This window comes from Serratia sp. JUb9 (assembly GCF_014298095.1).
GTDB lineage: Bacteria > Pseudomonadota > Gammaproteobacteria > Enterobacterales > Enterobacteriaceae > Serratia_B > Serratia_B rhizosphaerae.
Genome location: NZ_CP060416.1, coordinates 1,032,619 through 1,147,961, shown reverse-complemented (window position 1 = coordinate 1,147,961; position 115,343 = coordinate 1,032,619). Strand labels below are relative to the sequence as shown.

Genomic DNA, 115,343 nt, shown 5'->3' with positions numbered 1-115,343 from the left:
GACGCTGTACGAGCTCTCCTGGCTCAACGCTAAAGGTCTGCCGCAGGTGGCGGTGGGAGAAATCAGCCTCAATGCCTTCAGCCTGAATTTGATCGAATCGAAAAGCTTCAAACTCTACCTGAACAGCTTCAACCAGACCCGTTTTGAGAACTGGGAAGCGGTGCGCTGCACGCTGTTGCGCGATCTGGCGGCCTGCGCGCAGGGAGAGGTGGAAGTGAAACTGTTCCGCCTGGATGAAATTGAAGGGCGTCCTATTGCGCAGCTGCAGGGGGAATGCCTGGACCAGCAGGACATCAGCATCGATGACTATCAGTTCAGCGCCGACTATCTGCAGGATGCGGCAGCGGGCAGCCCCGTGGTGGAAGAAACGCTGGTCAGCCATCTGCTGAAGTCCAACTGCCTGATCACCAATCAGCCCGACTGGGGCTCGGTGCAAATCGCCTACCGCGGCGCGCAGATTAACCGCGAGGCGTTGCTGCGCTATTTAGTCTCTTTCCGCCATCATAATGAATTTCATGAACAGTGCGTGGAGCGCATTTTCAACGATATCATGCGTTTTTGTCAGCCTGAACGCCTCTCGGTCTATGCGCGCTATACTCGCCGCGGCGGCCTGGACATCAACCCGTGGCGCAGCAACGTCGCCTTTGCGCCGGCGCACGGCCGTCTGGCGCGCCAATAAATGCGAGGAGTTGCTCAACAACTGAGCTAATAGCAGGTTTGCATTGGTAAAAATCAGGGGACGGCGGTAAGGTTAATTCTCGGCGCCCTCACGCATAGCGGGTGCCGCAGAGCAGATAGGCGTTATTAACCGCAGCGTGCACAAGCGGGGTCGTCATAATGACAGGCGGTCCTGCCGTATGGATTGCCACCGCCCCGCCATGGGTGCAAAGGTGCAAAGGAGTTACCTTGATTACACATATCAGCCCGCTTGGCTCAATGGATTTGCTGTCGCAGTTGGAAGTAGACATGCTGAAGCGTACCGCCAGCAGCGACCTGTATCGTTTATTCCGCAACTGTTCACTGGCGGTGCTGAACTCCGGCAGCCAGACCGACAACAGCAAACAGCTGCTGTCACGCTATGAAACGTTTGATATCAATGTACTGCGCCGTGAGCGCGGCGTAAAACTCGAGCTGGTCAACCCGCCGGAAGACGCCTTTGTCGATGGGCGCATTATCCGTTCCCTGCAGGCCAACCTGTTCGCGGTGCTGCGCGATATTCTGTTCGTGCACGGGCAAATCGCCAGCGCCGGGCGCTTCCAGCACCTGAATCTGGAAAACTCCGTCCATATCACCAACCTGGTGTTCTCGATTCTGCGAAATGCGCGCACGCTGCATCTGGATGAAGATCCCAATATGGTGGTGTGCTGGGGCGGTCACTCGATCAATCAGAACGAATACCTGTACGCGCGTAAAGTCGGCAGCGAGCTGGGCCTGCGCGAACTGAACATCTGCACCGGCTGCGGCCCGGGCGCCATGGAGGCGCCAATGAAAGGCGCAGCGGTCGGCCATGCTCAGCAGCGCTATCGCAACAGCCGGTTTATCGGCATGACCGAGCCATCCATCATCGCCGCCGAGCCGCCTAACCCATTGGTCAACGAACTGGTGATCATGCCGGATATCGAAAAACGTCTGGAAGCCTTCGTGCGCATCGCCCACGGCATCATTATTTTCCCGGGCGGCGTGGGCACAGCGGAAGAGCTGCTGTACCTGCTGGGCATCCTGATGAATCCGGAAAACAGCGAGCAGGTGCTGCCGCTGATCCTCACCGGGCCAAAAGAGAGCGCCGACTACTTCCGGGTGCTGGATGAGTTCATCATGAATACCCTCGGCGACGCGGCGCGCCGCCATTACACCATTATCATCGACGACCCGGCCGAAGTGGCGCGCCAGATGAAGAAGGCGATGCCGCTGGTGAAAGAAAACCGCCGCAATACCGGTGACGCCTACAGCTTCAACTGGTCGATGCGCATCGCTCCGGACCTGCAGCTGCCGTTTGAGCCGACCCATGAGAATATGGCCAACCTCAACCTGTCGCCGCAGCAGCCGCCGGAAGAACTGGCCGCCGCGCTGCGCCGCGCGTTCTCCGGCATCGTCGCCGGCAACGTGAAAGAGAACGGCATTCACGCCATTGAGCAGTTCGGCCCGTACAAACTGCATGGCGACCCGCAAATGATGAAGCAGATGGATCAGCTGCTGCAGGGCTTCGTCGCCCAGCACCGCATGAAGCTGCCGGGCAGCGCCTACGTGCCCTGCTATGAAATCATTACCTGACCAACCGTGGGGCGGCGCCCAGCCGCCCTGCCTTTTTGCTAGCTAAACCACTATGGCCATACATCTACTGATCGTCGATGCCCTGAACCTGATTCGCCGTATCCACGCCGTACAAGGTTCTCCGTGCGTCGATGCCTGCCGTCATGCGCTGACGCAGCTGATTCAGCACAGCAAGCCAACCCACGCGGTCGCGGTCTTTGACGAAGACGACCGGGGCGACAGCTGGCGTCACCAGTTGCTGCCGGACTATAAGGCCGGCCGTTCGCCCATGCCGGACACTCTACAGCAGGAAATGCCGCAGCTGCGCGAGGCGTTTGCCAGTCTCGGCGTCGCCTGCTGGCACTCCCCCGGCAACGAAGCGGACGACCTGGCTGCAACGCTGGCCGCCAAGGTATCCGGCGGTGGCCACCAGGTTACCATCGTGTCGACCGATAAGGGCTACTGCCAGCTGCTGGCGCCCCAGGTGCAAATCCGCGATTACTTCCAAAAACGCTGGCTGGATCTGCCTTTCGTGCAGAAAGAGTTCGGCGTAGCGCCGCAGCAGCTGCCGGATTACTGGGGGCTGGCCGGTATCAGCAGCAGTAAAATCCCCGGGGTTGCCGGCGTCGGGCCGAAGACCGCCGTGCAGCTTCTGCAGCAGGCGGCGGATCTGGATACGCTGTATCAGCAGTTGGATACGGTGCCGGAGAAGTGGCGCAAAAAACTGGAACAGCACCGCGAGATGGCCTACGTCAGCAAACAGATCGCCACGCTGCGTACCGATCTGACGCTGGACGGCAACCTGCAACAGCTGCGACTGCCGATAAACTAAGGGCGCTGCAAGCAGCGCCCTGTCATATCAGTCCCGTTCGTCGCGGCGGCCCGGCACGGCGGACCACATGCGGCGTACGTGCACCGTCACCTCTTCACGGTCATGATACAGCTGCTTGGCATGCACATCCGCGCTGATGCCTGCCGCACCCAACGCCTCCCGGATGCTCTGCAGATTCTGCGAGACCTCTTCGTAACGCTTCTTCATCGGCAGCTTCAGGTTGAAGATCGCCTCACGGCACCAGCCTTTGACCAGCCACTGAATCATCAGGCTGGTGACCTTAGCCGGCTTCTCCACCATATCGCACACCAGCCAGTAGATTTTGCTGCTGTTCGGCTCAAATTTAAAACCGTCGGCGCGATGATGGGTAACCTGACCGGTATCCATCAGGCTTGGCGCCATCGGGCCGTTATCCACCGCATGCACCATCATGCTGCGCTTCACCAACTGATAGGTCCAGCCGCCAGGGCAGGCCCCAAGATCCACGGCGTGCATGCCGCTGCCCAGACGTTCGTCCCACTCATCGGCGGGAATAAACACGTGGAACGCTTCTTCCAGCTTCAACGTTGAACGGCTTGGCGCATCGGCCGGGAATTTCAGCCGCGGGATGCCCATATAGAACGGCGAGTTATTGTTGCTGTATGAATAGCCGACATAGCAGCATCCCGGCGCGATAAAGAACACGTGCACCACCGGCCGCGTCGGGTTTTCACGCGCCATCAGCACCTTCTGCTCACGCATCGCGGCGCGCAGCGGCACCGTCAGCTTGCGGCAGAACTTCATCAATTCTTTGCTTTCGTTGGTGTCCGCCACTTCTACCCGCAGCTCGCCGCCGCGATCGACCACGCCGATCAGCATACCGACAATCGGCGAAACGCGGTCTTCCGGCGGCAGATCGCGCAGCAGCTCACCGACGACAATCAGCTGGCGGGCAAAAATCAGCTCGCGGAAGGGAATTTCTTTCGCCAGCCGGTCAGCATCGTCCGGCTGATAGCACTCAAACAGCACATAGCCGCTGTTTTCTTTTACCCGGGCAAAGCCGAAAATCTCCAACTGAGAGGCTTTATCCGTAATTTCCGCCGCGCACTCTTTTTCAAAGCCGGGGCGGCAGTACAATGCAACTTTATTCATGGCGCTCGGCCTTTTTCCTCAGACGCAAAGCGCCAATCAACATCAATGCCCAACCGATCAGGAAACACACGCCGCCTACCGGCGTGATATAGACCCAGACCTTCAGGTGCGACAGCGCCAAACAATACAGGCTGCCGCTAAACAACACGGTGCCGAGCGCCAGCAGCGCTCCGCTCCAGTAAAACCACAGACTGACGCGGCGTTGCATCGCTACCGCCAGTGCCAGCACCGCCAGGGTATGCACCCCTTGATAATCCAGCCCGGTGCGGATCCACGCCATTTCATTGGCGCCCAGCGTACCGCTCAGCACGTGCGCGCCAAATGCCCCCAAAGCAACAAATACAAAACCGCTGATCGCGGCAAAAATCAGCATCGAACGACTGCTCATCGTTATTTACCTTTAGTCGATAACCGACCGCCTGAGGCCGCCGGTTTATTGTTCATAGCGGAAACGATATTTTTCCTGCTCGCTGGCAGCACGCGCCAGTATCCATTGGCGAAAGGCGGCTATTTTACCCAGTTCTGCCTGGCTGTCATGACATACCAGATAAAAAGCGTTTTTGCTGACCAAAACATCATTAAACGGACATACCAACCTGCCCGCTTCAATTTCCGTCTGCGCAATCACGTTGTTCACCAGCGCAATGCCCTGACCATGCACCGCCGCCTGTACCACCATCGCGCTGTGGCTGAAAATCGGCCCCTGCTGCACATTAATATGCTGTAAACCCAGTTGCCGGGTATAGGCCAACCAGTCGCGGCGTGAAGTATCGTGCAGCAGCGTGTGATTAGCCAGATCGTCCGGCGATTTTAAGGCGCGCTCGCCGGTCAGCAGGCTGGGAGAACACACCGGCAGCAGATATTCGGCATACAATCGCTCCGCACGCAGCCCCGGCCAATTACCGCGGCCATAAAAAATGGCGACGTCAACGTCGTCGGCCAGTTTATCCTCTTCCCGGTCAACGGCTTGTATACGAACATCAATTCCCGGATAAGCTGAGTTAAAGCCAGACAGGCGCGGCACCAGCCACTGAATAGCGAAACTCGGCGGCAAACTGACCGTCAATGCGCCCTTGGCGCTGCGCGCCTGCAGCTTACGCGTTGCTTCATTGATGGAGGAGAATATCTCTTTGATATCCAGATAATAACTCTGCCCTTCTTCGGTCAGCAGCAGAGAACGGTTGCGCCGGCGGAACAGTTTAAGGCCGAGGAAATCCTCCAGAGACTTGATCTGGTGGCTCACCGCAGCCTGAGTGACAAAAAGCTCTTCGGCCGCTTTAGTGAAACTGAGATGGCGGGCTGCCGCATCAAACACCCGCAACGCATTAAGGGGTGGTAAACGTTTAGACATTAATTAGCTACTTTTGTGTAACAAAATTACAACACCATCAACCCTAAAAGCGGGTTGCGTTGACAGACGCGCGCTGGCTCGCTTTCTCCACATCCATTTCATTAGTTTTTTTTATCCGATGCATTATAAATTGTCCGTTGAGCAGACGCCAGCAAATACCTATAGTGGCGGCACTTCCCGGGCCGGAACGAAAAGGGATTGGGTGTCGAGGACGCCGATGAACTTTTGGCTTGTGGTTGTGATGTTGTGTTTGCAAATTGTCCGGCGATTCCGGACATGGTAGCTAAGCTACTGTTTTTTCACTTCCTGTACATTTACCCTGTCTGTCCATAGTGATTTATGCAGCACCGCAAACATTGCGGTGCTTTTTTTTACCTGACGCTTACTGGTCGCTTTCTGCCAGCTCTTTCACGTCGGCACGGTTAATTTGCTGTTCGACGCCGTTCGCATCTTTATAGCTGATCATCCCGGTATCTTCATCAACCTGCGGTTTACCGTCGGCAACAATGGTTCGTCCATCATTGGTGTGCATCACATAGTTACTGGAACAGGCTGCCAACGTGAACGTCAGCATCAGAGCAGAGATAACTGCGGCCGTTTTCTTCATCTTGGACTCCTTGTAGATAAAAATGCTGTAAAAGACCTTTAGATACATAAAGGCAAGGTTGCGCACCCGTAGAAACAGCATAACAAACTCACACCGGAATGCCAGACAACCGCTGCAATGGACTTGTCAGTCACGGCAAAATAGGACAGGATCGACAGGTGTTCCGACCAATGATAATCCACTATGTCGTCGTTTAATTCCTCACTTTTCCGCCGCCAGTTTCCCGCGCTGGCGCAGCCCGGCGTTTATCTGGACAGCGCCGCCACCGCGCTGAAGCCGCAGGCGGTGATCGCCGCCACGCAGCAGTTTTACAGCAGCGAGGCGGCCACCGTGCACCGCAGCCAGCATAAGGCCGCTCAGGATCTGACCGTACGTTTTGAACAGACGCGCCATCAGGCGGCGGCATTGATTAACGCCGCCGGCGCCGAAGAAATTGTCTGGACGCGCGGCACCACCGAGGCGATTAATCTGGTGGCGCAAAGCTATGCGCGCCCCCGCCTGCAGCCCGGCGATGAAATTATCGTCAGCGAGGCGGAGCATCATGCCAACCTGATCCCCTGGCTGATGGTCGCAGAGCAGACCGGTGCCTGCGTAACAAAACTGCCGCTGGGGGCCGACCGGCTGCCCGACCTGGCGCTGCTGCCGACGCTGCTCAGCGATAAAACCCGGCTGCTGGCGCTGGGACAGATGTCCAACGTTACCGGCGGCTGTCCGGATCTGGCGCAGGCGATCGCGCTGGCGCACGGCGTCGGTGCCAAAGTCATGATCGACGGCGCCCAGGGCATCGTGCACTGTCCGGCGGACGTACGGCGGTTAAACATCGACTTTTACGCCTTTTCCGGCCATAAGCTATATGGCCCGACCGGTATCGGCGTGCTGTACGGCAAAAGTGAACTGCTGGCGCAGATGGCGCCGTGGCAAGGCGGCGGCAAAATGCTGACTCAGGCCTCGTTTGACGGCTTTACCGCGCAAAAACCGCCCTACTGCTTTGAGGCCGGCACGCCGAATATCGCCGGAGTACTGGGGCTGGGCGCAGCGCTGAGCTGGCTGGAGGAACAAAATCTACCGGCGGCGGAAGCCTACGCACGGCAATTAACCGACGACGCCGAGCATCGGTTGGCACAACTGGCAGGCTTTCGCAGCTTCCGTTGCTCCGGCTCCAGCCTGCTGGCGTTCGATATTGCCGGTATTCATCACAGCGATATCGTCACGCTGCTGGCGGAGCAAGGCATCGCGCTGCGCGCCGGGCAGCACTGCGCGCAGCCGCTGATGGCGGCGCTGGGCGTCAGCGGCACCCTGCGCGCCTCTTTCGCCCCTTATAATACGCCGGAAGACGTCGACAGGCTGGTCGACGCCATGGTGAATGCCGTCGATCTGCTGGCAGATTGATACACTGTAATTTCGGAGACGCTATGCTAGCCCCTCACCCCTTCGGCCACGACATTACCGCTGCGGCCCTGACAGAAAAATTCGGCGCGCTGAAACAGTGGGAAGACCGCTATCGCCAACTGGTGATGCTGGCAAAACAGCTGCCCACGCTGCCGGAAGCGCTGCGCAACGCGGAGATAGAGCTGAGCGGCTGTGAAAACCGCGTCTGGTTAGGCCATCAGCTGTTGGATGACAATCGACTGCATTTTTACGGCGACAGCGAAGGCCGCATCGTGCGCGGCCTGCTGGCGGTGTTATTAACCACCGTGGAAGGAAAGACGCCGCAGCAACTGCTGGCCGCCGATCCTCTGGCGCTATTCGACAGCCTGGGATTGCGCGCCCAGCTCAGCGCCACCCGAGCCAGCGGTCTGGAAGCGCTGGCTGCGGCGGTAAAGGATATCGCCGCGCGCTATGCCTGACGAGCCGCTTTAGCCATCATCTTCTTCAGCGCATGTGAAACCGCAACAAAGCCGAAGGTTGCGGTGACCATGGTCGCCGCGCCGAAACCGGCGCTGCAGTCCATGCGCTTTGGTCCTTCCGCCGTACTGCGCGATGCACACACTGAGCCGTCCGGCTGCGGGTAGACCAGCGCTTCGCTGGAAAAGACGCAGTCGATCCCCAGTTTACCCTTGCTGTTTTTCACCACGTTGAAATCGTGTTTAAGCCGCTCGCGCAGTTTGGCCGCCAGCGGATCCTGGATGGTCTTCGCCAGATCCGCCACTTCAATACGTGTAGGATCGATCTGTCCGCCGGCACCGCCGGTGGTAACGACCGGGATTTTAAAGCGGCGGCAATAGGCCAGCAACGCCGCCTTCGGCCGCACGCTGTCGATGGCGTCAATCACATAGCTAAAACCGTTGTCCAACAGTTCCGCCACGTTATCTGGCGTAATAAAATCGTCGATGCAGATCACCCGGCACTCCGGGTTAATCGCCAGAATGCGTTCGGCCATCACCTCCGTCTTCGACTGGCCGACGTGGCCGCGCAGCGCGTGGATCTGGCGGTTGGTATTGGTGACGCAGACATCATCCATATCAATCAGGGTAATGGCGCCGATGCCGGTACGCGCCAGCGCCTCCGCCGCCCATGAGCCCACGCCGCCAATGCCGATCACGCACACGTGCGCCTGGGCGAACAGCGCCAACGCCTTCTGGCCGTACAAACGTGCCGTACCGCCAAAACGTTGCAGATAGGCTTCTGAATAGGGTGTGCTCATAACGCTTTAATTACCTTAATTATGCAAATGATAAGGGCCGGAAAATCCGGCCCCTGCGGGTTAACGACGACGGGCGTTAACAATTAACGCGTCACCAGCAAGCTCCCGCTCTGACTGACCTTTGGCCGATAGGCGCTGAACAACGGCGCGCCGCTGTTGCCGCCCTTCAGCACCCATACCCGGCCATAGTGGTTGTAAAAACCAGCCGCGTGGCCGGCGTCCGGCCCGATACCCTGGTAGATATCAAAGTGCTGGCCTTTAATCGCGCCGCCAACGTCCAGCGCCACCATCAGGCGCATCTCATATTTTCCCGTGAATTTACCCTTGTTGTCCAGCAGAGGCACTTCCGCCAGCAGCGTGGTGCCGGCAGGAATCAGCGATCGATCGGACGCCACCGACGCCTTGGCGATCAGCGGCACCGCGCTGGCGCCTTTCACCGGCGCGAAAGATTCCGGGCGGAAGAAGACAAAGGACGGATTCTGCTCCAGCAGCTCGCGTACTTCCGCTTCGCTGTGGCTATCGGCCCACTTGCGGATCGCCTGCATCGACATATCCGCCTTGGCCACCTCGCCCCGGTCGATCAATACCCGGCCGATACTGCGGTAAGCATGGCCGTTTTTGCCGCCGTAGCCAAAGAACACCAGCGGCTGACCGTTACCAAAATCGACATAGCCGCTGCCCTGCACTTCCATCATAAAGTTGTCCATCAGCGAGTTGCTGTAGGCGATGATGTAGCGGTCATCCAGCGCGCCGTTATAAATGCCCGCACGGCTCGGCAGACGGCCGCGTTTCGGCGGCATGCGGTACAGCGGGTAGCGGAATTCGCCCTGCGGCGTGTAGCGCGCCTGCACCACCGGCGTATAGTAGCCGGTAAACTGTACGTTGCCGTAGTTGTCCGCCCCTTCCATCTGGTAGGCGCTGAGGCCGAACTGGCTAAGCTGGCGGGTGTCCGCACCGGAGGCCATCCAGCTCTTTACCGCCTGGTAGGTACTGCTGTTACGGTTAAACAAAGAAGGAGACGCGTATTGAATCTCCAGCAGTTGGTTGGCGTAATCATCGCCGTTCATCGGCACGCCACGGGTGTTCGGTTGATTAACCAACGCCAGCGGTTGCTCCAGCTGCCCATCTTTATATTGCTGACCACGGTCGGTCGGCTTTGACGAACAGCCCGCCAAGATTGCTATCACTAACCCGCCCAGCAGGTATTTACCCCAACGTCCTTTCATCGCGCGCTCTCTTAAAAAACAGGTATGGTTTTTACCCAAGACATTTCGAGGTGCAGACGGCAGGCCAGGCCCCGTCGCACATCTGCAGCTTGAAAAATAAAGGGGATACCGGCGAAAGATAACAAACCCCTTCAGATAAAGGAATCGCTGCCAATAAAAAATCTCACACCGCGCAGGGTGATGAAAAAGAAAGCAATGTGCGGGCGAAATAAGCCAAAAAACGGCTTTAGACCAATTATCTGCAAAAAGGGGTTGCAACATAAACCATGGAGAGTATAGTGCGCATCCATCGGACGCGGGGTGGAGCAGCCTGGTAGCTCGTCGGGCTCATAACCCGAAGGTCGTCGGTTCAAATCCGGCCCCCGCAACCAACCGATGCTGTACCAGCGGCATCTTATAATGGGTTGGGTTCGAGAAAAATGCGTTAAACGGACGCGGGGTGGAGCAGCCTGGTAGCTCGTCGGGCTCATAACCCGAAGGTCGTCGGTTCAAATCCGGCCCCCGCAACCAAACGATAAAGAACGCACAAGCATCAAGACGGACGCGGGGTGGAGCAGCCTGGTAGCTCGTCGGGCTCATAACCCGAAGGTCGTCGGTTCAAATCCGGCCCCCGCAACCATTATTGATGATGACAATTGACACCCTTATGGGTGTTTTTTTGTATCTAAAATCCGCCAACATCATCACGCCGGGCCGCAGCCCAGCGTCATCGTTCTCTTTAACGCCTCGCCCCGCCGTTGGAGAAATAAGCCTTGATACCCGCCAGTATAGATTCCGCAATCTGCTGCTGAAAACGGCTGGTACGCAGTTTACGCTCTTCTTCCACGTTGCTGATAAACGCCGTCTCCACCAGAATGGAAGGAATGTCCGGTGCCTTCAACACCGCAAAACCGGCCTGATCGACACGATTCTTGTGCAACCGGTTGATACTGCCCATCCGATGCAGCACTTCCTTGCCAAATTTCAGGCTGTCGTTGATGGTCGCCGTCTGCACCAGATCGAACATGGTGTGATCCAGATAGCGGTCACCGCTTTTGCTGACGCCGCCGATCTGATCCGATTCGTTCTGCGTTTGCGCCAGATAGCGCGCCGCAGCGCTGGTTGCCCCTTTGGTCGACAGCGCAAACACCGATGAGCCACGCGCCGCACGGTTGGTAAAGGCATCCGCGTGGATGGAGACAAACAGATCGGCGCGCTGCTTGCGCGCTTTTGCCACCCGCACCTTCAGCGGAATGAAGACATCTTCGTTACGCGTCATAAAGACTTTCATATTCGGTTCGCGCTTGATCATCGTTCTCAGCCGGCGGGCAATCTGCAGCACGATGTCTTTCTCGCGCGTTTTGTACTTGCCGATTGCACCAGGATCCTCACCGCCGTGTCCCGGGTCGAGCATAATGACGATCGGCCGATCGCGCCCCGCCTTACCGGTTTGCGGCGCTTTGGCCGGTGCCGGCAGCGTCCGTTCCAGATCGCCCTTATTGTAATCTTCCAGCAACGCCAACAGCGGATCATAGTCATCATCACCGGGCGCCGGCTTGCTGGGATACATATCCAGCACCAGACGGTTGCGGTATTCAGCGACCGGCGCCAGGGTGAACATATGCGGGCGGACATCCTGCTTCAGCTCCAGCACCAGACGCACGGTGTCTTTATCGAACTGGCCGACGCGCGCCTGCTTCAGGTTAGGGTCGCTGTTTTGCACCTGGGAGGCGATGCCTTTCAGCACGCTGTTAAGCTGCACGCCCTCAATATCCACCACGATGCGATCGGGATTGGTCAGCGCAAACTGTTTGTATTTCAGCGCCACGTTGGACTCTAGCGTCACGCGCGTGTAAGTGGATGAAGGCCAGACACGCACCGCGATAACATGCGACGACGCGGCAAAACCGACACGACTCACGCTCAGCAACCAGGTTGCGGTAACCCCCTGCAACAGACGACGGCGACCCAGATTGTGATTATCGTTTGACATGCGGCTCCAACCAATAGCAGTAGACTAAAAAAACAGCAAAACAGAGACAATGGCGAAAACTTTAACGAATCCATTCGGCGCTGTCATCAGAAAATCTTTTGATGGGTTTTCAATTTATTAACGATTTAACAGTGTTAGCAGGGAAAACAACGCAAATTCCCCCTTGCCATTAGCGGCAGAAAAGAATAAAAATACAAAAATATCGTATAAATATTCACATGAGGTTTGCCGTGAAGGAACGTAGTACAGAGCTGGTTCAAGGATTCCGTCACTCAGTTCCCTATATCAACGCCCACCGCGGCAAGACATTCGTCGTGATGCTCGGTGGCGAGGCGATTGAGCATGAAAACTTTACTAATATCGTTAACGATATCGGGTTGCTGCACAGCCTGGGCATTCGCCTGGTGGTGGTTTATGGCGCACGGCCACAGATTGATACCAATCTGGCGCTACATAATCTCGAACCGCTCTACCACAAACATACCCGCGTGACCGATGCGCCGACGCTGGAGCTGGTCAAGCAGGCTGCCGGCCTGCTGCAACTGGATATTACCGCCCGGCTGTCGATGAGCCTGAATAACACCCCACTGCAGGGCGCGCATATCAATGTGGTCAGCGGCAACTTTATTATCGCCCAACCGCTGGGTATCGATGACGGCGTGGATTACTACCACAGCGGGCGTATCCGCCGTATTGATGAAGAGGCTATTAACCGTCAGCTCGACAGCGGCGCCATCGTGCTGATTGGTCCGGTGGCGGTATCCGTCACCGGTGAAAGCTTCAACCTGACCTCAGAAGAAGTGGCGACCCAGTTGGCCAGCAAGCTGAAAGCGGAAAAGATGATCGGCTTTTGTTCGTCACAAGGGGTGACCGACGCCGAGGGCGAGATTATCTCCGAACTATTCCCCAACGATGCGCAGAAGCGCCTTGATGCGTTGGAAGAGAGTGGCGACTACCACTCCGGCACCGTCCGCTTCCTGCGCGGCGCGGTAAAAGCCTGCCGCAGCGGCGTGCGGCGCTGTCACCTGATCAGCTACCAGGAAGACGGCGCGCTGGTGCAGGAGCTGTTCTCCCGCGACGGTATCGGTACGCAGATCGTGATGGAAAGCGCCGAGCAGGTACGGCGGGCGACCATCAACGACATCGGCGGTATTCTCGAACTGATTCGCCCGCTGGAACAACAGGGTATTCTGGTGCGTCGCTCACGCGAGCAGTTGGAGATGGAGATCGATAAGTTCACCATTATTGAGCGGGATAATCTGACCATCGCCTGTGCAGCCCTCTACCCCTTCCCGGAAGAGAAGATCGGCGAGATGGCCTGCGTGGCGGTGCATCCGGATTACCGTAGCTCATCGCGCGGTGAAATGCTGCTGCAGCGGGTGGAAAGCCAGGCGCGGCAGATGGGGCTGCAAAAGCTGTTCGTGCTTACCACCCGCAGTATTCACTGGTTCCAGGAACGGGGCTTCACACCGGCGGAGGTTGACGTACTGCCGATGCAGAAACAGGCGCTGTACAACTATCAGCGTCGCTCAAAAATCCTGCTGGCCGACCTGTAAGTTATGCAGGGGCGCCTTAGCGCCCCTGTTCATCGTCTGCCATCACCAGACGTTCCGCCAGCCCGCTACGGCGCTGCGTCGGCGTACGCACGGCGCCCATCAATACCTTATCGGCAGCATACAGCGACAGGCGCTTACGCGCACGGGTAATGGCGGTATACACCAACTCCCGCGTCAACACCGGCAGATAGTGGTTGGGCAGCACCAGTACCGTATGATCGAACTCCGACCCCTGCGACTTATGCACCGTCATTGCATAGGCGGTTTCATGCGCCGGTAAGCGGCTTGGCTGCACCGACTTGATGCTGCCGTCCGGCAGTTGGAAGTGAACGCGCAACTCCCCTGTCTCATCCGGTAAGGTAATGCCGATATCGCCGTTAAACAGCCCCAGAGCGCTGTCGTTGCGGCCAATCATCACCGGACGCCCCCGATACCAGCGCCCTGCGGCGCCGGGCGTACGCCGTATCAGCCCGGCGCGCTGCAGAGCAGTCTCAATCCGTTCATTCAGCCCGCTGACGCCGAACGGTCCTTCCCGCAGGGCACACAGTACCTGAAAGCGCCCAAACGCATCCAGCACCTGCTGCGCACCGGTGCCGGCCGCCACCTGCATCAGGTAGTCGCGATAGCCCACCACGCAGGCATCCAGCAGCGCCTGGTAGTCCGCCGTTTCCGCCAGCGGATAGCCGGCGACGTCGTCAAAGCGGCCGTCCAGCGCCGTGCGCGCACCCCTGACATCGCCGGCGTTAACCGCAAACGCCAGCTGTCCAATGCCCGAGTTGGCGTCAAAACGGTAGCTTTTACGCAGCAGGCACAGGCTATCGCGCACTGCCGCAGCCGCCTGCGCCGGCTGCCCCTGCAGCGCACAGCCGGTCAATTGGCTGAGCTGCGCCGCTCGCGCTTCGCTGTAGCCCTGCTCGGCAAAGCGGCAAATATCTCCCAGCACCGCGCCCGCCTCCACCGAGGCCAGCTGATCGCGGTCGCCGAGGAAGATCACTCTGGCATGTGCAGGCAGGGCGGCAATCAGGCGCGCCATCATCGGCAAATCCACCATTGAGGCCTCATCCACCACCAGCACGTCCAGATGCAGCGGGTTGCCGCGGTGATAGCGCATGCGCTGACTGTTCGGCTGTGCACCCAGCAGACGGTGCAGCGTTGCCGCCTCAGTAGGAAACAGACTCAGCTGCTGCGCCGTCAGCCCCAGCCGGCGGCTGGCGCTGCCGAGCGACTCGGTCAACCGCGCCGCCGCTTTTCCGGTCGGTGCCGCAAGCTGAATGCGCAGCCGCTCGCCATCGGCCAACTGCACCAACGCCGCCAACAGCTTTGCCACCGTGGTGGTTTTGCCGGTGCCCGGCCCGCCGGAAATCACCGCAATCCGCCGCGTGGCGGCGACGGCGGCGGCGATTTTCTGCCAGTCCGGCGTAGCCTCCGCTTCGCCAAACAGACGGTCCAGGATCGGACGCAGGCGCTGCGGCTCAATATCCTGCGGCATATCGTCACTGCCGATAAAGGCCGCCACCTCACCTTCGCTTTGCCACATGCGCTGCAGATAGAGCCGCTGCTGTTGCAGCACCAGCGGTGTCGGCAGGCTGCCGTCGCTGACCGCAGCAGACGACAGCAGCAAACGCCGCCATTCGTCAACGTCCGGCTGGCCGGCAGCCTGCCAGACCGCCTGCGCCAGCTCAGGCTGACGCGCGCCGAACAGCGTCTCCGGCAACAGCTGCTCCAGCTGTAGACAGACGTGGCCGGCACCGGCTTCCGCGCTGAGGCAGGCAGCCGCCAGCAGCATATCCGGCCGTTCCGGCTCGGCGACCACCCGGGCGAACTGTATGTCCAGCGGACGCAGCACGCCAAGCGTGACCGCCTGTTGGAGTAGCTGCATCATGCTTCAGATTCCCCCTGGTTATCGTCGCCGCTGAACAGCCGATCCATCCCCTCCACCAAGGCAGCTTCAGGACGGCAGGCAAAAATGCCGTTGCCGGGATGCTGACCGTCGACGCCGCGCAAAAACAGATAAATCACGCCGCCAAAGTGGCGTTGATAGTCATAGTCTGCCAGACGGTGGCGCAGATAGCGGTGCAGCGCCAGGGTATACAGCTGATACTGCAGGTCGTAACGATGTTCCGCCATCGCCTGCGCCATCGCCGGCTGCGTATAGGCGCTGCTGTCTTCACCCAGCCAGTTGGATTTATAGTCGAGCAGGTAATATTTTCCCTGCCAGCAGAAAATCAGGTCGATAAAGCCTTTCAACATCCCCTGCACTCGTTGAAAATCCAGCGCCGGACAGCGTGCCGACAGCGGGTCATAGCGCTTCACCAGCGTATCCAGCTGCGATGCCTGCAACAGCTGGCCGATCGGCAGATAAAACTGCAGCTCCGCCTGTTTAGCCTGCGGCGTCAGCTGCGCCAGCGTGGCGCCGCCGTCATTCAGCGCGGTATGCAGCAGCGTCTCCATCCATGTCTGCAGCACCGGCTGCCAACACGCGTCATAACCGTTCAGCTGCAGCTGCTCCGCCAGCCAGGCGGCATCCAGCGGCTGGGTAAAATCCAGCGTTTCAAACAGGCTGTGTAAAAAGGTGCCCGGCGCTGCGCCGCGCGGAAAGGTGTGCGGGGTCAGTGACGGCTCACTTTCAGCCGCCTTCTCACCCGCAGCATCAACGTCCAGACGAGGCAGCAGATCCTGCATCAGCCCGGCGCCGTGTTGCTGCAGGCCGGTATAGCTGGTCACCCGCCAAAAGTCCTGCAACTGTCGCTTGACCTCTCTGGCTGCCAACAGCTCTGCCTGCTCGCTCTGCGGCTGCCAAGGCTGCTCATCCAGCGGTTCCAGCAGGGATAACGCAATGCTTTCATCAGCCAGTTGCTGCAGACAGCTCTGCAAATAGGCGGCATCCCCCGCCTGACAGCCCTGCACCAGATACCCCAGCGCACTGCGATGCAAATCCGTCTCCCCCTGCTTTTTACGTGTCCCCTGAATAAGCGGCGCAATGCCGATGCTACAGTGGTACACCGAACGCGTCAGCGCGACGTAAAGCAGGCGTAAATCCTCCGCCAGCCGCTCCTCCTCGGCCCAGGCCATGCTCTCTTCATCGGCATTCAGATCCAGCAAGGCTTTGAAACTGTGGCGATCGTGATACAGCACCTGCTGCTGCTGGCGATAGTTGCCGACAAACGGCAGCCAGACCAACGGATACTCCAACCCTTTGGACTTGTGAATCGTCATCACCTGCACCAGGTGGCGGTCGCTTTCCAGACGCAGCTGCTGGTTGTCCGACTGGCTGTTCGGCTGGGCAATCTGCTGCGCCAGCCAGCGCACCAGCGCATGCTCGCTGTCGAGCTGTGCCGACGCCTCCTGCAGCAGTTCACCCAGGTGCATCACATCGGTCAGACGCCGCTCGCCGCCGGGGCTGACCAACAGATTCTCAGCCAAATGCCGCTGCGTCATTACCTCGCGCAGCATCGGCAATACGCCGCGCCGCAGCCACAGCGTGCGATATTGGTCAAACTCTTCGACCAGCGTGTCCCACGCCCGCTCGTTATGATTCAGCGCATCCAGCGTCGGCGCATCCAGCCCCAGCAGGCCGGTCGCCATCGCGCTGCGTAAGGTCCGCTCCTGCTCCGGCGCCAGCACCGCCTGCAACAGCCACAGCAAATCTTTGGCTTCCGGCGTATCAAACACGCTGTCGCGATTCGACAGGTATACTGAAGGAATCGCCAACAGGCTGAGCGCATCGCGCACCAGCGCCGCTTCCGCCCGGCTGCGCACCAGGATGGTGATATCCGATGCCTGTACCGGCCGGCGCTTGTCGCCATCCGCCAGCCAGGCTTCTCCGCGCTGCCCGGCATTCAGCCAGTCGCGAATTTGCGTCGCGCACAGGCGTGCCATTTGCTGTTGGTAGTCGCTCACTCCGACACCGTCGCCCGGCTGCAGCCAGAAGTGCATGGCGGCCTGCGGCTGATTATGCAGTTCAAACGCCAGTTTCTGGTTCTTATCCGCCGCCGCCACGTCAATAAACGGGATCTCGCCGAACAGAAACGGTTTTTCCAGCCGGGAAAACAGCCGGTTGACGCTGCCGACCATCGTCGGGGAAGAGCGCCAGTTGGTCTCCAGCGTATAGTGGGCGCTCACCTCAGAGCGGGCACGCATATAGGTGAAAATGTCCGCCCCACGGAACGCGTAAATCGCCTGTTTGGGATCGCCAATCAACAGCAGTCCGCACTCCGCCTGCCCCACATATAACTTGTGGAAAATGCGATACTGCTGCGGGTCGGTATCCTGAAATTCGTCAATCATCGCCACCGGATAGCGCTGACGTATCGCCTGCGCCAGATGATCGCCACCCGCACTTTGCAGGGCGCCGTCCAGTCGGCTTAGCAGGTCGTCAAACCCCAGTTCGGCGCGCTGGCGCTTTTCCTGTTGAATCGAGGTGCGAATCTCGCTCAGCGCGCGCGCCATCACCAAATCGCGCAGCGTCAACGGTTCGGCAAACAGACCATCAACGGCGTCAAACAGGGCATGGCGCGGCGCCTCGCCTTTTTTGGTTTTTTCCAGCAGCGTCGACTGGCGGAATTTTTCCAGTTCCTTCGGCAGTTGATAATCCTGCGTTTCCTGCCCGGCCCACTCTCCGACCTTATGTAGCCAGTTAGGCAAGTGCTTGCTGCTGTAGCTGCGTTTATCCACGCCGGAACTGCTGATAAGGTCATGCAGATCGGCCGCCACCGCGCTCCATTGCGCTTTGATGGCTTCAATACGCGCCACGATCTTCTGGTGGCGCACCAGCAGCGTTTCATCCTCCTGCGGCGGTTGGCGCAGCGTTGGCGCCTCCCCGTGCAGATAGGCGGACAGGTCGCTCAGCAAGGCTTCCGGCCCGCTCCACTCCTGGCTGACCGCGCGCGCAACGTCCAGCGGCAGCGGGTAGCAATGGCGGCGCCAAAAGTCTGCGCAAGCCTGCCGGCGCAGAGGCAGCTCATCCTGCACCAGCGTCTGCTCAAATAAAATGCCGGACTCAAAGGCGTTCTGGGTCAGCATACGTTGACAGAAGCCATGGATGGTATAGATCGCCGCCTCATCCATTTGCCGCTCGGCGGCCAACAGCTGCGCCGCCGCATCCGCCAGGTCGTCAATCTCCGCCATTAATGCAGCGAACAGCGGGTTGTTGCAGTGCTCACGCCCGCGGATACAGGCGATGCGCAGCCCGTGAATATTGCTGCGGATACGGCCGCGCAGCTCTTCGGTGGCGGCCTCGGTAAAGGTCACCACCAAAATTTCCTCTACCGTCAGCGGGCGGGAAAACGCCGCCTGCTTACCCAAACCCAACAGCAGGCGCAGATACAGCGCGCCGATGGTGAAGGTCTTGCCGGTCCCCGCCGAGGCTTCAATCAGCCGTTCGCCGCAAAGCGGCAGCGTTAACGGATCGAGCGTTTGCGGAGCCTGCGCCATCATGGTTTAACCACCTGGCGCGGCATGGTTTGCTGCAGCGCGGATGCATTCGGGTAAGCGCTCCAGCCCTGCGGCGCCGCATAATCGGCTTTATCCTGGCTGCTGCCGCTGACCTGAGACAGCACCGCCAGCCCCTGCGGCTGTATCACCGCCTGGTGGAAGAAGTCCGCCAGTTTGGCCGGCGTCAGAAGCTGTATCTGCGCGATCAGCTTCTGCCGCGTATCAAAGGCGAAGTTGCCGCGCTCGAAGTCGTTGCTAAAGCGCCCCGCTTCCTCACTCAGCGTTTGCGGCCGCTGCTTCAGTTCATTAATCAGTGCCTGCTGATATTGGGCAAAGTCCGCGGCGCTCATCTCGCGCAGCCGTTTTTCTGCCTTCGGGTAGAAATCCTGATAGCGCTGGTAGAGGTAGTTTGGCTGTTTACTGTTGCTTTGCAGCAGGAAGCCTACGCCCCACTGCCGCCCGACCGACATCGGGAAAGCAAAGACCGCATACCCCAGCTGTTCCTGAGTGCGCAACTGGCTATAGAACCAAGGCTGAATAATCTGCCCCAGCAACGAGCTGTGCGCCATGCCGCTGATTTCATCATAGCCGGTTGGGATATAGACCGCCGCCAGCGCCGAATCGGTGCTGCTGCCGGTGCGCTGCAGATTCGCCAGCTGTTTTTTAGCGACCTGGACATTTTCCCCGTGCCACCATGTTATGCCGCGGCAGGCAAGACTTTGCTTCAGTGCGGACGCCAGTTGATCAACCTGCGGTTTGCTCATATTGCCCACCACCAGCATTTCCGGCGTAGCGTTTTTCAACAGGCCGTCACGGTAGGCAAGCACGTCTTTCAGCGTCAGGGTTTTCAGCACCTCCCGCCGTTCGCTGCGTTCTGAGTAGGGCACACGCGACACCATCTGAATCGGCTGGAGCGCCAGTTCGAAGGCTTTGCCCTTCTCAGCGGCATCCAACTGTTGCAGATACCAGGACTTCGCCTGATCCAGCTGCGCCTGCGTCGGCGTAAACCCGGCGTAGCCTTCGATCAGCGACGTCAGCAGTTGCGGTAAACGCTGGGTAAAGCCGTTAGCATTAAACAGCAGGCCATTGCTCGGCGAGGTACTGAAGCTCAGGCCCCCGACCGAAGCCTGATAACTCAGTTGATCCAGTGCGATGCCGGCCAGATAATCCGTCAGCGAGAACAACACCTGATTGCGCGCCGAATTCATGGTCTCGGCGTTGCGGAAGGCAACGGTCACGTCGGCCTTCGGCTCATCGGCAAAATAGCGGCTCGGCATATACAGCACGCGCAGCCCCGGCTGGTTCACCACCACTTCCGGCTGGGTAAAGCGGTGTGATGGCGTTGTGAGGGTAAAGTCATCCGGGATATACGGGTTCAGCGTCGGCAGCGACAAAGAGATCGCCTGTCCCAGGCGCTGCCACTGTTCGAAACGCTGCGGGGTGATTTTATTCACCTGATACGGCGCATCGACAAAGTATGCCGTTTTGTTATGCGGCTCATTCGGGCTGATAAACCAGACGCGGGCGTTTTGCGGCGTCATTTCATCCAGACGCTGCGCAATAGCCTCCGGATCGTAACGGTCCGCCAGATAAGGCGCATCCAGCGTATGCTCGACCGGCACGCGCAGCATGGTATCCACCAGCCATTCGATATAGTCCATGTTGCGGGTGATCGACGGGTAGCGGAAATCCAGATTCAACACGTGCGCAATCTCATCAAAATAGCTTTTTTTGACGCCCTGCTGACGCAGCATTTTCAGATAGTTGAAGATAGCGGCCACGACCTGGTCGCGTTTCGCCAGCCCCTTGTCCGTCAGCGAGACGCTGATGACAAACACCCCGCCGTTGCGATCTACCACCGGATCGGCGCCTGCGTTAATGGCATCGGCCAGCCCCTGCTGCTGCAGCCAGTCAGACAGCGTATTTTTACTGCGGTTGCCGATCAGATAGCTGATATAGGTATCGGTCTTACTGCGGAAAGCTGCGCTGTTGTTATCAATACGGAACTCGACTTTCAGCTGCTTGCGTGGCTGCGCCGGAACGTAATTGATAATGACGCCCTGTTGCGCCTTGGTTACCGCCGGCACGGTAATCGGCGGCACGCTGGCCTGATGGTCCGGCACCCGACCAAAGGTTTTCGCCGCCAGCGCTGCCAGCTGCGGCAGCGGCTGACTGCTGTAGAGCACGCCGACCATCAGATTGGCGGAATAATAGCGTTGATAGAATGTTGTCAGTTCCGTATGCAGCTTGCTGCCGGGCTTGTCCTTCAGCGTATCAAGGTTGCCGCCGGAAAAGCGCGCGCTCGGGTGCGCCGGATTCAACGTTTCCGCTCCCACCTGCGCCATGCGCATCCCGTCGCGCGAACGCGCCATGGTCAGCTCGGCATTCACCGCGTTGCGCTCTTTATCCGCATTGCCAGGATCCAGCAGCGGTTCGGCGATCGCATCAGCCATGCGGTCGACGGCTGGCGCCAGAGCATCGTTTTCCACCTCCAAATAATAGGCGGTACGGTACGACGCGGTACTGGCATTATGGCTGCCACCATGTTTTTTGAGGAATTCAGACAGATTTTCCGGCTCCGGATAGCGCTTGGAGCCCATCAGCACCATATGTTCCAGATAGTGCGCCAGCCCCAGTTGGCTGTCGGGATCCTCCAGGGAACCGACCGGCAAGGCCAGCGCCGCCAGCGACTTCGGTGCCTGCTCATCGGAAACCAGCAGTACCGTCATGCCGTTAGCCAGCTTGATGGCCTGGTAATGGCGCGGATCGTGCTCACTTTTATGGATTTTCTCCGCCAGCGGCTGCCATCCCTGCTCAGCCCAGCCTGACGGTGCCCAAAAGACTACCAACAACATTACCCCGCAAAAACGGGCCCAACGTCTGCGCATATCCAAATTAAACCCCTATTTCCGCTCCGCAGCGCCTATTCCCGAGCGCCGGCGAAGCCGATAAAAAACCACAAAACCTCATGCCGAGCATGCTGCAGCGTAAAAATACGCCTTGTCGGCAGCTCCCCGGTAAGTACTTACTGTCACTGTAGAACCGGGTATTTACCCGCAGCGAGCCCTAGTTTTACCACCTCCCGCCACGGTGCACCACCCGGGCTCACTATCCCAGATTATGTCTGGCAACCGGCAGCAGGTAACGTTCTGTTTCCGCTAAAATTTGCGCCAGGGCATCATTATCCAGCTGACGCAGCACCCGCTGTACATAAGGGTCTTCCCCTTCGCCAGGAATTCGCTGGTCGCCCTGCCAGGCCTGCAGCAGCTTACCGCGCGCTTTACTCTGCGTCTCTTCGTTCCAGTCAATCGCCTGATTTTCCGGCTGATAACACTGGCTTAACCAGGCCCAACCGCTCTTATTAAGCAGCATCAGCGGCTGGCACAGGCCGCGCTGATAGCCGGCCACCAGCTCCGCCAATTGCTCTTGCGCGGCTTCCGCCGGCAGCGCGGCAAAACGCCAGACTGAGTTCTTGCGCCCCAGCATGCGACTTTCCCCCTGACCGCCCGCACAGCAATACAGCAAATGCTCCAGCCACAGCAGAATGCCGTCCACCGCCGACAGAGCGGCCGGCCGCCAGCGCAGCAGGCCATCTTCCTGCACCTGATGCAGCCAGCCGCCGATATGCACGCCCGCCACGTCGATATCCAATTCCAGACTGCCGCTTGTCTTGCGCTCCTCACGCACCTGCGCCGCCAAATCCTGCATCTCTTCCTGTTGCTTCTGCCAGTAAATCTCGCCGAAGGCGCCGTAAGGCAAACCGCCGGAGGCCCTGATGCGCTGATACAATTTTGCCGCATCGTCGCCGTCAATCAGCGCGTTCAGCAGTTGGTTGTTGTACTGATAGCGGCTGAGATTATCCAGCGTAAACGGCTCTTCGTCCGGCAGTTCGGTTTCTTCCAGAACAAAGCTAACGCCCAGACGCTGCTGGAAGAATGCGCGGATCGGGTGGCGATAAAAACGCTGCAGCTCATCCAGCGCGATCTGTGTTTTGGGTTCGGGCGGCAGCGGCTGGTTGAACTCGGGGTGCGCCTGGCCGCGTCCGTCGGCGGCCGGCAGCCATTCGGCGGCGTAGCTTTGCGCCTCGCTGCCCGGCAAGAAATTCTCTGCCGCAAACGGCATACGGGCATGCCAGCGAAGTAAATGTTCGCTAACCCGGCTCGCGCTGGCGTCGACATCCCGTTCCTCATCTCCCGGCAGACGGTAACTCTGCTGCAGGTACTCCAGTAACTCCGTCACCAACACCGAGGGATAACGTTCGCTGTTGTCTTGAATCGAACGCCCGATAAAGCTGATATATAGCTTTTCCTGCGCGGACAAAATAGCTTCCAGGAACAGATAACGGTCGTCGTCGCGGCGGCTGCGGTCGCCGCGCTTCACCTGCTGCGCCATCAGGTCAAAGCCCAGCGGCGGCAGGGTGCGCGGGTAAACGCCGTCGTTCATGCCAAGCAGGCACACCACCTTGAACGGGATGGAACGCATCGGCATCAGCGTGCAGAAATTGATCTGCCCGGCCAAAAAACGCTGGCTGATCCGCTCCTGATCGAGACGCGCCGCCAGCTCGTCACGCAACAGACTCAGCGGTACCGCATCGGGATATTGAGCATTGGCACCATGCTCCAGTACCTGATGCCACTGCTTTTCTATCAGCGCCAGCGCGGCTTCCGTGTCGCCATCGGCGGCAAAAAAGCTCTCCAGCAGCTGGCGGCACAGCGGCGCCCACTCCGCCAGGGTGCGCGTTTCGCTGAGACGTTGGCGCCACAGGCCGAGCTGCGTTAGCAGTTCAGCCAACTGACCCGCCAGCTCCGCCGCCAGCCCGCTGGATTCATCGTATGGCAACACCCCCTGCCAGTCGCCGGCGTTGCTGTCCATGGCATAGCCCAACAGCATGCGGGTAATGCCGAAGCGCCAGGTGTGCTGGCCGGTGGTCGGCAGCGCCAGCTCGCGCACGTTGTCATCATCCAGCCCCCAGCGTACGCCGGATTCAGCCACCCAATGGCGTAACAGGCGCAGCCCCTCCTCCTGAATGGCAAAGCGTGCGGCCAGCGCCGGTACCTCCAGTAGCAGCAGCACCTGTTCAGAGGTAAAGCGGCTCTGCGGCAAATCCAGCAATGAGATAAACGCCTGCAACGCCGGATGAGCCTGGCGCGCTTTACGGTCGGAAATGGCAAACGGCAGGTAGCGATCCGCCGGCGCATTGCCGAACACCGCCTGAATGTATGGCGTATAACTGTCAATATCGGCGACCATCACAATGATATCGCGTGCGGTAAGCTGCGGGTCTTCCGCCAGCATCGCCAGCAGTTGGTCGTGCAGCACTTCAACTTCGCGCTGCGGGCTATGGCAGGCGTGCAGACTGAGTGAACGATCGTCGGGGTCCAGCAGGCGCTTGGCATCGCTGCGTTCAAAAGTTTCCGGCGTGGTGCCGATCACCGCGCAATCCTCCAGCTCCAGCATGTCGCGCTGTATGCCGTGCAGCATGTTGTCCGCCGGGATATCGACAAAAGCGTCAACCTCCTGCAGCGTTTCCATCTGCGCCAGCAGATACAGATGATCGCGCCCCAGCTTACCCCATGACGCTAGCAGCGGGTTACTCAGCAGCTGCTCGCCTTCAACGTCGAACAGCTGCGCCGCCTGCTCGGGATCGCGGAATAACCCCTGCTCCTGTGCCTGATGGTGGCGGCGTCGCTTACGGCTTTGCAGCCGCGCCAGAAACGCGTAGTCCTGGATATCGCCCCAGTAATAGCGGCACGGGTTGGTGAACATCAGATGAATATCAATATGCCTGCCCAGCGCCTGCAGCGCCTCAAGGTAGACCGGCGGCAGCGCCGAAATACCGCAGATAAACACCCGCGCCGGTAACCCTGACGGGCACTGTTCCGCCTGCTCAAGGGTGGCGATAAAGCGGCGATACAGGTTGGCACGGTGCCACTCCGGCTGCCCCAGTTCCTGAGTATACTGCACCAGCCGCGCCCACAGTGGCGCCTGCCACTGCTGCGCCTCAGGCAGATCGGCGATCAATTCGCCACGTTGCCAACTTTCCAGCCACTGCGGCCGGTACACCAGATATTGGTCAAACAGATCGGCAACGCGCCCGGCAAGCTGGTGAATTTTGCGCTTATCGCCGTCGTCGGTCAGATAGTGCTGCAACGGGGCAAACTCGGGCTGTGTCAGCATATCGGGCAGCAGCCACATCAGTTTCCAGGTCATAGCGTCCTTACTGAAGGCGCTCTCTTTCGGGATGCCCGGCAACACGCGGGTAAACATGTCCCAGATAAAGGTCGCCGGCAGCGGAAACTCAATATTGGCGGCAATGCCGAACTGCTCGGCCAGTTGCATCTGCAGCCACTGCGCCATTCCCGGGCTTTGCACCAGCACAACCTCCTGCTGGAAAGGGTCGGCCAACGGTTCTCTGGCGATCAATGCGCTGGTTAGCGTTTTCAGCACGTCCAGCTGATTGGAATGATAAACCGTAAACATGAGGCTCCTTGAAAACCATATACATACGCGCCGGGTTAGTCATCGCCGCAATACCAGCGCCCAAGCTGAGCATGCTGACGCTGCGGCGTATCTACTCTGACCGTGATCTGTCGGCAGACACCGTCGACGGCGCTCAGCCACACCTCGCGCCGCCAGCCGGGCGCCAGGACATCATCAGCATCGCTGCCGGCGGCCAGACGCTCCAACTGCTGATGGGCCAGCGACCAGGCCTGCCGGTACTGCCATTGCCGCTGCAGCCCCTGTAATAATACCTGATGGTATTGTAACAGGCCGAGCAGCGACACCGAGAATAACAGTGTCGCAATTAATACTTCCGCCAGGCTGAAGCCGCGCTGATGCCGGCCCACCCCGCTGTTGCCATTAATCCTCACAGGCCGCTGCATCCTTTTCCGGGCAAAAATCCAGCCAGCCGCCCGGTTCTGCCCGCAGCCGTCCGTGCGCATCCGGCATGGCCAACTGATACAGCCAGAGCGGTTCCGCTGCGGGTATCTCACCCAGCCCGCGCAGCAGTATCATGTCCGCCCGGGAGGCGCGCTTGACGCAGGCCTGTAGCCCCGACGCAGGTTGCCGCTGACAGCGCCACGCTCCTGCATTCAGCAACGACGGCGGCCAGGATTGCGTCAGTCCCCAGTTCAACGCAGACGACGCCCGATTATACGCCTGCAGGTAGCGCCGCTGCTCAACCCCCAGCAGCAACGCACTATCCAGCTGTTTTTGCTGGGCGCCCAGCAGCAGCAACCCCATCACCAGCACCAACATCACCGCTGCCAGCACGCTGCCGCGCTGAGAATCCCGTCCGTTCATGCTGACGGCGCCTCCACGTTGATATCCCACCGCATTGAGCGCGTCATCGCCCCCGAATCCGCCGAACGACCGCCCAGCGTCAGCCGGAGCAGGCGCCGCCCGTCTTTCCCCGGCAGCAGACGAACGTTAAACGTCTCAATGTGTACTTCGGCACGCTCAAACAGGTTTTCCCAGCCGCCGCCGTTACACTGACTAACGCCGCGCTGGCGCTCAAGCCGCCCTTCACGTAAGCGGTAGCCGAATTTCTCCGCCTCGTCGCCCGTCGCTTCCCAGCGGCCGTTGCGGTTCAAATCATAGGCGACGATGACGCAGCTGTCGGGCGCCTCCCCGGCATGCCGCGCGATACTCATCGCCCGCCCGATGCACGTCCCGGCGCAAAATCCCGCGCGGCGCAGATCTTTTTCAATACCAAACGCCGCCTGCCGCAGCCTTAGCTCCAGCTGATAAGCGCCGAGAAACGCCGCGCTTTGCTGGCGCAGCGCAGGATAGGCCTTCGCCGCCGCCAAAATAATCAGGCTTCCCGCCGCCATGGCCAGCAGCACCTCAGGCAGGGTGAACCCGCGCGCTGACGTTAACATGCGCGGATCCCGCGCAGCGCGGCCCCCATGCTGCAAATGCGCAAGCGCCCTTGGGCGGAAAGCACCACCTGCAGTTGGCCGGCGCGGTTGCCCAGGCGGATATGTCCGCCCTGCGCGCTGTTACGCACCCCGTAAAAACCCAGCTCTTTACGGGTGAAGTCGAGCAGTTGTATATCATCGCTCGGCGGCGTGAACAGCCACCTTGCCGGCTGCTGACAGTCAGCCGGTTCAGCCCCGCTGCCCAGGCACCAGCGCCCATGCGGTTTAAACCACAGCAATGCCGTGCGGTTGCGCCAGTTGGCGTCGGCCTGCAGGCGCTGTAAAAACACCAGTAGCTGTTGGGTGGCCTGCTCCAGCCGCAGCGCCTGCTGGTGATGCCGCCAGTGACTCACGCCCCAACCGCTCAGCATCGCACTAATCAAAACTGCCAACAGCAGCTCCATCAGCGTGATTCCCCGCTGCCGGCAAACGTTGTTGTGAGAGTTATCGTTCATGACGCTGAGTGTAATCACCGGGGCAAACGATAACAGCGCCTCGGTCAACGCCTGGAAAACAGTGCGCAAACAAAAGGTGCAAATGGCAGACAAAGCAGAAAAAATGCGGCGTTACGCGCAACGTTCAGCGGCATCACCGCCGGCAGGTAACAAAGAAAAAGGGCGCAACCGGAGTTGCGCCCTGTAAAGAAGCATCGTCTGAAATCAGATCGCCACTGGCGCTTTAATCGCCGGATGTGGGTCGTAACCTTCAATCTCGAAATCTTCAAAGCGGTAATCGAACAGCGAGTCAGGTTTACGCTTGATCACCAGCTTCGGCAGCGGACGCGGCTCGCGGGTCAGCTGCAGCCGGGTCTGCTCCATATGATTGCTGTACAGGTGCGTATCACCGCCGGTCCAGACGAAATCGCCCACTTCCAGATCGCACTGCTGCGCCATCATATGCACCAGCAGCGCATAGCTGGCGATATTGAACGGCAGGCCGAGGAAGACATCGCAAGAGCGCTGATACAACTGGCAAGACAGTTTGCCGTCCGCCACGTAAAACTGGAAAAACGCATGGCAAGGCGCCAGCGCCATCTGATCCAGTTCGCCGACATTCCAGGCGGAGACGATGATACGGCGTGAGTCCGGATCCTGTTTCAACTGCTGCAGCACCTTGCTCAGTTGATCGATCTGACGACCGTCGGCTGCGCCCCAGGCGCGCCACTGTTGGCCGTAAACCGGCCCCAGGTCGCCATTCTCATCGGCCCACTCATCCCAGATGGTGACCTTATTTTCACGCAGGTAGGCAATGTTGGTGTCCCCTTTCAGGAACCACAGCAGCTCATGAATGATGGAGCGCAGGTGACACTTTTTGGTGGTCACCAACGGGAAGCCTTCCTGCAAATTGAAACGCATCTGGTGACCGAAAATCGACAACGTGCCGGTGCCGGTGCGGTCTGCTTTTGGGGTGCCCTCATCGAGCACTTTTTTCATTAAATCCAGATACTGTTTCATGTTTCCTCACGAAGTTTGTTGCTGCGGGCGACGGCGGTACGCCCAGATCATCATAATAATACCGGCCAACACCATCGGGATCGACAGAATCTGCCCCATGCTGATAATGCCGTCAAACAGCCCCAGCTGCGCGTCCGGCTGGCGGAATGACTCCACAATAATACGGAAGGCACCGTAGCCGATGAGGAACAGGCCGGAAACCGCGCCCATCGGCCGCGATTTGCGAATAAACAGGTTGAGAATGATAAACAACACCACGCCTTCCAGCAGCAGTTCATACAGCTGCGACGGGTGGCGCGGCAGCACGCCGTACTGGTTCAGCAGCGGCAGCCACTTGCCGGGGTCGGCGGCGGCAATGGCAATATCCTCACTACGCGAGCCAGGGAACAGCATCGCCCACGGCGCGTCGGTCGTCACGCGTCCCCACAGTTCGCCGTTGATAAAGTTACCGAGCCGGCCGGCACCAAGGCCGAAAGGAATCAGCGGGGCGATAAAATCAGACACCTGGAAGAAAGTGCGCTTCGTGCGGCGCGCAAACCAGAACATCACCAGAATCACACCCATCAGGCCGCCGTGGAACGACATGCCGCCATCCCAGACTTTGAACAGATAAAGCGGGTTCTCAAGGAACAACGGCAGGTTATAGAACAGGACATACCCCACGCGGCCGCCGACAAATACGCCAAGGAAACCGGCATACAGCAGGTTTTCCACCTCGTCTTTCGTCCAGCCGCTGCCCGGCTTGTTAGCCCGGCGAATCGCCAGCCACATGGCAAAGACAAAGCCAACCAGGTACATCAGGCCGTACCAGTGCAGGGAGACCGGGCCGACGGAAAAAAGCACCGGATCAAACTCAGGAAATCTCAGATAGCTATTGCTCATCTATCACCACAACTCGTCTGTTATTCTTCCCCAACGGGGTCGCAGTCCGTTGCCGACCGGCGGCAACCTGAATAATCTTGGGTCTACATCGCTAGATGGGTCTTTTCCGCTGCCTGGCGCCGGCATAGCGCGCCGCGGAAGGCCCGCATCATAACATAAGCTTAACGACGCCCGGGGACGGCCGCAGGGAAAAGTTCTGTAAAAAAATCAGTCTGAATGCGACTCAGCGCCCACCGCGCACCAGGCCGCCCATATTATGCTGTTCCATAAAGGTCACGGCCAGGTGACGCACCTCATTGGTCAGCGAAGCGCTCAGCACCAGCTGCGCCAGACGCTGCGCATCCGTCAGATCGATATGCCGCAGCAGGTATTTGATGCGCGCCACGCTGCGTCCGTTCATGCTGAGATGGCGATAGCCCATGCCTACCAACAGTAACGCCCCAATCGGGTCGCCGGCCAGTTCACCGCACAGGCTGACCTGTAGGCCGGCAGCTTCACCCTGCTCGACGATCGTCTGCAGCACCCGCAGCATGGAAGGGTGCAGGCTGTCATACAGCGACGCCACGCGGGTATTGTTGCGGTCTACCGCCAGCAGGTACTGGGTTAAATCGTTGGTGCCGACCGAGATAAAATCGATCCGCTCGGCCAACTGCGGGATCAGGAAGATCATCGACGGCACTTCCAGCATCACGCCGATGCGCGGCTTGGGGATCGCATAGCCCAGCATCTCTTCCACCTCATGCCCGGCGCGCTCGATCAAGCTTTTGGCCTCATCGATCTCATCCAGACTGGTGACCATCGGCAGCAGAATGCCCAGGTTGCCGGTGCCGGCATTGGCGCGCAGCATCGCCCGCACCTGGATCAGGAAGATCTCCGGCTGATCGAGCGTCACGCGGATGCCGCGCCAGCCCAGACAGGGATTCTCTTCGCTGATCGGCATATAGGGCAGTTGCTTGTCAGCGCCGATATCCAGAGTACGCAACGTCGCGGGTTTGGTCGGATAGAGCTGCAACATGCCCTGATACTGCGCCACCTGCTCTTCTTCCGACGGGAAGCCGCTCTGCAGCATAAACGGTATTTCCGTGCGGTACAGGCCGACGCCGTCGACCCGCCCGCCCAGCAGTTGCTCGTGCTCCGGGCTTAAACCGGCATTAAGCAACACCTGGATCCGTTCACCGCTTTTCATCTGCGCCGGCTGCTCGACGTCGTCTTCCGCCAGTTTGCTTAACGCCAGTTCCTCATCAATCAGCCGCTGATACTCTTGCAGCAGCACCGGCTCAGGATCAACCAGCAGCTCGCCGCGATAGCCGTCGACAATCAGCATCCGGCGGTTCAGCAACGAAGGCTGGATATCCGCCCCCATCACCGTCGGCACGCCCATGGCGCGCACCAGAATCGCGGCGTGGGAGTTGGCGGCGCCGTCGCGCACCACCACCCCGGCCAGCCGGTCCGGCGGCACCTCCGCCAGCAGGGTGGCCGTCAGCTCGTCGGCCACCAGCACAAAGCGCTGCGGCCACTGGGTCGCGCCCTGCGTGGTATCGTCAAGATGGAAAAGCAACCGCTGGCCGAGCGCACGCAAGTCGCTGGCGCGCTCACGCATGTAGGTGTCCTGCAACGCGGCAAACTGGGCGGCGAATACCTCAATCACCTGTTTGACCGCCCACTCCGCCACCGAGCCGGCGTCAATTTCAGCAAACAGTTCGCGTTTCAGACGCGCGTCGTTTAACAGGTGGGAGTAAAGGTCGAAGATAGCCGCGCTCTCTTTTTGCGCGCTGGCAGCAAAACGTTTGCTGAAGCGGCGAAACTCCGCGCCGGCCTCTTCCAACGCCAGCGTCAGGCGCTCGCGTTCGCTGACGGTATCCAGCGTAGAGGCTTTAAACACCTGATCGAGCGAAGGCTGGCTGCTGTCCTGCCAACCTTCAGCCACCGCCACGCCCGGCGAGGCCGCCAGCGCGCGCACCCGCGTCTGCCGATAGCGGCCAAACAGCGCATTAAGTTGAGACTGCGAGAGGATCCCGGCCATCTGCGTGGCCAGGGTGACCATGAAAGATTCTTCGCTTTCGTTGAACTGCCGCAGGTCGCGCTGCTGCACCACCAGCACGCCGAACAGCTGGCGACGATGGATAATCGGCACGCCGAGGAAGGAACGGAAGTGCTCTTCCTTGACCTGTGGAATGTATTTGAAGCTGGGGTGGCTCTGCGCATCCGCCAGGTTAATCAGCTCCGCCCGGCTGCCCACCAGCCCTACCACCCCTTCATCGAACGCCAGGGCAATGGTGCGCCCACGCGGTTTTTTCAGCCCGCGCGTCGCCATCAGGTAATAGCACTGGCGATCGTTATCCGCCAGATAGATAGAGCAAACTTCGGTGTCCATCGCCAGACAGGTTTCATTGACCAAAATATCCAGCGCGTCTGTCAAACTGGCCGCCGCGGCCACCTTCTCAACAATTTCTCGCAAGCGCGTGAGCATAGTCTGCTTGAGTTAACCTCTTTTTCGGCGATAAGCGGGCGCCTGCCGCGGCGCTGACGGCTGCTGCAGCGGCATCACGGTTGCGGCGAATTCTTTCATCACCCGGCGGTACACGTCCCGTTTGAACGATACCACCTGGCGAACCGGATACCAGAAGCTCACCCAACGCCAGCCGTCAAATTCCGGCGTACTGCTGCGCTGCATATTGATATCCGCATCACTGCACATTAACTGCAACAGAAACCACTTCTGTTTTTGGCCGATACAAACCGGCTTTGTGTCCCAACGCACCAAACGTTTTGGCAATTTATAGCGCAACCAGTTGCGGGTCGAGGCCAGGATGCGCACATCCTTTTTACTCAACCCCACTTCTTCGAACAGCTCACGGTACATCGCCTGTTCCGCGGTTTCGCCAGGGTTAATCCCACCTTGGGGAAACTGCCAGGAGTGCTGACCGTAACGGCGGGCCCACAGGACCTGCCCCTGACGATTACAGATTACGATACCAACATTCGGGCGGTAGCCATCATCGTCGATCACCGGACTACCTCGATAAGCTAAATTCGTAAAGATGCTCTGATTGTTTCACACAAGCTACAGGCGGTAAACCACTGCTTTACGGCTCTGCGCGCCGGATAACATTGGGATAACTCACAGATATTGGCAAAGTTATAAACATAGGGCGGGGTTTTCGGCCGGTTTTATTCACTTTTTCTGTGGATAGGTATGTGAAGAACTCCAGGAATAAGCCGGTAAAACTCAGCGACATGCTAAAACCCGCCGGCAGGTTATTTTATTTTTTAACTTTAATAACAACAAGGTAAATCGTTTTCGTCAGTTATGTACAGAGGCAAAATGTGATCTGTGCACGGTCAGGATCTCACCCTGGCGAAAGATCCACCAACGCCGTTTTTATCCACAGATTATTCGTCATAGTTAGGCACAAATCGGACGAATTCGTAAAAAACGCCCGTCGTCAAGGCTGTAGATCGAACCAGTAATCAGGAAAAATTTGGGTTATCCCATAAATCTGTGGATAAATAGGTGTAAGATCCTGTTCATTGTCGGTGGCTTCAGGTGCACAAGCGGCAAAACAAATGTTTCCCACTCGGCCAGCGGCAAAAAAAACCATGTAAAATCATGCTACTATTATTGTTTTCCCCAACCCACCTTTTACCTTGAGGGTTGTGTGCAAATGCCGTGCATTTTTTAACCACCAGAAACAGGCTTTAATTTATGGCGTTTTTATCCCCTCTGCCGCCTCCGCCGGAAAACGAACAACAGCTCCTGGAACGCGCCCAGCGTCTGGCGGGGTTTAGTCTTGGCGAATTGGCCGCCCGGGCACAGATCGCCATCCCGGCAAATCTGAAACGCGATAAGGGCTGGGTCGGCATGCTGCTGGAGCTGTATCTCGGCGCCATGGCCGGCAGTAAGCCAGAACAGGATTTCCCTGAACTGGGTATTGAGTTGAAAACTATTCCGATCGACGCCGCCGGCAAGCCGCTGGAAACCACCTTTGTCTGCGTTGCCCCGCTGACCGGCAACAGCGGCGTCACCTGGCAGAGCAGCCATGTGCGCCATAAACTGGCGCGCGTCCTGTGGATCCCGGTGGAAGGCGAACGGCAAATTCCGCTGGCGCAGCGGCGCATCGGTTCGCCGCTGTTGTGGAGCCCTAACGAAGAAGAGGATGAGATGCTGCGTCGCGACTGGGAAGAGCTGATGGATCTGATCGTACTCGGCCATGTCGAGCGCATCACCGCACGCCATGGTGAAGTCCTGCAGCTGCGCCCCAAGGCCGCCAACAGTAAAGCGCTGACCGAAGCCATCGGCGAGCAGGGGCAGCCGATCATGACGCTGCCGCGCGGTTTCTATCTGAAAAAGAGTTTCACCGCGGCGCTATTGGCAAGACATTTCTTAATCTAAATCGCTGTCGTTTAATTTGCGTTTAATCAACGGTGCCGCCGCACCAATAAATGCGTATAATTTTCCCTTTGAATTTTTTAAGGTGTACTGGGCAATGTTTGAATGGATTATGGATCCCAATGCCTGGTTGGCGTTAGGCACGCTGACCATACTTGAGATCGTTTTGGGTATCGATAACATCATCTTCCTGTCCCTGGTGGTGGCGAAGCTGCCAAAGGCGCAGCAAAACAAGGCGCGCAGAATGGGGCTGGCGGCCGCGATGCTGATGCGTCTGGCCCTGTTGGCGTCCATCGCCTGGGTGATCCGCCTCACCCATCCGCTGTTCAGCGTGATGGAGCATGATATCTCCGCCAGAGATTTAATTCTGCTGCTCGGCGGCCTGTTCCTGATCTGGAAAGCCAGCAAAGAGATCCATGAAACCATTGAGGGCACGGAAGAGGAGCACCACACCAAGGTGCACAGCTTCTTCGGCGCCATCGTGCAGATTATGCTGCTGGATATTATCTTCAGTCTGGATTCGGTGATTACCGCCGTTGGTTTGTCCGATCATCTGTTTATCATGATGGCCGCCGTGGTGATCGCCGTCGGCGTGATGATGTTCGCCGCCCGGCCAATCGGCGAGTTCGTCGACCGCCACCCGTCGGTGAAGATGCTGGCGCTGGCGTTTCTGATCCTGGTCGGTTTCACCCTGATGCTGGAAAGCTTCCAGGTGCACGTGCCAAAAGGCTATATCTATTTCGCCATGTTCTTCTCCATGACGGTCGAAGCGCTCAACCTGATGCGCGGCAAAAAATCGACGAACGCAGAATAAGCAATAAAAGGCGCGCCGTTAGCGCCTTTCTTCTTTATCCTCTGGGAGATAAGAGTTATCTGAGACAAGCTCCCGGCGTTAATTTGCTAATCTTATAAATATTCTTTCCTATTGAGGATCCGCAGTATGAAAAAGTGGGTAATGGCCGCCGCCGCACTGGCAATGATGGTTGGCTTAACCGGTTGCTCCAGCGACTACGTGATGGCGACCAAAGACGGCAATATGATTCTGACCCAGGGCAAGCCCGAGATCGATAAAGACACCGGCCTTATCAGCTACCAAGATGAAAAAGGCAACTATCGCCAGATCAACGGCGACCAGGTTTCTCAGGTTATCGAGCGCTGATTGCGTTCCGCTATGGCTATCGCCCCCCGCGGTAGCCCGCTCTTCTCCCGTCGCGTAAATCCCCTTTCACCATCCACACAGCTTGGTTATAGTCGGACAAGGTATCAATAGCCTTACCGGCGTCAACCTGAGCCGGCGGCAGTAACACCGGGCGCCGCCCGTCGCGCGACATAAGTTAAGGAAGGCCGTTAATGCAATACCACCGAATTCCCCACAGTTCTTTAGAAGTGAGCGTGCTGGGACTGGGCACAATGACCTTTGGCGAACAAAACAGTGAGGCCGATGCGCACGCACAGCTGGATTACGCACTGGCTGCTGGTATCAATCTGATAGACACCGCCGAGATGTATCCGGTACCGCCGCGTCCGGAAACCCAGGGGTTGACCGAGCGCTATATCGGCAATTGGATCAAGGCGCGCGGCAACCGCGAGAAAATCGTGCTGGCCAGTAAAGTCGCCGGCCCGACGCGCAATAACGACAGCGCCATCCGTCCGCAGCAGGCGCTGGACCGCAAAAATATCCGCGCCGCGCTGGACGACAGCCTGAAGCGCCTCAATACCGACTACCTCGATTTGTATCAGTTGCACTGGCCGCAGCGCAGCGCCAACTACTTCGGCAAGCTGAACTATCAATACAGCGATGAAATGGCGACGGTTACGCTGCTGGAAACGCTGGAAGCGCTGAATGAGCAGGTACGCGCCGGCAAGATACGTTATATCGGCGTCTCCAATGAAACGCCGTACGGCGTCATGCGCTACCTGCACCTGGCGGAAAAGCATGAACTGCCGCGCATGGTCTCCATTCAGAACCCGTACAGTCTGCTTAACCGCAGTTTTGAGATCGGTCTGGCGGAAATCAGCCAGTTTGAAGGCGTGGAACTGTTGGCTTACTCCAGTCTGGCCTTCGGCACGCTGAGCGGTAAATACCTGAACGGCGCCCAACCGGCAGGGGCGCGCAATACGCTGTTCAGCCGCTTTACCCGCTATTCCTCGCCGCAGGCGCAACGGGCAATCGCCGAATACGTCGCGCTGGCGAAAAAGCACCGTCTGGATCCGTCGCAAATGGCGCTGGCCTTTGTCAGACAGCAGCCATTTGTCGCCAGTACGCTATTAGGCGCAACAACGCTTGAACAGCTGAAGACCAATATCGACAGCTTCAACCTGACGCTGGATGAGGAAGTACTGCAACAGTTGGAAGAAATTCACAGCCGCTTTACTATCCCGGCGCCGTAAAGCATTACGCCAGAGCGGGACGGAAATACCGTCCCGTTCTTTATCACTGGCGCTGATAAAATATATCCCAGCCGCTAATTTAAATAATAAATACCTGGAGTTTATATTCCTCAGGAAATAACCTCTTTTAATATCCAGAATGCTCTTGTATTTGATCCGCCTTACTGGACAAGGGGTTAGGCGATCGTATAATCAAACACGAATCGTGTCATTTGTCAGGTTTAACAACGTTAGGTTGGTGCAGTAGGTTGCTGACTGAATTTACGCCGTCACTTCACTGGGTCTGACGTAAAATATAACGCCGATTCATAACCCCTCTATTAATATTATGGTTAACAGGTTATTGCTTCAGGGCGCAGCGTTATACTGCGCCCTATTTTTTTATTAACTCCGACGCTGGGAGAACCACAACACGCTAATCGCCAGCGCAAATACCACGCCGAACCCAATGCCGACGCCAACCACCGGCACGCCGATTTTTACCACCAGCGAATACAGGCCCAACATCAGCAGCATCGCGGTATTTTCTCCGAGGTTTTGCACGGCAATCGCATTGCCGGCGCCGACGGAATGTTTACCGCGCTCCTGCAACAGCGCATTCAGCGGCACCACAAAGAAACCGCCCAGCATGCCGATAACCAGCAGCAGTGCATAAGCGTTAAACATGGTGGTCTGCAGCGCAAAGAACGCCACCGCGACGCCGATTAAAATACCGGCGGGCATGCAACGCTTGACCGTTTCCAGCGTGACAAAACGCGCAGCCACACCGGCTCCGACCACGATGCCCACCGCCACCATCGCATTGAGCAGCGTCGGCGTGGCGTTATCGACGATTCCCAGCGCCACCGGCACCCATAACACCAGCAGGAAGCGCAGCGTCACCCCGGCTCCCCAGAACAGGCTGGTGCCAATCAGTGAGAAACGCGTTTGGCCGTCGCGCCACAGAGTGACACAGGCGGCAAAAAAGCTGCGCGTCATGGCACGCGGGTGCCATGACTGTGCAGGCCGCGCCGCCGCCAGCCGCGGAATATACAGATTCGCCACTACCGCCGCTGCGTACACCAGCGCACACACCGCCAGCGCGATCAGGATATGCCAGTCCGCCAACAGCCCGCCGGCCACCGAACCTATCAGGATCGCAGCGATGGTTGAGGCCTCCATCAATCCGTTGGCTTTAACCAGTTTTTCACCGCTGGTGATTTCACCCAGGATGCCGTATTTGGCCGGCGAATATGCCGCCGCGCCGATGCCTACCAGGCTGTAACCCAGGAACGGGTTAAGCCCAAGACAGATTGCCAGCGCACCCGCCAATTTCAGCGCGTTAGCCACCATCATCACCCGCCCTTTGGAAAAGCTGTCGGCGAACTGGCCGACAAACGGTGCCAGAATGATATAAGTCGCCACAAACGCCATCTGCAGAATTGGCTGGCTCCAGTCGGGGTAGAGCTGCTGTTTAATCAGCGCCAGCGTGGCAAACAGCAGCGCATTGTCGCCAAATGCCGATAAAAATTGCGCGCAAATCACCGCGATCATGCCACGCGACAGCAACGGCGCGTTGTCGCTCAACGTTTGGCTCATGATGCATTCTCCGGCTGTTCGGCCATGTTACGCAGGGTGACGTAATCCGGCTTGCCGCTGCCCAGCACCGGCAGCGTCTTGAGCCAGCGAATATCACGCGGCACCGCCAGCTCCGGCGTACCCTGCTCACGCGCAGCGCGCAGCAAGGCATCGCGGGTCAGTTCGCTGTCGGTGGTGTATAGCACCAGGGCTTCGCCTTTGCTGCTGTCGCTTTTCACCGTCGCGACGTGATGGCCGTCCGGCGCCGCACGCAGCGCCAGCTGCTCGACGATCTCCAACGAAATCATCTCGCCGGCCAGTTTGGCAAAACGCTTCACCCGGCCGCGAATGGTGCAGTATCCCTGCTCGTCCAGCGTGACAATATCGCCGGTATCGTACCAGCCCGGCTGCAGATTGCCGTTTTCATCTTCAGCGGCAGGCGGCTCCAGCTCGCCCGGACGTTCAACGCGCAGGTAGCCCTTCATGATGTTCGGCCCGCGCAACTGCAGGCGTCCCCCTTCCTCAATGCCGGGCACCGGCATCAGGCGCGCCTCCATCTGCGGCATAATGCGCCCGACGGTGCCCACCTTGGTCGCCAGCGGCACGTTGATCGACACCACCGGCGCACATTCGGTCACGCCGTAGCCTTCCAGAATGCGGATGCCGTATTTGTCCTGATAAATCTGTTTGGTGCTCTCCGCCAGTTTTTCCGCGCCGGCCACCACGTAACGCACGCGGGCAAAGTCATACGGATGGGCAAAGCGGGCGTAGTTGTTCAGGAAGGTCGCGGTGCCGAACAGCACGGTACAGTTCAGGTCGTACACCAGCTCCGGCACCACACGATAGTGCAGCGGGCTGGGATACAGGAATACCCGGCTGCCGGTCATCAGCGGCGTCAACAGCCCGACCGTCAGGCCGAATGAATGGAACAGCGGCAATGAGGACATAAAGCGGTCGCGCGGCGTAAAGTCGGCAATGGTGCGGATCTGCTCCACGTTGGCCAGCAGGCTGGCGTGCGAGTGCACCACGCCTTTCGGATGGCCTTCCGAACCGGAGGTAAACAGCACCAGCGCGGCGTCATCGGCCTGCTGCTGCAGCATGGCGCGCTGCGGCTGCAGCAGATGGCGCAGGATCCACAGCTTATCCGCCAGCGTGACGGTATCTTTCAGATCTTCCAGATAAACCCAGTTGGCTTCCGGCACCTGTTCCGGCAAATGGGTCAGCTTGCCCTTTTCCAAAAACTGACGCGAGGTGACGATGGTTTTAATGGTTGCCGCGGTCATCGCGCTTTTCAGGCCGTTGGAACCGGCCGTGTAGTTCAGCATCGCCGGGATGCGCCGGCGCAGCGAAGCGCCAAATATCGCCGCGGCGGTAATGGTGGCGTTCGGCAACAGCATACCGACATGCTCGCCTTCGGCGGTAAACCGCTGCAGGATACGGCTGACGCCCAGAGATTTTTTAATCAGCGTGCGGTAGCTGTCTTCCTTAAAAGCGATATCTTCAATGCAGGGCTTACCGGCGCCGTAGCGCTTTTGCGCCGCCAGCAGCGCGCCAAACAGCGTCTGCGGCTGTCGGGTCGCCATGCGCGCCTGCAGCATTATCTGATACAGATGGTCGCCCGCCAGCACGCGGCGGTCGCGGGCGCGCGGCGCTTCCGGCATCGGCAGCAGCGTCGGCGGCAGAATGTGGAGGGTAATCTGCGGGAACGCGCGCAGTTTAAACACGCCTTTCATACGGCCGAACAGGCTGAACTCCGGCCCGTCAATGCGGATCGGCACCACCGTCGCGCCGGACTTGGCGGCAATAAACGCCGCGCCGTCATAGACTTTCATCAGAGAACCGGTAACGGTTATGCGTCCTTCGGGGAAGACCACAATCGGCCGCCCCTTCTGCACTTCACGCACCAGATGTTTAACCGCCATCGGCTTGGTAGGATCGAGGAAAACGAAATCGATGTAGGGCTTCAGCCAGCGCATAAACCAGCTGTCAGACACGCTGGAATAAACGGCAAACACCGGCTTGATCGGTAAAAACAGCGCCAACAGCACGCCATCCAAAAATGAGACATGGTTGGGGGTAATCAGCAGCTTCTGCTGATTAAGATGCCGGGCATCCCCTTCAACACGCACGCGAAATAGCAGGCGAAACAGCGTGCGCATAACAGACATGAACATACGACTCTCCCTGTAGCATTCTGGCAGCGACGGCCAGATAAGCGTTAGCACGTTATCCCCCAGTCATTGGGCGGCATAACACGTTGTAAGGGAAAGGATACTATACGACCGGCAAAAAAAAACCTACGCATCTGCGTAGGTTGGTGCAATTGAAAATGGCTTCAACATACAGAGTATGTTGATTTCTCACCAATCAATACCTCTGGGACTACCTACTTTAGAGAGGTGCCGATTAAGAAACTACCGAGGAATCGCAAGAGTTATGCTTGAAATGAAACCAGCTGTAAATTTCTGGTTATCCTCATTAATAGCGCAATAAAATCTCAGCGTTCCCCGGTGCGGCCTATGGCGCGCAGACCTCCACCAGGCAGCTCATGGCGTTAGGCCCCTGCGTCAGCGGCGAGGTACCGATATCCAGCGTCAGCACATTAGGGTTGCCGGCCTGTTCCAGTTCGTGGCGCTCTGCGCCGAAGCCCGGATCGAACCAGGCGCCGGTCGCCATCACCACCACGCCGGGCGTCACGCCGTCCGTGATCCGCACCCCGGCCAGACAGCCGCCGCGACCATTGACCACCTTCACCAGCGCGCCGTCGGCAAGCGCGCGCTGCGCCGCATCATACGGGTGCATCAGCAGCGTTTCGCGTCCCGCCGTTTTATTGGCCTGCGCCTGCGGCGACGGATCCAGCTGGCTGTGCAGACGGTCAGCCGGCTGAACGGTGATCAAATGCAGCGGCCACTGCTTCGCCAACTCAGCCCCCAGCCACTCGACCGGCGGCTGCCACTGCGGATGCGGCGCGAAATCGTCATAGCGATAGCCGGCGATTTTTTCACTGAACAACTCGATTTTGCCGCTGGGCGTTCGCAGCGCATGCGCCTGCGGATCGGCACGGAATGCGTCCAGAAACACCGTGTCCTGCTTCGGCGCCGGCAGCTTCACATGGCCCCGTTGCCAGAACTCGTCAAACTCCGGCCATGCTACGCCGGCCTGGATCTGCGCCTGTCCGCAGCGCTGATAAATATGCTCAATCCACTGCCGCTCGTTGCGATCCTCGGTAAATTGCTGGCGATAGCCAAGACGATCCGCCAGATCGGCGAAAATATCAAAATCATTGCGCGCCTGATGCTGCGGCGCGATCGCCTGATGCATCGCCAGCACGTAGGGATCGCGCGCCGAGCCGCCAATATCATTACGCTCCAGCGCGCTGGTCGCCGGCAGCACGATATCCGCCATTTTCGCTGCGGCAGTCCACCAGATGTCCTGCACAATCACCGTATCCGGTTTTTGCCAACCGGCCACCAGCCGGTTCAGCTGCTGGTGATGATGGAACGGGTTGCCGCCGGCCCAGTGCACCAGGTGAATATCCGGGTACTCCCGGGTTTCACCGCAAAACGAATAGGGTTCGCCCGGCTGCAGCAGCATGTCGCAAATACGCGCCACCGGAATCGCCAGCCCGGCCGGATTATCGCCGACCGGCAGGCTGGGGGCCGGCGTGTTCAGCCGCGGGTTGCCCATGCCGTTCATCGCGCCATAGCCGAAGGAGAAGCCACCGCCCGGCAGACCAATTTGCCCCAGCATCGCCGACAGGGCGATCATCATCCAGTAAGGCTGCTCGCCACGGTGGGCGCGCTGTACCGAATAGGAGCAGGTGAGGAAGCTGCGGGCACCGCTGAGCTGCTGCGCCAGACGCACAATCCGCGCGGCCGGAATGCCGGTGATCGCGCTGGCCCACTGCGGCGTTTTGGCCACGCCGTCGCTCACGCCGCACAGATAATCCGCCAGCTGCGGGTAACCCACGCAGTGGCTGGACAGAAAGTCGTTGTCCAATGCGCCGTTACGCTGAATCTCATAGCCTAACGCCAGCATCAGCGCCACGTCGGTATTAGGGCGGATCGGGATCCATTCGGCATTGATAAAGGCCGGAGTGTCGTCGCGCGTCGGGCTGATACTGACGATCGGCGTCCCCTTGGCCGCCAGCTTCTCCAGCCATGACTTCAGCGAGTGTTCCGCCGCGCCGCCGAAGGAGGCCTGGGAATTTTTCAGCGCCAGACCGCCGAACGCCAGGAAGAGTTCGCAGTGCTCCACCACGTTCGGCCAGCTGGTCGCCTGCCCGGTCAGCGGCGCAAAGTTGCCGATCACATACGGCAGAAAGAACTGCGCCGCCCCCCAGCTGTAGTTGCCCATCTGGTCAACGCCGCCGCCGCCGGCGAAGTAAAAGCGACGCAGCTGCGAGCTGGCGTGATGCAGCCGCCCGGCGGAGGACCAGCCGTAGGAGCCGCAAAACAGGCCCGACGCGCCGTAGCGATCGCGCACCCGGCGGTTCTCTTCCGCCACCAGATCGAGCGCCACGTCCCAGTCGACCTCGACGAAATCCTCGCGCCCGCGCAGCGTGCGGTCGCTGCCCTCACGCTTTTGCAGCCATGAACGCCGCACCGCCGGCTTGCGGATGCGCGTCGGCGAATAGGTCATCGGAACAATGGAGTCCAGCATCGGCGAAGGGTGCGGATCGTTGGCGAAAGGTTCGCAGCGAATCAGCCGCCCGTCTTCCACCACGGCGGTATACGCCCCCCAGTGTGCAAGTTGCGGATAACGTTTAATCGGCATGATGTACTCAGGTAACAAATGATGGCCCTAAAATAACACCGCCGCCGCGCTGCGCCCAAGAACAAATCACCTCAGCGCGGCGCCGGGCCTGACGCGGTCAACAGGGCGGGCCGGACAGCCCGCCGCGAGGCGTCAATTTAATAAACCGCGCCAGTCATTTTTCGTAACGCACTCCTGATAGCCGTAATTAAAGTAGCCATCGACAGAACACCTTAATATATTCGGATAATAGCTAGGAGAAGTCAGCATATAGGTTACTCTATAGCTAACAGGTCGAGAGCCGGCGCTATACGGCTGATAAGAAAAACCGCAGCGGATATACTTATCCCCTATCCTTTCACATTGATGTAAAACGGCATGATTACCGAACTTGCTATACTTTTCCAGCGAGAGTTTAACCAAGATTAATCCATTGTCTGTGTAGGTTGTAACATAGGAGGACATATCAGGCATCAACTCTTGCGCTGACCAGTTGGCGGCGCCGGGCTTAAAGTCAGGATTCTGCTGTAAAAAACCAGACATGTTAAACTTACTCTGGGCCAATGAAGTGGCAGGCATAAAAGTGGCGGCGAATAATATCGATGCCGCAGCGGTAAATAATGGCAAACATATTCCTTTCCCCAATGATTTTTTCATCACTCTCTCCTTGATAAACAAATAATTAAAATACAGTATAAGAGCAATAGATAATGATAAATATGACACGACCGAGAGTTTTCGACTTTTATATATCAACAAATAGAATGAATTAATTATTATTATCGATATTTTTATATTATTGGCAGCAATAAAAACGTTATTTATCGCGACAGAATAACCATACCGTTTAGTCAGCTTTACCGGCTCGGCAATCGCCCGAGGCGGCATCTTCACCCATACTTTTCGCTAACGCACTGACTTTTACCTGCAAAAAAGCCGGCTCGCCGACCAAAATCTGCCGGTGACGCCACAGACACGCGGGCAATAACTTGCAGCCCGCGCTGTTTTCCGTAAGACTGAGGAATGTAAGCGATTACCCTAGGATAAGTTGAAGCAAATATGGCTACGATAAAGGATGTTGCCAGGCTGGCGGGTGTTTCCGTAGCCACGGTGTCTCGCGTAATAAACCATTCCCCCAAAGCCAGCGAAACCTCGCGTAACGCGGTGCTGGCCGCCATGGAACAGCTGCAGTATCACCCGAACGCCAACGCCCGCGCGCTGGCGCAGCAGTCAACCGAAACCCTCGGTCTGGTGGTGGCCGACGTCTCGGACCCGTTCTTCGGCACCATGGTGAAAGCCGTCGAGCAGGTGGCGTATGCCACGCATAATTTCCTGCTGATTGGCAACGGTTACCATGAGGCGGAAAAAGAGCGTCAGGCGATCGAACAGCTGGTGCGTCACCGCTGCGCTGCGCTGGTGGTGCATGCCAAAAAGCTGACCGATGATGAGCTGAGCGGCTGGATGCGGCAGATCCCCGGCATGGTGTTGATCAACCGTACGCTGCCGGGATTTGAGCAGCGCTGCGTCGCGCTGGACGATCGCTACGGCGCCTGGCTGGCCACGCGTCATCTGATTCAGCAGGGCCATCAGCGCATCGCCATTATCTGCTCCACCCACCAGATTTCCGACGCCGCCGACCGTCTGCAAGGCTATCTGGACGCGCTACAGGAACACGGCATTGCGGTGGATGAGAAGCTGATCGCCTATGGCGAACCGGATGAGATCGGCGGCGAGCAGGCAATGACTGAACTGCTCGGCCGCGGCAAAAAATTCACCGCCGTTACCTGTTATAACGACCCGGTTGCCGCCGGCGCGCTGTCGGTGCTGAGCGATAACAGCATCGACGTGCCAGGCCAGATGTCGCTGATCGGCTTTGATGACGTGCTGATTTCACGCTATCTGCGCCCCAGACTGACCACCATCCACTACCCGGTGGTCGCCATGGCGACGCAGGCGGCGGAACTGGCGCTGGCGCTGGCCAACAACCAGCCACTGCCGGAAATCACCAATATGTTCAGCCCGACGCTGGTGCGACGCCACTCCGTCGCCAGCCTGGGCAAGGCGTCAGAGACGCGCTAAGCGCGTATTACACCAGCTTGCCCTGGAAGATCGGCACCGACTCAAACAGGTAACCGTCAAATTCCGGCGCATCGACATCGGAAAGCTCCATCAGCGTGCCCTTGATGTTTTCCATATGCTGCCACATCGCCTGATACGACCCCATCACGTCGCGGCGGCGCAGCGCAGCCAAAATGTTCTGGTGGTCCGCCAGCCATTTCAGCCGGTAGCCTTTGGTGGCGATGCGGCTGTGCAGCTGTTGCCACAGCGGGCTGGCCTCCCGCCGCTGCCAGATGCTTTTTACCGTGTCCAGCAGCATCTGGTTCTGCGTGGCGCCGGCAATCAGCAAATGGAACATTTTGTCGTTGTCACCGCTTTCATCATTGGCGACGATGGCGCGCTGTTCCTGCTCCAGCGTGCGGCGCAGATTTTCGATATCCGTTTTGGTGGCCATTTTGGCGGCAAAGGCGGCGATATTGCTTTCCAGCAGCTGACGCGCCTGCAGCATTTCAAACGGCCCGACTTCGCCGTGCAGGATAGGATCCTCTTCCTCCGCGTTTTCATTGGGAATGCGTATGACATAAACGCCGGAGCTCTGGCGGATATCCACCGTTCCTTCCAACTCCAGCATTAACAGCGCTTCACGCACGATAGTACGGCTGACGCCGTAGGTTTCGGCAATATTGCGCTCCGGGGGCAGGCGCGTGCCAATGGCGAAATGGCCCTGCTGAATTTTCTGCCGCAGGTCTCGGCCAATTTCCTGATACTGCTTTTTTTCCTGCGGAATCACGACTTTATCCACCGTTTCACCCTGAAAAACGTCTGTCCATGCCATACCCCGCCGACGGCGAGGTATCTGGCCTGTGTAGGTTCACAATCAGATTAGTCTACCAAACCCAGCGCCTGATCGAGTACTTTTGCGCCGTTTAACGTGCCATACGCCACAGAATCGATCACCGCAATTGGGATCTGATACGCGTCGGTAAGCTTTTTATTTTCTGTCAGCTTGAAGCGTACCTGCGGGCCAAGCAGCACCGCAAGAATATCGCCGCCGTAACTTTGCAGCTCATCACGCAGGTTCTGCTCGGGAATGGCGTAAATCTTCAGCTCCAGCCCGCGCGTCTGCGCCTCTTTTTCCATCTTGGTCACCACCAGCGAGGTGGACATGCCCGCCGAGCAGGCCAGTACGATACGTTTCATCGGTCACTCCTTATCGGTTTTCATCATCGAGGGTGAAGCTCAGACGGCGGCTCTCGCTCAGCGCGCGGAACCAGTGCGCCGACTTTTTCTGCCGCCGGTTGCGCTGGTTGTCCAAATCTATTTCTATCAGGCCATAACGATTTTTAAAGGCGTTCATCGGCGATACGTTGTCCGTGAAGGCCCACAGCATATAGCCCTGGCAGTTGGCTCCCTCTTCGCGCGCCTTCAGCGCCCAGTAAATATGCTCGCGGATAAATTCAATGCGGTAATCGTCCTGAATTTCCCCCTCGGCATTTTTGAAGCGTTCTTCCTGCTCAATGCCCATGCCGTTTTCCGAGATAAACCACGGAATGTTGCCGTACTCATCGCGCAGGCGCAGCGCCATGTCGTACACGATGCGCGGATAGATCTCCCAGCCGCGCGAACGGTTCATCCGCCGCCCCGGCAACTCAAAGTGCTCGTAATACATCGCCGGATGAAACGGCGTGGTGCTACACCATGCGCGACTCGGCGCCTTGACCCGGTGCGGGTAGTAGAGATTGATGCCCACCTCGTCCACGGTGTTATCGCGGATCGTCGCCATCTCCTCCGCCGTCCAGTCAACGCTGACGTCGTGCTGCTGCAGCAGGGTCAGCAGCTCCGCCGGATATTCGCCTTTAATCGCCGGGTCGAGGAACACACGGTTGTAGAACAGATCGTACAGCTCGGCGGCGCGCTGGTCGTGCGACGCGCCGGAGCGGGCGTAGGTGACCTCCGGGTTAAGGATCACGCCGATGCTGCCGGCACAGCCCATCTGGCGGAAGCATTGCACCACTTTGGCGGTCGCCAGATTCTTATGGTGGTTCCACTGCATCCACGTGTTGGTGTTCTGCTCATACGGCCAGCGGATCGCATCCAGATAGACCCGCGTCTGCACCACCACCGGTTCGTTAAAGGTAAACCAGCGTGTGACTTTGCCGCCGAAGCGCTCAAACACCCGCCGGGCGTACAGCACGAACAGCTCCACCACCCGTTTGGAGCGCCAGCCGTCATATTTTTCCAGCAGGTAGCCCGGCAGCTCATAGTGCTCCAGACACAGCATCGGCTCGATGCCCTGCTGCTTCATCTCATCGAGCAGCGCGTCGATATAGCTCGCATACTCTTCATCCACCACGCCCTGCTCATAGTCGGTCAGAAAGCGCGACCAGTTGATGGAGGTGCGATAGTGGCCGACGCCGCTCTGCTTCATCAGCGCCACGTCTTCGCGGTAGCGGTTGATAAAGTCCGTCGCCACCGCCGGGCCGTAGCCGTTATGCCAGACGTGACGGTCATGCTGGTACCACAGATCGAGATAGGAATCCTGCCCCTGTTTTTTGCCGCTCCAGCCCTCGGTCTGCCAGGCGGAAGCCGCCGCGCCGAGAATAAAATCCTGGGGAATCTCCATTGAAACCTGACTCATTGCTCACCTCATGCGTTCTGAATAACGGGTTGCTCCGCCTGTTCCGCGCGGCGGGCGGCGACTTTGACAAACGGCAGATAGATAATCGTGGCGACCACGATGCAGATCAGCTGGGTTACCACCGCGCCCATCGAACCGGCAGTAGACAGCCAGGCGTTGATGATCGGCGGCGTGGTCCACGGCACCATCACCACCGCCTTGCCGGCAAAACCGATGCTGGTAGCGAAGTAGCCGATAGTGCCGGTGATCAACGGCGTGATAATGAAGGGGATCGCCAGGATCGGATTCAGCATGATCGGCATGCCGAAGATCACCGGTTCATTGATATTGAAAAAGCTCGGCCCCAGCGACAGCTTGCTGATTTCACGCATCTCTTTGCGCCGGGTAGCGATCATCACCGCAAACAGCAGGCCCAGCGTAATGCCGGAACCGCCGATGCTCATATAAACGTCCCAAAACGGCATGGTGATGATATTCGGGATCTCTTTCCCCTGCTCGAAGGCGGTCATATTGACCATGATGGCGCCCAGCAACAGCGGCTCGCGGATCGGTTTCACCATCTGATTGCCGTGGATGCCGATCACCCAAAACAGCTGGGCGACAAACATCAGGATCAGGATCCCCGGCAGGCTCTGCACCACCGTCTCCAGCGGCCGCTGCACTACCTGATAGACGGCGTCATACAGATAAATGCCGCTGACGCGGTGGAAGACAAACCCCAGCGTGGCGATCGCCACCACGGTGATGATCGCCGGGATCAGCGCCGAGAATGAGGCGGAGACGTTGGGCGGCACGCTTTCCGGCATCTTGATCTTCAGGCGATCGAGCGTTTCCAGTTTGGAATAGATCTCCACGGATAAAATGGCGATAAACATACCGAGGAACAGACTGCGGGTATCGGAGAACTGCTTGGCCAGCACGTCTTTCACCATCTGCATCTGGTCATTCACCATCAGCTCGACGTTGGTCGGCGTGACGGCGATAAAGCAGATCACCGCCAGCAGCCCCGGAAACAGCGATCGCGAGCCGTTGATCTTGCCCAGTTCTATGCCAATCAGAAACACCGCGCCGATATTGAGGAAACTCAGCGTGGCGTAGTTGATGCTGCTCATGATCGGTTTCAGATCCGCCAGGAATGAGAACATGGCGAAGCTCGCCAGACCATTCTTGGGATCCATCACCATATTCGAGATCAGCACCGAAAAAGCGCCGACGATAATTACCGGCATCAGCGTAATAAACGATGCCTTGATAGCCATTATATATCTGTAACTGTTGAATTTATTGGCAAAGGCTCCCAGAGAGTCTATAAGCCGGTCCCGAAATGACATGACACGCCCCTATTGTGTTGTGCTTGATCAGATGACCGATTCGCGTACCGCGTCTCTCGCGATTTGGCATACCAAAAAATAGGTTAACTGGATTATTTTTCTGTGATCGCACTCTCACAAGTCAATATTGGAATTCCAATATGATGAAAAAACCAATTTTGGCATACCGGTGGACATAGAATGAGCATAGATCTGGAGCAGACGGTAATGGAATTATTGATCAATGCGGGTGAAGCGCGATCTCACGCCATGACGGCAATTCAGGCGGCCCGTCAGCGGCAGTGGCAGCAGGCGGAGGAGGCGCTGGCGGCATCACAATCCGCCTCCCGCGCGGCGCACGCCGTACAGACGCAATTGATCGGCCTGGATGAAGGAGCGGGCAAGATCCCGGTGAATCTGATCATGGTGCACGCACAGGATCATTTGATGACCGCCATGCTGTGCCACGATCTGGCGCAGGAGATCGTGCTGCTGCGTCAGGAAGTGTTCGCCAATCCGGCATGATGTCGCGCGCTGCCCTTGGGCTGCCGCTATGCTAGACTGCCAGCATTTCCACAGCGGACGTTTGCAGACAGAGGTTAGCCGGTCATGATCACCATGTTGGATGTATCCATTCGCGCGGGCGTGTCGAAAGCCACGGTATCGCGCGTGTTAAATGGCACCGGACAGGTGAAAAAGAGCACGCGGGATGCGGTGTTCAAAGCGATGGATGAGTTGGGCTACCGGCCGAACTTTCTCGCCCAGTCGCTGGCTAACAAAAGTTCCAACAGCATCGGTCTGGTGGTGTCCAATTTCGACGGCCCCTATTTCGGCCGGCTGCTGCGTCAGGCCGCCAAACTGATCGAAGCCAGCGGCAAACATTTGGTGGTGACCGACGGACACGATACGCCGGAGGATGAGCTGCAGGCGGTACAACTGCTGGCCGACCGCCGCTGCGACGCCATTATTCTCTACACCCGTTTTACCGATGAAGCGGCGCTGATGGCGCTGTTTGAGCGCCTGCCGGTGCCGGTGATGGTGATCAACCGCGATCTGCCTCTGGCGCGCGAGCGCTGCGTGTTCTTCGAACAGCAGCAGGCGGCGTTCGATGCGGTTACCTATCTGATTGCCCAGGGACACCGGGAAATAGCCTGTATTACCGGCCCGATCGCCACGCCGACCGCTCAGGCGCGGCTGGCGGGTTATCGGCAGGCGCTCGAGCACCATCAGATTGCTTTTGACGCGGCGCGGGTGGCGCACGGCGACAGCAGCGTACCCAGCGGGTATCACGGCTGCCAAACGCTGCTGAATGCCCGCGTCGATTTCAGCGCGCTGTTCGCCAGCAATGACGACATGGCGATCGGCGCCATGAAGGCGCTGTGCCAGGCCGGCAAACGTCTTCCGCAGGACGTATCTATTTTTGGTTTCGATGACGAACCTAGCGCCGCCTATCTGCAGCCGGCGCTCTCTACCGTCTATCTGCCGATCGATATGATGATTGAAGCCGCTATCGCCCAGGCGTTCCGGCTGCTTAACGGCGAAGAGGTACAACCTTTGACACCGTTTACCGGCGAACTGAGGCTGCGTGAGTCGGTGGCGCCCGGTCCCTATGCCGGCTAGCGGGCGCCCGCGCCTGCGTTATACCTGTTCCAGCGCGATCAACTCTTCAATGGTCTGCCGGCGACGAATCAGCCGCGCCTCACCCCGATCAAACAGGACCTCCGGCAGCAGCGGCCGGCTGTTGTAGTTGGAGGACATGGAGGAACCGTAAGCGCCGGTGTCGTGGAACACCAGATAGTCGCCCACCTGCACCGGCGGCAATGCCCGGGTTTCCACCCCGCCGCCCGCCTGCTGGGTAAACACATCGCCGGATTCGCACAGCGGCCCGGCAATCACCGTATCGCGCAGCGGTTGAGCATCGGTAGCGCGTCCGTCGGCAGGCAGCAGCGAAATATGGTGATAGCTGCCGTACATTGCCGGGCGCATCAGGTCGTTAAAACCGGCGTCGACCAACACAAAGTGACGGCTGCCCATATCTTTCACCGCGCGCACTTCCGCTACCAGCACGCCCGCCTCGGCCATCAGGAAGCGCCCCGGCTCGATCTCCAGTTTGACCGGGTGCCCCAGGTGGGCGGCAATGCGCTCGCGCGCGCTGTTCCACAGGCCAAAATAGTGTTCGGTATCGATCGCCTCTTCGCCGGCCTGATACGGAATCGACAGGCCGCCGCCGGCGGAAATCGCCCCAATATCCATCCCCAGCGCAATCACCTGCTGCACCATGGCGTCGCATACACGCTCCAGATGCTGATAATCCACGCCTGAGCCAATATGCATATGTACGCCCAGCAGCTTCAGGCCATGGCGTTGAATCACTTCCACCGCCTGCGGCAAATCGGCATACCAAATGCCGTGCTTGCTGTTTTCACCACCGGTATTGGTTTTCTGGCTGTGCCCATGACCAAAGCCCGGGTTGATGCGCAGCCACACCGGGTGCCCGTCACCGTGCTGCCCCAACTGCTCCAGCATATCGATAGAACCGGCATTTACCGGAACTTTCAGCTCGCAGACGCGCGCCAGCGTCGCCTGATCCAGCACGTCGGCAGTAAAGACAATCTCTTCACCACCCGGCTGATAGCCGGCATGCAGCGCACGCTCAATTTCTCCCAGCGATACGGAATCCACCCGGACGCCCTGCTCGCGCATCAGGCGCAGAATATGAATATTCGAACAGGCCTTCTGGGCGAAGCGGATCACGTCAAAGTGACGCAGCTGTGCGATACGTTCACGGACGATCTGCGCATCGTAGGCCCAAACCGGGCAGCCGAAGCGGGCCGGCAGCGTGAGTAAATTGGCGGCGTTCAATGCGGTGGAGGTGTCATGTAAAGCGCGTGGCATGGCGGCAATTCCCAAATAATGATGCATTCTGTTGACGCCATTGTGCCGCAAGCCGGGGCGGGAGAAAAATATCTATTTAGCGTAAGTCTATTCATTTATGATATGGCTTTATGTCTCAGCCCGCGCCGGAGAAGCCATGTCCGCCATTAGTCTGCGCCAAATTGAAATCTTCCATGCGGTGATGACCACCGGCAACCTCACCGAAGCGGCCGCGCTGCTGCATACCTCACAGCCCACCGTCAGCCGTGAGCTGGCGCGCTTTGAAAAGCAGGTACAGCTGCGACTGTTTGATCGGATCAGGGGTCGCCTGGTGGCGACCGTGGAGGGATTACGGCTGTTTGAAGAGGTGCAGCGCTCCTATTACGGCCTGGAACGCATTAAGACCGCGGCGGACGGCATTCGCCAGTTTCACCAGGCGCAGCTTTCCATCGCCTGCCTGCCGGTATTTTCACAGTCGCTGTTGCCGGCGGTATGCAGACCGTTTCTCGATCGCTACCCGGAAGTCAGCTTCAGCGTGGTGCCGCAGGAATCGCCGCTGCTGGAAGAGTGGCTGTCGGCGCAGCGCCACGATCTGGGGCTGACCGAGAATACGCTGACGCCGGCCGGCACGGAGCGCATTCCGCTGATGACGCTGAATGAGGTCTGCGTGCTGCCGAGCGGGCATCCGCTGCTGGCCAATGACCAACTCACGCCGCAGGACTTCGGCGGCGAGAATTTTATCAGCCTGTCGAATACCGACAGTTACCGGCAGCTGCTGGACGCGCTGTTCAGCGAGCAGCAGGTTAACCGACGCATGGTGATGGAGACCCACAGCGCGGCTTCGGTCTGCGCCATGGTGCAGGCCGGCATCGGCCTCTCCATCGTCAACCCGCTGACCGCGCTGGACTATGCCGCCGCCGGCGGCGTGGAACTGCGACCGTTCAGCATCGAGGTGCCGTTCACCGTCAGCCTGATCCGGCCGCTGCACCGCCCTTCTTCCACGCTGGTCAGCGCTTTTATCGATCATTTACACCAACAGGCGGCGTCTTTCCCCGCCCGTCTGGCGGCGCTTACTGCCCGGCAGCCCGGCGACGCGCCCGGCCAAAGGTAATTAGGCACAGCAGCAACCCCGCCAGCGCCATCGCCGCAGCCGCCAGCGGCACCGCCGTCAGCCCCAGCCCCCGGGCAATCACCAGGCCGCCCAGCCAGGCGCCCAGCGCATTACCCAGGTTAAAGGCGGCGATATTCAGGGTAGAGATCAGGTTCGGCGCTTTCTTACCGTAGGTCACCACATTGATCTGCAGCGCCGGCACCGCGGCGAACGACGCAGCGGCCCACAGGAACAGTGTAATCTCCGCCGGGATCAGCGCGCCGCTGGTCCAGCTGAATAACGCGGCAAACAGCGCAATCGCCAGAAAGATCCCCGCCAGCGTCACGCCCAGCCGCCAGTCCGCCAGCCGGCCGCCCAGAATATTGCCCAGCGTCAGGCCGACGCCCATCAGCAGCAGGGTCCAGCTGACGCCCTGCGGCGATACGCCGGTCACCTCGGTCAGCAGCGGCGCAATATAGGTAAACAGGGCAAACATCGACGCCGCAAAGGCCACCGTCATCAGCAGAGACAGCCAGACGCCGGCGCCGCGCAACGCCGCCAGCTCTTTTTTCAGCTCGGTCGGCGCCTCATCGCTGACCGTCGGCAATTTACTGTACAGCGCCAGCAGCGCCGCAACGCCAATCAGCGCCACCGCCCAGAAGGTGGAACGCCATCCCAGCGCCTGCCCCAGCGCGGTGCCCAGCGGCACGCCCAGCACGTTAGCCAGCGTCAGGCCGGTAAACATCAGCGCCACTGCGGAAGCCCGACGATTAGGGGCCACCAGATTGGCGGCCACCACCGCACCGATACCAAAGAAAGCGCCGTGACACAGGGCGGTGATAATGCGCGCCAGCATCAGGAAGCCGTAGCTATAGCCCAATGCGCACATCACGTTGCCGACAATAAAAATCGCCATCAGCAGCAACAGCGTTTTTTTACGCGGCAGGCGCGCGGTCAGCAGCGCCATAATCGGCGCGCCGATCGCCACGCCGAGGGCATAGCCGCTGATTAACCATCCCGCAGAGGGGATGGAAACCTGCAGATCGCCCGCCACGTCGGGCAACAGCCCCATAATGACAAACTCGGTAGTGCCGATGGCGAATGCACTGAGTGCCAGCGCCAACAAAGAAACAGGCATGTATTACGCTCCCAATCTTAAAGCGTCCCGGCGTCTGACGCCGCGGACCAGAGACAAACAACAACAAACGCGGGCCGACCGGAATGGTCGCCCGTAATTAGGGTGATGGAGGTGTGAAATCGGGCTAAATAAAGGATATAACCTTATAATTATTAAGAATAAATAGCCATTTACACGAGATAGGAATAACACGCCGGCCAACCGGAAAACCAGCGCAGGTTGTCCGGCGCGTATAAAAAGCCGTCATTCCGACGCTAAGCGCTTGAATGGCCTGACGATGAAAACTGTGACGATATGTTACCTGTCCTCATACGCTACTTACGTAGCGTCGCCAACCACTTTTCATCGCTGGCAAACCACTCCACCAGAAAATCCAGCATGGTGCGCAGGGTTGCCGGCAGCTGGCGACGCGAGGTGTAGATACCATAAATCCCCATCGACTGCGGCTGGTACTCCGGCATCAACTCCACCAGCTCGCCGCTGGCCAGCAACGGCGCCGCGGAGTAGTAAGGCTGCAATGAAATACCGGCCCCCTTCAGGGTAGCGGCCAGCAGCACCACCGACTCGTTGGCGCTCAGGTTGCCGCTGACCGCCACCGCCGACTTCACGCCCTGATGCTCAAAATGCCACAGGCTTTTGCCAAAATAGGAGTATGTCAGGCAGTTATGCAGCGCCAGATCCTGCGGCTGACGCGGCGTCCCATGCGCCGCCAGATAGTCGGGCGTCGCGCAGACCACCGAAGCGCAGCGCGATAACGGTCGGGCAATCAGATTCGGATCGAGTTCATTGGTGATGCGCAGCGCCAAATCGATGCGTTCCTCCACCAGGTTGACCGCGCGGTTGTTCATCTGCAAATCCACCGCCACCTGGGGATAGCGCCGCAGGTAGTGCGTCACCGCCGCCGCCAGCGTGGTTTGCCCCAGCGACTGTGAGCAGGTGATGCGCAGCAGACCGCGTAACTCCACATTGGCTTCCGCCTCGACCAGATCGATCTCCCCGGCGACCGCCAGCATCTGGCGGCAGCGTTCCAGCGTGCGTTCGCCCGCATCGGTCAGGCTGAGTTTGCGCGTGGTGCGGTGCAGCAGACGCGCCCCCGCCCACTGCTCCATCTGCGCCAGATAGCGCGTCACCATGGCGCGCGACATATCCAGCGCCTCTGCGGCGGCAATCATGCTGCCGCTCTCGACAATGGCGACAAAAACTTCAGCGGCAGTGATGCGATCCATAATTCGTCCGATTTATGAAACTAATAATTGCAAATTATCCGGTTTTTTATTCGATTTATGCAACATAACATCTGTGCAACGTTAAAACCAACAGGACAACCCGACAATGTTTAAGAAATCACTTATCGCTCTGACGCTGACCGGCGTCGCCGCTATCAGCACCTATGCCAACGCCGCCGATACGCTGACGATGGAGGTCTATAACCCCGGGGAAAAAAGCGTGTTCCCGGTCTCTTCTGAAATCATCAGCGGCCCGCATGAAGTGGCGCTGATCGATGCCCAGTTCCAGCGCAATGATGCGCAGCAACTGGTCAATAAAATCAAGGCGACCGGTAAAAAACTGACCACCGTCTATATCAGCCATTCCGACCCAGACTTCTATTTCGGTCTGGACGTGATTCAGGCCGCCTTCCCTGAAGCAAAAATTATCGCGACACCTGGCACCATCAAAGAAATCAAGGCGACCAAAGAGGGCAAAATTGCCTATTGGGGGCCGATTCTGAAAGACAATGCGCCGGCCCACGTGGTTGTCCCGCAACCGCTGGCGGGCGACAGCTTCACCATCGACGGGCAAAAAGTTGAGGTAAAAGGCCTGAACGGCCCGACGCCGGCGCGAACCTATGTATGGATCCCGGCGTTGAAAGCCGTGGTGGGCGGCGTGGCGGTGGCCGGCAATAATATCCACCCGTGGATTGCCGATAACCAAAGCGCAGAATCGCGCGCGCACTGGCAGCAAACGCTGGCCAGTATCCAGACGCTGCAGCCAAAGCGGGTCGTTCCTGGGCACTATCTGCCCGGCGCCGCGCAAACGCTGGAATCCGTCACCTTTACCCAGAACTATCTGAAGGTGCTGGAGGCCGAGCTGCCGCAGGCCAAGGATGCCAAACAGCTGGTAACCGCGATGGAAAAACACTATCCGACGCTGAAAGACGTTTCCAGCCTGGAGCTGAGCGCCAAAGTGCTGAAAGGCGAAATGAAATGGCCGCAGTAAAGCGCTACTGAGACGAGCCAACAGGAATGCTGCGCCGCATGATCCGACGCAGCATCGACAAGACAAGAGGTATTCCATGAGCAACGTAACGCTGCATTACGTGTATGATCCGCTGTGCGGCTGGTGCTACGGCGCTGCCCCGCTGGTCAAGGCGGCGCAGACCATTCCCGGATTAGCGATCGCCCTGCATGGCGGCGGCATGCTGACCGGCGGCAACCGCCGTCAAATCACCCCGGAATGGCGCAACTATGTCATTCCGCAGGATAAACGCATCGCCGAACTCACCGGGCAGCCCTTCGGCGACGCCTATTTCAACGGCTTGCTGTGCGACAACACGGCAGTCATGGACTCCGAGCCGCCGACAACCGCGATCCTCGCGGCACAACAGCTGGCCGGCCGGGGACTGGATATGCTGCACCTGGTGCAACGGGCGCACTATCAGGAAGGACGACGCATCGCCGATTTACCGGTGCTGGAAGCGCTGGCGCGCGAACTGGGGCTGCCCTCGGCGCCGTTTATCGCCGAGATGCGTTTTAACCGCGGCGCCCCTACCGCCCAGCATATCGCTGAAAGCCGGGCCTTCCTCGCCAAAGTGCACGGCCAGGGGTTCCCGACCTTCGCCCTGCAGGACAGCAACGGCGATCTGCATACCATCGCGGCTGGCAACTATCTGGACAACGTTGCTGGCTGGAAGGAAATACTGAGCAGCGCCGCCGCCTTAGCGTAAGGCGGCACGGTGTTTTACTCGACCCGAATAAAATGTCCCGCCGCCTGAACGTTATGCCCAAAGCCGCAGTCGCCCTGGGAATTCAGATCCACGGCATCATCGCTGAAGGTAAGGGTCACATCGCAGGCCGACTCATCATCCTCATCGTCCTGATGGTATAACGCTTTCCCGTTCTGAATCGGCAATACGTCGGCGAATTCCCCCATATTGGGGCCGTAATACAGCCCCATGCCCGGCATGTAATAGCCGGCATAATCGATTTGCCACAGATCGCCGCGCGGCACTACCGTCACTTCGCTCCAAACGCCGCGGCCGGCATACTGCCAGTAAACACCGGCCGGGCCGGTCGCCGGCGGCTGTTGCGCCAGCCGCTGTTCCAGCAATGCCATATTGTGACGTGATTTGTCATCGTCCGGCACCAGCAGCAGATAGGCGCGCGCCTTCAACAACTGCCCGGCGCGCATCAGCGCCAGCGCGACGTTGTTATACGCCGTCGCCGTAGCGCGCTCGCTGAAGCCGCAAAACTCACTCCAGGCCGCCTGATCGCGAAAAATACCTGCCGCCTTCGTATAGTCGCCATTCTGGTATGCGCTATGCCCCAGTTCGGCGTAGCCGGCCACCTTCTGGCAATCGGCGTGGATATCCGGTTCATCAATCTGCGCCAGCGCCGGCCAGCTGGCCATAGCGCTACAGGCCAGCAGCGGCGGCAACAATGCCCTCATAGCTCTTCCTTCTCAGGGTCGCGTTTCAAATCGCCGCCAGTATAACCGTCTGGCCCGCCGGCTTCATCTTTCGCGATTCACCCTAATATCCCTTGGGATTAGAAGGTGTTAAACCTGCTTACAACTCGCAATTTGCTTGTTGCCCTTGGCTTGGCGATGCTGTCTGCCATGTTTTTCACGGCGAGAACTTATGAACAGCACACAAAAACATGCCGTCTGGCAGTTAATTAAACCTTTTTGGGTTTCCGAGGAGAAATGGCGCGCCTGGGGAATGCTTATCGCCATCGTCGCGCTGTCGCTGGGGCTGGTCTATATCAGCGTCCTGATCAATCAGTGGAATCAGGTGTTCTATGATGCACTACAGAATAAAAACTATCCGGTATTCAAACAGCAGCTGTGGCGCTTTACCTATCTGGCGCTGAGCTTCATCGTGCTGGCAGTATTTAAGGTGTATCTGACGCAGGGGCTGCAGATGCGCTGGCGCAGTTGGATGACGGAAAAGTTTATGGATAAATGGCTGGCGCACCAAGCCTATTACCACAGCGAACAGCAACAGCTGGTCGATAACCCGGATCAGCGTATTGCCGAAGATCTTAATGTTCTGACGCGTAACACGCTCTCGCTGTCATTGGGGCTATTGTCCAGCCTGGTGACGCTCTTTTCCTTCGTCAGTATTCTGTGGCACGTCAGCGGGCCGTTAAGTTTTGCGCTGCACGGACACACCTTTACGCTGCCGGGCTATATGGTGTGGTTTGCCTTGCTGTATGCGCTGCTGGGATCGGTGATTATCGGCTGGGTCGGCAAGCCGCTGGTGCGGCTGGGCTTTGATCAGGAACACTATGAAGCGAACTTTCGTTTCGGCCTGATCCGCATCCGGGAAAACCATGATGCCATTGCGCTGTATCAGGGTGAAAAGCAGGAGGCCCAACAGTTGGGCGAACGCTTCGCCACCATCCGTAATAACTGGTGGTCTATTATGCGCGTTACCCGCCGGCTGAATATCGCCAGTAACTTTTACGGTCAGTTCGCCATTATTTTCCCTCTGCTGGTTGCCGCGCCGCGCTACTTTTCCGGCGCCATTCAGATGGGGGGACTGATGCAAATCGCTTCGGCCTTCGGCCAGGTACAGGGCGCCCTGTCATGGTTTATCGATGCCTTTAACGATCTGGCCGCCTGGAAAGCCTGCGTTAACCGTCTGGCCGGCTTTAACGCCGCCGTGGAGCAGGCGCATCACCAACCTCGAGGCATCACACTGGAGCAGGATAATAAACAACCACTTACACTTAGTCGGCTCAGTCTGCAGTTACCAGATGGTCAGCCGCTGGTACAAGATATCTCGTTAACGCTGCCACGCGGCGAGCGCGTATTAATCGCCGGCCCTTCCGGCTGTGGTAAATCAACGCTGCTGCGCGCCATTGCCGGCATCTGGCCTTACGGCGCAGGCAGCATTCGCCGCGATACCTCGCTGCGCGCCCTGTTCCTGCCACAGCGCAGCTACATTCCCATCGGCACGCTGCGGGAAGCGCTGAGTTATCCGCACCCGGCACATACCTACCATGACGAGCAACTGCTGGATGTACTGGAGGTATGCCATCTGCAACCGCTGCAACGCTGGCTGGATACGGTGAATAACTGGAGCCAGCGCCTTTCTCCCGGCGAACAGCAGCGGCTGGCATTCGCACGCGCACTGCTCACCCGTCCTGACATATTGTTCCTGGATGAAGCGACCAGCGCACTGGATGACGAAACTGAACAGCTGATGTATGAACGTCTGGTTACGACCTTGCCGGATGTTACGCTGGTCAGCGTCGCGCATCGCAACAGCGTGGCGAAGTACCACCAAACCTGCTGGCGCCTTAGCCGTCAGACGGAAGGACCGGCCCGGATCGCACCAGCTCCTCTGCCCGGAACTGCGTGAGGGAAGAAAAACTCAACGATGGTTGGAATGTGAGATAACGCAAAGCTGGGTGACGGTATGGCAGGCTCTGCCATACCGTCAAGCTCGTTTCGCCGGATAGCTCCGGACCTTCGCTAAGGCGAATCCTTTTTCACTGGGCGAGGCGCTTCCGCCTCCGGCGCATCATCCTGCCAGAGGTCTTCAATAAACGCGCGCTGCGCTTCGTACAACTGCCATGATGGCGGAATTTTCGTTTTGCTGCGATACACGCGCTGTTTCTCCGTCTCAATTTTTTTCTTATCCATTGCTTTTCCCTAAACAGAAAAAATCCAGTCAGTTACTACACGGCCATAGCCCAATTAAAATTGCTATTGTGTAAGCACATGACAAACGCGTTCAACACGCCGGCCCATGCCCGTTTAATAGTTTATCGGCTATAGATTACACTAATTACAAACAAACCATCGATTGCTTAAAGCTATAGATAAAGCTGTTATTCCCTATTGATATTTATTAATCATGATTTCTAATATGGCGGGAAAGCGATACGCGCGGGGAAAAGAAAAGTCGCCTAACCCGGCGCGCATCAGGCGCCGGGAAGCGGAGATCAATCGATTTGTGACACGGAATCCCGGCTGGCGCGCTCACGCTCGCTACCGGTCAGCTCGCTGAGCTTGCCGTTACGCATCTCTAACAGCCGGTCGGCATGTTCGAAATAGTGATCGTCATGGCTGATGGCAAACACCGTTTTACCCAGCGCACGTAATGCCGGCAGCAGTTCACGATAGAAGATACGACGGAATTGCGGATCCTGATCGGCCGCCCATTCATCAAGCAGCAAAATATCCCGCTGCTCCGCAACCGCCAGCAGCAACGCCAACCGCTTACGCTGCCCTTGGGAGAGCTGAGGGTTAGTCACGCGATCGCCGTCAAACTCCAGTTTGTTCTGCATATTGAGCTTTTCGAGCCAGTTTGCCACCAGTTCCGCATCCGGCTCCCCGCCATCGGCGCCCTGTAACCGGTCGAACTGGTAAAAGTCGGTGAAAATAGCTGAGAACAGGCGACGGTAATTATCTTGATCCGCCGCCTGCAGCGCCACACCATCAATAATTATCTGTCCGCTCACCGGCTGATAAAGCCCGGTTAACAACTTCGCCAACGTCGACTTCCCGCTACCGTTGCCGCCGATCAAAAACACCAGCTCACCACGCGTTAGCGTCAGGTTCAACGGACCTACGGCAAACCCCTGCGCCTGTTCACCCGCCGCATAGTGGAATGACACATTGCGCAGCTCCAGCGTTTGCCAAGGCATGGCGACCGTCGGCGTAAAGTGTGGCTGATACTCCGCCAACTTGAGCAACTTCACTTTTTTGAACGCCACTTCTGCGCCAAGCAGCATCGGGAATGCCCCCACCGCCTGTAGCAACGGCGTACGTAAAAACAACAGCGTCAGCGAATAAGTCGCAGCCACCGCCGTATCGGACCATCCCAGGCCATTCGCCATAAAGAACACCAGCCCGATAGCGCCAAGCATCATGATATTCGACCAGTTCACCGCGCTGAGATGGAACGTGTCCGCGCGAATAATGTGGTGCCGGTATTCATCAGAGTTGGCCCGGTAAGTCTGCTGATACAAACGCTGCGCACGGTCACGATTCAACGCCAGCTCCTTCCGCCCGTCGATCGCCGCCTGGTAATCCTGATACAGCAGCTCTTCAGCTTCCCGCACCTGAGTTAAATGCCGATATACTCGAGACACCAACAGCCAACTGACCAGAATGGTGATCGCTACCCAAACGGCCGTCACCGCCAGCATCGCCGGCGATAGCCATCCCAAGTAAGCCGCGCAACCGATCGTCAATACCACACCCTGCACCAACTCAGGCAAACGTACGAACGCCATGGTGATATTACGGATATCGCTGGATAAACTGGCCAGCAAAGAGGCACTGCCCAGATGTTCGATGCGCTCAATATTGGTATCCAAAATGCTTTTAACCAATTGTCCGCGCAGGCGATAGACAAAATGGTGACCTAATGTGGTCAACGCCAACTGCGAACCTAAAGTGACCGCCATCAAGATACCCAGCAAAGCGAGAAACTGCGGCAAAATAGCCAATGGATTCTCCGCCGCCGCCGCCATCAGATGCTGATTAATGAAAGCAATAATGCCAATGCCCAACGCGGCGCTAGCCAACGTCAGGGCCATCACCGCCAGAAACGGCCAACGATACTGGTGATATACCACCCGTAGCAACTCCATGAGTCACCTCTAAACAGAATGCAATGGCTGGCATTGTAATAGGCATGGGAGTGATAGCAATAACAATTCTCATCACCATGCGGCGTCACAGAAACCCGCCCCTTACCTCACATCTCCTCTATTGCAATCAGCACTCGGGGTCACTGCGCCACGTAAGAACCCATGCCGAGAAGTATCCACTCACAAATAATAGACAAAGCAATAAATAGGAGGTTAAATATTAAAATATGGGGATGGGACAAGATAAAAACCAACAAACCAATAACACCATACAAACAAAACAACAAAAAAATCAAAATCCACAAATAAATCGCTATATTCTCGCCCGATAAAACTCAATTTAGATCAACTCCCCTCTGTTAAAAACGATCAAATTACGATCTGATTTGCTATTTTTTCTCACATGAGATTTTCCATCACCGCATTATCCCACCCAGTTCGCAAAACATTTTTACAGACAATTCCTATTTACATGACCTCTTATTTATTTGCTTAACAAATGGTCTGAGTGCTTTAATTCAGTTACAAGGAAACCATGATGGCTTCTTTGTTTTCATCAAGGAAGAGTATGAAAAAACGCAAATACCTCACTCATATTGAAGTCGAACAAATGATAGATGCCGTTCCTCAAGGCCTCAATTCTGCCCGCGATCGCTGTATGTTACTGATGTGTTTTATCCACGGTTTACGAGTCAGTGAGTTACGCGGTTTGCGATTAGAAGACATTGACCTTAATACCAACCGCCTGCACGTTGCCCGGCTGAAAAACGGCTTTTCCGTGCAGCACCCGATTCAGATCCGAGAACGCCTGGCCATCAAGCAATGGCTCAGCCAACGACCACGCTATTTAGAAGCCGATAGCCCATGGCTGTTCCTATCACGACATGGCGGACAAATATCGCGCCAGCAGCTTTATCGCCTGATGAAAAACTATGGGCAACTTGCCGGCATTAGCGTTCAGGTACATCCGCATATGCTGCGCCACTCCTGCGGGTTTGCTCTAGCGGATAAAGGCGTCGACACCCGGCTCATCCAGGATTACCTCGGGCATCGAAACATTCAAAACACCGTTATTTACACCGCAAGTAATGTTGAGCGCTTTCGGGTCATACATATTTAAGCCAACCATCAATGCGCTCAACTTACTCCAGATATAAATAACAGCGCTATTTTTTATTGCCAGCTGCACCGTCTGCTGGCAATACATCAAGAATTCTGATGTTATAAACCATGGTTGAACCCGGAGGAATATCCGGAGCCAGCCCCTTATCACCATATGCCAGTTCAGGCGGTACCACCATTGTCATCGTGCCATGATTCTGCAATTGCTTAATCGCATCACGGAACATGGCCGGATAACTGCTCAGCGGTTGTGAAATAGAGGTGCCAGCAATATCCATATCCTTAATTACTTTACCGCTGGTCAGGCTTTCCTTCACGACAACGGCTACCGTATCACTATCGTCAATTTTCCCTGCGCCCAGGTAATCAACCCGATAATAAAAACCGCTTGAGGATTTCTTAACGCTCTTCTTCTTCCTGAACTGCTCAACGTAGCGTAAACCTTGCCGTTCGGTTTCCGCCTTTAACTTCTTCTCTTTCTCGTTCAGCGCCACTTCGGTTTCATACAACGCCTTGGCGATCTTATCTTGCCCCAGCTTGTTCTTGCCTTGTAAAGCATCCTGCACGCCGGAAAACGCCATGCGTTGGTTGATTTTGATCCCCTGAGCAATTTTTTCTTGCAGTAACGCCAATACGTCATTGCCTAATGAACTGCCGATCGCATAATCGCGGATCTCATCGGCCGTTTTCGGCGGTGCCACGGCGTCTTTACGAACGGCACGCTCTTTCTTCAGTACAGCCAGTTCCTGCTGTAACGCAACGTGGTCTTTTGCTTGCGCTTTCCCCTGTTCCACCAGCGTCGCCAATTGTTTCTGCAGCTCTACGCCGTTTTTCTTGCTTTCCTCCAGCGCGCTCTGCAACGCGGCGGCATCCTTCTCTTTCGTCTTGCCCTGGGCAGCCAGCGCCGTCAGCTGCTTCTGCAGCTCCACGCCGTTTTTCTTACTTTCTTCCAGCGCGCTCTGCAACGCGGCGGTATCTTTCTCTTTCGTCTTGCCCTGGGCGGCCAGCGCCGTCAGTTGCTTCTGCAGCTCCACGCCGTTTTTCTTACTTTCTTCCAGCGCGCTCTGCAACGCGGCGGCATCTTTTTCTTTCGTCTTGCCTTGAGCGGCCAACGCCATCAGCTGTTTTTGCAGCTCGCCCCGCCCCTTGTTGCTTTCATCCAACGCCTTCTGCAAGGCGGCGGCATCTTTCTCTTTCGTCTTACCCTGGGCGGCCAGCGCCGTCAGCTGCTTCTGCAGCTCTGCGCCGTTTTTCTTGCTTTCCTCCAGCGCGCTCTGCAACGCGGCGGCATCTTTTTCTTTCGTCTTGCCTTGAGCAGCCAGCGCCGTCAGCTGCTTTTGCAGCTCGCCCCGCCCCTTGTTACTTTCATCTAACGCCTTCTGCAACGCTGCAGCATCTTTTTCTTTCGCCTTAGCTTGAGATATCAGGGTCGTCAGCTGTTTTTGCAGCTCTTCACCATGCTTCTTGCTGTCGTCCAGAGCGCTCTGCAACACTGCGCTACCCTTATCCTTGCGTTTGCGCTGATCGGTTAACGCCGCCAGCCGCTTTTGCAACTCTTCGGCATGCTTCCGGTTTTCATCCAGCATGGCCTGCATAGATTTATGCTGTTTTACGCGCTCGTCCTGCGCAACGGTTAACGCCGCAACCTGTTTTTGTAATTCTGAGCTTTGTTGCTGACTCTTCTCCAACGCCTGCCGTAACCTGGTGCTATCCTGCTGTTTATCACTTTTCGCGGCATTCATTGCCGACAGCTGCTGCTGCATATTTTCCGTTTTTTGTAAGCTTGCCTGCAGCGATTTTTTCAGCCGCTCCACTTCAGCGCGTGAGTCTCCGTCCGCTCGTGCTGCCTCTCGCAGCTTTTTCAACTCTCGATTCTGTTTGGCCAAGGCGGCATTGAGCTGATTGATTTTCGCCTGCTGAGACTTCAGTTCTCGTAAAGAAGCGGCGCTTTGCTTCGCCGCTCTCTTATCCAACTGATTACTGCTTTTGGCTTGCTGTGCCGCTTTCTGTTCCGGTGGCGAATCAATTGCCTCCAACTGGGAAGGCGTCAGTAACAAAAGTGCTGGCGCATCGTCAACTCTGCGGGTGATGGCATCCAGCGACTGTAACGTTTGCTCATCACTGAAGCTGTTTGCAGCTCCTGCGCCAAACGGCAGCGTCAGAGCAAACAAAAAGCCATACTTAATACCCTGATTCACTTCACGCTCTCCCCTTTACGGATCAACGCATCAAGCACATCACGTTCAATCATCGAACACGCCTGATTCGTTTTGTATTTATACAACGCATCAAGGGTATCCTTGGTCTGAGTATTAACATTGCCACGCACCGCGCCATACACCGACACGCTATTAACCAGGCTGTCAAAATAGGCTTTTCGTAACGCGTAGGCTTTAGGATTCACCTTTTTCAGCGACGCCAGTTCACTCTGACACAGGCTGATACGGCTCTCTTTCTTTTCTGGTGGCGGCGGAACAACAGGAGCGGGTACAGGCGCAACCGTGACAGGAGGAGAAACCAGGCTGCGTGGTTTTTTACTCTGGCAACCGGTAAGCAACAGGCTCCCCGCCATCATGACGCCGATCAGCAAACGCGCATGTCCATTGGTTATCTGCAAATGTTTCACTATTTACCTTTTCCTTTCTTACTGGAGAATGACCCGTAGTTGCTTCCCTGGCATAGCCATAATTCACGGCGGCAACTCTGTTTTTACTGCTTTCAATCCCGCTTCCGGCAATGTTCCCTAGCGGCTTGCCGTAACTGGCTTACGGTTATCAATAGACGTATTGGACGATGGCAACCGTTGACGGTATTGGTTTTCCAACATGCCGCGTATCGCAACCAGCCCGGCACTATGGTTGATTCCCAACTTGCGCATACCTTTATTTTTCAATGCGATAACCGATTTTTTATTACGCTGCATCTTTGCAGCCGTTTGTTGTAATGAATAGCCATTGAGCAAATAACGCAGCGCCCGTAGTTCCGACGTACTAAGCCGTTGAGATAACACACTGGCGGCGGCCTGACCTGCCAGCGAACTTTTCAGGCCGTGCCGAGATGGGCTGCCTTCAACAAAGATTTGCATCAGTACATCGTCAATTTCATTCAATGAATCATGCTGACTGATAATCCCGTTAATATGCAGAACATCAAGTTGCTGTAATAAAAATGGAATATGAGCATCAATGATCACCACAATCGGCATTGCCGGCCGAAGGTTACGCAGCGCTTCCAACATCAGTAAGCGCGCGTGCCAGTCTGACTGCTGTATGCTGAATGATATAATCAGCATATCGGCATGCTGTAATAACCGCTGGCAAGTACCGGACAGAGAATCTAAACGCCAAAACTCTCGCTTATGTGACATACCATGCGCCAACAATCGCTCAAGCCCGTAAGCAGTTAACTGACAGGAGATTAATAGTGCAATACGCGATATTGATTGGCTGTCTACTGTCATATCCTTATCCATGAAAGGCAAATAACCGCCCACTAAGCCAAATACTCCTCAACGGCCATGACAAGCGCTGCCGATTTCATTACTCATTCACAACAAACTGCTGGGTGATATTTTTCTTTAGTGAGAACAGTTCGCTGTCATTTTTTACCTGTAATTTACGCATGGCATTACACTTGTGTGCGCTGATCGTTTTAATACTACGCCGCTGTAATTCAGCAATCTGACGCAGACTCATGCCATTAAATAAAAAGGTCAGCACGTCATTCTCGCAACGCGTTAAATGATGCAGATTAGACATTTCTTCGCTGTCGTTACGCGCCAAACATGTGCCGATTAACGGGCTCAATACGCGCTCGCCGTCAAAAACACGGGTGAAAAATTCACCCACCTGAGGCAATGTATCATCACGAGCAATCACGCTGATATTGACCTGTTCCAGCAAGGCTTTTAACTCATCACCAGACTGACAGCGGGTGTACACGATGACTCTTAATGACGGGAGCTGTACACATAATTCCAGTAATGTTTTCCGTCCCTCAGCGATAGTTTCATTCAACCCACTGAGTTCAGTAATAAGAATGTCGGTTGGCTGATACAGTAATGCCTCAGAAACTACCGACATGCTGGTTTCCTGCACGACAATCTGACTTGGGGCATTAAGATCCTCAATGAAACTCGATAACCCAACTAACGTTAGCGGGCAACGATCCATTAAGGCGATACTGGTAGAGTTTGGCGTTAAAGGCTGCATATAGACCTCCTGTCTCAATAACTTGCATAACCCATTCGAGAAATAATTCCCGCCAATCAGGAATCAGTTGGCAAACACCGGGCCGGTTTTCGCCATCCATTTCCCTTGCAGAAAGAGCTCACCATCATTGTGAAACCCCAGCTTCAGCATGGCATTGCGTTTATGCGTACTGACGGTGCGTACATCACGATGCATCATCAATGCTGCGGCAGTGACGCTTTTACCAGAGAACAGGTACGCCAATACATCCAGTTCGCGCGCAGTCAAAGCCTTACCACCAATGGACTGGTTAGCCAAAAGCTGGCGTACCTTATGGCTATAGCTACGGCGCCCGGCCAAAACCTGCTGGACACACTGCGCCAACGCAATGGCCGGTTCCTGCTTTAAAACCAATCCTTTTACGCCTGAAACCGTGAGCAATTGCAATACCCGCGGGTCGTCGAGCGCGGTGCAAACGACAATCGCCGTCGATGGCCAGTGCTCCAGGCACATAGAGATCAAGCGCAACCCGTCCAATACGGATTCAGACTCGCCGCACAGCTCCATAATCAACAATGAAGTCGGCTGGCTACGCATCAGATTAGGAATAGCAGCCAAGTTATTAACATGTTTAATATTTTCTGGCTGCGTACAGGATTGCGCGAGAATATTACGCATACCAAGAGCCGTCATCGGACAGGCTTCCATCACAATCACGCCCTGTCCGCTTTTTCCATTAGTACCAGGTGAGTGGGCACTCTCCCGCTGATAAGAATGAGCTACCGTCATAGCAATTCTCCCTGTTCCTTGTGGGATCGATCTATTACACATTTACAGATGCAACGGGAATAGCACTAGCTATTAACAATCATCCTGACTGAATGAATTGTTCTTTTTGCCATAAATCTCGCATGCATATAAAAAGAAAATATGCTAACAAATAGAAAAAGCAAGAAAGAGAACAGCATCATTAATTCCATTTAATATACCTCACCGTATAACGATCTAATAAAGCCCCTCCGAATTTCTGGAGGGAGCTTTATTATGAGTAAGGCTTCACTTACTCGTAGGTAAAGGCAACCATTACCGTACCCACGATAGAACCTGGCGTTGCGCTACCCGCAGTAGAGTAGGCACGAGCCTGCAGGTTGTAAGTCGTGGCATTACTCACGATAGATTGCTTCAGACTCTTGCCGTTACCCAAGCCGGTACCACCGGTAGCATCTTGCAAATCAATTTGCACGTTTCTCGCTTCACCGGTGTTTTTATACAAATCAGCACTTTCATCCGATGGCGTACCGCTAAAGGTTGCCGTTACGGATGTGGTGGTTGTCGGACAGTCTTCCAGAATCAGTTTGAAAGGTTTCCACTCGGTAAAAGTATTCGCCTGCCCCAACGTCGCCGCCTGGATGTTATCGCCCAAGTTTACCGAGATGCCGTTGCCGGTATCATTAACCACATTACACGGTGAAGCCTTGATGGTACCGGTAATATTTAACTGGGTATCCGCCAATGCAGTATGGCTCATCCCCAACGCTGCAGTCAGTAATGCCGCGATGCTACCTTTAATTACGTTCAATTTGAGTTCCTTCATTAGTAATATCCTTATAAAACACGCTGTAGTACAACACCAGAACCAGAGAAAAAAACTACTCTATATTAACTTTAATGGTTGCCGATGAATTAAACACACCGACCTTAGGTAACTCACCGGTGGTATTAATAGGATAAACAGTAATTTCAGTACTACCTGTTTGCTCCGTAGTACCAAAATTCATATTTATAGGTAAACGCCCCCCTGCGGGAGAAATAGGACTTCCCATAGGGTCATCTATTCTAACTGCAACATCCGGGTTACTATCCGTTTTCAACGCCGTAGAAACATTGGGGTCAGGTTCGCCATGGAATGAAAGGTTAACTTTCACGCCATCAGAAATGTTATTACATGCCAGGCGGAGCTCTTTTCGATGAGGGGTAAATTCTTTTGGCATCGCCCCTTTGGTCTTAAACTCCGTCGACATAATATTACCAAAGTTTATGCTAATAGGCTGCCCAGCCCCTAGCCCGTTAAGCACACATTGCTGATCGACAGTAACGGTGCCGCTCATCATCACGTATGATACCGGCAGAGCACTTATAGCATCCCGCGAAGATGTCATATAAACCTCCAGCAACCGGGTTGGAGGAATAACTTGCGTACCAACAAATGGACGACGGAAATAAATATGAACTTTCCCGATAGAACCACTTTTATAGGTGTTTTTTGTAGCATTACAGGCCACCTCATCAGCAGCCTGTGAGTTTTTATTCCCTATCTGATTAAAAGGAACTTTGAAATATGACCTTTCTCGTCCGGCAATATACACCTCACTTGCCACTGACAAAAAATCATTCAGCTTAAAATACTGTAACCCTGGGTTTTCACCATCCGAAACACCGATATCTTCAGGCAGCGTGGATTTGGCTGTAAAAAACGCCTCTCTCATTCTTGAACAGCCGCAATTAGCGATATAAGACTTATTTAAGTTCCATTCATAGATATTTCTAAAGAATTGTCCGCCAACGTTCTGATCCGGACTGTCGAATTTCCTATCAAATGAAAACGGATACTCTGTTGTCCCGTCAGAGGTATTCTCACAAGTTCCAGGAGCAGGTGCTGCTAACAGAGACGGTGCGGCAAATATCCCCACGGTGAAGGTCGTGAGAAGCGGTAATCTTTTAAATAAATTACTAAATTTCATAGCCATAACCTTATAAACACTGAGCATTAACCGTACGGATAGTAGAGCTCTGCACTTGAGCCCCCAAGCTATAGGTCACCAGACACTGCTGCGAAGTCCCATTCCCCCACTTCACATTCAACTTGCCGCTATCCGCCAGACCAGACAGGTACACCTGGCCCCCATCGCCGACGATAGCCGCGCTGTTATCCGGATTAAGCAGATCGGTGACGGTTGCACCAAATGGCACCGCAGCACCACCTTGACGTAATAGAGTCATCAACACACGCTGACCCACGTTGGCTTTGAACTCAGCACGCACGACTGCACCACGTGTCGGCACCACCGACTGGCTGGTTAATGTCATATCGACATCGTCCGGCAACGTTGTGGTATCCAGATTGATATTGTTGCGGCGGTAAGGCGACTGATAAGGCACCACGGCGTAACCTCGCCAATCGGTGGTCACACCGGTTTGGTTTTGTATACGGACACCCTTCGCACCTGGTGCTTTGACCAACGCAATGGTGTCACCCAGCGGCTGAGACAGCGTCAGACCATTTTCATGCAGCAAGATACCGCCCTGCAGGCCATAGCTCAGGCGCTGAGTATCACGGTCATAGCCGTAACCCACGTTCATCTGACCTAACCCGCCACGATAGTCAACGTTGACGTTACCGCTGGCACCCTGCCCCTGGCTGGTATAGCCCTGGCTCAAGCTATAGCTCAAGTTTCTGTCCTCCAGCGCCGAACCATGTAACCCGATCCGGTTCGAAGTTTTACCGTTACGACTACTGTTAACGCTATAGGTCGCATTACTACTTGGTAACCAACGGCTGAGCGGCACGCTGACGTTAAAGGCTACGACATGGTCTTCATTGTTGGTGCGATTACCGTCGCTGTTGTAACCATTCTTTATGTAGGTGTAATACAACCCGTAACTGACACCCGACCAACTGTTGTTATAACCCATGCTGGCAGATTGGCTGCGGCGATTATCGTTCCAGAACTCTTCGTTCATCAGACTCAATGACAGCGCCCCGGCACCTTCCCACAGGTTCTGGTTCATGGTGAGCTCAGAGCGGCTCTTCTTATGCAGCGGGAAGCGGATCGACGCTCCGTTGGTATAGGTTTCCAACGTTTCCTGCATCGTGTAGAAACCTCTGGTCGAATAACGGTAACTTGCCAAACTGAAGCTGGTGCCCGTTTCAGCAAAGCTCTTGCCGTAGCGCAGACGCCAAGACTGACCATGCTCTTTTGGTTGTAGTTCCGGCTTGGTCCAAGCCTGTGTAACATCGGCAGAAAGAGCCCCCAGCAAGCCCAGGTTTTGCCCCCAACCCAATGCTAACGCCTGATATTTACTGGCCGCTTGCATACCACCGTAAATTGTTGCCCCCCACGGCAGACCATAGATACCTGTCACCTGGGTGAACGGCCGCTTATCTACGTTATCGAGATAAGAACGGAACTGACCGCTGGCGATGCTGTATTTGAAACGCCCTTCACGCTGCAGCACCGGCACCGAGGCAAACGGCACCGTTAAATTCTGTTCACTGCCATCGGCTTCTTTGATCGTGACTTTCAGGTCACCACTACCCGAAGTCGGATAGAGGTCATTGATTTCAAATGGTCCTGGCGGCACATAGCTTTGATAAATCACGTAGCCGCTTTGCCGGATGGTGATCTGCGCGTTGCTTTTAGCAATGCCGCGCACCACTGGCGCATAGCCTTTCATGCTGTCTGGCAGCATGTCGTCATCAGACTCTAACTGGGCACCACGGAACGGTACGCTATCGAAGATATCGCTAGCCGAACTGCTATCGCCGAGGGTTAAACGGCTTTTTAACGCAATAATATCGCGCTGTAGGTAGGTATTAATGGAACGCCACTGGCTCCCCCCGGTGCTGTCGCGATTCCACGTGGAGTAATTACGCAGACGCCAAGCGCCTAGATTGAGCCCGGAGCGCAAATTCAGATAGTAGCTGTCGCTGTTATGACTATCACCGCGTCGCGCCTTATCGTTAGCGCCGCTGAAACTATAGTTGGCGAGCAATGCCGGTATGCCGGAATGCCATTTTTGGGGTGAAACGTAACCACGAGCCTGCGTCTTAAGGGCCGCCTGAGGAATACTTAATTCCAGGCGCTGCTGGCCGAAACGGAACGTAGATGAAGCCTGGGGAATCACCTGCGCGATATTAACGCATTTTCCAGCCGTTTTTATGGCGGGAATAGCATCGACACGCACCCCCAAGGTTTCCAACAGCTCACTGTCCAGGCATGGCTGCAAACTATTCTGACCGCGGCTGTCTCGACTCAGAAAGAAATCAATATCGCGGGTCTCTACCATTTCACGGTTAACATAGACATCTACGCGATATTTTCCTGGTGCCTGAGTATCCCCCATTTCGAACACCGAAAGGTCGACACCTCGTTGGTCAGGATTATCAATTTCCAATAGCGCAGGGTTAAAGTAGTCACGTGCTTGCGCCAAGCCGGAAAAGCCCATCACTATCGCTACTTGGCAAGAGATCAACCAAGCCAGCGGGGTTTGTCTGAACCCTCGAGGGCTGCTACGCTTCGGGTTATTCATCCTTATAACTCCATTTTTCAGCGATGCCGACTCGCCGGCAGTCGCGTCCTTCCCCGGCACTGCCTGTGCCCAAGGATATTTATGTAAAGACGGTCAAAGTGCCTTATAAATTGGCCGTGAACGCTTTACTGGCCCCACCAAAGTCATTAATAATTTTCCAAGTCAATGCACCGCCGGAATTACCTGACGGCAAGGTGAAACGCGCGCTAGAACGCGGAGCAACCATCGTGGCGTCTTTTACTGCTACGCCATTGACCTTAACGTCAAAAAAAGTAAGGTAATAAGGCGAGGGATTGGAAACCTGCAGGGCATTGCCATTACGCTGCCATGTCACCTTCTGCGCGGCGTCATTCAGCGTTCCTTCCAGGCCTCTCGGCCGGTAAATCAGTTTGATACGTGTTTTCACCGCAATTTGCAGCGTATTATCCTGTTTCGGTGCGGAAGGGATCGATTTAATATTGACCCAATATAATGACTCTTTATCTTCCGGCAACGCACCACCAGCCCGCACAATGCGCAGGATGTTATTTTGTCCATCGTCCAGACGGAATAAAGGTGGAGTAATAACGAACGGTGCCTTAACGGCGTTGTCTTCGCCAGCATCAATCCAGGACTGAACCAGATACGGCACCTTGTCCGGATTACTGATGCTCAGGGAAGATTCTTTTTTCCCACCGTCGTATACCACGCGCGTCCCACCGATGATCACACCGGCCTGAGCCTGAGCACCCATTGTCATCAATAACGCTGCGACCAGCGCTCTCTGCCAAACTTTCATTCGTATTGCCTGCCTGGTTAAACCGTGAAGAAAACAACCAGGGCAGCCTGAACTACCCTGGCTGGATTTACGCCGCCTGAACAAACTCAGGCGGTTAGAACCTTACTGATAGACAATGGTGAACTGTGCTACAGCGTTAGCAGAACCAGGAGTTACCGTGCTCGCCAGCGCGTAGTAGCTCGCCATAAAGTTCAGTTTGTTGTCAGCGGTGCTAACCAGAGGGAATACTGCAGAATCCAGGCCCAGGTTGATCACGTTATTGTGTTCGTCAGTGATCTGAACGCCAACGCCTTCAGCCATATCCGGCATATCGGTCAGCGCCAGTACGCCGTCAGCACCCGGAACCATTTTACCGCCGAAGCGTACGGTCGCCGCCGTTACAGAAGCTGGGCAGTTTTTCAGAATCAGGCTAAAGCGTCTGTCACCTGCGGTGACTTTGTCAGTGGAGCCTGCGCCAGCAAACGCGGTCGTGGCAATCTTGCCCATGTTAACGGTCTGATTCTTGGAGTTCGCGTCAATTTCACAAGCTACATCGGTAATGGAGCCGGTGAAGTTAACCTGACCATCAGCAGCCAGAGCCGCGGTGGAAAACGCAGATGCGGCCAACACAGCAACAGCGAGCAGATTCTTTTTCATACTTCCTTTCCTTTAGAAATAATGCATTGAAATGCATTTGAATATTCCTGGCGTAACGTTACGCCATTCCTTGATATTTAGTTCGTGAACCGCGGAAGCCACCTCAGCCGTAAGTTTGGGCAGTGTTAACTTTTCCAACCAAACGATTCATTTTGAACTAAAATGACTCGTTTAGTTTATAAAACCAAATCACAACAATAAAAATGAACATCTTAGAATATAAAACTGAAAACTCACAAATCTTTGTTACTTTAAACTAATGAGTTAAGCGTGGGAAATCTTGCTGGGATTTTTCTCTATATTTTTACGAGAATACTCCCTTCCCACCCAAGGTGATGGGCGACGGAAAAATCGCAGACAACACGATGTTTAAAAAGGATTTTTCACAGGAAATGCAATTCTGTCATTACGAGTGTTGACATTATTTGGGGGCGAATTTAGAGTATGTTGCAATTTAGTTCAAAATGACTCATTAGTAATATTTAGTAACTAGCTAGTTACCATACTTCTTTAAACCTCCCGGCGTTACTTGCCGTATATAATACGGTGTTCTGAATATTTCTATGGCCAAGATAATCCTGAATCAAGCGCGTATCAATTCCACGATCGGCTAATGCATATCCACAGCCATGGCGTAGCATATGAGGATGTGCGTTCACTTCCAAATTTGCGGCCTGGCTATAATTTCTAATCAGCCAGTAAATCCGCTGGCGAGACAGTCGGGAGCCACGGTTGGAAAGAAATAACCATTCGCTGTCTGCCCCACGGTAGGTTTTCCTCTTCGCCAACCAACGCTGCAAACATTTTCTTTCACGCACGTATACTGGATGAATGGTTGAAAAACCATTTTTTAAGCGATGAATATAAATATTCCCCCCTTCCAGATCGATGTCTGACAACCGCCAACTGTTGATCTCACTGACGCGGCACCCATGAATAAAACACATCCAAATCAAGCAGTAATCTCGCTCTGGATTCTTACCTCTCAGTGTTGCCTCAAGCAATTTCTCCACTTCGGATGGGGTTAGGTGTTTGCGGTTTTTCATAGTGCCTCATTGTTTCTCACAAAGGAAATGTGGATTTATTAATTCCCTCTTTATGTCCACAACTGATGTTTGGAGCCGTTACTCCATCTAAAAGGATAGATCCTCAATCCTGTGACGAGTATAGCGGATTTGTTTTCAGGGAACAGCCGCATACAGCTCTCCCCTGGAGGTGGGTGATTATTGACCTGTTAACGCGGATGTTTCTACCGGGATCAAAGGATTGATATTCCCCATAACGAACGAAAGATGGAGAATTTTAAAGTCGACATAAAATAGAGAAAATATGAACCCCGTAAAAACCAATATCAATAAAAACGGCTCCCCGGATTTTCCTATAAGGTCAGAGAAAAAATGGCGATAAAAAATAGCATTCCTACGCTAATAACAGAGAAAATTCTGAACGAACGGTAAAAAAACCTGAATAAACACCACATGACATTCACTATACTTATTTATCCCACGGCGAGGGTTAAATATGTCACAGATATATTTATCAAAATAAGCACTAGTATCATCAATAGTATCTATTCGAGCCAATTCGGATAAAAAAAAGGAACAAGCCAAGCTTGTTCCTTTTGAGCTGTCGTTGTCATACTGATAACGCGTCAGTCAGGCGGTTAGCCCTCCATCAAGCACCAACGCCTGTCCCGTCATATAACGGCTCTCTTCACCAATCATAAACGCCGTCACGCTCGCGACTTCCTGTGCTGTCCCCAGCCGCCGCAGCGGAACTTGTTTACGTAGCCCCTTTAACGCTTCCGGCGGCATATTACGCGTCATATCGCTGTCGATAATCCCCGGCAGCAGACAATTGACACGAATGCCAAAGCGCCCCAGTTCCTGAGCCAAGGAACGCCCCAACCCCACCATTGCCGCCTTACTGGCACCGTAGGCCGTTTGTCCTACATTACCTTTAATCGCACTGACCGAAGACATCAGCAACAGCGCGCCTTCCCCTTGCGATATCATTGCCGGCAACAGATGCTTATTCCAGTAGAAAACCGCATTAAGATTGGTTTCCATTACCTGACGCCAGGTATCCCCATGTTGCTGAATATGCAATCCGTCTAACGTAACGCCGGCATTATGAATAACCGCATGGGGGGCACCATAACGGGCCAGCAATTCAGGCGCCAGGCGGTCAACATCGTCTTGCTTACTGCCGTCACACTGATAACCAACCACCCAACCGGGTAAGCCGGTGCAGGCGGCAACCACCTCGTTACTGGCCAGCTCGCCGCTGCGCCAGGTAAAAACAATATTCCAGCGCTGTGCCAGTTCCTCCACCAGCGCACGGCCGATACCCCGGCTTCCGCCGGTCACTAACACCCAGTTATCCATCGGCTTACTTTTTCTGTTCGGCCAGAGCATGACACAGCTCGCCCAGCGTCATATTGGGATGCTCAATAAACATTTCCGCGTTCAACGTAGCGCCAAACTCCCTTTTCGCCAACACCATCATCTCGACATAGTCCAGGCTATCCAGCTTCAGCTGGTGCAGCGGCATATCAGGGGAAAGCTGAGATGAATCCAGATCTTTGGCATCACAAATCATCTCGCACAGGGTGTCATAAACTTGTTGATATCTTTCCATGATTAAATCCTTATTTATCAATGTTTTTATGCAATCTTACCGTTGCGTATAACTCGCCGTTTTTAACGTTACCGCAGTTGCCAGCAGAGGGCCTTGCGGCGTCCAGCACTGTACTTCTATCTGCACCACCAATCCGCTGTCGCCATCACCGACAATAAGCGGCGGCAAAATGGCGTAGTGCAAAACGCTCTCAACGCAGCCCAGTGATCCGGGCATAAACAAACTGGCGTGAAAATGCACGTCATGATGTGTCTGTACTACCGACAGTTGGGCAAAAACATCAATCAGCGTCTGCGCCTGCATTGTCGGCAATCGCTCTTTGATGGCCGACAAGATCTCCGTCGACGACACGATGCGTTGGAACAACAGAGCATCCAAAAAGCTCCACTGCAACAGCGCTGCCTCCGGAGTTCCTGGAAAGCGCCGCCGAAGCATCTCAACTTCCTGCCGTTCCAGCCGCTGAACAAGAGGTGCGTCAGTGATGTCAAACGCCGCAGAAGGGAGCAATTTGGCGCTGAAACAGCACTCATCGTTGCACTCATCCAACAGTCTGCCGCTTGCCTGATGCTCCGTGGTGGCGACGTCCAGGCGATAATCAAGTTCGCAGCGTACCGGCTGTCGCAGTCGGGCGCTAAAGCGGAAAAAATGCGCATCCGGCGATGCAGGCCGCAACCCCTCGCTTAGAGCCTGCTTCATATCCAGCATGGCGCGCATGCCGTGCACCGTCAGCCGCTCACTGCCAATCTTACGCGCCCATTGCAGGTCAAAATGTATCGGGTTGTAGTCTCCGGAAAATGCCGCCCATTGCTCCGCATCGCTACGCGTATAGTTAAACCGCATCGTTACCTCTGCCGATCACCAGTGCGGCATTGGCGCCGCCAAAGCCAAAACTCAGGTTTAGCGTGTGGCGCAACTTCGCCGCCCGGTGGCCTTCGCTGATGTAATCCAGATCGCAGGCCGGATCGGGACTTTTCAGGTTACAGGTCGCTGGCATCAGCTGATGTTGCATCGCCTGTAAGCAAATAATGGATTCAAAACTACCGGCGGCGGCGATAAGGTGGCCGGAATAAGACTTGGTGCTCGATAGCGGCGTGGTATATGCCGCCTTGCCAAAGGCCAGTTTAATTGCCTCGGTCTCATTAAGATCGTTCAGCGGCGTCGACGTCCCGTGCGCATTGATGTAATCCACGTCATGCACGCCAATACCGGCCTGCACCAACGCCCGCTGGATAGTTTTAACCCTGGCGACCTTATCGTCGGCCGGCGCGGTGAAATCAAACGCATCGGAATAGTTGCCGTAACCCTTTATCTCGCCGAGGATAACGGCGCCACGCGCCAGTGCGGCATCACGCTCTTCCAGGCACAGCACCGCCGCCCCTTCCGACAGCACAAACCCGTTGCGGTCCAGACTAAATGGGCAGCAGGCTTTGGCGGCATCCTGTTGTTCTCGCGCCAAAGCGCGCAATACGTCAATATCCCACACAGCCGGATCGGAGCGCAGCGATTCGCCCGCGCCTGCCAACATCATGGATGCTCGCCCGTGGCGAATCGCCTCAAACGCATCACCGATTGCAATAGTACCGGTGGCACAGGCGGCGATTGGCGTATTCTGATAGCCGCGCAGCCCCCACAGCAAACTGCAGGCGGCAGTCGCGACGTTCGGCATGGAAAGGAAACAGGCAAATGGCGATCCCAAGCCGCTGCGCTGATACATATCAAAATTGTCGTAACTTTCATCCTGCCCGGCCCAGCCGCTGCCGATAATCGCGCCGCACTCCAGCGGGTCGTAAGAATCGACGGGCGCAGCGCCCTGAAAGGCCATCTCGACGGCTTCTTTAGCCGCCCCAAGCGCCAAACGCGCAAAGCGCGGCAAGCGGCGGCGAATCGCCGCCGGTACCGACTTCAAATCAGGTTCTGACGCAACCAGTCCAAAGAAGCGCGACTGAATCCCCGCAGCGGACCGATCGTGATATTGATAGCCTAACCGGTAATCCATTATTGCCGCCCAGCTCTGCTGCGCATTCTCTCCCAGCGGCGTAACCGCCCCGTAGCCGGTAACCACTACCCGGCGTGGCGAAGACATGTTATTCATGAGCATTTCCCTTTGTCGTTACGTCCTTACCCACTGCGCCCCCTAATGCCAGCCATAATTTCATCGTGGCATTCAGGTAGTTGTATTGCATTTCCGCCAGGCTGTTTTCACTGCTCAGGCGAGCATCCTGTGCATCGATCAATGTTTGGAACGACACCGCACCAGCGCGGTATTGGCTCTCCGACAACGTCAGCCGCTGTTGGCTGAGCCGTAAGTTTTCCAGCAGGCGCTGCCTCTGTTGCTGATAACTCAACCGTTGCGCCATCGCGTTATCCACGTCAGAAAGCGCGTTATATACCGCACTACGAAACGTAATGATCTGCTGCTGCACATCAAGTTGGGCTTTTTCTACCGTTAACCTCATCGTGTTCCACTGCACGAAAGGCAACGCGACGCTGCTGCCCAGCGTTCTGATCGGCTGACTAAACCACTGCTGAAATATGGCGCTGCCGGCGCTCAGCGAAGCCGTCAACGACAGCGACGGATAAAAATTGAGCCGCGCTACATCAGAGCCGGCCAGCGCGGCACGCAAGCGCCTCTCTGCCCCCTGCACATCCGGCCTGCGGCCGATTACCGCCAGCGGCACGCTCGTTGCTATCGGTACCTCCTGGCTGATATCCAGCCCACGCAGCTCCGGCTGACGCACGTCTGGCGAGTTATTGAATAAAATAGCCAGAGCATTGCGCGCCGCTTCGCGCTGCTGCTGCAGGTTTCGCTGTTGATTTTCCCTGTCGTTCACCGATTGACGCGCCTGCAGGAGTTCAATTTGACTGGCGGCGCCGGCGGCATGACGTGCGCGCACCAGGCGGAGCGTCTCCTGTGCGTTAGTCATCATCGCTTGCTGCGCTTCAAGCTGCTGATTGAGCCTGGCAATCTGCCAATAATAGTCAGCAGTATTGCCAATCAGCGTCAGCGCAACGTTTTGCCGATCCTGTTCAGAAGCCTGCACCAACCAGCCGGCCTGCTCGCGCGTACGCGCCAGTTTTCCCCACAGATCCAGCTCATAGCTCAGGTTCAGTGAAGAGCGATAATCTTCACTCGCACTGCCGCCGCGCATCATTTGGCTGTTGCTGGCGCCGCCGCTCACCGTCACGTCCGGCGTCAGATTGGTTTTGCTCAACCCGGCTTCCAGGCGTGCCTGCTGCAACTGCAGGCACGCTTGCGCCAGATCGTTATTACTGCTTAATACGTTGGTTATCAGCTGCGAAAGCTGCGGATCGTTGAAGCTATCCCACCAATGTTCGCTATTTGCCAAATAAGCCGGCCCGGTAATCTCCGTACGCCACTGCGCCGGAACCGATACCGTTGGCTGTTGATATTCGCTTTTTACCAACGCGCCACAGCCGGACAACGTCAAGCTGCTCAACAGAACCACGATTATTTTCTGCCTCATTCGCGCGCCAGCGCCTCCGTAGGGTGAAGCCGCGCCGCATTACGCGCGGGGAAAAAGCCAAATCCCAGCCCGATAAGCGCGGAAAATCCACAGGCCAGCGCAATCGGCGGCCAGGTGAAGACCATCGTGAACTCATCGGTGAACCAGGAGAAAATAACGCCCGCCAACGTCGCGCCGGCGATGCCGACCATCCCCCCCAACGTGCAGATCACCATCGCCTCAATTAAAAACTGACGCATAATGTCCACCGGACGGGCGCCGACCGAGAGGCGGATACCGATTTCATGCGTCCGTTCGGTAACGGACACCAGCATGATATTCATTACGCCAACCCCGCCGACCAGCAGAGAAATGCCGGCAATCGCGGTGATCAACAGCTGCATGGAATCAGACGCCTGCTGAATGGTCTGCGTCATCTGGTCATTGCTTTGGGTAAAGAAGTCGCGGCGGCCGTGGAACACCTCCAACTGCTGCTCCACGTCTTTTTGCGCACGCGCCAACGGATAACCGTCGGCCACCCGCAGTGAGATAGATTCCAACGGCGCATCGCCCGCCAGACGCACCTGCAGCGAGGTATACGGCATCCAGGCATTGAGTCGTCCGCCCATAAACGGGCCCTTTTTCGTTGCGATGCCGCTCACGCGAAACGGCGTCCCGCCGATTTGTACGATCGCGCCGAGCGGTTGTTCGCCATCCGGAAACAGGGTTTTTGCCAGCTCTGCATCGATGACCACCACCGGTTCGCGCTCTTCAAGATCACGCTCGGTTAACGCATTGCCGCTGACCAGCGTCACGCCCTGCACATGAAAATAATCACCGCTGATGCCGGAGAGCGAGACCATCACCTCCTTTCCGCCGCGAATAATGCGAATATATTTATTAATCAGCGGCGAAATACCATCGATATAGGGCTGCTTTGCCAACATCTCCACGTCCTCTATCGTCAGCGAACGTTCGAAATCAGGACGCGGCTTATCCCAGCCAAGGCCGGGACGAATCTCTAACGAACTGGTGCCCAATTGGCTGATCTTTTCCAGAATGCTCTGTCGGGCGCCCTCTCCCACGGCGATAGCGGATACCACCGATGAGATCCCGATAATAATGCCGAGCATCGATAAAAAAGCGCGCACCCGATGGCCTAACAAAGAACGCCATGCCATACGCACGGCCTCGCGTACGCTTTGCCATAGGGGCGCGCGCCCGGTGGCCGCCGCCACAGGCAGAGCCTGAGGCTGCCCGCTCTGGGCGACGCCATCATTCAGACGGTCGTCAATAATTTCACCGTCGCTGATTTCAATAATGCGCTGCGCCTGTCTGGCAACGTCGCGATCGTGGGTCACGATGATGATGGTATGGCCACTCTGATGCAGCGAATGCAATATTCCCATCAGTTCCTGACCGCTGGCGCGGTCCAACGCTCCCGTCGGCTCATCGGCCAAAATAATTTCAGCACCGTTCATCAGGGCCCGGGCAACGCTGACCCGCTGCTGCTGACCACCGGAAAGCTGGGCCGGTTTGTATGCCATACGATGCGGCAATCCCAACCGCTGCAACAGGTACTCAGCCCGTTCCTGACGTTGATTCGTCGGCATTGCGGTATACAGCGCGGGAATAGCCACATTTTCCGCGGCATTCAGATAGGGCATCAGGTGATAACGCTGGAAAATAAAGCCGACATACTGGCTGCGCAGCTGTGCCAACTGCTCACCACTCGCTGACCGTGTCGACAGCGATTTAATGCGCATTTCGCCCGACGAAGGTTTATCCAGGCAGCCAATGATATTCATCAGGGTCGACTTACCGGATCCCGAGGCGCCGACGATAGCCACCATTTCTCCCGCGTTAATCGTCAGCGAGATATTTTTCAGCACCGCTACGGTTTCAGTGCCTGAAGAGAAACGGCGTGAAATGTCGTTTAACGCAATGATAGGTTCAGCGGCGGCCATTATTGCCCTCCTGCAATCTGCGTCAGCACCACTTTTTCCCCGTCTTTCAGCCCGCTTTTAACCTCGATAAACTGCCGGTCGCTGATACCGGTGACGATCGTGCGCGGCTCAAGCGTTGCGCCCCGCCGGACCTGTACCTGATAACGGTCTTTTCCCTGTGGCTGCCCGAGTGCCGCCAACGGGATCCGCAACGCATCTTTCTCCTGGTCGGTGATGATAAATACCTGCGCGGTCATCGACGTACGCAGCTGGCGCTCAAGGTTGGCAATGGCAAATACGCCGTTGTAGTACACCGCCGTCGGCTGCTGACTGGACGATGAGGCCGGACTGTCCTCCCGCAGTGCTTCATTCGGTGCCTCCTGCACCGAGCCCATCACGCTGTCATAACGGCGTTTGGGATCGGCCACGACATAGAACCACAGCGGTTGTCCGACACGTACTTTCAAAATATCGGTTTCTGAGATACGGGTATGCACCGTCATGGTGTCGGCATTCGCCAACACCAGAATCGTTGGCGCGCTCTGTGACGATACGATCGTCTGCCCCTCTTTGGTGACAATACCCAGCACTTCACCATCAATCGGCGCCAGAATGCGGGTATAGCCCAGGTTGGCCCTGGCCGTCTCCAGCGCCATTTCCATTTGCACGATTTGCGCTTCGTTCATCCGCACCTGGGCAACCTGGGTGGCGTATTGCGCCTGCGCCTTTTCCAAATCGCTTTTCACCCCGGCGCCATCGCGATCCAGCTGGCGTTGACGTTTTAGCTCCAGTTGATACTGCAGCAAGCTCGCTTCTGAAGCCTGTTTCTGCGCGACCGCACTTTGCAGCTGTGCTTCCGATTTACGAACTTCATTTTCCTGCAGCGTCGGATCAATCTCTGCCAGCAGTTGACCTTTGGTCACCCGGTCCCCCTGACTGACATACAGCTTGGTCAGCTGACCATTGACCTGTGCGCCGACGTTAACCTGCAGCGACGGTTTCAAAATACCGGTCGCTAATACGGTTTTTTCGATATCGCCGCGGCTGACTACGGCGGTGGGTTCAGGGATATGCTCTGCCGAGCTGCGCATGTAAAAACTGATGGCCGCCACAATGGCCATCGCCAGTAACAGCAGCAGCGCAAGAGCAGCTTTGCGATTTTTTCGTAACGGCATCAGCAGACCTCTCCGCACGGTATCGGCGAGGGTGCCGGCCGCACTGCTGATGACGTCATCGTCTCTATCCGGCCTTCCGCCATACGGTAAATCCGGTCAAACTTCGGCAGCACGCTTTCGCTGTGCGTCACCGTAATCAGCGTTTTTCCCTGCTCGCGACAGTGCGCCAGCAGGGTGTCCATCACCTGCTGAGCCGTCTCTTCATCCAGATTGGCGGTAGGCTCATCCAGTACCAGAACCGGACGGCCGCTGTACATGGCGCGCGCCAGCAGCAGCCGCTGGCGCTGCCCCAGCGACAGGCCGGCGTGACTTTCACGAATCAGCGCGTTCATGCCGCCCGGCAGCCTGGCGATCGCCGGTTCCAGGTTAAGCCCGCGCAGAGAGCGCTCAATCTCGGCTCTCCGGCCTTCATCAAAATCTTCATCAAACAGCGTGATATTTTGTAGAACAGAGGCGTTAAACAAAATATCCTCCTGGCTCTGCAGGAAAAACAGCGCGTGTGCCTGGTGATAGTCAATCGGGCCGTCATCCACGACGATATCGCCCTGCTGGGGAGGAATCAGGCCGCACATCACTTTCAACAGCGTACTTTTACCCGCACCGGACTCCCCGACAATGGCAATGCTTTCCCCCCGCCGCAGCGAAAACGACAGGCCCTGCAGCACCGGCTGCTGGGCATCATAGGCGAACACGATATCGTGGTACCCCAGGCTGCGGATAAACGGCGGCACGGCCGCTGGAACCGACGATGCCCCAGCCGACGTCGTCTCCCCCACAGGGAATAGGTCGCGCGCACGCTTATCTATCACGTGCAGCTGGTTTTTTTGCAAAATGGCAAAGAAGATTTTGGTGATATACGAGGTAAAAATCTCACGCACGAAGCTGTAGGCAAAAAACTCCCCCAGGCTTAACGCGCCGCTCTTTAGCAAAGGCAGAGCCAGCAACATAAAGAACACCATCTCCAGGCTGCCGATCAGCTGATAGATACTGCCCTTGATCTGCTCATAAACTTTCTGCTTTTGCCGGCAGGTGAACAGCGACAGCGCATACTGGGCAAACGCCCCTTTGCGCAGGCTGGCCAGCCCGGCGGATTTGATGGTGGAGAATCCCTGAATGGTCTCCAGAATAAAGTCGCTCTGTTCGGCGCTTTTTTCCTGCAGCTGCTGGGTATAGTAACGGTCGCGGTAAATGGCCCATACGCTGACCAGCCCCATCATCGTCACGCCGACGACGGATACCAGCGCCAGAAGCGGGCTCATATAGCACATCACTCCCAGCGCGATCGCCCCGACGATCCAGTCGGTACGCAGGCCGTTATCCAGCTCTATCTTTTGCCCGGCGGCCGACTGCCAGTTAGCAAAACGGCTGAATATTTCGCCGGGCGCGCGTTTATCAAAAAAGTTTAACGAGTTGGCTAACAGCCGGGAAAAACCGGCCACGCTGTTGAGCACCACGAACCGTTTGATAAAGCGTTCGGTAATCAGCCTTACGCCAAAGGCCAGCGAGGTGGAGATAACAAACGCCAACAGGTAATAAAAATAGGGGAAATCGGTCTCGCCGGCGCTTGAAAAAACGTCATTAATCGCGCTGCTGACCATCACCGGCATAATAAACAGCGTAAGAGATATCAGAAACGCCAGCGTCATCAGGCGATAGATGCCCGGCAGACGCGAGGTTTCCTGCATGCTCATACACTCCAGCGCGCTGAAACGCTGGCTGCGCTTCACACCGGCCAGCGCCGCGGCATCCGGCGGCGTTTCATGATCCAGCACCAGCGCATAGCCGCTGATTTCCTGTTTGAGCGCCTCCAGCGGCAGTAACTGCTGACCGATCGCCGGATTCATCACGCAGACGTGGTTGCCTTTACGATAGGCCAACAGAACGTAATGGCTGGCGCCGTAGTGTAAGATCGCCGGCAGCGGCAGCTCCGCCAGTTCCTGGTGCTCAAAGGATACCGGATAGGCTGGAATAGCCAATTCGCCGAGGATGGTGGTTAAGGTCGCCAGCGACATGCCGTGCTGGGAGGCAGGAAAACGCGTGCGCAACGCTTCCAGTGGCGCATCAATTCCCTGTGTTTCCGCCAGCATCGCAATACAGGCCAGGCCGCATTCGTTGGTTTCGCTTTGAAACACCTGCGTCGGGATTATCTTTTCCATGATCTTTTTTTACAGTTCCAGGTTATTCATTGATAAAAAACAACGAATGCGCATGCCAGAGCATCCAGGCTTCAGGGCGCTGTCGCAATGCGGTCTCAATAACCGTCGGCAACGCCTGCTGCAGTGCACTGGCCTCTACCGGCGGGAAAATATGAATCCTGATGCCGCGGTCATAGTAGAGGTAATAAAACACCACGCTGGCGGACAGCGCGCGCGCCAAACGCACCACGCCGCTGTGCACATTGGCAGGACGGTCAAACAATCGGCAAGGGAGTTTCGCCGTACGGGCACGGTTGGTGGTTACCGTATAATCCGGCGTAATATCCGGAAAAATAATGATATTGCGCTGATGGTCGGCCGCCTCCAGCAGCGCGGACGTCAGATTGCCGGCAATGGCGCGGTTATCATCATGGATCGAGCAATAGTCCAGATTAACGCCGCCCTGCCTGCGCGCCTGTTCCTGATATACCTCAGCGCCGGACGAGACGATCACCGTCGCTTTGCCGGGAAACACCTCGCCGCCCACCATCCCCGCCAGAATGTCGGAAACCATGTGCAGCGGCGCCAGTATCACTGGGGAACCGGCAGCATGCAGCGGCGAGACAACCTGATTCAGCTGGGCGCTGCAGGACGCCATCTGCGCCAGCAGTTGACGATTACGTCCGTAGGTCGCCGCCAACTCCAACACCTGCCGGCGACGCATCTGACGAATAAAGTCTACCTGCGGCCCGTCGCCTAGCAGGGAACGCTGATTGGCGCGCGCCACAGCGGCACGCCCCCGCAGTCCGCGATTGACGAACGGCAGCCAGCGGCTGGCCTCGCTCACCGCCAATGCCAGACGGTAATCGGTATGCCGCAGTATCAGACACAGCAGTCGGGCGCGCAGCCAAAGCACCCGATGCCACTGGCCGATCGCACGGTCCCACAGGTTACAGGCGCTCAGGTAGACCCATACCGCAAAGAAACGCATTACGGTTCCTGCGGGCTATCGTTTTTCAGCAGCGACAGCAACTTTTTGCTAAAGGTAGGAAAATCGCTATCCTGCTGAGCCAACCATTTTTTATTGACGATAAAACTCGGCGTCGCGTTCACTTTGTAGTAACTGCTCACCGCCGTCATATAAGCCAACAGGTCCTTGACCTCCTGCGACTGGCTGGCGCTGCGATAGTCAGTTCGATCGATACCGTTATCCAGCAGCCACTGCCCCAACTGCGCCGGGTCGCTGAGATCCTGGCGTTCTTTGATAATCGCCTGGTAGGCGCTTTCACGGTATTTATCTTCCAGTCCCATCACCGACAGCGTGGCGAACAGCGGCGCATAGGCGGACAGACCGCTGTTTTGCGGGTTGCCGATATGCAGGCGGACAAGTTTGCTGCCTGCCGGCAGCTGAGCCTCAAGGTCTTTCACATTGTTTTCATTGACCGCGCAGTAGTGGCAGCCATAAGAGAAGATCTCGACAATCGCATTGTCATCGGTTAACGGACTGTTTTTAATCTGCTCATCGCTGATAAACGTCAGCGCCGGTGCGTCATCGTCACTATGCGCACCCATCACAAAATAATGAATGTAAGCTGTCGTGATCAGTGAGGAGATAATAATAATAAATAATGTATATACGATAAAATAAAGTGGTTTTTTCAACATAATCATTCATCCTGAAAATTAACGCAGATCCATCACACTAAAAATGACAGGCTATCCTGTTATTTTTAGAATAAAACATACTGCGCATATGTTTTGAAATTCTGCAACACAAAAACCGGATGCAGCTAAAACACGCCGCATCCGTATAAACTTTAATTCACTGATATGAATTGATATCAGACAATATCAATTAGCCATCCCCACGGCACTGGTTTTCGTCGACTGCCGGGATAGATGTCTGGTGTATCTTACCGTATTTATCAGTACAGGAACGCACCAGGGTGCACACCTTGCTTGGATCGGTGCCAATCCATTCAAAACTGTCCGTGCAATTTTTTTTGCACTTACCGCCAATCACCGCTTCCGCTGCCGACAGGGTTACTTTTTTCATTGCTATATCCTTATGTTTAACTGCTACAAATTTACCATTGCTTCATCCTGAGGGGGATGATTATTTTCAATAAGCGTGGAAATAAGCCACATTTATTAAAATGTAGTTTCCTATTCATGGAGTTCTTCACATATAAAATCTGAGAGAAGAATAACCATCGAGAATAGGTAGATCAATAAGATTTTCATCTAATCATTACATCATGACTCAATTTAGCATGAGGCAATAACAGGATATTTCTCGGTTTCTGTCAGTTTAGTGGGGGAAAAATAAACTATGCATATATTTATGATTATATATCACATAAATATCATTGCAGGATAACTCTTATATAATCCTGATGAATCTTGGGATGCGATCTGCTCCGACCAGTATCTCAACTCAATCCGCCTAAAACTTACTCCATAACGGTTTGTTTCCCCGCCGTCAGCCCGTACACTATCCGCAACCACATTGATACAGGACAGCCGGCCGCTATGTTGCCAACCCATGAATACGCCAACGATCTGATACTCTTCGCGCTTATCGTCGATTGCGGCTCATTCAGCAAAGCGGCGGAAAGCGCCGGTATCACCAGTTCCGTCATCAGTAAACGTATCGGCAAGCTGGAAAAATCACTCGGCGCGCGGCTGCTATATCGCACCACCCGTAGCCTGACGCCAACCGAAAGCGGTGCGATGCTATACCATCATGCCAAAACCCTGAGCGCGCAAATGCAGGAGGCGCTGTATGCGGTCAGTGAAAAAAGCGAAGCGCTGACCGGCACCATACGGATGTCGGTGCCCACCATTTCCGGCGAACTGCTGCTCAGCGAAAGCGTCGCCGAATTTTGCGCACAGCATCCTGAGCTCAAGGTCGAAATGCGATTGGAAAATCGCTTTGTCGATCTGGTCAACGAAGGCATCGATTTAGCGATACGCACCGGCACCATGCCCGACTCCAGCCTGATCGCCAGGCACATTCTGGACTCGCGCTGGGTGATCGTCTGTTCCCCGGCCTACCTTGAACAACACCCGCAGCCGCAAACCACCGCCGATCTTTTGGCGCATAACTGTCTGACCTATACCTATCAAGAAAGCGGCACCGCCAACTGGCTGGTCAAACAGCCCGGCCACGACGATATTCAGGAACTGCAGGTCAACGGCAATCTTTCCGCCAATAATGCCCGCGCCATTCGCAAAGCGGTGATCGCCGGGCATGGCATCGCGATGGTTCCCCGCTGCATGGTGTATGAGGATTTGCAGGATGAAAAACTGGTGGAAATATTAAGTGGCCACTGCGGAAAAGTGCTCGGCGTCTATGCCGTTTACCCCTACACCCGTAATTTACCGTTAAAAACCCGCCTGCTAATCGAACATATCATTGGTAGTTATAAAAGGATCAGCCATTATTTTTGAAGGCCGTCACGTTATCGGCCGCCATTCTGGCAGCGGTGAGCGTTCGATTAGGTGATTTTAAGCGATAATCTATGGCTGATTGACGCCTAATAAATGTGACCACGCGCCTTTATCATACAATACCACACGTTAACCTAATGATTTAAATCACAATAAAACACGCACGCTTTCTCTTCTCATTCCAGCCGAATGCTCTGTTCTGTCCGTTCTACAATTGTTGCAAAAATGCAACGTAGAACATCGAATAATGTTGTGATTAGAATAATACCGTCGCAAACATTGACGATTTCCGATCGCCCTACCGCATAAAAATAATAATCGCTGAGGATCCTATGTCCCTGTTTTTCAGTATCGCTCCGATCATCTTATTGATATGGATGATGACGAAACACCAAGGCGTCCCCGCTTATATCGCTCTGCCGTTAACCGCCCTTGTGGTCTATGCTTTACAGCTGCTGTGGTTCAACGGCGACTTGCTCCTATTACATGCCAATGTGATTACCGCGCTGGTTGCGGTTTTCACCCCGATTACCATTATCGCCGGCGCTATTTTGCTCAATAAACTGATGCAAATCAGCGGGGCGGAAAACGTGGTGCGCAACTGGCTGGAAAATATCAGCCCCAACCCTGTCGCCCAGCTAATGATCATCGGCTGGGCGTTTGCTTTTATGATTGAGGGCGCCAGCGGCTTCGGCACACCGGCCGCTATCGCCGCGCCGATTCTGGTTGGGCTGGGGTTTAATCCGCTGCGCGTTGCTATCCTGACGCTGGTGATGAACTCGGTGCCGGTCTCTTTCGGCGCCGTGGGCACCCCGACCTGGTTCGGCTTTGCCAACCTGGGGCTGAGCGACGCCGACCTGCTGGAGATCGGCCGCCAAACCGCGTTAATCCACACCGTCGCCGGCCTGGTTATTCCGCTTCTGGCACTGCGCTTTATCGTTTCCTGGCGGCAGATCCGTCAAAACCTGCCGTTTATCCTGCTGAGTGCGCTGAGCTGCACGCTGCCTTACCTGTTGCTGGCGCAGGTTAACTACGAATTTCCGGCACTGCTGGGCGGCGCCATCGGTCTGGCATTATCGGTGTTGCTGGCCCGCGCCAATATCGGCTTGACGCGCGACAGAACCCCGTCCACCGCTCAGCCGGTACCCTTTGGCCAAGTACTTAAAGCCATGGCGCCGACGCTGCTGCTGATCGTGATTCTGATCGTCACGCGCATCCACCAACTGGGGCTGAAATCCCTGCTTAACAGCAGCGCCCTGCTGTGGCAGGGCAGCCTGGGATGGTTCGGTGAACTCAGCATCAGCAAGGCGCTGATTATTGAACTGCAGCAGGTATTGGGCACCAGCGCCCAGGCCAGTTATAAAACGCTGTACGTGCCGGCCCTGATTCCTTTCCTGCTGGTGGTGTTACTCGCCATTCCGCTGTTCAGATTAAGTGGGCAACAGGTACATCGGATCTTCGGTGATACCACCCGCAGTATCGGCAAGCCGTTTATCGCCCTGCTCGGTGCGCTGATTATGGTCAATCTGTTGATGCTGGGCGGGGATAACGCGCCGGTGATGATTATCGGCAGAGCGCTGGCCGACACCACCGGTGCCAGCTGGCTGCTGTTTTCCGCCCTTCTCGGCGCACTCGGCTCGTTCTTCTCCGGTTCGAATACCGTCTCCAACCTGACATTTGGCGGTATTCAGCACTCCATCGCCGTCAGCAGCGGTTTAAACGTCAACCTGACGCTGGCATTGCAGTCCGTAGGCGGCGCGATGGGCAATATGATTTGCCTGAACAATATCATCGCCGTCTGCTCAATCCTCGGCATTACTCAGGCCGAGGGCAAGATCATCAGAAAAACCATATTGCCCATGCTGGTTTATGGCGCAATCGCCGCCGGCATGGCGCTGATACTGGCATTCTGAGCGAATCACAGTAAGTTTAAGTTAACGATAAAGTAAGGGACGCATTATGATCATCTCCGCTTCAACCGACTACCGGGCCGCAGCACAGGCAAAACTTCCGCCTTTTCTGTTCCACTACATTGATGGCGGAGCCTATGCTGAACACACGCTACAGCGCAACACGGCGGATCTGGCCGAGATCGCCCTGCGCCAGCGCGTGCTGCGCAACATGTCCGAGCTAAGCCTGGAAACCACCCTGTTCGGCGAGAAACTGGCGATGCCGGTGGCGCTGGCGCCCGTCGGCCTGACCGGCATGTACGCACGGCGCGGTGAAGTGCAGGCGGCGCGCGCGGCCGCCAACAAGGGCATTCCCTTCACGCTGTCGACCGTCTCGGTCTGCCCGATCGAAGAGGTGGCACCGGCCATCAACCGGCCGATGTGGTTTCAGCTGTATGTGCTGAAAGATCGCGGATTTATGCGCAACGCGCTGGAGCGGGCGCAGGCGGCCGGAGTTAAAACCCTGGTGTTCACCGTCGATATGCCAGTTCCCGGCGCGCGCTACCGCGATGCGCACTCCGGCATGAGCGGCCCGAACGCCGCCATGCGCCGAATCTTACAGGCGATGACCCACCCGCAGTGGGCGTGGGATGTCGGTATCAACGGTAAACCGCACGACCTTGGCAACGTCTCCGCCTATCGCGGTACGCCAACCAGCCTGGAGGACTATATCGGCTGGCTCGGCGCCAACTTCGATCCGTCGATTTCCTGGAAAGATCTGGAGTGGATCCGCGAGTTCTGGCAGGGGCCGATGATCATTAAAGGCATTCTTGATCCTGAAGACGCCAAAGACGCCGTACGCTTCGGCGCTGACGGTATTGTGGTCTCCAACCACGGCGGCCGCCAGCTGGATGGCGTTCTTTCCACCGCCCGCGCTCTGCCGGCGATTGCCGATGCGGTCAAAGGCGATATCACCATTCTGACCGACTCCGGCATCCGCAACGGGCTGGATGTGGTGCGGATGATTGCGCTGGGCGCCGACAGCGTCCTGCTGGGGCGCGCCTTCGTGTACGCGCTGGCGGCGGCCGGCGAAGCCGGAGTGGCGAACCTGCTGGATCTGATTGATAAAGAAATGCGGGTCGCGATGACGCTGACCGGCGCCAAAACCATCGGCGAGATCACCCGGGATTCGCTGGTCAAAACGCTGTAAGTAAAAAGGGCCGGCGTAATTGCCGGCCCTTTCGTTTAACAGGAAGGAGCACGCCCCTGAGGCGGTAAATAACGTAGCGGATCCAGCGCCGTCGCGCGATAGCGAATCTGGAAATGCAGGCGGACAGAATTGGCGCCGCTGCTGCCCATGGTGGCAATTTTCTGCCCGGCTTTCACATCCTGCCCGTTACGCACCAGCGTAGTGTCGTTATGCGCATAGGCCGAAATAAAATCTTCACCATGCTTAATCATGATCAGGTTGCCGTAACCGCGCAGTTGGTTGCCGACATACACCACTTTGCCCTTGGAGCTGGCGTAAACCGGCTGCCCGCGGCGGCCCGCAATATCGATACCCTTATTACCACCGTCAGAGGTTGAGAAGCGGGCAACGATCTTGCCATCGGTCGGCCAACGCCAGCAGCGTGAGACGCCCGGCGGAGGCGTACTCTTCGTCAGCACGCTGCCGGAAGAGCGACCGCCGGATTTGCGGCTTGTGCTTTTCGCCGTCGTGCCGGGGCTGACTTTTAATTTTTGCCCGACGGCCAGACTATAAGGCGGACGGATATTGTTGGTGCGCGCCAGCGTGCTGACGTCATTGCCGGTAATCCAGGCGATGTAATACAGCGTATCGCCACGCTGGACGGTATAGGTACTGCCGCTGTAGCTGCCTTTAGGCAATTTATCATAATCACGGTTGTAGTTATTTTTGCCTGAGCAGCCCGCCAACAGCAGGCCAAGCGTCAGACACACCGCCAGACGGCGCCACGCCGCAGATATATTCCCTCTGCTCAAAACCTATCCTCAATCAGCCGTATGTCAATAATGGTATGCGCAAGGTGCATAATAACCGTCTATGTTAACACCTGAAAACGGGCAGTCAAAAAGCAGGCTTTCCCGCCATCATTCTATTTTCGACTTTTCTAATGGAGCGCTCCCGTTAGCGTACATCAATTGGCAAGAAGGACAGATTCATGCTGGAAGTTTGGGGAAGAAAGAGCTCATCCAATGTACAGGCGCTTATGTGGTGCATTGGCGAGCTGGGTTTACCGTATCAAAGACATGACGTCGGGCACCGATTCGGCGGCACGGACAGCGACGAATTTTATGCGCTGAACCCGAACCGTACCATCCCCGTACTCCGAGATGGCGCCGGTTTCCCGCCGCTGTGGGAAACCGGCGCCATCCTGCGCTATCTGGCAAACCGTTATGCGCCGGACGAATTCTGGCCCGCCGACTTAATCGCCAGAACCAATGTAGACCGCTGGATGGAATGGTCAAAACTGAACGTAGCGCTGCTGTTTACCGCGCCGATCTTTTGGCGCGTGGTGCGTACGCCCGCAGCTGAACGCGATCCCGCCGCGATCGACCAAGCGCTGCAGGCCTTTGAGAACAAACTGATGATTGCCGAACAGCGCCTCGCAGGCCAGACGTTTTTGGCTGGCGACACATTTTCCGCCGCAGATATCCAATTCGGGCACGTGCTGTATCGTTACTACGATATAGACATCGGCCGACAACCACTGCCAAACCTGCGCAGCTACTACGATCGGCTGACGGAACGCCCCGCCTTCCGCGAACACGTTATGGTGTCTTACGAAGCATTAAGGGCTTAATACGTCGTTAGCCGAAGGGAAACGGCGCATGACGGGAGCCGGTTTTTACCCTCTCCCGTCATGCGCCTCCTGCGGATTTGCCGGAAATAGCAGGCTGAACACGATTTGGGCGGCCGGCGGCTGCGGGTAACACTGGGCACAGGCCTCGCCACCGTGCAACGTCATGATGGCGCGTACAATTGACAGCCCAAGCCCGCTGGCTTGGCTGCTGCGTGCGGCGTCAGCACGATAGAACCGGTCGAACAGTTTATCCAGGTGTGCGGCGTCGATTGGCGCCCCCTGATTGATCACCCGTACCACGCACGCGTCACCCTCCGTCCCGGCCCGCAGTATGATTTGGCTGTTCCCATCGGCATAACGCACCGCATTGGCGACCAGATTGCTCAGCGCCCGCTGAAAAAGCATGGCATCGGCCCACAGCCGCCCGCCCCCTTGGCAAGTCAGCTGAATACCACGCTCTTCTGCCAAGCCTTCAAAGTAATCAGCCACCCGCTGCAGCTCCGCCGCCATATCCAGCGTGCGGTAATTCAGCGCGGATTGCGCGTTGCCGGCACGGGCCAGAAACAGAATATTCTCCACCATGCGTGAGATACGCTCCAATTCCTCCATATTGGTGGAGAGCAGGGTTTCATACTCTTCTACGCTGCGGGGCTGGTACAGGGCCACCTGACACTGGCCCATCAGAGCGCCTACCGGCGTGCGGATCTCATGCGCCAGATCGGCGGAGAACTGCGTCAAGCGCTGATAGCCGTCGTTTATCCGGTCAAGCATGGCGTTGAATGACACTATCAGCTGCCGCAGTTCCTGCGGCGCTCCGTGCACGCTAAGCCGGGTTGACAGCGTACTGGGCGCGATCGCCGCCGCCTGCGCCGCCATGCGCCTTAGTGGCCGCAGCTCACGGCGCATCACCCAGTATCCCAGCAGCGCAATGAGCGCGAAGGCCATCCCCACCGCCGCCAGCACGCGCCACAAATAACGCGCCAGCATTTTCTGTTCGTTGGCCATCACATGCGCCACCGAAATTTGCAGGACTTTGCCGTCCTCCAGTTTCACCAGCGCCGATGCCAGCCGGATCGGCACGCCCTGCGGCGTCTCTCCGGCGCGCACTGCCTTCAGCCGCTGCGGCTGACCGACCGGCGTTGGCACCACCGATGGCAGCGTCAGCCTGGCCGGGTTAACGTTGATTAACGGTTTTTGCCCCAGCAGCTGGAAGATCAGGACGTCCTGTTCGTTGCCCAGCATATTTTCGAACAACCCGGTATTGGCAACCAGCCGCTCCACTAAAAAGCGCTGACCCAGTAATTTCCGGTAATAGTCGATACGTCCGGTCACCTGCAGATCGCTGCGGTTGACCATTTCCTGACGCATCGCGCCATACAGGTAGCTGCCCGCAGCGCTGACCACCAGCGCCGCCACCACGGCGAACAGGATGGCGCTGCGTAACGTCAGGGACATCGTCCGCCAGCGCCGGGCCAACATACTCATGGACGCGCCTCGCAGACGTAGCCGATACCGCGCACGGTATGAATCAGTTTGATCGCAAATGGCCGGTCGATTTTGGCGCGCAGCCGCTTGATGGCGACATCCACCACGTTGGTATCGCTGTCAAAATTCATATCCCAGACCTGAGAGGCAATCATGGTGCGAGACAGCACCTCCCCCTCCCGCCGCACCAACAGATGCAGCAGCATAAACTCTTTATTGGTCAGCGGAATCAGCGTCTCCTGACGCATCACCTTGCGCCGCAGCACATCGATGTGCAGATCGGCGATCGCGTAGTGATCGGACTCACGCACCGTGCCGCGACGCAGCAGCGTGCGCAGGCGCAGCACCAGTTCGGTAAACGAAAACGGTTTGACCAGGTAATCATCGGCGCCCAGCTCAAGGCCGTGGATCCGGTCCTGCACGCCGTCGCGCGCCGTCAGAAACAGGATCGGCACATCGCTTTTCTTACGCAGCACCTCAATAATCTGCCAGCCATCAATTCCGGGCAGCATCACGTCCAGCACGATGGCATCGTAGCCATGCTCCAACGCCCGGAACAGGCCATCGGTGCCGTTACGCGCCAGATCAACGCCGTATCCGGCCTCCCCCAGCCCCTTTTTCAGGTAATCGCCGGTGCTGGTATCGTCTTCAACCACTAATATGCGCATTCTCACCACCTCACTCTTTCTGCAAACAGAGTAGCAGTTTCAGCCACGCGGCTTGATGACATTAATGTCATCAAACAGACATGGTGCTGTCCCAATCCTTCAACCATGCTTAATCGGCAATCAACCACAGGAGAACATTATGCTTACTCAACGTCGTATTGCCGGTTTACTGCTGTCCAGCCTGCTGATGTGCAGCGGCATCGCCGCCGCCCAAATGCCCGGCAAAGTCATCGCCCCGCTGCGCGGCACTATCGATCAGGTTTCCGATAGCAGCCTGCAGCTGACCGACCGTAAAGGGGAAAAAGTCAGCGTAAAACTCAATGACCAGACCAAAGTGCTGAGCGTATCGAAAGGGTCAACCGCCGATATCAAACCCGACAGCTTTATTGGCACCGCCGCCGTCCCACAGGCCGACGGCAGTCTAAAAGCGCTGGAGGTTCACGTCTTCGCCGCCAGCCTGCGCGGTTCCGGCGAAGGCCACTCCCCTTGGCAATCCGCCGATGGCAAAGTCGATACCATGACCAACGGCACCGTCGGTAAATTGGTGAACGCCAACGGCCGCACCCTGACGGTCAATTACAACAACCAGCAAAAAACCGTCATCGTGCCGGACGGTACGCCGATTGTGACGCTCGATCCCGGCGATCGCAGCCTGCTGCAGCCCGGCACCCATATCGTGCTGTTCTCTGCCGCTGACGACAAAGGTGAACGCGTCGCTACCCGAATTTCCGCCGGTAAAAACGGTACCGTACCGCCGATGTAATGCGGGAGGGCGTGATGAAAGCACCTATGTCGCGACCGGTGCACCGCTGGCCGGTCAGAATCACCCACTGGGTTAATCTGTTCGCCATGACGTGCATGTTTATGAGCGGCTGGGAGATCTACAACGCCTCGCCGCTGTTCGACTTCCGCTTTCCGCCCGCCGTCACGCTCGGCGGCTGGCTGGGCGGCGCCATTGGCTGGCATCTGGCGCTGATGTGGCTGCTGGCATTCAACGGCCTGTGCTATCTGCTATGGAGCCTGTGCAGCGGCCATTTGCGTCACGATCTGCTGCCGTTGCGCCTTGGCGCGCTGCGGCGTGATATCGGGCTGGCGCTGACGCTGCGGCTGCAACACCGCCACGGCAAATACAACGCGATTCAAAAGCTGATGTACCTCGGCGTTGTGGCGCTCGGTCTGCTGCTGGTGCTCTCCGGGCTGGCGATCTGGAAGCCGATGCAGCTGTCCTGGCTCGTGGCGCTGTTCGGCGATTTTGACACCGCACGCTATGTGCATTTTTTCGCCATGGCGGCGGTCGGGTTGTTTGTCATCATTCACGTGCTGATGGTGATCGTCGTACCGCGCACGCTGTGGGCTATGCTGACAGGAGGTAAACGTGAAGGATAAAAAGCCGTCTCCCCGCGCGCCGACGCTGGAACCGGATCAGAAAAAACAGCTGGTGAATCTGCAGCGCCGGCTGCTACTGCGCTCTGGCCTGACTCTGGGCGGCGTGGCAATGCTGACCGGCTGTAATCTGCAAGACGGCGATCAGGTTGATAAAGTGCTGTGGGCGATGTCACGCTGGAACGATCGGGTCCAGGCCTGGCTGTTCAACGGGCAGCGCCTGGCGCAGACCTATCGTCCGGATCAGATCACGCATCCTTTTCCGTTTAACGCCTACTACCCGGAATACAACGTGCCGGAAGTCGATTTGAGCGGTTATCAGTTGGAAGTCTCCGGCAAAGTAGCGAAAACAGCGCCGTGGACCCTCGAACAACTGCAGCGCCTGCCGCAGCAGAGCCAGAACACCCGCTTAATCTGTATTGAGGGCTGGAGCGCGATTGGCCAGTGGGGCGGCGTGCCGCTACGCGTCTTTCTGCAGCATGTCGGCGCCGATCTCAACGCGCGTTACGTCGGTTTTAAATGCGCGGATCGCTACTACTCCAGCATTGATATGGCCACCGCACTGCATCCGCAAACCATTCTGGCGCTGGATTTTGCCGGCAAGGCGCTGCCGGCAGAATATGGCTACCCCTTGCGGCTACGGGTGCCCACCAAGCTGGGATTTAAAAACGCCAAACATATCGCCGCCATTTTCGTCAGCGACACCAACCCCGGCGGCTATTGGGAAGACCAGGGCTACAACTGGTTCAGCGGGATTTAAAGCGCGGGAGAGGCTTATCGACCAGGAAATTCTGGCAACGTCCATCCAGGGTGCTCTCACCGCCCTTTTTTTGGCCACTTGAACTTACGTTAGCGAACCAAACGATGAGCAAGGAGAGCACCGCTGATGTGCCTAATTCGATAATGAATGTTAATCATACAGCCAGCGACCGGCCTTGGCAGACTCCGCGAACATACGCACGGTAAGAGGTTTTTTGGACTGCTTAACGGGTTTTGTCGTAAACCATTTGCGGAAAAACCATGGGATCGCCCACGGGTAATAACATTCAATATCCAGTATGGACACATCAATATTGAATGTTTCGCTGTACCTATCTATTGCCGGCGCCAAGTCATCTATCTCTGAGAACTCTTGTAAAACGGTATCCAACTCAAGCGGGACAGGCTTCAAACGCAAAGTAGTAACCATGGGCAGTTCTTTACGAAAAAACGCTAAAACATCCTCATCAGTTACCATAACTTGTCACTCCCACGAGCTATCGTGTTGTACTTAACCGTTGCTTTAAATGCAATTGCAGCAATATCGCCGGCAAGAATGCCCCATCCTACAACAGGCACGGCGAAACGCTAGCAGAGCCTGCATATCGTGTGCAGGGACGAAAATCACCATGAACCTGTTTAGTGACATCGGACTTAAATACGCCTTACTGTGAGATTTCTGTGAGTGTTTAGAGCCTGTGGCACGGCTTGGTTTTTCTTGTTGTGCTATCGCGGTAAGACGCTGTAACGGCCGCCACGGTTTTATATGCTCACAGATCTAACACACCCCAGACGATAGCAGCTACAGGCGTCGTTCAATTGAGCGAAGAGCAGTGCAGATGAGGAATTATCTTTCTGATAGTGCTTACAAGTCAGATAGTTGATTGATAAGAAATGCGTGGAGCGGGTGAAGGGAATCGAAGTATGGGTACTTATTTAGTATCGGTAAGTGCCCAATCCCATTGCTGATGCGGTGAATACTACATCAGAGAATGGGATAACACCATGGGTAACAGCGCAAGAAACCAATACTTGTACCAACATGAAACCGGTATTTGGATGTTTCAAATAGCGGTGCCTCGGAATATGCGGCATTTAACAAACGGCCGCAGGCTGTTCAGGAAAAGCACCGGGCAGCGTGATATACAGAAAGCCAGAACGGTTCGCGACCGATTAGTTGTTGAATGGAACCACATAAAGGAAAAGTATGTGGTTGATGCCGGAGCTATAGCATTTAGTCGAGCGGTTAACGCGGTACAACAACTAGGGAAAGCTTCCGCGGTAGTTTCCGGTCATCAGGTAATGCTGCAAGCTGTTACTTTCGAATATCTGGCGGAGTACGATAAAACCCGCAGCCCCAGCACCCTCAGCAAGCACGCGCTGGCGGTTCGACTTCTGCTCGGCCATTTAGCCGTCGTCGATACAGAGATAACCGGCATCACCCGTACATCGGTGACACAGTTCATCCGGGCGCTAAAACCGAAGAAATCCGTCCAGACGATTCAGAATTACCTGTCCGGCCTGAACTCGGTGTATGAGTACGCCCGGCGCTGCTATGACGGCATCCCCGCCACGTCACCATTCACAGGGCACCGACTTGAGGCTAAGAGGACAGTTGTCAGCTACCAGCCGTTCACGCAGGCAGAGATTGCAACCCTCTTGGATAATGCGATTGAGGACGTTCGGGACGTGATTTTTATTGGCCTGTACTCAGGGATGCGTCTGAATGAAATTGCCTCTATCGGTGTTGATGATGTGCCGGAAATCGACGGTGTACGTTGCTTTCGAGTTCAGGCAGCCAAGACAAAAGCAGGCGTTCGGCTGGTGCCGGTGCATCCCGCTTTGATAGGCATCATCGAAAAGTACAAACGGCAGAACACGAACGGCCAGCACGGGCGGTACCTGCTACCTAAAGCAAACGCCATCAAAAGGGCTGACGCTAAGCGTGGGCCGTGGTTCAGTCAGCAATTCACCCGCCTACGGAATAAGGCGCTGCCGAATGCTACAGACCGCCAGTGCTTCCACAGCCTGCGGGGAATGTTCATCACTGCGCTTGATCGGGCTGGAGTTCCAGAGGACAGGATAGCGCTGATTGTCGGCCATGAAAGAGGCAAGACGGAGTCTTTCAGGACATACAGCGGCGGGGCTGAGTTAGAGGAACTGCAACGGATAGTTAACCTCGCAGGCTACCCAGAGATCGAACAGGGGCTATAGGATGGCTGCTTATGAAGAGATAGACCTAACCCCTGACGAATTGGCCTTTCAGTGTCTGGCGCTCGCTGAGGCGGCGTTATGCTCGCAGGATAGCGCGGTTAGAGAAGTGTTGTTATTCATCATCAGGGAAAAGGCCGAACAGCTTTACTCTATGCTGTCGTGAAGGGATGGGGGCTTCTGTCCCTTTCTTAATGCTGCTGCAATGCTGTACAGAATCTTATCCAGATCCTTCTTGATTATTATTATGTTTAAATATACAGTTAACACAACATGTAGTGCCTGTATTGTTATTCATGCACTATATGGAAGATTTCTCATGTATCAACAAAAATGATAAGGTCATAGAAATGACAAACAAAAAACAGACATCTAAATCTGTAGCCTCTCAGGCTTCAAAAGTTCTGCGCGATCCAAATGCATCTGTAACTCAGAAAAAGCTTGCGGCCTCGGCACTCTCACAGGCCGCAGCAGGGAAAGAGACAGGTAAGGCTATGGAAGCAACAGCATCAGCGGCTTTGAAGAGTGACAAATACAGCGACCTGACAAAAACATTCGCAGGTTCTGTTGTTTCACAATCTGACAAGAAACGCTGATTTATTAAGGGGCTATACGCCCCTTTCTTAACAGTTATTCGTCATTAGAGAAAATGCTGAGCAGCTTTATTCGGCGCTCTCCTGATGGTTTAAACCGATCGTTTTGGCCGATCGATAGGTAAATATTGATCTGCGTAATCAATTGGGAAGTAAGTGCAGCGCCTGTCAGAATATCCTTAACTTTATTGTGACAGGGATAAGCTTGTGCGGTCATTAAGGCGTAAAGCATGGATTGCCGTTTTCATTGGTTGCGCGGTGTTCTGGGCGGCGCTGCTGTTTTTTATCTGGGTGTTGTGGCGGAACATCACCGGGTGAATGCACAGGCCGTTCATGAATGCACAGACGAAGCGATGACACTTCCGATATGAAGCTGAACGATCCTCTAGGGCGCGGCGCTATCAGGGGCCAGCACGGCCTTTTGTTTGGTGATAAGGTGTATTGGCTAGTGAAACGTAAATGTGCTCACAGAGCCGTACAGCTCGCTTTATCGCGATCCTGTGTTGATTGTAATCTCAAGTTGGTGTAATATACCGCCGCTCTTTAAAAACCTGATTCAATGTGAAGCAAGCGCTTAACGCCTTCTGGGTGGTCGCTAGCGCCTTCTGGGTGCCATGATGTGATGTGCAGCTTGCTTCTTTCCGGCTCCTGAGTGGGCTAGCTTTGAATCAGGCACAATCCCGCCCGCGTTACCCATGACAGGCGAAGTCACCATGCAGCTCCATCCGCATCGCCTGCACAGCTCCTGTCAGCATAGCCAGATTTCTGGAGCGTACCCGCCAGCGGGTGCCGTTGCTCTGCACCTGCGCTTGGTACGATTTACCGGTAGCGGTAATACCTTTCGGCAGACTGCCAGCCCTTTTACGTGTGTTCCAGTTGTTCTCAGCACGAGAGCAAAGCCGCAGGTTATCCAGCATGTTATTTCCTCGGTTGCCGTCGATATGGTCGATGCATAACCCCGGTGGGATTTCTCCATTCACTAGCCACCACAGCACGCGATGCGCTGCCAGCTTCTTGCCTTTGACTTGAACCGACCAGTACCCATCCTTGCCGAGAGTACCGGCGACGCTGCCAGCCTTGACCCGATTAGCTAAAGGCCGTTTCCATACAAGGCCACTGCCGGAACCGGCATCAGGTGCAAGCGCATCCTGAAGCGCCAGCTCAATTTCTTTCGGGAAAGTCCCCATACTTCTCCTTAGATTTCACGTAGCAGCGTGAGGCTGTGTTCACTGGGACTCATTCTGTCCAAGACGGCTAGTTTCTGGGGTGATAGGTAAACCGTCTTACCACGGTGCTGGGGCTGCTCCTGCCTTTGCTCTGGGCGATCCTTGTCCACAATAGCGGTCAGCAGTTGGATTTCCCGGGCAAGCTGTAAATGCTCGCGTACCACCTCTGCGGGCACGTACTGACATTCGTTGTCAATATCGTACCCGTGCCCCACGAACATGATGTTTTTCCAGCCGACCTGCACATGCACCTCGTAGTTCATCGGCGCAAGGTGTTGCTTTCTATGCTGTTCGCGCTCCTCCCCCGGCCAGTACACCGTGCAAGGTGTCCCGGCGATAGGGCCACCGGCTCCACCCACCGTCCCCGCGAGCCTGTGCCGTAGACCGGATGGGGAATCATCGGCCAGCACAAACTGCTCCTCTAGGCGCGGAATATCAGGGATTTCTTTATAGAACATGCTGCGCCTCCGGTTGTGCCGCCTGCTGAGCTAGCCCCTGAACGGTTTTCAATGTGGCGAGGCCAGCACGCACCGCAGCGCAACTAAAGATCTTCCCATCCACCCCAACGCGCTGCGCACCGGTCTTGGTGATGCTCCCGGCGTACTCCCCGGGGGAGCGATGTTTAGCGCCGATCCCACGATTGGGAACACGCCAAACAAGGCCGGTAGGAGAATCAGGAGAGAGAGCCAGCACTTCGTTAAAGCGTGCGGCCTGCTGGATTGATACCGGCAACGGGCGTCGCCCCATCTGTTTTGGTTTTGTCTGCAATGCTGGGACTGATTTCATACTGTGCTGCACTGTATTCCTCCACACCCAGCGTCAGCCGGGTTTACTCAGGTTCATAGATAGCCTCCGGGTTGAGACGCACCTTGGTGTGTACGTGCTCCCAGATGGCATTAAAGGCGGGGTCTTGTTTACGCAGATTTCTAACGGTGAAGGAATCGGGTTCATGCAGTGAGATAACAACAGCCACACCGGCCAAGTTCTGCCCGATGAAGTCACCGTCACGGAACGCCCACCAACCGCACCTGATTTCACCCAGCTTGCGAATCCGGCTCCGTAGATCACGCTGATACAGCAACTCTTGCCTACGGGCTTGATACGCCTCGGAGCGTTCCTCTGACAGCGGCGTATACACCGAGCCGACACCTTCGATAATCTTGAAACAAAGCGGGATGCGCTGCCCTGCGCAGTAAACACATGCCAGATTCCGCGTGTACCGCTCGCTGTTGCCACAGGTGGGGCAAGCCCACCCGTGTTGATAAAAGCGTTTACGGCCATCCATCACGGCTGAATACCGCTCAGGATTATTCTTTTGGATACTCATCAGGCGGGGCTGATATTCGGCGTACCCCAGCCGCATTAGCTGTAGTTCGCGATTGGTGGGATGCTTGCCGTTCGGTAAAGGATTAATACTGGAGTTCATCAGCGAAAACCTCCCCGATGTACGGCTTCATGCGGGCTTGAACACTCCGCATCCGGTCAATCTCTGCTCGCTCCTGTAGCGCCGCAGCACGGGCTGCTGGTGACGCCTGCACTGGGTACCAGCCTGAATCCGTCCACACGCTCAGAATCCATTTGCCGCCCGGCTGTACAGACATGTTGAAACTGGTGCCGCTTGCGCTGACGGGAGCCTCTGGGTTTTCAATCGGCGTGTAACTGAATGAGCAGTGTCCGCTTGCAGTTGCCTGCTCCGCCCACGCATCAGCCGCCGTGCGATAATCGGTACCAAGCGCAGCATGGATAGCCGGAATATCGATGCCATCCCCGGCCATTTGTCGGGCAAACTGAGTCTTACCCTCGGCTACCATGTTCAACAGTTCCTGCGCTTCGGCTCCGCTGAATTTCTTGTTCAGCAGATGCCGCTGGATGTGACCATCGGCAACGACTTGGTAATCAGCGGCCAGCTTCGCGGCTGCTGCGGTGCGGCGCTGGTGTTCGGCGGTTTGTATCCCGTCACGCTTCGCATGGTTGTATTTATTCACCAGCTCAGCGGCCAGCATCCCCAGCAAGTCGTCAATGTCAGCCGGTGAATGCACCTGCCAATCGCGGGTAAAGCCTTTCAGCTCCAGAGCTACGCGGCTGCGGGTGCTACTGCGGTATCGCCAAGATAACTCGTCATCGGTGTAGCGGATCGGCTTGAACAGCGTAGGAAGCTCTGTAAGCGTCTCTGCGGCCTGTACAGTGCCAGCGTACGCAAAGGCGGCCTGAACCGCACCACGGCCTGCTGAGATCGTCTCAGGGGCTTTATTGAACGTACTCGGGGCAGGGGTTGCTTTATCCTGTGGCTGCACCACTTCCGCTGGTTTATTGGCAGTGACGCCGGGGACGTCCAGAACTGTTACGGGCGGGTGGTACGATTGTGCTTTCGATTGTGTTTCCATGGGGAATCTCCTATTTGATTGACTAACTGGTTTATTTAGCTGGTTTAACTGTTTGATTTGTTCGTTCTGCTGGCCTTACTCTGCGTCCCGGACAGCGTCCAGCACCTGTGACCACTCCCCGGCGGTACTAGTGCCCGTCTTACCGTCAGCGGAACCTGTCTTGGCGTACAGGGCGATTAAACGGGCATCCGCACCGGTAATCTCCCGATCACCAATTAATTGCTCTAGCTGGCGTTGGTACAGCGCGTGCTGATTCGTGTTCGCCCCACGCATACGGCTTCCGAGGTCGTGCAGCGTTTGCTGCTCCTGATAGCTAAAAGCCGATGCAGAAGAACGAACAGCACGGCGGGTGCCTTGATCTGGTTTTCGGATAATGGATTGTTGGCCTTTCCGGTAATGCTGGTTCAGGCTGTCGGCGATACCGCTGTTTGATTTAAATAAAGAATTGAAGTTGCTGGACATACGTCTCCTTGAAAGTTGATTAGTTAATGTTGCTCGGTTGCTATCGACCACTGCGCAGGGCATGAAAAGAAGCCCGACGGAAAGCCCGCCGGGGTGAGCCGTGCTCAGTTAGGAGATAACAGGGAAATTGATAAAAGAAACGCCACGCCGGTAAGGACAAACCCGGTAACCAGCCGGAACCGGCGCAGCGTTGTTATTCAGTTCGGTGTGAGCAGGTGAGTTCTGTCTTATATCTATATAGATATAATGAAATATGCCTTTTTTATGTGTACGCAACTGTACGCAAATCGCGTACAGCTACTTAACCCATCGTTGAACGGTGCTGCGGCTGCGGCCTGTGGCTTTAGCAATTTCACCGAGGGATTTACCAGATGCACGCATACTGCGAGCCAGCTCTTTCGGGTCTTGCCCGGCATCTTCGATAGTATGACGTTTCTCTGTCGCGGACTGGAACGCTTCCAATGCTGCTACTTGGGCTTTTAGTTCGGCCACCTCATATGACATGGTATCGAGCGTGCGCTGTGTGCCAGCTTCCATCATGAGGCGAACCAAAGTCATGCTGACGGTATCTTGAGCCATACTGTTTACGCCTTGCTTACCAATACGGGATGTTATTGCGGCGTAGGCGGGGTGGGGTTTATTTGCCTCGATAGCCCTGCGCATGCGTTTACGCTGCCCTTTGCGGTTGGCCACAGCTCGAGCATGTTCTTTAGGTACGTAGCCCCCGACGATGCCGCTTGCCGAGCGTTTTTCTCCATCTTGATAAAAGTCCAGCGCATCCCGAACCATTCCGTTGTAGTCCGTTTGTGGCACACGGTATTGGTTCGGGTACATAGCGCGAACAGCAGCGTAGTAATTACGTTCTGCCTTCTTTAACTCGGAGAAAGCCGCCGCCGTGCCGGAGGCATTCCGGCCTGTGAAGCCACAGAACAACTCCCATGTAGTGCGGTATACGGGTATTTGCTGTAACGCGGTGATATCCGGTTGCGCCCCATTGGCGAACCTATCCCACCACTGCTGGGCATACGCAGGCAAGGTATCGCGTGGGTTTGGAAATTGGTCAGGTAAATCCATATCGTTGATCAATTCTTCCTCCTGTGTTGACCCCGTTCAGACGTGACTCATCGCATCACATGATGAAGTGGTGTAGTGCTTGGTTGAACAGGGACGGTTATTGTTTTAGGAGAAAGCGCACCCCCATGACGTCTCAATGAAACGTCATGCGGATACCCTCTCGGATAGGTCGGAAACGCGGTGCGGCTTCCTTCCTCCTTAGAGTGGGTAGTCTATTGTTGAAAGCCAGCGTCTCCCCTTCGAGTGTCCGGCCTGGGTTATTGCCATTCCTTCCCCTTAGAATGCATAGGTTAAATTATCCATTTAAATCATTATGTTATTATTGTTTCTTATTCCAGTGGCGCTTCACGGTCGCTATACCGAGTTGCAACGCCTCGGCCGTCTGCGACTGACTCAAGCCCTTAGCACGCATCGCTAGGACTCGTTCTGTTGTCTTAACTGCCTCCGGGCGGCCAAGTCTAACCCCGTCGGCTTTCGCACGGCGTAGCCCTTCCTGTGTGCGCTCAACAATCCTGTTTTTCTCGAACTCTGCAAACGCGGAAAACATTTGAAGCATCAACTTTCCTTCCGCGCTCGATAGGTCTGGCACTGGTAAATCTAAAGAGACAACTTTGATCCCCTTCTGAATCAACACCTGAACCGTCTGCTGTACGTCGATATTATCCCGGCCTAATCGATCTAGCTTCAGCACTACTAAGGTGTCGCCCGGCTCCAGCTTATGCTGTACCAGCTCTTTAAATCCCTGACGCTGCATCGCTGGTACACCGCCGGACACTTGTTCATGCACTACCCGGTGATCCTGCACATCGTACCCGGCATTGCGAATGGCTAGCACTTGGTTTTCTGTTGTCTGCTCAGTGGTTGAAACCCGGCAGTACGCGAATATCCTCATAATTAATCTCCAATCATTCCCGCTCATTGATATCAAAATATGGTATCAAATTATCAGTTGGAATCATTAAATGTCAACGGGTATTTAAATGATACCTTTAAGATAGTGCTTTGCTGGGATCATTTAACGGTCGATTATTGGTACTGGTTATGTAATCAGGGTATACCCTCAGATTTGAGGGCATCTGCCGAGACGCACGAAACCGGGAGCAGCGCGAGTTCCGCTTACCTCGCCAGTACGTCGAACGCTTGCTCACCGGATACAGCGCTGTGCTGCGAATGCGAGTGCTTGACCGCCTGCGCGAGCTTGAGCAGGGCGCTCAGCAGTTCGGTGGGTTCAAGGTGCCTCAGACTATGCACGACGCCCTGCGCCTCGCTGCTGACCTGTCGGAGCAGAATCAGGCGCTGGTGCTGAAGGTGCAGGAGGGTGCTCTGTCCCGACTCTGGGCGCTGCCAGAGCGGGAGGGGTACGGGGGACAATGCAGGCTGTCAGGGTGGAGGGAGGGAGTCGCGTGAGTGAAATAAAATCCCAGTGCGCATAGAACATACATTGGGAATAATAATTATCGTGATTATTTATATTTTTGGTATCTACCTAACTCTACAGCATAACCACCCTGATGTGTCCTCACCTTGAAAATATCTACATCAGGGAGATTTACTGCACATATATCAAGTAATATTTTCTCATGGGGAGCAGGCATTTTACTTCCGATGTAAATACATTCAATAGCATTGTGCGAGTACTTATAAAGCCCTGAATTATTTGTTAATAATCGGCATTCGTACTCATATTCCCAACCTGTATGTTTTGTTTGGATTGCTCGGATCGTCGCATGATTTTCCAGATCCATTGAATCATAAAAGTCTACTGTGTGTTTATTGTCTTGGTATTCAACCTTTGCCCAGTAAAATTTGTCGTCATTAAGTTCATTTAAAGAATTAATGAGTTTGTTGGGGTTGTATTTTATGCAGAACCCTTTCATACCATCAGCATAGTGTGACCACATCATCACATTGCTAACATGAGATGCAGCTACATCAGGGATATCACTAGCTAGGCAATAAGCACCTATATTTAAATAACTTTCATAAAATCGCCTATAAGTAGTATCCACAATGCTTGTAATTGTTCTATCAAACTCCTGCGGAGAATTAAGGTATTTCTTCCGTATTGTTTCTAATACCGGTTCGGTGAGCGGGTAGTTTGGGATGTTTTTAGCTAAGTGTTCAAAAAATCTTTCTCGCTCGTTCTTTAAGTCCGGCGGATTTAGTATAAATTGTCCTTCAAATGGATCGTTGAAATCAGCAAGTTTAGAAAACCACGCTTTCCCTTCAGCGAGGGCTGATAGGGAATTTATATTAAGGGTAGAGAATTTATAAACAAATGGGAAAGGGATATCCATAATTTTCCTCAAAGATAACTGTCGTTACTCTAAATTCCTAATGTCTCATATTCTATATTGTTGCATTTCAGATAGACAATACAATCCATAAAGCCCCGGTTAGTGATACCTAAACAGCGGAGCGTCAGCGACAGCATCATATTATCATAGCGCTCCATCGTTATCAGGTCGCCCGTGCATCCTAACGGAACCGTGGGCCAGCCGGAGATAGAGCCGGATCTTTCGCTACCGGTGCTTATCACTTGAGCCTGTTTATCCCTGTGAAGGGGCATCGGGGCTAAATGCTGCGGTGCGCTATGTTTTGGGAGAGTTTAAAGCCGGTGGTGCGGCATCGCCGTTCAAGTTCATCTATCGCAGTTTGAGGCGTAGAACTACTGCCAGCGGTTTGATATGCTCCCAGAACCACACATCAAGCCGTAACAGCGATGGGTAATTCCTTGGGATACCTTTACGGGTACCTGAACATTCAACCACTTCCTAACTTACTGATTTATACCGAAAAGGTGTTAACAGAAATGCGTGGAGCGGGTGAAGGGAATCGAACCCTCGTATGCAGCTTGGGAAGCTGCCGTTCTACCATTGAACTACACCCGCTTAGGTGTGCGTTTGGCATTATAACCGCTTCTTGGCGGCGGGCAAGCGGAGTTAACGCATAACTGCCGATGTTTTAAGCAGTTAGTTATTCTGAACATGCGCTGCGCATAAAAAAACCGGCGCGGTCACCCGCACCGGTTGATTAAGGCTGCGGCCGATTACTTGGCCGTCGGACGCATTGCCGGGAACAGGATAACGTCGCGGATGGTGTGGCTGTTGGTAAACAGCATCACCATACGGTCGATACCGATGCCCAGACCAGCGGTCGGCGGCAGACCGTGTTCCAGAGAGGTCACGTAGTCTTCGTCGTAGAACATCGCTTCGTCGTCGCCGGCATCCTTCGCGGCAACCTGGTCAGCAAAACGCTGCGCCTGATCTTCTGCGTCATTCAACTCGGAGAAGCCGTTGCCGATTTCACGGCCGCCGATAAAGAACTCAAAGCGGTCGGTAATTTCCGGGTTCTCGTCGTTACGGCGCGCCAGCGGGGAAACTTCCGCCGGGTATTCGGTGATGAAGGTCGGCTGAATCAGATGGCTTTCCGCCGTCTCTTCAAAGATCTCGGTCACTACGCGGCCCAGACCCCAGCTCTTCTCTACCTTGATGCCGATAGACTCGGCAATCGCCTTCGCCTTATCGAAATCATCCAGGTCCGCCATGTCGGTTTCAGGACGATACTTCTTGATCGCCTCACGCATGGTCAGTTTTTCAAACGGCTTGCCGAAGTCGAACTCTTCATCGCCGTATGGCACCTTGGTGGTGCCCAGCACGTCCTGCGCCAGCGTACGGAACAGCGACTCGGTCAGCTCAATCAGGTCTTTGTAATCCGCATACGCCATATAGAGTTCCATCATGGTGAACTCAGGGTTATGGCGAGGCGATACGCCTTCGTTACGGAAGTTGCGGTTGATCTCGAAAACGCGCTCAAAACCGCCGACCACCAGACGCTTCAGATACAGCTCCGGCGCAATGCGCAGGTACATATCGATGTCCAGCGCGTTGTGGTGGGTGATAAACGGACGCGCGGAGGCACCGCCCGGGATCACCTGCATCATCGGGGTTTCCACTTCCATAAAGTCGCGGCCCACCATAAAGTTGCGGATGCCGGACATGATGCGCGAACGCACCTTGAAGGTGTGGCGAGATTCTTCGTTGGCAATCAGATCCAGGTAGCGCTGACGATAGCGGGTTTCCTGATCGGCCAGGCCGTGGAACTTGTCTGGCAGCGGACGCAGCGCCTTGGTCAGCAGACGCAGTTCGGTGCAGTGGATAGACAGCTCGCCGGTTTTGGTTTTAAACAGCTTGCCGCGCGCACCGAGAATATCACCCAGGTCCCACTTCTTGAACTGTTCGTTGTAGACGCCTTCCGCCAGGTCGTCGCGCGCGACGTACAGCTGAATGCGGCCGCCAACGTCCTGCAGCGTAACGAAGGAGGCTTTGCCCATGATACGGCGGGTCATCATACGCCCGGCGACGGTCACTTCTACGCCCAGCGCTTCCAGCTCTTCGTTGTCTTTGCTGTCATATTCTGCGTGCAGCTTGTCGGACGTGGTGTCACGACGGAAATCATTCGGGAACGCAATGCCGTTCTCGCGCAGCGCCGCCAGTTTTTCACGACGTGACTGCAGCTCGTTATTGAGATCCGACGCCTGATCGGCGCCCTGTGGTTGTTGCTCAGACATTTTTGTTCCTCATAACCCGGCTTTCAAACTTGCCTCAATGAATTTATCCAGGTCGCCATCCAATACGGCCTGCGTGTTACGCGTTTCTACGCTGGTGCGCAAATCCTTGATCCGGGAGTCATCCAGCACGTAAGAGCGGATTTGGCTGCCCCAGCCGATATCGGATTTGTTGTCTTCCATCGCCTGCTTATCAGCATTTTTCTTCTGCATCTCGTATTCATACAGCTTCGCCTTCAGCTGTTTGAATGCCTGATCCTTGTTTTTATGCTGTGAGCGGTCGTTCTGGCACTGCACCACGATGTTGGTCGGCAGGTGGGTAATACGCACCGCAGACTCGGTTTTGTTGACGTGCTGGCCGCCCGCACCGGAAGCGCGGTAAACGTCGATGCGCAGATCCGCCGGATTGATGTCGATATCGATATCGTCATCCACTTCCGGGTAAACGAACACCGAACTGAACGAGGTATGACGACGGCCGCCGGAATCAAACGGGCTCTTGCGCACCAGGCGGTGAACGCCGGTTTCAGTACGCAACCAGCCGAATGCGTAGTCGCCGATAATCTTGATGGTGGCGGATTTAATCCCCGCAACGTCACCGTCAGACTCTTCGATAATTTCTGTTTTAAAGCCCTTGTCTTCGGCCCAGCGCAGGTACATGCGCAGCAGCATGCTGGCCCAGTCCTGCGCCTCAGTACCGCCTGACCCGGCCTGAATGTCCAGATAGCAGTCGGCGCTGTCGTATTCGCCGGAGAACATACGACGGAATTCTAGCTGTTCCAGCTTGACGATCAGTTGATCAAGCTCAACCACGGCTTCGTTAAAGGTTTCTTCATCGTCGGCTTCAACTGCCAGCTCCAGCAGGCCGTTAACGTCTTCTTCGCCCTGTTTCAGGCTGTCGATTGTCTCAACGATGGCTTCCAGCGCCGAACGTTCTTTACCCAGCGCCTGTGCGCGCTCAGGCTCGTTCCAGACGTCCGGCTGCTCCAGCTCGGCGTTTACTTCTTCCAGGCGTTCTTTCTTGGCATCATAGTCAAAGATACCCCCTAAGAACGGCGGTACGCTCAGACAGGTCCTGAATACGGTTTTTTACCGGATTAATTTCAAACATGATTTTTCGCGTTCTTTCGTTAGAGGTTGTATATCCCCCGGCAAGGGAACCGGCGCAATGCGGCGTGAACCAGAGAGAATATAGGCGACCCAATCGCCATAGAACCGTTAATTCTAACGGATCCAGAGCACAGTTTATAGCGTTTATCCAGGGAAAAATAAGGGCGCCGCGCGGCACCCCTGAATGCTATCTTTTGGCTGCCGTCAGTACGGCCACAGGTGCTGAATCAGCAACTGTACGCTGCGGTTGCCGCGGAACTCGTTAACGTCCAGCTTATAGGCCAGTTCCACTTCGCGCACGCTGCTGTCCGGCCACAGCGTGGTGTCCACGTTAAACGCAATGCCGTCCAGCAGCGGGCCGCCGCCCAGCGGCTCTACCATTAGCTTGAGGTGCTTCTCGCCCACCAGCCGCTGCTGCAGAATGCGGAACTTGCCGTCGAACGTCGGTTCCGGGAACGCCTGCCCCCACGGCCCGCCTTCGCGCAGCAGCTCCGCCGTCTCCAGCGTCAGCTCCTGCATCGCCAGTTCGCCGTCAGACCAGATAACGCCCTCCAGCATCGTCGGGTCGAGCCACTCGCCCACCAGCTCGCCAAAGCGCTGGCGAAACTCGTCAAAGCGCGCCTCTTCCAGCGACAGACCGGCGGCCATCGCGTGCCCGCCGAACTTCATCATCAGCCCGGGATTCAGCGTGTCCAGCCGCTCCAACGCATCACGCATATGCAGGCCGGCAATCGAACGGCCGGAGCCTTTCAGAATGCCGTCGCCCGCCGGCGCGAACGCGATCACCGGGCGGTGAAAACGCTCTTTGATGCGCGAGGCCAAAATGCCGACCACGCCCTGATGCCACTCCGGGTGGTACATGGCCAGCCCGTAAGGCAGGGCCGTGCTGCTGCGCTCCAACTGGTCGCACAGCTGCAGCGCTTCGGCCTGCATGCCCTGCTCTATCTCGCGACGCGTCTGGTTCAATGCGTCCAGATCGTTGGCCAGCATACGGGCCTGCGCAATATCATCGCTCAGCAGTAACGCCACGCCGATCGACATGTCATCCAGACGTCCCGCCGCATTCAGCCGCGGGCCGAGGGCAAAGCCCAGATCGTTGGCCGCCAGATTGCGCGCCTCGCGGTTGGCCACTTCCAGCAGCGCGCGGATGCCGGGACGGCACTTACCGGCGCGGATGCGGTTAAGCCCCTGATACACCAGAATACGGTTATTGGCGTCGAGCGGCACCACGTCGGCCACGGTGCCTAACGCCACCAGATCCAGCAGTTCAGCCAGATTCGGCATGGCCAGCGCACGCTGTTCGAACCAGCCGCTGTCGCGAAGCCGGGCGCGCAGCGCCAGCATCAGGTAGAAAGCAACGCCGACGCCGGCCAACGCCTTCGACGGGAATATGCAGCCACGCAGGTTAGGGTTGACGATCGCCTCGGCCGCCGGCAGCGTCTCACCCGGCAGGTGGTGATCGGTCACCAGCACCTGCATGCCTTTCTCGTGCGCCACATCGACGCCGGCATGGGAAGAGATGCCATTATCCACGGTGACGATCAGCTCAGCACCGCGCGCCGCCGCCTGCTCCACCACTTCCGGGCTCAGGCCGTAGCCGTCCTCAAAGCGGTTCGGCACCAGATACTGCACGTCACCGCCGCCCATGCTGCGCAGCGCCAGCACCGTCAGCGCGGTACTGGTGGCGCCGTCGGCGTCAAAATCGCCGACGATCATGATGCGCCGGCCGTCCGCCAGCGCCTGCTGCAGAATATCCACCGCCGTATCGATGCCGTCCAGCTGCTGCCACGGCAGCATGCCTTTGACGCTGCGTTCCAGCTCCCGCTCTTCACTGACCCCGCGCAGCGCGTACAGCCGGCGCAGCAAAGGGTGCAATTGTGCGGGCAGTTGCGCGTCGCTTGCCGCCTCACGGCGGCGTAATTGCGTTTTGATCATACTCACCGGTGATTAACCACCGGCTTGCAGGGCGGCCTGATGCGCGTCCAGCATCGCCGCCATCTCTTTCGGTCCCTGATAGCCCGGGATGACCATGCCGTTTTGCAGGATGATCGCCGGCGTACCCTGGATGCCGAACTGCACGCCAAGCTCGTAATGTTTGCTGATATCGGTTTTACAGGTCGCCGGTGACACCGCGTCGCCCTTCATCGCCGCGTCAAACGCTTTGGCTTTATCGGCGGTGCACCAGATAGACTGCATGTCTTTCTCCGCCTGGGAGTTCAACCCCTGACGCGGGAACGCCAGATAACGCACGGTGATACCCAGATCGTTGTACTCTTTCATCTGTTGATGCAGTTTGTGGCAGTAGCCGCAGGTGATATCGGTAAACACGGTGATCACGTGTTTTTCCTTCGCTGCCTTGTAGACAATCATCTGATCTTTCAGCGCGTCCAGCTTGCCGCCCAGCAGTTTATTGGTCACGTTAACCGGCTCTTTGCCGCTGACGTCATACAGCGGCCCCTGCAGCACGTGTTTACCGTCTTCGGACACGTACAGCACGCCGCTGTCGGTCAGCACGGTTTTCAGCCCCGCCACCGGGGATGGCTGTACGTCAGCCTGCTTGATACCCAGGCTGCCCAGCGCCGATTTGATCGCCGCATCATCGGCATGTGCGGAACCGGTCACCGAAGCCACCAGCAGGGAAAGCAGCATTAAACCTTTTTTCATTCTTCCATTCCTTTCGAACCCGGCGCATCAGGCGCGCGGATGATGCTGTTGATGTAGCTGTTTCAGTCGTTCGGTTGCTACATGCGTGTAAATTTGCGTCGTGGAGAGGTCGCTATGCCCCAGCAACATTTGTACGACACGTAAATCTGCGCCATGGTTCAGCAGATGGGTGGCGAACGCGTGGCGCAACACGTGCGGAGACAGACGTTCGCTGTCGATGCCGGCTAGGATCGCATAGTGTTTGATTCGATGCCAGAAGGTCTGCCGGGTCATTTGCTTGCAGCGCTGGCTGGGGAACAGCACGTCGAGCGCCTGTCCGTTCACCAGCCACGGACGGCCGTGCTCAAGGTAGTTCTCAATCCAGTACACCGCCTCTTCGCCCAGCGGCACCAGCCGCTCTTTGTCGCCCTTGCCGATCACCCGCACCACGCCCTGTCGCAGGCTGACGTCGCTGATGCTCAGGCCGACCAGTTCGGACACCCGCAGGCCGGTGGCGTACAGCACTTCCAGCATCGCCTTGTCGCGCAGCTCCAGCGGCTGATCGACGCACGGCGCCTGCAGCAGCGCATCGACCTGCGCCTCGCTCAGATCTTTCGGCAGGCGCTGCGGCAGCTTGGGCGACGCCAGCTGCGCGGTCGGGTCGTCGGCGCGCTGTTTTTCCCGGTACAGGTATTGGAACAGCCGCCGCATAGCGCTCAGCAACCGCGCCGAACTGCTCGCCTTATAGCCGCCCTCCACCCGTTCGGCCAGAAACGCCTGCAGATCCAGCGCCTCGGCGTCCAGCAAGGTGCGGTCACGTCCGGCCAGCCAGGCCGTCAGCGCCTGCAGATCCAGACGGTAAGAGGCGAGCGTATTCTCAGCCAGATTACGTTCCAGCCACAGCGCATCTAAAAATTGCTCAACCAGCGCATTCTCCTGCTGTTGCACGCCAACCCCTCTTGATTTGATTCAACCTGCGGCATTATGCCTTATGGTACACTGGTTGCAATTCCATGAACGGCAACATAACGGTTTAAACATGAAGATTGGTCTGTTTTACGGCTCCAGCACCTGCTACACCGAAATGGCGGCGGAAAAAATCCGTGAAATTCTGGGTGAGGATCTGGTCGACCTGCATAATCTGAAAGACGTCTCCCCCACTCTGATGGAAGACTATTCCGTACTGATTCTTGGCATCCCGACCTGGGACTTCGGCGAACTGCAGGAGGACTGGGAAGCGGTCTGGCCGCAAATCGCCACGCTCGACCTTAAAGGTAAAATCGTCGCTATGTACGGCATGGGCGACCAGTTCGGCTACGGCGAGTGGTTCCTCGACGCGCTGGGCATGCTGCACGATCACCTCAAACCGCTCGGCGTACAGTTTATCGGCTTCTGGCCTACCGAAGGCTTTGAATTCACCAGCCCGAAACCGCTGGCCGCCGACGGCAAACATTTTGTCGGCCTGGCGCTGGATGACGTCAATCAATATGAAATGAGCGAAGATCGGCTGCAGCAATGGTGCGAACAGATCCTACTGGAAATGGAGCCGCTGCTGTAAACGTCCGGGGCGCCTCTGCGCCCCTCAAATTCAGCCTTCAGATTCATCCTTGACCAGCCGCATCCGCTGGCACAACTGCCGCCACTCCGCGCTGCTGATGCAGTCCGACGCCAGCCACAGCCGCCGGCGTTTACGCTTTCCGCTCGCCTGCAGCGTCAGCAGCATGCCATAGCGCAGCATCCATGGGCGCCGGACCAGCCGCCACTCCTTGCCTTGCCAGATTACCCGCTGCGGCGCAGAGAGCAGACGCAGCTCCCCCTGGCGCGATGCGATACGCGTCTGACTGCGAATACATTCAAAAACCACCAGCGTCAGCAGCAACAGCCAGACCGGATCGTAACTCTCCGGCCACGGCGAAATCAGGATCAGCAAT

Annotated in this window: 104 protein-coding genes, 4 tRNA genes and 1 pseudogene (2 of these 109 only partly in view); 34 read left to right on the top strand and 75 right to left on the bottom strand. The window is 56.2% G+C overall.

Annotated features, from left to right (window positions below; translation table 11 throughout):
• From queF to xni, 3 genes are all read left to right on the top strand, one after another.
• Window positions 1–679 carry the 3' portion of an NADPH-dependent 7-cyano-7-deazaguanine reductase QueF gene (gene queF / locus HF675_RS05430; RefSeq protein WP_105232317.1) on the top strand. The gene continues 170 nt to the left of window position 1, outside the view, so only the last 679 of its 849 coding nucleotides appear in the window; its start codon lies beyond the left edge, outside the window; it ends in the stop codon at window positions 677–679.
• 227 nt (window positions 680–906) lie between these two features.
• Entirely contained in the window at window positions 907–2,271 is a 1,365-nt protein-coding gene (gene ppnN / locus HF675_RS05425) for a nucleotide 5'-monophosphate nucleosidase PpnN (protein ID WP_015673574.1), read from the top strand.
• 52 nt (window positions 2,272–2,323) lie between these two features.
• On the top strand, window positions 2,324–3,082 hold the full coding sequence (gene xni / locus HF675_RS05420; protein ID WP_105232318.1) for a flap endonuclease Xni: 759 nt from the start codon (window positions 2,324–2,326) through the stop codon (window positions 3,080–3,082).
• 27 nt (window positions 3,083–3,109) lie between these two features.
• On the opposite strand, the gene rlmM is transcribed toward xni, so the two are convergent.
• From rlmM to HF675_RS05400, 4 genes are all read right to left on the bottom strand, one after another.
• A complete protein-coding gene (rlmM, locus tag HF675_RS05415; RefSeq protein ID WP_105232319.1) occupies window positions 3,110–4,213 on the bottom strand; it encodes a 23S rRNA (cytidine(2498)-2'-O)-methyltransferase RlmM in 1,104 nt (367 codons plus the stop codon).
• The gene (locus HF675_RS05410; protein ID WP_099050025.1) at window positions 4,206–4,601 is read right to left on the bottom strand and encodes a DUF423 domain-containing protein; all 396 of its coding nucleotides are present in this window, start codon (window positions 4,599–4,601) and stop codon (window positions 4,206–4,208) included. The genes rlmM and HF675_RS05410 overlap by 8 nt, the downstream gene beginning before the upstream one ends.
• A 45-nt stretch (window positions 4,602–4,646) precedes the next feature.
• On the bottom strand, window positions 4,647–5,564 hold the full coding sequence (locus tag HF675_RS05405; RefSeq protein WP_105232320.1) for a transcriptional regulator GcvA: 918 nt from the start codon (window positions 5,562–5,564) through the stop codon (window positions 4,647–4,649).
• A gap of 382 nt (window positions 5,565–5,946) precedes the next feature.
• The gene (locus HF675_RS05400; protein ID WP_105233494.1) at window positions 5,947–6,171 is read right to left on the bottom strand and encodes a YgdI/YgdR family lipoprotein; all 225 of its coding nucleotides are present in this window, start codon (window positions 6,169–6,171) and stop codon (window positions 5,947–5,949) included.
• A 183-nt stretch (window positions 6,172–6,354) separates the two neighbouring features.
• Between HF675_RS05400 and csdA the strand changes: the two genes are divergently transcribed.
• Together csdA and csdE are read left to right on the top strand one after the other, a co-directional pair.
• Window positions 6,355–7,560: a cysteine desulfurase CsdA gene (gene csdA / locus HF675_RS05395; protein ID WP_105232321.1), complete on the top strand. Its 1,206-nt coding sequence runs from the start codon at window positions 6,355–6,357 to the stop codon at window positions 7,558–7,560.
• A 23-nt stretch (window positions 7,561–7,583) separates the two neighbouring features.
• Window positions 7,584–8,018: a cysteine desulfurase sulfur acceptor subunit CsdE gene (csdE, locus tag HF675_RS05390; RefSeq protein WP_105232322.1), complete on the top strand. Its 435-nt coding sequence runs from the start codon at window positions 7,584–7,586 to the stop codon at window positions 8,016–8,018.
• Here csdE and tcdA read toward each other — a convergent pair.
• Window positions 8,009–8,815, bottom strand: a complete 807-nt coding sequence (gene tcdA, locus HF675_RS05385) for a tRNA cyclic N6-threonylcarbamoyladenosine(37) synthase TcdA (protein ID WP_187044213.1) — start codon at window positions 8,813–8,815, stop codon at window positions 8,009–8,011. The two genes, csdE and tcdA, sit on opposite strands and share 10 nt — an antisense overlap.
• An 83-nt stretch (window positions 8,816–8,898) precedes the next feature.
• Complete coding sequence (mltA, locus tag HF675_RS05380; protein ID WP_105232324.1) at window positions 8,899–10,041, bottom strand: murein transglycosylase A; 1,143 nt, start codon at window positions 10,039–10,041, stop codon at window positions 8,899–8,901.
• A gap of 294 nt (window positions 10,042–10,335) precedes the next feature.
• Between mltA and HF675_RS05375 the strand changes: the two genes are divergently transcribed.
• The 3 genes from HF675_RS05375 (at window position 10,336) to HF675_RS05365 (ending at window position 10,660) form a co-directional block, all read left to right on the top strand.
• Window positions 10,336–10,412: transfer RNA gene (locus HF675_RS05375), tRNA-Met, on the top strand.
• A 62-nt stretch (window positions 10,413–10,474) separates the two neighbouring features.
• Window positions 10,475–10,551, top strand: a tRNA-Met gene (locus tag HF675_RS05370).
• Window positions 10,552–10,583: 32 nt separating this feature from the next.
• Window positions 10,584–10,660 (top strand) — tRNA-Met (locus tag HF675_RS05365).
• Between the two features lie 99 nt (window positions 10,661–10,759).
• Here HF675_RS05365 and amiC read toward each other — a convergent pair.
• The gene (amiC, locus tag HF675_RS05360) at window positions 10,760–12,013 is read right to left on the bottom strand and encodes an N-acetylmuramoyl-L-alanine amidase AmiC (protein ID WP_105232325.1); all 1,254 of its coding nucleotides are present in this window, start codon (window positions 12,011–12,013) and stop codon (window positions 10,760–10,762) included.
• 218 nt (window positions 12,014–12,231) lie between these two features.
• On the opposite strand from amiC, the gene argA reads away from it, so the two are divergent.
• Window positions 12,232–13,569 (top strand): amino-acid N-acetyltransferase, encoded by a 1,338-nt coding sequence (gene argA / locus HF675_RS05355; RefSeq protein WP_172606259.1) that lies wholly within the window; start codon window positions 12,232–12,234, stop codon window positions 13,567–13,569.
• Between the two features lie 16 nt (window positions 13,570–13,585).
• Here argA and recD read toward each other — a convergent pair whose 3' ends face one another.
• The 8 genes from recD to HF675_RS05315 all read right to left on the bottom strand — a co-directional run bounded on the left by recD (window position 13,586) and on the right by HF675_RS05315 (window position 27,379).
• On the bottom strand, window positions 13,586–15,451 hold the full coding sequence (recD, locus tag HF675_RS05350; RefSeq protein ID WP_187044212.1) for an exodeoxyribonuclease V subunit alpha: 1,866 nt from the start codon (window positions 15,449–15,451) through the stop codon (window positions 13,586–13,588).
• Entirely contained in the window at window positions 15,448–19,005 is a 3,558-nt protein-coding gene (gene recB / locus HF675_RS05345; protein WP_187044211.1) for an exodeoxyribonuclease V subunit beta, read from the bottom strand. Before recB ends, recD begins: the two co-directional genes overlap by 4 nt.
• Entirely contained in the window at window positions 19,002–21,890 is a 2,889-nt protein-coding gene (gene ptrA, locus HF675_RS05340) for a pitrilysin (RefSeq protein ID WP_187044210.1), read from the bottom strand. The genes recB and ptrA overlap by 4 nt, the downstream gene beginning before the upstream one ends.
• Window positions 21,891–22,110: 220 nt before the next feature.
• Window positions 22,111–25,482 carry an exodeoxyribonuclease V subunit gamma gene (recC, locus tag HF675_RS05335; protein ID WP_187044209.1) on the bottom strand — a complete coding sequence of 1,124 codons (3,372 nt, stop codon included), beginning with the start codon at window positions 25,480–25,482 and terminating at the stop codon, window positions 22,111–22,113.
• Between the two features lie 35 nt (window positions 25,483–25,517).
• Window positions 25,518–25,886, bottom strand: coding sequence for a prepilin-type N-terminal cleavage/methylation domain-containing protein (locus tag HF675_RS05330; RefSeq protein WP_187044208.1), 369 nt, complete (start codon window positions 25,884–25,886; stop codon window positions 25,518–25,520).
• On the bottom strand, window positions 25,864–26,307 hold the full coding sequence (locus tag HF675_RS05325; RefSeq protein ID WP_187044207.1) for a YgdB family protein: 444 nt from the start codon (window positions 26,305–26,307) through the stop codon (window positions 25,864–25,866). The genes HF675_RS05330 and HF675_RS05325 overlap by 23 nt, the downstream gene beginning before the upstream one ends.
• On the bottom strand, window positions 26,304–26,885 hold the full coding sequence (locus HF675_RS05320) for a prepilin peptidase-dependent protein (protein WP_105232333.1): 582 nt from the start codon (window positions 26,883–26,885) through the stop codon (window positions 26,304–26,306). The genes HF675_RS05325 and HF675_RS05320 overlap by 4 nt, the downstream gene beginning before the upstream one ends.
• Window positions 26,879–27,379 carry a prepilin peptidase-dependent protein gene (locus HF675_RS05315; RefSeq protein WP_187044206.1) on the bottom strand — a complete coding sequence of 167 codons (501 nt, stop codon included), beginning with the start codon at window positions 27,377–27,379 and terminating at the stop codon, window positions 26,879–26,881. Before HF675_RS05315 ends, HF675_RS05320 begins: the two co-directional genes overlap by 7 nt.
• On the opposite strand from HF675_RS05315, the gene HF675_RS05310 reads away from it, so the two are divergent.
• Window positions 27,378–27,566: a hypothetical protein gene (locus HF675_RS05310; RefSeq protein WP_105232335.1), complete on the top strand. Its 189-nt coding sequence runs from the start codon at window positions 27,378–27,380 to the stop codon at window positions 27,564–27,566. The two genes, HF675_RS05315 and HF675_RS05310, sit on opposite strands and share 2 nt — an antisense overlap.
• Window positions 27,567–27,583: 17 nt before the next feature.
• On the opposite strand, the gene thyA is transcribed toward HF675_RS05310, so the two are convergent.
• The 4 genes from thyA to rppH form a co-directional block, all read right to left on the bottom strand.
• Window positions 27,584–28,378, bottom strand: coding sequence for a thymidylate synthase (gene thyA, locus HF675_RS05305; RefSeq protein WP_187044205.1), 795 nt, complete (start codon window positions 28,376–28,378; stop codon window positions 27,584–27,586).
• A 6-nt stretch (window positions 28,379–28,384) separates the two neighbouring features.
• Complete coding sequence (lgt, locus tag HF675_RS05300) at window positions 28,385–29,260, bottom strand: prolipoprotein diacylglyceryl transferase (RefSeq protein WP_105232337.1); 876 nt, start codon at window positions 29,258–29,260, stop codon at window positions 28,385–28,387.
• Window positions 29,261–29,483: 223 nt separating this feature from the next.
• Window positions 29,484–31,730, bottom strand: a complete 2,247-nt coding sequence (ptsP, locus tag HF675_RS05295) for a phosphoenolpyruvate--protein phosphotransferase (RefSeq protein WP_105232338.1) — start codon at window positions 31,728–31,730, stop codon at window positions 29,484–29,486.
• 12 nt (window positions 31,731–31,742) lie between these two features.
• On the bottom strand, window positions 31,743–32,270 hold the full coding sequence (gene rppH, locus HF675_RS05290; RefSeq protein ID WP_015673597.1) for an RNA pyrophosphohydrolase: 528 nt from the start codon (window positions 32,268–32,270) through the stop codon (window positions 31,743–31,745).
• Window positions 32,271–32,966: 696 nt separating this feature from the next.
• Here rppH and mutH point away from each other — a divergent pair.
• The 4 genes from mutH to HF675_RS05270 all read left to right on the top strand — a co-directional run bounded on the left by mutH (window position 32,967) and on the right by HF675_RS05270 (window position 36,041).
• Window positions 32,967–33,653: a DNA mismatch repair endonuclease MutH gene (gene mutH / locus HF675_RS05285; RefSeq protein ID WP_105232339.1), complete on the top strand. Its 687-nt coding sequence runs from the start codon at window positions 32,967–32,969 to the stop codon at window positions 33,651–33,653.
• A 94-nt stretch (window positions 33,654–33,747) separates the two neighbouring features.
• On the top strand, window positions 33,748–34,464 hold the full coding sequence (locus HF675_RS05280; RefSeq protein WP_105232340.1) for a TerC family protein: 717 nt from the start codon (window positions 33,748–33,750) through the stop codon (window positions 34,462–34,464).
• A 126-nt stretch (window positions 34,465–34,590) separates the two neighbouring features.
• Window positions 34,591–34,809: a YgdI/YgdR family lipoprotein gene (locus HF675_RS05275; protein WP_105232341.1), complete on the top strand. Its 219-nt coding sequence runs from the start codon at window positions 34,591–34,593 to the stop codon at window positions 34,807–34,809.
• Between the two features lie 191 nt (window positions 34,810–35,000).
• Window positions 35,001–36,041: an NADP(H)-dependent aldo-keto reductase gene (locus HF675_RS05270; RefSeq protein ID WP_111736553.1), complete on the top strand. Its 1,041-nt coding sequence runs from the start codon at window positions 35,001–35,003 to the stop codon at window positions 36,039–36,041.
• 384 nt (window positions 36,042–36,425) lie between these two features.
• On the opposite strand, the gene lplT is transcribed toward HF675_RS05270, so the two are convergent.
• The 4 genes from lplT to HF675_RS05250 all read right to left on the bottom strand — a co-directional run bounded on the left by lplT (window position 36,426) and on the right by HF675_RS05250 (window position 43,010).
• Window positions 36,426–37,619 carry a lysophospholipid transporter LplT gene (gene lplT / locus HF675_RS05265; RefSeq protein WP_105232343.1) on the bottom strand — a complete coding sequence of 398 codons (1,194 nt, stop codon included), beginning with the start codon at window positions 37,617–37,619 and terminating at the stop codon, window positions 36,426–36,428.
• Window positions 37,616–39,772, bottom strand: a complete 2,157-nt coding sequence (gene aas / locus HF675_RS05260) for a bifunctional acyl-ACP--phospholipid O-acyltransferase/long-chain-fatty-acid--ACP ligase (RefSeq protein ID WP_187044204.1) — start codon at window positions 39,770–39,772, stop codon at window positions 37,616–37,618. The genes lplT and aas overlap by 4 nt, the downstream gene beginning before the upstream one ends.
• A 343-nt stretch (window positions 39,773–40,115) precedes the next feature.
• A complete protein-coding gene (locus HF675_RS05255) occupies window positions 40,116–42,374 on the bottom strand; it encodes a molybdopterin guanine dinucleotide-containing S/N-oxide reductase (protein WP_187044203.1) in 2,259 nt (752 codons plus the stop codon).
• Window positions 42,375–42,506: 132 nt separating this feature from the next.
• Complete coding sequence (locus tag HF675_RS05250; RefSeq protein ID WP_187044202.1) at window positions 42,507–43,010, bottom strand: hypothetical protein; 504 nt, start codon at window positions 43,008–43,010, stop codon at window positions 42,507–42,509.
• A 402-nt stretch (window positions 43,011–43,412) separates the two neighbouring features.
• Here HF675_RS05250 and galR point away from each other — a divergent pair, with 402 nt between their 5' ends.
• Window positions 43,413–44,432, top strand: a complete 1,020-nt coding sequence (gene galR / locus HF675_RS05245) for an HTH-type transcriptional regulator GalR (RefSeq protein ID WP_105232346.1) — start codon at window positions 43,413–43,415, stop codon at window positions 44,430–44,432.
• A 7-nt stretch (window positions 44,433–44,439) separates the two neighbouring features.
• On the opposite strand, the gene HF675_RS05240 is transcribed toward galR, so the two are convergent.
• The 4 genes from HF675_RS05240 to HF675_RS05225 all read right to left on the bottom strand — a co-directional run bounded on the left by HF675_RS05240 (window position 44,440) and on the right by HF675_RS05225 (window position 48,380).
• Entirely contained in the window at window positions 44,440–45,213 is a 774-nt protein-coding gene (locus HF675_RS05240) for an FCD domain-containing protein (RefSeq protein WP_105233497.1), read from the bottom strand.
• Between the two features lie 80 nt (window positions 45,214–45,293).
• Window positions 45,294–45,611 carry a PTS sugar transporter subunit IIB gene (locus HF675_RS05235; RefSeq protein WP_111736550.1) on the bottom strand — a complete coding sequence of 106 codons (318 nt, stop codon included), beginning with the start codon at window positions 45,609–45,611 and terminating at the stop codon, window positions 45,294–45,296.
• 10 nt (window positions 45,612–45,621) lie between these two features.
• On the bottom strand, window positions 45,622–47,049 hold the full coding sequence (locus tag HF675_RS05230) for a glycoside hydrolase family 1 protein (RefSeq protein WP_111736549.1): 1,428 nt from the start codon (window positions 47,047–47,049) through the stop codon (window positions 45,622–45,624).
• Between the two features lie 8 nt (window positions 47,050–47,057).
• Entirely contained in the window at window positions 47,058–48,380 is a 1,323-nt protein-coding gene (locus tag HF675_RS05225; RefSeq protein ID WP_105232349.1) for a PTS sugar transporter subunit IIC, read from the bottom strand.
• Window positions 48,381–48,560: 180 nt separating this feature from the next.
• Here HF675_RS05225 and HF675_RS05220 point away from each other — a divergent pair, with 180 nt between their 5' ends.
• Window positions 48,561–48,884 (top strand): PTS lactose/cellobiose transporter subunit IIA, encoded by a 324-nt coding sequence (locus HF675_RS05220; RefSeq protein ID WP_111736548.1) that lies wholly within the window; start codon window positions 48,561–48,563, stop codon window positions 48,882–48,884.
• A gap of 84 nt (window positions 48,885–48,968) precedes the next feature.
• A complete protein-coding gene (locus tag HF675_RS05215; protein ID WP_105232351.1) occupies window positions 48,969–49,979 on the top strand; it encodes a LacI family DNA-binding transcriptional regulator in 1,011 nt (336 codons plus the stop codon).
• Window positions 49,980–49,997: 18 nt separating this feature from the next.
• On the opposite strand, the gene lysA is transcribed toward HF675_RS05215, so the two are convergent.
• Entirely contained in the window at window positions 49,998–51,254 is a 1,257-nt protein-coding gene (gene lysA, locus HF675_RS05210; protein WP_111738022.1) for a diaminopimelate decarboxylase, read from the bottom strand.
• A gap of 136 nt (window positions 51,255–51,390) precedes the next feature.
• On the opposite strand from lysA, the gene HF675_RS05205 reads away from it, so the two are divergent.
• The gene (locus tag HF675_RS05205; RefSeq protein WP_105232352.1) at window positions 51,391–52,344 is read left to right on the top strand and encodes a LysR family transcriptional regulator; all 954 of its coding nucleotides are present in this window, start codon (window positions 51,391–51,393) and stop codon (window positions 52,342–52,344) included.
• Here the strand turns inward: HF675_RS05205 and HF675_RS05200 are convergent.
• Both HF675_RS05200 and HF675_RS05195 read right to left on the bottom strand, forming a co-directional pair.
• The gene (locus HF675_RS05200; RefSeq protein WP_105232353.1) at window positions 52,304–53,461 is read right to left on the bottom strand and encodes an MFS transporter; all 1,158 of its coding nucleotides are present in this window, start codon (window positions 53,459–53,461) and stop codon (window positions 52,304–52,306) included. The genes HF675_RS05205 and HF675_RS05200 overlap by 41 nt on opposite strands.
• A 314-nt stretch (window positions 53,462–53,775) precedes the next feature.
• Window positions 53,776–54,687: a LysR family transcriptional regulator gene (locus tag HF675_RS05195; RefSeq protein ID WP_187044201.1), complete on the bottom strand. Its 912-nt coding sequence runs from the start codon at window positions 54,685–54,687 to the stop codon at window positions 53,776–53,778.
• A 106-nt stretch (window positions 54,688–54,793) separates the two neighbouring features.
• Between HF675_RS05195 and HF675_RS05190 the strand changes: the two genes are divergently transcribed.
• A complete protein-coding gene (locus HF675_RS05190) occupies window positions 54,794–55,678 on the top strand; it encodes an MBL fold metallo-hydrolase (protein WP_105232355.1) in 885 nt (294 codons plus the stop codon).
• Window positions 55,679–55,754: 76 nt separating this feature from the next.
• Window positions 55,755–56,405, top strand: coding sequence for a DsbA family protein (locus HF675_RS05185; protein ID WP_105232356.1), 651 nt, complete (start codon window positions 55,755–55,757; stop codon window positions 56,403–56,405).
• Between the two features lie 14 nt (window positions 56,406–56,419).
• Here HF675_RS05185 and HF675_RS05180 read toward each other — a convergent pair whose 3' ends face one another.
• Window positions 56,420–57,127: a tetratricopeptide repeat protein gene (locus tag HF675_RS05180; protein ID WP_105232357.1), complete on the bottom strand. Its 708-nt coding sequence runs from the start codon at window positions 57,125–57,127 to the stop codon at window positions 56,420–56,422.
• Between the two features lie 190 nt (window positions 57,128–57,317).
• Between HF675_RS05180 and HF675_RS05175 the strand changes: the two genes are divergently transcribed.
• Window positions 57,318–59,045: an ABC transporter ATP-binding protein/permease gene (locus tag HF675_RS05175; RefSeq protein WP_111736546.1), complete on the top strand. Its 1,728-nt coding sequence runs from the start codon at window positions 57,318–57,320 to the stop codon at window positions 59,043–59,045.
• Window positions 59,046–59,158: 113 nt separating this feature from the next.
• On the opposite strand, the gene HF675_RS05170 is transcribed toward HF675_RS05175, so the two are convergent.
• Together HF675_RS05170 and HF675_RS05165 are read right to left on the bottom strand one after the other, a co-directional pair.
• Window positions 59,159–59,329: a hypothetical protein gene (locus HF675_RS05170; protein ID WP_187044200.1), complete on the bottom strand. Its 171-nt coding sequence runs from the start codon at window positions 59,327–59,329 to the stop codon at window positions 59,159–59,161.
• A 302-nt stretch (window positions 59,330–59,631) separates the two neighbouring features.
• A complete protein-coding gene (locus tag HF675_RS05165) occupies window positions 59,632–61,287 on the bottom strand; it encodes a multidrug ABC transporter permease/ATP-binding protein (RefSeq protein WP_105232359.1) in 1,656 nt (551 codons plus the stop codon).
• Between the two features lie 568 nt (window positions 61,288–61,855).
• Here HF675_RS05165 and HF675_RS05160 point away from each other — a divergent pair.
• On the top strand, window positions 61,856–62,407 hold the full coding sequence (locus HF675_RS05160; RefSeq protein ID WP_105232360.1) for a tyrosine-type DNA invertase: 552 nt from the start codon (window positions 61,856–61,858) through the stop codon (window positions 62,405–62,407).
• Between the two features lie 46 nt (window positions 62,408–62,453).
• On the opposite strand, the gene HF675_RS05155 is transcribed toward HF675_RS05160, so the two are convergent.
• From HF675_RS05155 to HF675_RS05050, 22 genes are all read right to left on the bottom strand, one after another.
• Entirely contained in the window at window positions 62,454–64,607 is a 2,154-nt protein-coding gene (locus HF675_RS05155; RefSeq protein WP_187044199.1) for an FKBP-type peptidyl-prolyl cis-trans isomerase N-terminal domain-containing protein, read from the bottom strand.
• Window positions 64,604–65,035, bottom strand: coding sequence for a hypothetical protein (locus HF675_RS05150; RefSeq protein WP_105232362.1), 432 nt, complete (start codon window positions 65,033–65,035; stop codon window positions 64,604–64,606). Before HF675_RS05150 ends, HF675_RS05155 begins: the two co-directional genes overlap by 4 nt.
• Before the next feature lie 117 nt (window positions 65,036–65,152).
• Entirely contained in the window at window positions 65,153–65,869 is a 717-nt protein-coding gene (locus HF675_RS05145) for a hypothetical protein (RefSeq protein WP_158684834.1), read from the bottom strand.
• 79 nt (window positions 65,870–65,948) lie between these two features.
• Entirely contained in the window at window positions 65,949–66,620 is a 672-nt protein-coding gene (locus HF675_RS05140) for a response regulator transcription factor (RefSeq protein ID WP_105232364.1), read from the bottom strand.
• A 63-nt stretch (window positions 66,621–66,683) separates the two neighbouring features.
• Window positions 66,684–67,388 carry a response regulator transcription factor gene (locus tag HF675_RS05135; protein WP_105232365.1) on the bottom strand — a complete coding sequence of 235 codons (705 nt, stop codon included), beginning with the start codon at window positions 67,386–67,388 and terminating at the stop codon, window positions 66,684–66,686.
• A 271-nt stretch (window positions 67,389–67,659) separates the two neighbouring features.
• Entirely contained in the window at window positions 67,660–68,193 is a 534-nt protein-coding gene (locus tag HF675_RS05130) for a fimbrial protein (protein ID WP_105232366.1), read from the bottom strand.
• 55 nt (window positions 68,194–68,248) lie between these two features.
• Entirely contained in the window at window positions 68,249–69,340 is a 1,092-nt protein-coding gene (locus tag HF675_RS05125) for a fimbrial protein (RefSeq protein ID WP_187044198.1), read from the bottom strand.
• A gap of 10 nt (window positions 69,341–69,350) precedes the next feature.
• The gene (locus HF675_RS05120) at window positions 69,351–71,909 is read right to left on the bottom strand and encodes a fimbria/pilus outer membrane usher protein (RefSeq protein WP_111736542.1); all 2,559 of its coding nucleotides are present in this window, start codon (window positions 71,907–71,909) and stop codon (window positions 69,351–69,353) included.
• 103 nt (window positions 71,910–72,012) lie between these two features.
• Window positions 72,013–72,687, bottom strand: coding sequence for a molecular chaperone (locus tag HF675_RS05115; protein WP_105232369.1), 675 nt, complete (start codon window positions 72,685–72,687; stop codon window positions 72,013–72,015).
• Between the two features lie 102 nt (window positions 72,688–72,789).
• On the bottom strand, window positions 72,790–73,323 hold the full coding sequence (locus tag HF675_RS05110) for a fimbrial protein (RefSeq protein ID WP_105232370.1): 534 nt from the start codon (window positions 73,321–73,323) through the stop codon (window positions 72,790–72,792).
• A gap of 497 nt (window positions 73,324–73,820) precedes the next feature.
• The gene (locus tag HF675_RS05105; RefSeq protein WP_105232371.1) at window positions 73,821–74,369 is read right to left on the bottom strand and encodes a tyrosine-type DNA invertase; all 549 of its coding nucleotides are present in this window, start codon (window positions 74,367–74,369) and stop codon (window positions 73,821–73,823) included.
• A 609-nt stretch (window positions 74,370–74,978) separates the two neighbouring features.
• The gene (locus HF675_RS05100) at window positions 74,979–75,710 is read right to left on the bottom strand and encodes an SDR family NAD(P)-dependent oxidoreductase (RefSeq protein ID WP_172606257.1); all 732 of its coding nucleotides are present in this window, start codon (window positions 75,708–75,710) and stop codon (window positions 74,979–74,981) included.
• A gap of 4 nt (window positions 75,711–75,714) precedes the next feature.
• Entirely contained in the window at window positions 75,715–75,963 is a 249-nt protein-coding gene (locus tag HF675_RS05095) for an acyl carrier protein (RefSeq protein WP_105232372.1), read from the bottom strand.
• Between the two features lie 36 nt (window positions 75,964–75,999).
• The gene (locus tag HF675_RS05090; RefSeq protein WP_187044197.1) at window positions 76,000–76,803 is read right to left on the bottom strand and encodes a MaoC/PaaZ C-terminal domain-containing protein; all 804 of its coding nucleotides are present in this window, start codon (window positions 76,801–76,803) and stop codon (window positions 76,000–76,002) included.
• The gene (locus HF675_RS05085) at window positions 76,793–78,055 is read right to left on the bottom strand and encodes a beta-ketoacyl synthase (protein ID WP_105233503.1); all 1,263 of its coding nucleotides are present in this window, start codon (window positions 78,053–78,055) and stop codon (window positions 76,793–76,795) included. Before HF675_RS05085 ends, HF675_RS05090 begins: the two co-directional genes overlap by 11 nt.
• A complete protein-coding gene (locus HF675_RS05080) occupies window positions 78,048–79,448 on the bottom strand; it encodes an efflux transporter outer membrane subunit (RefSeq protein WP_187044196.1) in 1,401 nt (466 codons plus the stop codon). Before HF675_RS05080 ends, HF675_RS05085 begins: the two co-directional genes overlap by 8 nt.
• Entirely contained in the window at window positions 79,445–81,394 is a 1,950-nt protein-coding gene (locus HF675_RS05075; protein WP_187044195.1) for an ABC transporter permease, read from the bottom strand. The genes HF675_RS05080 and HF675_RS05075 overlap by 4 nt, the downstream gene beginning before the upstream one ends.
• A complete protein-coding gene (locus HF675_RS05070) occupies window positions 81,394–82,464 on the bottom strand; it encodes an efflux RND transporter periplasmic adaptor subunit (RefSeq protein ID WP_370569840.1) in 1,071 nt (356 codons plus the stop codon). Before HF675_RS05070 ends, HF675_RS05075 begins: the two co-directional genes overlap by 1 nt.
• Window positions 82,465–82,547: 83 nt before the next feature.
• Complete coding sequence (locus HF675_RS05065) at window positions 82,548–84,704, bottom strand: peptidase domain-containing ABC transporter (protein WP_105232377.1); 2,157 nt, start codon at window positions 84,702–84,704, stop codon at window positions 82,548–82,550.
• Between the two features lie 22 nt (window positions 84,705–84,726).
• Window positions 84,727–85,674, bottom strand: coding sequence for an ABC transporter (locus HF675_RS05060; RefSeq protein ID WP_111736538.1), 948 nt, complete (start codon window positions 85,672–85,674; stop codon window positions 84,727–84,729).
• Window positions 85,674–86,348 (bottom strand): thiol:disulfide interchange protein DsbA/DsbL, encoded by a 675-nt coding sequence (locus HF675_RS05055; RefSeq protein WP_105233505.1) that lies wholly within the window; start codon window positions 86,346–86,348, stop codon window positions 85,674–85,676. Before HF675_RS05055 ends, HF675_RS05060 begins: the two co-directional genes overlap by 1 nt.
• Window positions 86,349–86,538: 190 nt before the next feature.
• Window positions 86,539–86,739 (bottom strand): DUF4762 family protein, encoded by a 201-nt coding sequence (locus tag HF675_RS05050; RefSeq protein ID WP_105232379.1) that lies wholly within the window; start codon window positions 86,737–86,739, stop codon window positions 86,539–86,541.
• A 476-nt stretch (window positions 86,740–87,215) separates the two neighbouring features.
• Here HF675_RS05050 and HF675_RS05045 point away from each other — a divergent pair, with 476 nt between their 5' ends.
• From HF675_RS05045 to lldD, 3 genes are all read left to right on the top strand, one after another.
• Entirely contained in the window at window positions 87,216–88,136 is a 921-nt protein-coding gene (locus HF675_RS05045; protein ID WP_187044194.1) for a LysR family transcriptional regulator, read from the top strand.
• A 332-nt stretch (window positions 88,137–88,468) separates the two neighbouring features.
• Window positions 88,469–90,049 carry an L-lactate permease gene (locus HF675_RS05040; RefSeq protein WP_187044193.1) on the top strand — a complete coding sequence of 527 codons (1,581 nt, stop codon included), beginning with the start codon at window positions 88,469–88,471 and terminating at the stop codon, window positions 90,047–90,049.
• Between the two features lie 46 nt (window positions 90,050–90,095).
• Window positions 90,096–91,235, top strand: a complete 1,140-nt coding sequence (lldD, locus tag HF675_RS05035; RefSeq protein WP_187044192.1) for an FMN-dependent L-lactate dehydrogenase LldD — start codon at window positions 90,096–90,098, stop codon at window positions 91,233–91,235.
• A 35-nt stretch (window positions 91,236–91,270) separates the two neighbouring features.
• Here lldD and actS read toward each other — a convergent pair whose 3' ends face one another.
• On the bottom strand, window positions 91,271–92,026 hold the full coding sequence (gene actS / locus HF675_RS05030) for an amidase activator ActS (protein ID WP_105232383.1): 756 nt from the start codon (window positions 92,024–92,026) through the stop codon (window positions 91,271–91,273).
• 179 nt (window positions 92,027–92,205) lie between these two features.
• On the opposite strand from actS, the gene HF675_RS05025 reads away from it, so the two are divergent.
• Window positions 92,206–92,847, top strand: a complete 642-nt coding sequence (locus HF675_RS05025; RefSeq protein WP_187044191.1) for a glutathione S-transferase family protein — start codon at window positions 92,206–92,208, stop codon at window positions 92,845–92,847.
• Between the two features lie 45 nt (window positions 92,848–92,892).
• Here the strand turns inward: HF675_RS05025 and HF675_RS05020 are convergent, their stop codons facing one another.
• Both HF675_RS05020 and HF675_RS05015 read right to left on the bottom strand, forming a co-directional pair.
• Entirely contained in the window at window positions 92,893–94,332 is a 1,440-nt protein-coding gene (locus HF675_RS05020) for a heavy metal sensor histidine kinase (RefSeq protein ID WP_187044190.1), read from the bottom strand.
• Window positions 94,329–95,000 carry a heavy metal response regulator transcription factor gene (locus tag HF675_RS05015; protein WP_111736533.1) on the bottom strand — a complete coding sequence of 224 codons (672 nt, stop codon included), beginning with the start codon at window positions 94,998–95,000 and terminating at the stop codon, window positions 94,329–94,331. The genes HF675_RS05020 and HF675_RS05015 overlap by 4 nt, the downstream gene beginning before the upstream one ends.
• Before the next feature lie 139 nt (window positions 95,001–95,139).
• On the opposite strand from HF675_RS05015, the gene HF675_RS05010 reads away from it, so the two are divergent.
• From HF675_RS05010 to HF675_RS05000, 3 genes are read left to right on the top strand one after another with little or no spacing between them, the layout of a single operon-like run.
• Complete coding sequence (locus HF675_RS05010) at window positions 95,140–95,763, top strand: DUF5666 domain-containing protein (protein ID WP_187044189.1); 624 nt, start codon at window positions 95,140–95,142, stop codon at window positions 95,761–95,763.
• Window positions 95,764–95,777: 14 nt separating this feature from the next.
• Window positions 95,778–96,386 (top strand): cytochrome b/b6 domain-containing protein, encoded by a 609-nt coding sequence (locus HF675_RS05005; RefSeq protein ID WP_187044188.1) that lies wholly within the window; start codon window positions 95,778–95,780, stop codon window positions 96,384–96,386.
• Entirely contained in the window at window positions 96,376–97,143 is a 768-nt protein-coding gene (locus tag HF675_RS05000) for a molybdopterin-dependent oxidoreductase (protein ID WP_187044187.1), read from the top strand. Before HF675_RS05005 ends, HF675_RS05000 begins: the two co-directional genes overlap by 11 nt.
• Window positions 97,144–97,293: 150 nt before the next feature.
• Here the strand turns inward: HF675_RS05000 and HF675_RS04995 are convergent, their stop codons facing one another.
• Together HF675_RS04995 and HF675_RS23920 are read right to left on the bottom strand one after the other, a co-directional pair.
• A complete protein-coding gene (locus HF675_RS04995) occupies window positions 97,294–97,620 on the bottom strand; it encodes a DUF1493 family protein (RefSeq protein WP_111736530.1) in 327 nt (108 codons plus the stop codon).
• Window positions 97,614–97,724, bottom strand: a pseudogene (locus tag HF675_RS23920) (STM2901 family protein); the annotation flags it as partial. The pseudogene HF675_RS23920 and the gene HF675_RS04995, both read right to left, overlap by 7 nt.
• 423 nt (window positions 97,725–98,147) lie before the next feature.
• Here HF675_RS23920 and HF675_RS04990 point away from each other — a divergent pair.
• From HF675_RS04990 to HF675_RS23915, 4 genes are all read left to right on the top strand, one after another.
• A complete protein-coding gene (locus tag HF675_RS04990) occupies window positions 98,148–99,356 on the top strand; it encodes a site-specific integrase (protein ID WP_187044186.1) in 1,209 nt (402 codons plus the stop codon).
• A 1-nt stretch (window position 99,357) separates the two neighbouring features.
• Window positions 99,358–99,519 carry a hypothetical protein gene (locus HF675_RS04985; protein ID WP_187044185.1) on the top strand — a complete coding sequence of 54 codons (162 nt, stop codon included), beginning with the start codon at window positions 99,358–99,360 and terminating at the stop codon, window positions 99,517–99,519.
• A gap of 184 nt (window positions 99,520–99,703) precedes the next feature.
• On the top strand, window positions 99,704–99,949 hold the full coding sequence (locus tag HF675_RS04980; protein ID WP_187044184.1) for a hypothetical protein: 246 nt from the start codon (window positions 99,704–99,706) through the stop codon (window positions 99,947–99,949).
• A gap of 204 nt (window positions 99,950–100,153) precedes the next feature.
• Window positions 100,154–100,264: a YmiA family putative membrane protein gene (locus HF675_RS23915; RefSeq protein ID WP_160030110.1), complete on the top strand. Its 111-nt coding sequence runs from the start codon at window positions 100,154–100,156 to the stop codon at window positions 100,262–100,264.
• A gap of 371 nt (window positions 100,265–100,635) precedes the next feature.
• Here HF675_RS23915 and HF675_RS04970 read toward each other — a convergent pair whose 3' ends face one another.
• The 14 genes from HF675_RS04970 to xerD form a co-directional block, all read right to left on the bottom strand.
• Window positions 100,636–101,133, bottom strand: coding sequence for an HNH endonuclease (locus HF675_RS04970; protein ID WP_187044183.1), 498 nt, complete (start codon window positions 101,131–101,133; stop codon window positions 100,636–100,638).
• An 8-nt stretch (window positions 101,134–101,141) separates the two neighbouring features.
• Entirely contained in the window at window positions 101,142–101,630 is a 489-nt protein-coding gene (locus tag HF675_RS04965) for a hypothetical protein (protein ID WP_187044182.1), read from the bottom strand.
• A gap of 371 nt (window positions 101,631–102,001) precedes the next feature.
• Entirely contained in the window at window positions 102,002–102,598 is a 597-nt protein-coding gene (locus HF675_RS04960; RefSeq protein WP_187044181.1) for a hypothetical protein, read from the bottom strand.
• Complete coding sequence (locus HF675_RS04955) at window positions 102,582–103,556, bottom strand: hypothetical protein (RefSeq protein WP_187044180.1); 975 nt, start codon at window positions 103,554–103,556, stop codon at window positions 102,582–102,584. The genes HF675_RS04960 and HF675_RS04955 overlap by 17 nt, the downstream gene beginning before the upstream one ends.
• A 75-nt stretch (window positions 103,557–103,631) precedes the next feature.
• Window positions 103,632–104,018: a hypothetical protein gene (locus HF675_RS04950; protein ID WP_187044179.1), complete on the bottom strand. Its 387-nt coding sequence runs from the start codon at window positions 104,016–104,018 to the stop codon at window positions 103,632–103,634.
• Window positions 104,019–104,315: 297 nt separating this feature from the next.
• Window positions 104,316–105,104 carry a helix-turn-helix domain-containing protein gene (locus tag HF675_RS04945; RefSeq protein ID WP_187044178.1) on the bottom strand — a complete coding sequence of 263 codons (789 nt, stop codon included), beginning with the start codon at window positions 105,102–105,104 and terminating at the stop codon, window positions 104,316–104,318.
• A 307-nt stretch (window positions 105,105–105,411) separates the two neighbouring features.
• Entirely contained in the window at window positions 105,412–105,984 is a 573-nt protein-coding gene (locus HF675_RS04940) for a recombinase family protein (RefSeq protein ID WP_187044177.1), read from the bottom strand.
• Between the two features lie 571 nt (window positions 105,985–106,555).
• The gene (locus HF675_RS04935; protein ID WP_187044176.1) at window positions 106,556–107,389 is read right to left on the bottom strand and encodes a DUF2971 domain-containing protein; all 834 of its coding nucleotides are present in this window, start codon (window positions 107,387–107,389) and stop codon (window positions 106,556–106,558) included.
• A 520-nt stretch (window positions 107,390–107,909) separates the two neighbouring features.
• Window positions 107,910–107,983 (bottom strand) — tRNA-Gly (locus tag HF675_RS04930).
• A 158-nt stretch (window positions 107,984–108,141) separates the two neighbouring features.
• Window positions 108,142–109,662 carry a lysine--tRNA ligase gene (gene lysS, locus HF675_RS04925; protein ID WP_105232389.1) on the bottom strand — a complete coding sequence of 507 codons (1,521 nt, stop codon included), beginning with the start codon at window positions 109,660–109,662 and terminating at the stop codon, window positions 108,142–108,144.
• A gap of 9 nt (window positions 109,663–109,671) precedes the next feature.
• Window positions 109,672–110,770 (bottom strand): peptide chain release factor 2 gene (gene prfB / locus HF675_RS04920; protein WP_105232390.1). Its coding sequence is split into 2 segments (ribosomal slippage): window positions 109,672–110,694 and window positions 110,696–110,770, totalling 1,098 coding nucleotides; the frame shifts between segments, so codons are not numbered across the junction.
• Window positions 110,771–110,973: 203 nt separating this feature from the next.
• Entirely contained in the window at window positions 110,974–112,704 is a 1,731-nt protein-coding gene (recJ, locus tag HF675_RS04915) for a single-stranded-DNA-specific exonuclease RecJ (RefSeq protein ID WP_187044175.1), read from the bottom strand.
• A gap of 12 nt (window positions 112,705–112,716) precedes the next feature.
• A complete protein-coding gene (dsbC, locus tag HF675_RS04910) occupies window positions 112,717–113,433 on the bottom strand; it encodes a bifunctional protein-disulfide isomerase/oxidoreductase DsbC (protein ID WP_015673664.1) in 717 nt (238 codons plus the stop codon).
• A 27-nt stretch (window positions 113,434–113,460) separates the two neighbouring features.
• Complete coding sequence (gene xerD / locus HF675_RS04905) at window positions 113,461–114,360, bottom strand: site-specific tyrosine recombinase XerD (RefSeq protein WP_105232392.1); 900 nt, start codon at window positions 114,358–114,360, stop codon at window positions 113,461–113,463.
• A gap of 91 nt (window positions 114,361–114,451) precedes the next feature.
• Between xerD and fldB the strand changes: the two genes are divergently transcribed.
• On the top strand, window positions 114,452–114,970 hold the full coding sequence (gene fldB / locus HF675_RS04900) for a flavodoxin FldB (RefSeq protein WP_105232393.1): 519 nt from the start codon (window positions 114,452–114,454) through the stop codon (window positions 114,968–114,970).
• Window positions 114,971–115,000: 30 nt separating this feature from the next.
• On the opposite strand, the gene HF675_RS04895 is transcribed toward fldB, so the two are convergent.
• A protein-coding gene (locus HF675_RS04895; protein ID WP_187044174.1) for a protein YgfX crosses the window boundary here: on the bottom strand, window positions 115,001–115,343 show its 3' portion. Its footprint extends 77 nt past the window's final position; the window shows 343 of its 420 coding nt (coding positions 78–420); its start codon lies beyond the right edge, outside the window; its stop codon occupies window positions 115,001–115,003.

Excerpts from the sequence above, each read along its gene's own strand:
- xni (WP_105232318.1), top strand. The coding sequence starts at position 2,324 with ATGGCCATACATCTACTGATCGTCGATGCCCTGAACCTGATTCGCCGT.
- csdE (WP_105232322.1), top strand. The coding sequence starts at position 7,584 with ATGCTAGCCCCTCACCCCTTCGGCCACGACATTACCGCTGCGGCCCTG.
- tcdA (WP_187044213.1), bottom strand. The coding sequence starts at position 8,815 with ATGAGCACACCCTATTCAGAAGCCTATCTGCAACGTTTTGGCGGTACG.
- HF675_RS05085 (WP_105233503.1), bottom strand. The coding sequence starts at position 78,055 with ATGAATAACATGTCTTCGCCACGCCGGGTAGTGGTTACCGGCTACGGG.
- HF675_RS04965 (WP_187044182.1), bottom strand. The coding sequence starts at position 101,630 with ATGTTCTATAAAGAAATCCCTGATATTCCGCGCCTAGAGGAGCAGTTT.
- HF675_RS05405 (WP_105232320.1), bottom strand. The coding sequence starts at position 5,564 with ATGTCTAAACGTTTACCACCCCTTAATGCGTTGCGGGTGTTTGATGCG.
- HF675_RS05205 (WP_105232352.1), top strand. The coding sequence starts at position 51,391 with ATGTCCGCCATTAGTCTGCGCCAAATTGAAATCTTCCATGCGGTGATG.
- recC (WP_187044209.1), bottom strand. The coding sequence starts at position 25,482 with ATGTTTACGGTTTATCATTCCAATCAGCTGGACGTGCTGAAAACGCTA.
- HF675_RS05145 (WP_158684834.1), bottom strand. The coding sequence starts at position 65,869 with ATGACAGTAGACAGCCAATCAATATCGCGTATTGCACTATTAATCTCC.
- dsbC (WP_015673664.1), bottom strand. The coding sequence starts at position 113,433 with ATGAAAAAAGGTTTAATGCTGCTTTCCCTGCTGGTGGCTTCGGTGACC.
- aas (WP_187044204.1), bottom strand. The coding sequence starts at position 39,772 with ATGTTCATGTCTGTTATGCGCACGCTGTTTCGCCTGCTATTTCGCGTG.
- lldD (WP_187044192.1), top strand. The coding sequence starts at position 90,096 with ATGATCATCTCCGCTTCAACCGACTACCGGGCCGCAGCACAGGCAAAA.
- HF675_RS05195 (WP_187044201.1), bottom strand. The coding sequence starts at position 54,687 with ATGGATCGCATCACTGCCGCTGAAGTTTTTGTCGCCATTGTCGAGAGC.
- HF675_RS05015 (WP_111736533.1), bottom strand. The coding sequence starts at position 95,000 with ATGCGCATATTAGTGGTTGAAGACGATACCAGCACCGGCGATTACCTG.
- HF675_RS05140 (WP_105232364.1), bottom strand. The coding sequence starts at position 66,620 with ATGCAGCCTTTAACGCCAAACTCTACCAGTATCGCCTTAATGGATCGT.
- lysA (WP_111738022.1), bottom strand. The coding sequence starts at position 51,254 with ATGCCACGCGCTTTACATGACACCTCCACCGCATTGAACGCCGCCAAT.
- HF675_RS05270 (WP_111736553.1), top strand. The coding sequence starts at position 35,001 with ATGCAATACCACCGAATTCCCCACAGTTCTTTAGAAGTGAGCGTGCTG.
- recB (WP_187044211.1), bottom strand. The coding sequence starts at position 19,005 with ATGATGGCGCAGGCTCCGCAAACGCTCGATCCGTTAACGCTGCCGCTT.
- lysS (WP_105232389.1), bottom strand. The coding sequence starts at position 109,662 with ATGTCTGAGCAACAACCACAGGGCGCCGATCAGGCGTCGGATCTCAAT.
- HF675_RS05410 (WP_099050025.1), bottom strand. The coding sequence starts at position 4,601 with ATGAGCAGTCGTTCGATGCTGATTTTTGCCGCGATCAGCGGTTTTGTA.
- HF675_RS05125 (WP_187044198.1), bottom strand. The coding sequence starts at position 69,340 with ATGAAATTTAGTAATTTATTTAAAAGATTACCGCTTCTCACGACCTTC.
- recJ (WP_187044175.1), bottom strand. The coding sequence starts at position 112,704 with ATGATCAAAACGCAATTACGCCGCCGTGAGGCGGCAAGCGACGCGCAA.
- ptrA (WP_187044210.1), bottom strand. The coding sequence starts at position 21,890 with ATGCGCAGACGTTGGGCCCGTTTTTGCGGGGTAATGTTGTTGGTAGTC.
- HF675_RS04980 (WP_187044184.1), top strand. The coding sequence starts at position 99,704 with ATGACAAACAAAAAACAGACATCTAAATCTGTAGCCTCTCAGGCTTCA.
- HF675_RS05330 (WP_187044208.1), bottom strand. The coding sequence starts at position 25,886 with ATGCAGCGGCCTGTGAGGATTAATGGCAACAGCGGGGTGGGCCGGCAT.
- HF675_RS05080 (WP_187044196.1), bottom strand. The coding sequence starts at position 79,448 with ATGAGGCAGAAAATAATCGTGGTTCTGTTGAGCAGCTTGACGTTGTCC.
- HF675_RS05095 (WP_105232372.1), bottom strand. The coding sequence starts at position 75,963 with ATGGAAAGATATCAACAAGTTTATGACACCCTGTGCGAGATGATTTGT.
- HF675_RS04935 (WP_187044176.1), bottom strand. The coding sequence starts at position 107,389 with ATGGATATCCCTTTCCCATTTGTTTATAAATTCTCTACCCTTAATATA.
- HF675_RS05045 (WP_187044194.1), top strand. The coding sequence starts at position 87,216 with ATGTTGCCAACCCATGAATACGCCAACGATCTGATACTCTTCGCGCTT.
- HF675_RS05165 (WP_105232359.1), bottom strand. The coding sequence starts at position 61,287 with ATGGAGTTGCTACGGGTGGTATATCACCAGTATCGTTGGCCGTTTCTG.
- HF675_RS05310 (WP_105232335.1), top strand. The coding sequence starts at position 27,378 with ATGACGCTGAGTGTAATCACCGGGGCAAACGATAACAGCGCCTCGGTC.
- HF675_RS05025 (WP_187044191.1), top strand. The coding sequence starts at position 92,206 with ATGCTGGAAGTTTGGGGAAGAAAGAGCTCATCCAATGTACAGGCGCTT.
- HF675_RS05135 (WP_105232365.1), bottom strand. The coding sequence starts at position 67,388 with ATGACGGTAGCTCATTCTTATCAGCGGGAGAGTGCCCACTCACCTGGT.
- HF675_RS05115 (WP_105232369.1), bottom strand. The coding sequence starts at position 72,687 with ATGAAAGTTTGGCAGAGAGCGCTGGTCGCAGCGTTATTGATGACAATG.
- galR (WP_105232346.1), top strand. The coding sequence starts at position 43,413 with ATGGCTACGATAAAGGATGTTGCCAGGCTGGCGGGTGTTTCCGTAGCC.
- HF675_RS05065 (WP_105232377.1), bottom strand. The coding sequence starts at position 84,704 with ATGGAAAAGATAATCCCGACGCAGGTGTTTCAAAGCGAAACCAACGAA.
- HF675_RS05005 (WP_187044188.1), top strand. The coding sequence starts at position 95,778 with ATGAAAGCACCTATGTCGCGACCGGTGCACCGCTGGCCGGTCAGAATC.
- HF675_RS05200 (WP_105232353.1), bottom strand. The coding sequence starts at position 53,461 with ATGCCTGTTTCTTTGTTGGCGCTGGCACTCAGTGCATTCGCCATCGGC.
- HF675_RS05400 (WP_105233494.1), bottom strand. The coding sequence starts at position 6,171 with ATGAAGAAAACGGCCGCAGTTATCTCTGCTCTGATGCTGACGTTCACG.
- HF675_RS05325 (WP_187044207.1), bottom strand. The coding sequence starts at position 26,307 with ATGAACGGACGGGATTCTCAGCGCGGCAGCGTGCTGGCAGCGGTGATG.
- HF675_RS05180 (WP_105232357.1), bottom strand. The coding sequence starts at position 57,127 with ATGAGGGCATTGTTGCCGCCGCTGCTGGCCTGTAGCGCTATGGCCAGC.
- HF675_RS04970 (WP_187044183.1), bottom strand. The coding sequence starts at position 101,133 with ATGGGGACTTTCCCGAAAGAAATTGAGCTGGCGCTTCAGGATGCGCTT.
- HF675_RS05100 (WP_172606257.1), bottom strand. The coding sequence starts at position 75,710 with ATGGATAACTGGGTGTTAGTGACCGGCGGAAGCCGGGGTATCGGCCGT.
- HF675_RS05215 (WP_105232351.1), top strand. The coding sequence starts at position 48,969 with ATGATCACCATGTTGGATGTATCCATTCGCGCGGGCGTGTCGAAAGCC.
- HF675_RS05070 (WP_370569840.1), bottom strand. The coding sequence starts at position 82,464 with ATGCGCAGCTCGGCAGAGCATATCCCTGAACCCACCGCCGTAGTCAGC.
- HF675_RS05160 (WP_105232360.1), top strand. The coding sequence starts at position 61,856 with ATGAAAAAACGCAAATACCTCACTCATATTGAAGTCGAACAAATGATA.
- HF675_RS05250 (WP_187044202.1), bottom strand. The coding sequence starts at position 43,010 with ATGAAAAAATCATTGGGGAAAGGAATATGTTTGCCATTATTTACCGCT.
- HF675_RS05225 (WP_105232349.1), bottom strand. The coding sequence starts at position 48,380 with ATGTCATTTCGGGACCGGCTTATAGACTCTCTGGGAGCCTTTGCCAAT.
- HF675_RS05110 (WP_105232370.1), bottom strand. The coding sequence starts at position 73,323 with ATGAAAAAGAATCTGCTCGCTGTTGCTGTGTTGGCCGCATCTGCGTTT.
- mutH (WP_105232339.1), top strand. The coding sequence starts at position 32,967 with ATGGCGTTTTTATCCCCTCTGCCGCCTCCGCCGGAAAACGAACAACAG.
- HF675_RS05175 (WP_111736546.1), top strand. The coding sequence starts at position 57,318 with ATGAACAGCACACAAAAACATGCCGTCTGGCAGTTAATTAAACCTTTT.
- HF675_RS05185 (WP_105232356.1), top strand. The coding sequence starts at position 55,755 with ATGAGCAACGTAACGCTGCATTACGTGTATGATCCGCTGTGCGGCTGG.
- HF675_RS05060 (WP_111736538.1), bottom strand. The coding sequence starts at position 85,674 with ATGCGTTTCTTTGCGGTATGGGTCTACCTGAGCGCCTGTAACCTGTGG.
- lgt (WP_105232337.1), bottom strand. The coding sequence starts at position 29,260 with ATGAGCAATAGCTATCTGAGATTTCCTGAGTTTGATCCGGTGCTTTTT.
- HF675_RS05120 (WP_111736542.1), bottom strand. The coding sequence starts at position 71,909 with ATGAATAACCCGAAGCGTAGCAGCCCTCGAGGGTTCAGACAAACCCCG.
- HF675_RS05230 (WP_111736549.1), bottom strand. The coding sequence starts at position 47,049 with ATGAGTCAGGTTTCAATGGAGATTCCCCAGGATTTTATTCTCGGCGCG.
- fldB (WP_105232393.1), top strand. The coding sequence starts at position 114,452 with ATGAAGATTGGTCTGTTTTACGGCTCCAGCACCTGCTACACCGAAATG.
- HF675_RS04950 (WP_187044179.1), bottom strand. The coding sequence starts at position 104,018 with ATGTCCAGCAACTTCAATTCTTTATTTAAATCAAACAGCGGTATCGCC.
- argA (WP_172606259.1), top strand. The coding sequence starts at position 12,232 with ATGAGGTTTGCCGTGAAGGAACGTAGTACAGAGCTGGTTCAAGGATTC.
- HF675_RS05050 (WP_105232379.1), bottom strand. The coding sequence starts at position 86,739 with ATGAAAAAAGTAACCCTGTCGGCAGCGGAAGCGGTGATTGGCGGTAAG.
- rlmM (WP_105232319.1), bottom strand. The coding sequence starts at position 4,213 with ATGAATAAAGTTGCATTGTACTGCCGCCCCGGCTTTGAAAAAGAGTGC.
- HF675_RS05255 (WP_187044203.1), bottom strand. The coding sequence starts at position 42,374 with ATGCCGATTAAACGTTATCCGCAACTTGCACACTGGGGGGCGTATACC.
- thyA (WP_187044205.1), bottom strand. The coding sequence starts at position 28,378 with ATGAAACAGTATCTGGATTTAATGAAAAAAGTGCTCGATGAGGGCACC.
- ptsP (WP_105232338.1), bottom strand. The coding sequence starts at position 31,730 with ATGCTCACGCGCTTGCGAGAAATTGTTGAGAAGGTGGCCGCGGCGGCC.
- HF675_RS04985 (WP_187044185.1), top strand. The coding sequence starts at position 99,358 with ATGGCTGCTTATGAAGAGATAGACCTAACCCCTGACGAATTGGCCTTT.
- lplT (WP_105232343.1), bottom strand. The coding sequence starts at position 37,619 with ATGAGCCAAACGTTGAGCGACAACGCGCCGTTGCTGTCGCGTGGCATG.
- HF675_RS05040 (WP_187044193.1), top strand. The coding sequence starts at position 88,469 with ATGTCCCTGTTTTTCAGTATCGCTCCGATCATCTTATTGATATGGATG.
- HF675_RS04955 (WP_187044180.1), bottom strand. The coding sequence starts at position 103,556 with ATGGAAACACAATCGAAAGCACAATCGTACCACCCGCCCGTAACAGTT.
- HF675_RS04995 (WP_111736530.1), bottom strand. The coding sequence starts at position 97,620 with ATGGTAACTGATGAGGATGTTTTAGCGTTTTTTCGTAAAGAACTGCCC.
- HF675_RS05075 (WP_187044195.1), bottom strand. The coding sequence starts at position 81,394 with ATGGCCGCCGCTGAACCTATCATTGCGTTAAACGACATTTCACGCCGT.
- HF675_RS05315 (WP_187044206.1), bottom strand. The coding sequence starts at position 27,379 with ATGAACGATAACTCTCACAACAACGTTTGCCGGCAGCGGGGAATCACG.
- mltA (WP_105232324.1), bottom strand. The coding sequence starts at position 10,041 with ATGAAAGGACGTTGGGGTAAATACCTGCTGGGCGGGTTAGTGATAGCA.
- HF675_RS05320 (WP_105232333.1), bottom strand. The coding sequence starts at position 26,885 with ATGTTAACGTCAGCGCGCGGGTTCACCCTGCCTGAGGTGCTGCTGGCC.
- HF675_RS04960 (WP_187044181.1), bottom strand. The coding sequence starts at position 102,598 with ATGAACTCCAGTATTAATCCTTTACCGAACGGCAAGCATCCCACCAAT.
- HF675_RS04990 (WP_187044186.1), top strand. The coding sequence starts at position 98,148 with ATGGGTAACAGCGCAAGAAACCAATACTTGTACCAACATGAAACCGGT.
- amiC (WP_105232325.1), bottom strand. The coding sequence starts at position 12,013 with ATGTCAAACGATAATCACAATCTGGGTCGCCGTCGTCTGTTGCAGGGG.
- HF675_RS05105 (WP_105232371.1), bottom strand. The coding sequence starts at position 74,369 with ATGAAAAACCGCAAACACCTAACCCCATCCGAAGTGGAGAAATTGCTT.
- HF675_RS05130 (WP_105232366.1), bottom strand. The coding sequence starts at position 68,193 with ATGAAGGAACTCAAATTGAACGTAATTAAAGGTAGCATCGCGGCATTA.
- recD (WP_187044212.1), bottom strand. The coding sequence starts at position 15,451 with ATGATGCAGCTACTCCAACAGGCGGTCACGCTTGGCGTGCTGCGTCCG.
- HF675_RS05170 (WP_187044200.1), bottom strand. The coding sequence starts at position 59,329 with ATGGATAAGAAAAAAATTGAGACGGAGAAACAGCGCGTGTATCGCAGC.
- HF675_RS05090 (WP_187044197.1), bottom strand. The coding sequence starts at position 76,803 with ATGCGGTTTAACTATACGCGTAGCGATGCGGAGCAATGGGCGGCATTT.
- HF675_RS05010 (WP_187044189.1), top strand. The coding sequence starts at position 95,140 with ATGCTTACTCAACGTCGTATTGCCGGTTTACTGCTGTCCAGCCTGCTG.
- HF675_RS05280 (WP_105232340.1), top strand. The coding sequence starts at position 33,748 with ATGTTTGAATGGATTATGGATCCCAATGCCTGGTTGGCGTTAGGCACG.
- HF675_RS05220 (WP_111736548.1), top strand. The coding sequence starts at position 48,561 with ATGAGCATAGATCTGGAGCAGACGGTAATGGAATTATTGATCAATGCG.
- HF675_RS04940 (WP_187044177.1), bottom strand. The coding sequence starts at position 105,984 with ATGAGGATATTCGCGTACTGCCGGGTTTCAACCACTGAGCAGACAACA.
- csdA (WP_105232321.1), top strand. The coding sequence starts at position 6,355 with ATGTCGTCGTTTAATTCCTCACTTTTCCGCCGCCAGTTTCCCGCGCTG.
- HF675_RS05055 (WP_105233505.1), bottom strand. The coding sequence starts at position 86,348 with ATGTTGAAAAAACCACTTTATTTTATCGTATATACATTATTTATTATT.
- HF675_RS05020 (WP_187044190.1), bottom strand. The coding sequence starts at position 94,332 with ATGAGTATGTTGGCCCGGCGCTGGCGGACGATGTCCCTGACGTTACGC.
- HF675_RS05190 (WP_105232355.1), top strand. The coding sequence starts at position 54,794 with ATGTTTAAGAAATCACTTATCGCTCTGACGCTGACCGGCGTCGCCGCT.
- HF675_RS05275 (WP_105232341.1), top strand. The coding sequence starts at position 34,591 with ATGAAAAAGTGGGTAATGGCCGCCGCCGCACTGGCAATGATGGTTGGC.
- HF675_RS05235 (WP_111736550.1), bottom strand. The coding sequence starts at position 45,611 with ATGAAACGTATCGTACTGGCCTGCTCGGCGGGCATGTCCACCTCGCTG.